General features: G+C 61.1%; 100 protein-coding genes, 5 tRNA genes and 1 pseudogene (2 of these 106 running past the window's edge). 65 read left to right on the forward strand and 41 right to left on the reverse strand.

Features of this window, described 5'->3' with window-relative positions; all coding sequences use genetic code 11:
* A protein-coding gene (gene algW / locus JFU04_RS03240; protein ID WP_065900528.1) for a Do family serine endopeptidase AlgW crosses the window boundary here: on the reverse strand, positions 1-855 show its 5' portion. It extends 300 nt beyond the left edge of the window; only the first 855 of its 1155 coding nucleotides appear in the window; its start codon is at positions 853-855; its stop codon lies beyond the left edge, outside the window.
* A gap of 102 nt (positions 856-957) precedes the next feature.
* Between algW and JFU04_RS03245 the strand changes: the two genes are divergently transcribed.
* From JFU04_RS03245 to cysN, 4 genes are all read left to right on the forward strand, one after another.
* Positions 958-1716: a Nif3-like dinuclear metal center hexameric protein gene (locus JFU04_RS03245; protein WP_201143510.1), complete on the forward strand. Its 759-nt coding sequence runs from the start codon at positions 958-960 to the stop codon at positions 1714-1716.
* 255 nt (positions 1717-1971) lie between these two features.
* Positions 1972-2889, forward strand: a complete 918-nt coding sequence (gene cysD / locus JFU04_RS03250; protein ID WP_005784641.1) for a sulfate adenylyltransferase subunit CysD — start codon at positions 1972-1974, stop codon at positions 2887-2889.
* 104 nt (positions 2890-2993) lie between these two features.
* Positions 2994-3335: a four helix bundle protein gene (locus tag JFU04_RS03255; RefSeq protein ID WP_065900530.1), complete on the forward strand. Its 342-nt coding sequence runs from the start codon at positions 2994-2996 to the stop codon at positions 3333-3335.
* 53 nt (positions 3336-3388) lie between these two features.
* On the forward strand, positions 3389-5287 hold the full coding sequence (gene cysN / locus JFU04_RS03260) for a sulfate adenylyltransferase subunit CysN (protein ID WP_065900532.1): 1899 nt from the start codon (positions 3389-3391) through the stop codon (positions 5285-5287).
* Between the two features lie 174 nt (positions 5288-5461).
* Here the strand turns inward: cysN and JFU04_RS03265 are convergent, their stop codons facing one another.
* The 3 genes from JFU04_RS03265 to JFU04_RS03275 all read right to left on the reverse strand — a co-directional run bounded on the left by JFU04_RS03265 (position 5462) and on the right by JFU04_RS03275 (position 8831).
* Positions 5462-6361: an acyltransferase gene (locus tag JFU04_RS03265; protein ID WP_201143511.1), complete on the reverse strand. Its 900-nt coding sequence runs from the start codon at positions 6359-6361 to the stop codon at positions 5462-5464.
* Entirely contained in the window at positions 6362-8461 is a 2100-nt protein-coding gene (gene pta, locus JFU04_RS03270) for a phosphate acetyltransferase (RefSeq protein ID WP_065900536.1), read from the reverse strand.
* A 79-nt stretch (positions 8462-8540) separates the two neighbouring features.
* Positions 8541-8831, reverse strand: a complete 291-nt coding sequence (locus JFU04_RS03275) for a DUF3565 domain-containing protein (RefSeq protein WP_065900537.1) — start codon at positions 8829-8831, stop codon at positions 8541-8543.
* Here JFU04_RS03275 and JFU04_RS03280 point away from each other — a divergent pair.
* Complete coding sequence (locus JFU04_RS03280) at positions 8830-9315, forward strand: FKBP-type peptidyl-prolyl cis-trans isomerase (RefSeq protein WP_003188398.1); 486 nt, start codon at positions 8830-8832, stop codon at positions 9313-9315. The two genes, JFU04_RS03275 and JFU04_RS03280, sit on opposite strands and share 2 nt — an antisense overlap.
* Positions 9316-9680: 365 nt before the next feature.
* Here JFU04_RS03280 and rpsT read toward each other — a convergent pair whose 3' ends face one another.
* On the reverse strand, positions 9681-9959 hold the full coding sequence (gene rpsT / locus JFU04_RS03285) for a 30S ribosomal protein S20 (protein ID WP_016976313.1): 279 nt from the start codon (positions 9957-9959) through the stop codon (positions 9681-9683).
* A 253-nt stretch (positions 9960-10212) separates the two neighbouring features.
* Here rpsT and murJ point away from each other — a divergent pair, with 253 nt between their 5' ends.
* From murJ to ispH, 6 genes are all read left to right on the forward strand, one after another.
* Entirely contained in the window at positions 10213-11751 is a 1539-nt protein-coding gene (murJ, locus tag JFU04_RS03290; RefSeq protein ID WP_065900539.1) for a murein biosynthesis integral membrane protein MurJ, read from the forward strand.
* Positions 11752-11870: 119 nt separating this feature from the next.
* Complete coding sequence (ribF, locus tag JFU04_RS03295) at positions 11871-12809, forward strand: bifunctional riboflavin kinase/FAD synthetase (RefSeq protein ID WP_065900541.1); 939 nt, start codon at positions 11871-11873, stop codon at positions 12807-12809.
* A gap of 14 nt (positions 12810-12823) precedes the next feature.
* On the forward strand, positions 12824-15655 hold the full coding sequence (gene ileS, locus JFU04_RS03300; protein ID WP_065900543.1) for an isoleucine--tRNA ligase: 2832 nt from the start codon (positions 12824-12826) through the stop codon (positions 15653-15655).
* Positions 15648-16157: a signal peptidase II gene (gene lspA, locus JFU04_RS03305; RefSeq protein ID WP_065900545.1), complete on the forward strand. Its 510-nt coding sequence runs from the start codon at positions 15648-15650 to the stop codon at positions 16155-16157. The genes ileS and lspA overlap by 8 nt, the downstream gene beginning before the upstream one ends.
* Positions 16158-16164: 7 nt before the next feature.
* Positions 16165-16602, forward strand: a complete 438-nt coding sequence (fkpB, locus tag JFU04_RS03310; RefSeq protein ID WP_173390393.1) for an FKBP-type peptidyl-prolyl cis-trans isomerase — start codon at positions 16165-16167, stop codon at positions 16600-16602.
* Positions 16603-16723: 121 nt separating this feature from the next.
* On the forward strand, positions 16724-17671 hold the full coding sequence (gene ispH / locus JFU04_RS03315; RefSeq protein WP_065900550.1) for a 4-hydroxy-3-methylbut-2-enyl diphosphate reductase: 948 nt from the start codon (positions 16724-16726) through the stop codon (positions 17669-17671).
* Here the strand turns inward: ispH and JFU04_RS03320 are convergent.
* Entirely contained in the window at positions 17625-18206 is a 582-nt protein-coding gene (locus JFU04_RS03320) for a GspH/FimT family pseudopilin (RefSeq protein ID WP_201143512.1), read from the reverse strand. The two genes, ispH and JFU04_RS03320, sit on opposite strands and share 47 nt — an antisense overlap.
* A 204-nt stretch (positions 18207-18410) precedes the next feature.
* On the opposite strand from JFU04_RS03320, the gene pilV reads away from it, so the two are divergent.
* From pilV to thiO, 5 genes are all read left to right on the forward strand, one after another.
* Entirely contained in the window at positions 18411-18884 is a 474-nt protein-coding gene (gene pilV, locus JFU04_RS03325; protein ID WP_201143513.1) for a type IV pilus modification protein PilV, read from the forward strand.
* Positions 18881-19582, forward strand: a complete 702-nt coding sequence (locus JFU04_RS03330) for a prepilin-type N-terminal cleavage/methylation domain-containing protein (protein WP_201143514.1) — start codon at positions 18881-18883, stop codon at positions 19580-19582. Before pilV ends, JFU04_RS03330 begins: the two co-directional genes overlap by 4 nt.
* 7 nt (positions 19583-19589) lie before the next feature.
* The gene (locus tag JFU04_RS03335; protein ID WP_242485880.1) at positions 19590-20105 is read left to right on the forward strand and encodes a pilus assembly PilX family protein; all 516 of its coding nucleotides are present in this window, start codon (positions 19590-19592) and stop codon (positions 20103-20105) included.
* 11 nt (positions 20106-20116) lie between these two features.
* On the forward strand, positions 20117-20518 hold the full coding sequence (locus JFU04_RS03340) for a type IV pilin protein (RefSeq protein ID WP_120447603.1): 402 nt from the start codon (positions 20117-20119) through the stop codon (positions 20516-20518).
* A 62-nt stretch (positions 20519-20580) separates the two neighbouring features.
* Positions 20581-21690 (forward strand): glycine oxidase ThiO, encoded by a 1110-nt coding sequence (thiO, locus tag JFU04_RS03345; protein ID WP_201143515.1) that lies wholly within the window; start codon positions 20581-20583, stop codon positions 21688-21690.
* On the opposite strand, the gene JFU04_RS03350 is transcribed toward thiO, so the two are convergent.
* On the reverse strand, positions 21677-21910 hold the full coding sequence (locus JFU04_RS03350; RefSeq protein ID WP_065900562.1) for a PP0621 family protein: 234 nt from the start codon (positions 21908-21910) through the stop codon (positions 21677-21679). The two genes, thiO and JFU04_RS03350, sit on opposite strands and share 14 nt — an antisense overlap.
* Before the next feature lie 126 nt (positions 21911-22036).
* Positions 22037-23062, reverse strand: coding sequence for an outer membrane protein assembly factor BamD (locus tag JFU04_RS03355; RefSeq protein ID WP_120447605.1), 1026 nt, complete (start codon positions 23060-23062; stop codon positions 22037-22039).
* 149 nt (positions 23063-23211) lie between these two features.
* Between JFU04_RS03355 and rluD the strand changes: the two genes are divergently transcribed.
* The 7 genes from rluD (at position 23212) to JFU04_RS03390 (ending at position 28347) form a co-directional block, all read left to right on the forward strand.
* Positions 23212-24174 carry a 23S rRNA pseudouridine(1911/1915/1917) synthase RluD gene (gene rluD, locus JFU04_RS03360; RefSeq protein WP_010213248.1) on the forward strand — a complete coding sequence of 321 codons (963 nt, stop codon included), beginning with the start codon at positions 23212-23214 and terminating at the stop codon, positions 24172-24174.
* The gene (gene pgeF / locus JFU04_RS03365; RefSeq protein WP_201143516.1) at positions 24171-24896 is read left to right on the forward strand and encodes a peptidoglycan editing factor PgeF; all 726 of its coding nucleotides are present in this window, start codon (positions 24171-24173) and stop codon (positions 24894-24896) included. The genes rluD and pgeF overlap by 4 nt, the downstream gene beginning before the upstream one ends.
* A 170-nt stretch (positions 24897-25066) precedes the next feature.
* Positions 25067-27631, forward strand: a complete 2565-nt coding sequence (gene clpB, locus JFU04_RS03370) for an ATP-dependent chaperone ClpB (RefSeq protein ID WP_065900568.1) — start codon at positions 25067-25069, stop codon at positions 27629-27631.
* 302 nt (positions 27632-27933) lie between these two features.
* Positions 27934-28009: transfer RNA gene (locus JFU04_RS03375), tRNA-Asn, on the forward strand.
* 9 nt (positions 28010-28018) lie between these two features.
* Positions 28019-28095 (forward strand) — tRNA-Pro (locus tag JFU04_RS03380).
* A gap of 5 nt (positions 28096-28100) precedes the next feature.
* Positions 28101-28176, forward strand: a tRNA-Lys gene (locus tag JFU04_RS03385).
* Positions 28177-28270: 94 nt separating this feature from the next.
* Positions 28271-28347: transfer RNA gene (locus tag JFU04_RS03390), tRNA-Pro, on the forward strand.
* 213 nt (positions 28348-28560) lie between these two features.
* On the opposite strand, the gene JFU04_RS03395 is transcribed toward JFU04_RS03390, so the two are convergent.
* The 3 genes from JFU04_RS03395 to JFU04_RS03405 all read right to left on the reverse strand — a co-directional run bounded on the left by JFU04_RS03395 (position 28561) and on the right by JFU04_RS03405 (position 30812).
* Complete coding sequence (locus tag JFU04_RS03395; RefSeq protein ID WP_065900570.1) at positions 28561-29859, reverse strand: NAD(P)/FAD-dependent oxidoreductase; 1299 nt, start codon at positions 29857-29859, stop codon at positions 28561-28563.
* 60 nt (positions 29860-29919) lie between these two features.
* Positions 29920-30093 carry a DUF3094 family protein gene (locus tag JFU04_RS03400; RefSeq protein ID WP_201143517.1) on the reverse strand — a complete coding sequence of 58 codons (174 nt, stop codon included), beginning with the start codon at positions 30091-30093 and terminating at the stop codon, positions 29920-29922.
* 89 nt (positions 30094-30182) lie between these two features.
* Positions 30183-30812 (reverse strand): DUF1780 domain-containing protein, encoded by a 630-nt coding sequence (locus JFU04_RS03405; RefSeq protein ID WP_010213242.1) that lies wholly within the window; start codon positions 30810-30812, stop codon positions 30183-30185.
* Between the two features lie 102 nt (positions 30813-30914).
* Between JFU04_RS03405 and JFU04_RS03410 the strand changes: the two genes are divergently transcribed.
* The 3 genes from JFU04_RS03410 (at position 30915) to JFU04_RS03420 (ending at position 32348) form a co-directional block, all read left to right on the forward strand.
* Positions 30915-31382, forward strand: coding sequence for an FAD/FMN-containing dehydrogenase (locus JFU04_RS03410; RefSeq protein WP_201143518.1), 468 nt, complete (start codon positions 30915-30917; stop codon positions 31380-31382).
* Positions 31379-32068 carry an energy-coupling factor ABC transporter permease gene (locus JFU04_RS03415; RefSeq protein ID WP_201143519.1) on the forward strand — a complete coding sequence of 230 codons (690 nt, stop codon included), beginning with the start codon at positions 31379-31381 and terminating at the stop codon, positions 32066-32068. Before JFU04_RS03410 ends, JFU04_RS03415 begins: the two co-directional genes overlap by 4 nt.
* Before the next feature lie 64 nt (positions 32069-32132).
* Positions 32133-32348 (forward strand): hypothetical protein, encoded by a 216-nt coding sequence (locus tag JFU04_RS03420; protein ID WP_003171680.1) that lies wholly within the window; start codon positions 32133-32135, stop codon positions 32346-32348.
* Here the strand turns inward: JFU04_RS03420 and yacG are convergent.
* The 4 genes from yacG to JFU04_RS03440 are packed head-to-tail and all read right to left on the reverse strand — an operon-like array spanning position 32345 to position 35233.
* Complete coding sequence (gene yacG / locus JFU04_RS03425) at positions 32345-32545, reverse strand: DNA gyrase inhibitor YacG (RefSeq protein ID WP_003188437.1); 201 nt, start codon at positions 32543-32545, stop codon at positions 32345-32347. The genes JFU04_RS03420 and yacG overlap by 4 nt on opposite strands.
* Positions 32542-33165, reverse strand: a complete 624-nt coding sequence (coaE, locus tag JFU04_RS03430) for a dephospho-CoA kinase (protein ID WP_065900573.1) — start codon at positions 33163-33165, stop codon at positions 32542-32544. Before coaE ends, yacG begins: the two co-directional genes overlap by 4 nt.
* Positions 33162-34028: a prepilin peptidase gene (locus tag JFU04_RS03435; RefSeq protein ID WP_274610230.1), complete on the reverse strand. Its 867-nt coding sequence runs from the start codon at positions 34026-34028 to the stop codon at positions 33162-33164. Before JFU04_RS03435 ends, coaE begins: the two co-directional genes overlap by 4 nt.
* Positions 34025-35233, reverse strand: a complete 1209-nt coding sequence (locus JFU04_RS03440) for a type II secretion system F family protein (RefSeq protein WP_201143520.1) — start codon at positions 35231-35233, stop codon at positions 34025-34027. Before JFU04_RS03440 ends, JFU04_RS03435 begins: the two co-directional genes overlap by 4 nt.
* A gap of 202 nt (positions 35234-35435) precedes the next feature.
* Here JFU04_RS03440 and JFU04_RS03445 point away from each other — a divergent pair, with 202 nt between their 5' ends.
* From JFU04_RS03445 to JFU04_RS03460, 4 genes are all read left to right on the forward strand, one after another.
* Positions 35436-35849, forward strand: coding sequence for a pilin (locus JFU04_RS03445; protein WP_065900578.1), 414 nt, complete (start codon positions 35436-35438; stop codon positions 35847-35849).
* 35 nt (positions 35850-35884) lie between these two features.
* Positions 35885-37285: an O-antigen ligase family protein gene (locus tag JFU04_RS03450; protein ID WP_201143521.1), complete on the forward strand. Its 1401-nt coding sequence runs from the start codon at positions 35885-35887 to the stop codon at positions 37283-37285.
* A 48-nt stretch (positions 37286-37333) separates the two neighbouring features.
* Positions 37334-37406, forward strand: a tRNA-Thr gene (locus tag JFU04_RS03455).
* 153 nt (positions 37407-37559) lie between these two features.
* Positions 37560-37865, forward strand: a complete 306-nt coding sequence (locus JFU04_RS03460; protein ID WP_065900582.1) for a DUF6388 family protein — start codon at positions 37560-37562, stop codon at positions 37863-37865.
* A gap of 43 nt (positions 37866-37908) precedes the next feature.
* On the opposite strand, the gene nadC is transcribed toward JFU04_RS03460, so the two are convergent.
* The gene (gene nadC, locus JFU04_RS03465; protein ID WP_065900584.1) at positions 37909-38757 is read right to left on the reverse strand and encodes a carboxylating nicotinate-nucleotide diphosphorylase; all 849 of its coding nucleotides are present in this window, start codon (positions 38755-38757) and stop codon (positions 37909-37911) included.
* A 246-nt stretch (positions 38758-39003) separates the two neighbouring features.
* Between nadC and JFU04_RS03470 the strand changes: the two genes are divergently transcribed.
* The 6 genes and pseudogenes from JFU04_RS03470 to JFU04_RS03490 all read left to right on the forward strand — a co-directional run bounded on the left by JFU04_RS03470 (position 39004) and on the right by JFU04_RS03490 (position 45411).
* A complete protein-coding gene (locus tag JFU04_RS03470; RefSeq protein WP_201143522.1) occupies positions 39004-41154 on the forward strand; it encodes a DUF1631 domain-containing protein in 2151 nt (716 codons plus the stop codon).
* Positions 41155-41215: 61 nt separating this feature from the next.
* Positions 41216-41779 carry a 1,6-anhydro-N-acetylmuramyl-L-alanine amidase AmpD gene (ampD, locus tag JFU04_RS03475; protein WP_106805180.1) on the forward strand — a complete coding sequence of 188 codons (564 nt, stop codon included), beginning with the start codon at positions 41216-41218 and terminating at the stop codon, positions 41777-41779.
* On the forward strand, positions 41776-42612 hold the full coding sequence (gene ampE, locus JFU04_RS03480; protein ID WP_065900592.1) for a regulatory signaling modulator protein AmpE: 837 nt from the start codon (positions 41776-41778) through the stop codon (positions 42610-42612). The genes ampD and ampE overlap by 4 nt, the downstream gene beginning before the upstream one ends.
* 1180 nt (positions 42613-43792) lie before the next feature.
* Positions 43793-43996: pseudogene (locus JFU04_RS30525) on the forward strand (HAMP domain-containing protein); the annotation flags it as partial.
* 153 nt (positions 43997-44149) lie between these two features.
* Entirely contained in the window at positions 44150-44854 is a 705-nt protein-coding gene (locus JFU04_RS30530; protein ID WP_404940332.1) for a methyl-accepting chemotaxis protein, read from the forward strand.
* Between the two features lie 125 nt (positions 44855-44979).
* Positions 44980-45411 carry a hypothetical protein gene (locus JFU04_RS03490; RefSeq protein ID WP_065900596.1) on the forward strand — a complete coding sequence of 144 codons (432 nt, stop codon included), beginning with the start codon at positions 44980-44982 and terminating at the stop codon, positions 45409-45411.
* On the opposite strand, the gene JFU04_RS03495 is transcribed toward JFU04_RS03490, so the two are convergent.
* Together JFU04_RS03495 and cra are read right to left on the reverse strand one after the other, a co-directional pair.
* Positions 45358-46134 carry a TatD family hydrolase gene (locus JFU04_RS03495; protein ID WP_201143524.1) on the reverse strand — a complete coding sequence of 259 codons (777 nt, stop codon included), beginning with the start codon at positions 46132-46134 and terminating at the stop codon, positions 45358-45360. The genes JFU04_RS03490 and JFU04_RS03495 overlap by 54 nt on opposite strands.
* A 2-nt stretch (positions 46135-46136) precedes the next feature.
* Positions 46137-47132, reverse strand: coding sequence for a catabolite repressor/activator (cra, locus tag JFU04_RS03500; RefSeq protein WP_065900599.1), 996 nt, complete (start codon positions 47130-47132; stop codon positions 46137-46139).
* A gap of 294 nt (positions 47133-47426) precedes the next feature.
* Between cra and ptsP the strand changes: the two genes are divergently transcribed.
* From ptsP to JFU04_RS03520, 4 genes are all read left to right on the forward strand, one after another.
* Complete coding sequence (ptsP, locus tag JFU04_RS03505) at positions 47427-50285, forward strand: phosphoenolpyruvate--protein phosphotransferase (RefSeq protein ID WP_201143525.1); 2859 nt, start codon at positions 47427-47429, stop codon at positions 50283-50285.
* Positions 50286-51206, forward strand: coding sequence for a 1-phosphofructokinase (gene pfkB, locus JFU04_RS03510; protein ID WP_065900603.1), 921 nt, complete (start codon positions 50286-50288; stop codon positions 51204-51206).
* An 11-nt stretch (positions 51207-51217) separates the two neighbouring features.
* Positions 51218-52930, forward strand: a complete 1713-nt coding sequence (locus tag JFU04_RS03515; protein WP_201143526.1) for a PTS fructose-like transporter subunit IIB — start codon at positions 51218-51220, stop codon at positions 52928-52930.
* Between the two features lie 100 nt (positions 52931-53030).
* Positions 53031-54572, forward strand: coding sequence for an alkaline phosphatase D family protein (locus JFU04_RS03520; RefSeq protein WP_201143527.1), 1542 nt, complete (start codon positions 53031-53033; stop codon positions 54570-54572).
* A gap of 54 nt (positions 54573-54626) precedes the next feature.
* Here the strand turns inward: JFU04_RS03520 and JFU04_RS03525 are convergent, their stop codons facing one another.
* Together JFU04_RS03525 and JFU04_RS03530 are read right to left on the reverse strand one after the other, a co-directional pair.
* Entirely contained in the window at positions 54627-57152 is a 2526-nt protein-coding gene (locus JFU04_RS03525) for a PepSY domain-containing protein (protein WP_201143528.1), read from the reverse strand.
* A 136-nt stretch (positions 57153-57288) separates the two neighbouring features.
* Positions 57289-59592, reverse strand: coding sequence for a TonB-dependent receptor (locus tag JFU04_RS03530; protein ID WP_201143529.1), 2304 nt, complete (start codon positions 59590-59592; stop codon positions 57289-57291).
* Between the two features lie 205 nt (positions 59593-59797).
* Between JFU04_RS03530 and JFU04_RS03535 the strand changes: the two genes are divergently transcribed.
* Both JFU04_RS03535 and JFU04_RS03540 read left to right on the forward strand, forming a co-directional pair.
* Positions 59798-60478: a Fe2+-dependent dioxygenase gene (locus tag JFU04_RS03535; RefSeq protein ID WP_065900613.1), complete on the forward strand. Its 681-nt coding sequence runs from the start codon at positions 59798-59800 to the stop codon at positions 60476-60478.
* Between the two features lies 1 nt (position 60479).
* Positions 60480-61232: a tetratricopeptide repeat protein gene (locus tag JFU04_RS03540; protein WP_106805169.1), complete on the forward strand. Its 753-nt coding sequence runs from the start codon at positions 60480-60482 to the stop codon at positions 61230-61232.
* 88 nt (positions 61233-61320) lie between these two features.
* Here the strand turns inward: JFU04_RS03540 and JFU04_RS03545 are convergent, their stop codons facing one another.
* From JFU04_RS03545 to JFU04_RS03565, 5 genes are all read right to left on the reverse strand, one after another.
* The gene (locus JFU04_RS03545; RefSeq protein WP_025856258.1) at positions 61321-62484 is read right to left on the reverse strand and encodes a type III PLP-dependent enzyme; all 1164 of its coding nucleotides are present in this window, start codon (positions 62482-62484) and stop codon (positions 61321-61323) included.
* Between the two features lie 510 nt (positions 62485-62994).
* Complete coding sequence (locus JFU04_RS03550; protein WP_065900620.1) at positions 62995-64152, reverse strand: osmoprotectant ABC transporter ATP-binding protein OsmV; 1158 nt, start codon at positions 64150-64152, stop codon at positions 62995-62997.
* Positions 64149-64802, reverse strand: coding sequence for an ABC transporter permease (locus JFU04_RS03555; protein ID WP_065900622.1), 654 nt, complete (start codon positions 64800-64802; stop codon positions 64149-64151). The genes JFU04_RS03550 and JFU04_RS03555 overlap by 4 nt, the downstream gene beginning before the upstream one ends.
* 11 nt (positions 64803-64813) lie before the next feature.
* Entirely contained in the window at positions 64814-65707 is an 894-nt protein-coding gene (locus tag JFU04_RS03560) for a glycine betaine ABC transporter substrate-binding protein (protein WP_065900624.1), read from the reverse strand.
* Between the two features lie 20 nt (positions 65708-65727).
* The gene (locus tag JFU04_RS03565; RefSeq protein WP_106805167.1) at positions 65728-66444 is read right to left on the reverse strand and encodes an ABC transporter permease; all 717 of its coding nucleotides are present in this window, start codon (positions 66442-66444) and stop codon (positions 65728-65730) included.
* A 331-nt stretch (positions 66445-66775) separates the two neighbouring features.
* Here JFU04_RS03565 and JFU04_RS03570 point away from each other — a divergent pair, with 331 nt between their 5' ends.
* From JFU04_RS03570 to JFU04_RS03580, 3 genes are all read left to right on the forward strand, one after another.
* A complete protein-coding gene (locus tag JFU04_RS03570; protein ID WP_065900628.1) occupies positions 66776-68359 on the forward strand; it encodes a peptide chain release factor 3 in 1584 nt (527 codons plus the stop codon).
* A 571-nt stretch (positions 68360-68930) separates the two neighbouring features.
* Complete coding sequence (locus JFU04_RS03575; protein WP_065900630.1) at positions 68931-69188, forward strand: hypothetical protein; 258 nt, start codon at positions 68931-68933, stop codon at positions 69186-69188.
* Positions 69189-69285: 97 nt separating this feature from the next.
* A complete protein-coding gene (locus JFU04_RS03580; RefSeq protein ID WP_065900632.1) occupies positions 69286-69552 on the forward strand; it encodes a hypothetical protein in 267 nt (88 codons plus the stop codon).
* 129 nt (positions 69553-69681) lie between these two features.
* Here JFU04_RS03580 and JFU04_RS03585 read toward each other — a convergent pair whose 3' ends face one another.
* From JFU04_RS03585 to JFU04_RS03635, 11 genes are all read right to left on the reverse strand, one after another.
* Positions 69682-70653 (reverse strand): peptide ABC transporter ATP-binding protein, encoded by a 972-nt coding sequence (locus JFU04_RS03585; RefSeq protein WP_025856265.1) that lies wholly within the window; start codon positions 70651-70653, stop codon positions 69682-69684.
* Positions 70653-71621, reverse strand: coding sequence for an ABC transporter ATP-binding protein (locus JFU04_RS03590; RefSeq protein ID WP_024073411.1), 969 nt, complete (start codon positions 71619-71621; stop codon positions 70653-70655). Before JFU04_RS03590 ends, JFU04_RS03585 begins: the two co-directional genes overlap by 1 nt.
* Positions 71622-71631: 10 nt before the next feature.
* A complete protein-coding gene (locus JFU04_RS03595; RefSeq protein ID WP_027604858.1) occupies positions 71632-72543 on the reverse strand; it encodes an ABC transporter permease subunit in 912 nt (303 codons plus the stop codon).
* 10 nt (positions 72544-72553) lie between these two features.
* Positions 72554-73564: an ABC transporter permease subunit gene (locus JFU04_RS03600; protein WP_017739471.1), complete on the reverse strand. Its 1011-nt coding sequence runs from the start codon at positions 73562-73564 to the stop codon at positions 72554-72556.
* A 76-nt stretch (positions 73565-73640) separates the two neighbouring features.
* On the reverse strand, positions 73641-75239 hold the full coding sequence (locus JFU04_RS03605) for an ABC transporter substrate-binding protein (protein WP_106805164.1): 1599 nt from the start codon (positions 75237-75239) through the stop codon (positions 73641-73643).
* An 80-nt stretch (positions 75240-75319) separates the two neighbouring features.
* The gene (locus JFU04_RS03610; RefSeq protein WP_120447624.1) at positions 75320-76735 is read right to left on the reverse strand and encodes an OprD family outer membrane porin; all 1416 of its coding nucleotides are present in this window, start codon (positions 76733-76735) and stop codon (positions 75320-75322) included.
* A 171-nt stretch (positions 76736-76906) separates the two neighbouring features.
* Positions 76907-78511: an ABC transporter substrate-binding protein gene (locus tag JFU04_RS03615; RefSeq protein WP_065900636.1), complete on the reverse strand. Its 1605-nt coding sequence runs from the start codon at positions 78509-78511 to the stop codon at positions 76907-76909.
* A 305-nt stretch (positions 78512-78816) separates the two neighbouring features.
* Complete coding sequence (locus JFU04_RS03620; protein WP_065900641.1) at positions 78817-80445, reverse strand: ABC transporter substrate-binding protein; 1629 nt, start codon at positions 80443-80445, stop codon at positions 78817-78819.
* Between the two features lie 258 nt (positions 80446-80703).
* On the reverse strand, positions 80704-82305 hold the full coding sequence (locus JFU04_RS03625; RefSeq protein WP_201143530.1) for an ABC transporter substrate-binding protein: 1602 nt from the start codon (positions 82303-82305) through the stop codon (positions 80704-80706).
* Between the two features lie 95 nt (positions 82306-82400).
* The gene (locus tag JFU04_RS03630; protein ID WP_201143531.1) at positions 82401-85328 is read right to left on the reverse strand and encodes a dermonecrotic toxin domain-containing protein; all 2928 of its coding nucleotides are present in this window, start codon (positions 85326-85328) and stop codon (positions 82401-82403) included.
* Positions 85329-85891: 563 nt separating this feature from the next.
* Positions 85892-86602, reverse strand: a complete 711-nt coding sequence (locus tag JFU04_RS03635) for an SIMPL domain-containing protein (RefSeq protein WP_201143532.1) — start codon at positions 86600-86602, stop codon at positions 85892-85894.
* A 249-nt stretch (positions 86603-86851) separates the two neighbouring features.
* On the opposite strand from JFU04_RS03635, the gene JFU04_RS03640 reads away from it, so the two are divergent.
* From JFU04_RS03640 to JFU04_RS03650, 3 genes are all read left to right on the forward strand, one after another.
* Positions 86852-88114, forward strand: a complete 1263-nt coding sequence (locus JFU04_RS03640; RefSeq protein WP_065900649.1) for an ATP-binding protein — start codon at positions 86852-86854, stop codon at positions 88112-88114.
* On the forward strand, positions 88107-88667 hold the full coding sequence (locus JFU04_RS03645) for a response regulator transcription factor (protein ID WP_003171731.1): 561 nt from the start codon (positions 88107-88109) through the stop codon (positions 88665-88667). The genes JFU04_RS03640 and JFU04_RS03645 overlap by 8 nt, the downstream gene beginning before the upstream one ends.
* 101 nt (positions 88668-88768) lie before the next feature.
* On the forward strand, positions 88769-90493 hold the full coding sequence (locus JFU04_RS03650) for an ABC transporter ATP-binding protein/permease (RefSeq protein WP_065900650.1): 1725 nt from the start codon (positions 88769-88771) through the stop codon (positions 90491-90493).
* 405 nt (positions 90494-90898) lie between these two features.
* On the opposite strand, the gene JFU04_RS03655 is transcribed toward JFU04_RS03650, so the two are convergent.
* Entirely contained in the window at positions 90899-91336 is a 438-nt protein-coding gene (locus JFU04_RS03655; protein WP_017138275.1) for a YhcB family protein, read from the reverse strand.
* 147 nt (positions 91337-91483) lie between these two features.
* Here JFU04_RS03655 and JFU04_RS03660 point away from each other — a divergent pair, with 147 nt between their 5' ends.
* The 3 genes from JFU04_RS03660 to zapE all read left to right on the forward strand — a co-directional run bounded on the left by JFU04_RS03660 (position 91484) and on the right by zapE (position 94667).
* Positions 91484-92113 carry an alpha/beta hydrolase gene (locus tag JFU04_RS03660; protein WP_201143533.1) on the forward strand — a complete coding sequence of 210 codons (630 nt, stop codon included), beginning with the start codon at positions 91484-91486 and terminating at the stop codon, positions 92111-92113.
* A gap of 24 nt (positions 92114-92137) precedes the next feature.
* On the forward strand, positions 92138-93493 hold the full coding sequence (locus tag JFU04_RS03665) for a tryptophan--tRNA ligase (RefSeq protein ID WP_065900653.1): 1356 nt from the start codon (positions 92138-92140) through the stop codon (positions 93491-93493).
* Positions 93494-93572: 79 nt separating this feature from the next.
* Positions 93573-94667: a cell division protein ZapE gene (gene zapE, locus JFU04_RS03670; RefSeq protein ID WP_065900657.1), complete on the forward strand. Its 1095-nt coding sequence runs from the start codon at positions 93573-93575 to the stop codon at positions 94665-94667.
* Between the two features lie 550 nt (positions 94668-95217).
* On the opposite strand, the gene JFU04_RS03675 is transcribed toward zapE, so the two are convergent.
* Entirely contained in the window at positions 95218-96138 is a 921-nt protein-coding gene (locus JFU04_RS03675; protein WP_177343923.1) for a GlxA family transcriptional regulator, read from the reverse strand.
* 220 nt (positions 96139-96358) lie between these two features.
* On the opposite strand from JFU04_RS03675, the gene JFU04_RS03680 reads away from it, so the two are divergent.
* Positions 96359-97495: an acyl-CoA dehydrogenase family protein gene (locus tag JFU04_RS03680; RefSeq protein ID WP_201143534.1), complete on the forward strand. Its 1137-nt coding sequence runs from the start codon at positions 96359-96361 to the stop codon at positions 97493-97495.
* A gap of 183 nt (positions 97496-97678) precedes the next feature.
* Here the strand turns inward: JFU04_RS03680 and JFU04_RS03685 are convergent, their stop codons facing one another.
* On the reverse strand, positions 97679-98719 hold the full coding sequence (locus JFU04_RS03685; protein ID WP_101266500.1) for an NADP(H)-dependent aldo-keto reductase: 1041 nt from the start codon (positions 98717-98719) through the stop codon (positions 97679-97681).
* 248 nt (positions 98720-98967) lie between these two features.
* On the opposite strand from JFU04_RS03685, the gene rplM reads away from it, so the two are divergent.
* The 8 genes from rplM (at position 98968) to JFU04_RS03725 (ending at position 104765) form a co-directional block, all read left to right on the forward strand.
* Positions 98968-99396 carry a 50S ribosomal protein L13 gene (gene rplM / locus JFU04_RS03690; protein WP_003171742.1) on the forward strand — a complete coding sequence of 143 codons (429 nt, stop codon included), beginning with the start codon at positions 98968-98970 and terminating at the stop codon, positions 99394-99396.
* Between the two features lie 14 nt (positions 99397-99410).
* Positions 99411-99803, forward strand: coding sequence for a 30S ribosomal protein S9 (gene rpsI, locus JFU04_RS03695; protein ID WP_002555064.1), 393 nt, complete (start codon positions 99411-99413; stop codon positions 99801-99803).
* Positions 99804-100069: 266 nt separating this feature from the next.
* The gene (gene petA, locus JFU04_RS03700; protein WP_065900662.1) at positions 100070-100666 is read left to right on the forward strand and encodes a ubiquinol-cytochrome c reductase iron-sulfur subunit; all 597 of its coding nucleotides are present in this window, start codon (positions 100070-100072) and stop codon (positions 100664-100666) included.
* A complete protein-coding gene (locus JFU04_RS03705; protein WP_065900667.1) occupies positions 100666-101877 on the forward strand; it encodes a cytochrome b in 1212 nt (403 codons plus the stop codon). The genes petA and JFU04_RS03705 overlap by 1 nt, the downstream gene beginning before the upstream one ends.
* A complete protein-coding gene (locus JFU04_RS03710) occupies positions 101877-102656 on the forward strand; it encodes a cytochrome c1 (protein WP_065900669.1) in 780 nt (259 codons plus the stop codon). The genes JFU04_RS03705 and JFU04_RS03710 overlap by 1 nt, the downstream gene beginning before the upstream one ends.
* Positions 102657-102802: 146 nt before the next feature.
* Positions 102803-103420 carry a glutathione S-transferase N-terminal domain-containing protein gene (locus JFU04_RS03715; protein ID WP_010213164.1) on the forward strand — a complete coding sequence of 206 codons (618 nt, stop codon included), beginning with the start codon at positions 102803-102805 and terminating at the stop codon, positions 103418-103420.
* Positions 103421-103437: 17 nt separating this feature from the next.
* The gene (locus JFU04_RS03720) at positions 103438-103857 is read left to right on the forward strand and encodes a ClpXP protease specificity-enhancing factor (RefSeq protein WP_065900671.1); all 420 of its coding nucleotides are present in this window, start codon (positions 103438-103440) and stop codon (positions 103855-103857) included.
* Positions 103858-104015: 158 nt separating this feature from the next.
* Complete coding sequence (locus JFU04_RS03725) at positions 104016-104765, forward strand: FadR/GntR family transcriptional regulator (RefSeq protein WP_025856285.1); 750 nt, start codon at positions 104016-104018, stop codon at positions 104763-104765.
* 128 nt (positions 104766-104893) lie between these two features.
* Here JFU04_RS03725 and JFU04_RS03730 read toward each other — a convergent pair whose 3' ends face one another.
* Positions 104894-106051 (reverse strand): phospholipase, encoded by a 1158-nt coding sequence (locus tag JFU04_RS03730; protein ID WP_201143535.1) that lies wholly within the window; start codon positions 106049-106051, stop codon positions 104894-104896.
* 245 nt (positions 106052-106296) lie between these two features.
* On the opposite strand from JFU04_RS03730, the gene kdgD reads away from it, so the two are divergent.
* The 5 genes from kdgD to JFU04_RS03755 all read left to right on the forward strand — a co-directional run bounded on the left by kdgD (position 106297) and on the right by JFU04_RS03755 (position 112950).
* Positions 106297-107208, forward strand: a complete 912-nt coding sequence (gene kdgD, locus JFU04_RS03735) for a 5-dehydro-4-deoxyglucarate dehydratase (RefSeq protein ID WP_034102171.1) — start codon at positions 106297-106299, stop codon at positions 107206-107208.
* Between the two features lie 54 nt (positions 107209-107262).
* On the forward strand, positions 107263-108708 hold the full coding sequence (locus tag JFU04_RS03740; protein WP_065900678.1) for an aldehyde dehydrogenase family protein: 1446 nt from the start codon (positions 107263-107265) through the stop codon (positions 108706-108708).
* Positions 108709-108891: 183 nt separating this feature from the next.
* Positions 108892-110256 carry an MFS transporter gene (locus JFU04_RS03745; protein ID WP_065900680.1) on the forward strand — a complete coding sequence of 455 codons (1365 nt, stop codon included), beginning with the start codon at positions 108892-108894 and terminating at the stop codon, positions 110254-110256.
* An 11-nt stretch (positions 110257-110267) separates the two neighbouring features.
* Positions 110268-111821 (forward strand): galactarate dehydratase, encoded by a 1554-nt coding sequence (garD, locus tag JFU04_RS03750; RefSeq protein WP_106805154.1) that lies wholly within the window; start codon positions 110268-110270, stop codon positions 111819-111821.
* A 187-nt stretch (positions 111822-112008) separates the two neighbouring features.
* Complete coding sequence (locus JFU04_RS03755; RefSeq protein WP_021491890.1) at positions 112009-112950, forward strand: AEC family transporter; 942 nt, start codon at positions 112009-112011, stop codon at positions 112948-112950.
* Positions 112951-113881: 931 nt separating this feature from the next.
* Here JFU04_RS03755 and JFU04_RS03760 read toward each other — a convergent pair.
* On the reverse strand, positions 113882-114196 hold the 3' portion of the coding sequence (locus JFU04_RS03760) for a carboxymuconolactone decarboxylase family protein (RefSeq protein ID WP_065900684.1). The gene runs 69 nt beyond the window's last position; only the last 315 of its 384 coding nucleotides appear in the window; its start codon lies beyond the right edge, outside the window; its stop codon occupies positions 113882-113884.

A 114196-nucleotide genomic window follows, 5' to 3' on the forward strand; every position in this document is an offset into this window, starting at 1 on the left:
TTCGATCCCCAGCCAGCCGCGAATCACCTGGCCGTGCTCGATGATCGACTTCATCACTTCCATCGCCAGTTTCACCGGGATCGCAAAACCGATGCCCTGGGAGCCGCCGGACTTGGAGAAAATCGCCGTGTTGATACCGGTCAGGTTGCCATTGGCATCCACCAGTGCGCCGCCCGAGTTGCCTGGGTTGATCGCCGCGTCGGTCTGGATGAAGTCTTCGTAGCTGTTGAGGCCCAACTGGTTACGCCCGGTGGCGCTGATGATACCCATGGTCACCGTCTGGCCCACCCCGAACGGGTTGCCGATGGCCAGTGCGACGTCACCGACGCGCAGGCCGTCGGAGCGACCGAGGGTGATTGAAGGCAGGCTCTTGAGGTCGATCTTCAGCACTGCGAGGTCGGTTTCAGGGTCGCTGCCGACCACGCGGGCCAGGGTCTCGCGGCCATCGCGCAGGGCGACCACGATCTGGTCGGCGCCGGTGGTCACGTGGTTGTTGGTGAGGATGTAGCCCTCGGGGCTCATGATCACGCCGGAGCCAAGGCTGGATTCCATGCGCCGCTGCTTGGGGCCGTTGTCGCCGAAATAGCGGCGAAATTGCGGGTCTTCGAATAATGGATGAGCGGGTTTGTTGATGACTTTCGTGGTGTACAGGTTGACCACCGCTGGCGCCGCGATAACGACAGCGTCCGCATAGGTCACCGGGCCTTGCACCACCGCGCTGGTTTGCGGCGCCTGCTGCAGGTTCACATCAAGGCTGGGTAAGCCCACCAACTGGGGGAAACGCTGAATAATCAGCATCGCGATCAGCACGCCAGCCAGCAATGGCCATCCAAAAAAACGCAGTGCCTTGAGCATCAAGTAAGTCCTGACAGGTTGCAGGGGGCGGCAGAGCGCCCATAATGTCGCGCATTATACGAGGCTGCGAGCGCCTCGGAACGGGATATTTAGGAGTCTTTTATGGCCGTCCCCCTTACCACCCTCGTCGAGGAAGCGGACCGCTACCTCGGCAGTGCAAAAATTGCCGATTATTGCCCCAATGGCCTGCAGGTCGAGGGGCGCCCGCAGGTGATGCGCATCGTCAGCGGCGTGACCGCCAGCCAGGCGCTGCTGGATGCAGCCGTCGAAGCGCAGGCCGACCTGGTCCTGGTGCACCACGGTTATTTCTGGAAGGGCGAAACCCCCTGCATCACCGGCATGAAGCAACGCCGCCTGAAAACGCTGCTCAAGCACGACATCAGTCTGCTGGCCTACCACCTGCCGCTGGACCTGCACCCTGATGTCGGCAACAACGTGCAACTCGCCCGCCAATTGGACATCACGGTCGAAGGCCCGCTGGACCCGAGCAACCCGAAGATCGTCGGCCTGGTCGGTTCGCTCTCCGAGCCGCTGTCACCGCGCGACTTCGCACGCCGGGTGCAGGACGTCATGGGCCGCGAGCCCTTGCTGATCGAAGGCAGCGAGATGATCCGCCGCGTCGGCTGGTGCACCGGCGGGGGCCAGGGCTATATCGACGACGCGATTGCCGCCGGCGTCGACCTGTTCCTGAGTGGCGAGGCGTCGGAGCAGACCTTCCACAGCGCTCGCGAAAACGACATCAGCTTTATCGCCGCCGGCCATCACGCCACCGAACGCTACGGCGTGCAGGCACTGGGCGATTACCTGGCGCGGCGTTTTGCCCTGGAGCATTTGTTCATCGACTGCCCCAACCCGATCTGAGCCATGCAACTGAACCCCTGTGGGAACTGGCTTGCCTGCGACGCAGGCAACTCGGGACATCAGGCACACCGAGTTGAAGCCATCGCCGGCAAGCCAGCTCCCACGCCTGAACGCGTTGCACCCCAAACCACGAGGCATATTCATATACCGTTTCGATCTAGCTGGCTCCCTGAATAGAAGAAGGTGCTGTGCTAGCATGCCCCGCTCGAACACGGCCCGCTGGCCGTCCATAAGATCGTTTTTCCGTGAGTAACCATGGTCGACAAACTGACGCATCTGAAACAGCTGGAGGCGGAAAGCATCCACATCATCCGCGAGGTCGCCGCCGAGTTCGACAACCCGGTGATGCTCTACTCGATCGGTAAAGACTCCGCCGTGATGCTGCACCTGGCACGCAAGGCCTTCTTCCCGGGCAAGCTGCCGTTCCCGGTGATGCACGTCGACACCCGCTGGAAATTCCAGGAAATGTACAAGTTCCGCGACAAAATGGTCGAGGAGCTGGGCCTGGACCTGATCACCCACGTCAACCCGGATGGTGTGGCGCAGGGCATCAACCCGTTCACCCACGGCAGCGCCAAGCACACCGATATCATGAAGACCGAAGGCCTCAAGCAGGCCCTGGACAAACATGGTTTCGATGCCGCCTTCGGCGGTGCCCGTCGCGATGAAGAGAAATCCCGCGCCAAAGAGCGCGTGTACTCATTCCGCGACAGCAAGCACCGCTGGGACCCGAAGAACCAGCGCCCGGAGCTGTGGAACGTCTACAACGGCAACGTCAACAAGGGCGAGTCGATCCGTGTGTTCCCGCTGTCCAACTGGACCGAGCTGGATATCTGGCAGTACATCTACCTGGAAGGCATCCCGATCGTGCCGCTGTACTTCGCCGCCGAACGCGAAGTGATCGAGAAGAATGGCACGTTGATCATGATCGACGACGACCGCATCCTCGAGCACTTGTCCGACGAAGACAAAGCCCGAATCGTCAAAAAGAAAGTACGTTTCCGTACCCTTGGCTGCTACCCGTTGACGGGCGCGGTGGAGTCCGAAGCCGAGACGCTGACCGACATCATTCAGGAAATGCTCCTGACGAGAACTTCCGAGCGCCAGGGCCGTGTCATCGACCACGATGGCGCAGGCTCGATGGAAGATAAAAAACGTCAAGGGTACTTTTAAGCTTCGAGTTACAAGCGGCAAGCTGCAAGTTAAAGGCGGTATGCGTAATTTTGCAGCTTGGTGCTTGCAGCCGGTTGTTGCGAGCCGCTACTGAGTGACTCGTGATGGACTTCGAGAAACTGGTTGTCTGGCAAAGAAGCAAGTGTCTAGCGGTGCAGATCTATAGCGAGTTTGCGGAGTGCGGGGATTTTGGCTTCAAAGATCAAATCACCCGATCTGCACTTTCGGTGCCTTCCAATATTGCTGAAGGCATGGAACGTCGTAGCGCCAAAGAGAAAGCTTACTTTCTTTGGATTGCAAAGGCTTCTTGTGGGGAGCTACGAACTCAGATCTTCATCGGTTGTGACATTGCCTACATCGCCCGCCCGCTGGCTGAAAACTGGATTACAGAAACTCGCGAGCTTTCAAAAATGCTCTGCGGCCTGATCAACAAAATTTCTGACTAGCTGTACGCCGACAAGCTTGCCGCTTGAAGCTTACAGCTTGGAGCTTGAATGCAATGAGCCATCAATCTGATTTGATCAGCGAGGACATCCTCGCCTACCTGGGCCAGCACGAGCGCAAGGAAATGTTGCGCTTCCTGACCTGTGGCAACGTCGACGACGGCAAGAGCACCCTGATCGGGCGCCTGCTGCACGACTCCAAGATGATCTACGAAGATCACCTGGAAGCTATCACCCGCGATTCGAAGAAGTCCGGCACCACGGGCGATGACATCGACCTGGCGTTGCTGGTCGACGGCCTGCAGGCCGAGCGTGAGCAGGGCATCACCATCGATGTTGCCTACCGCTACTTCTCCACCGCCAAGCGCAAATTCATCATCGCCGACACCCCCGGCCATGAGCAGTACACCCGCAACATGGCCACCGGTGCGTCCACCTGTGACCTGGCGATCATCCTGATCGACGCCCGCTACGGCGTGCAGACCCAGACCCGTCGCCACAGCTTCATCGCCTCGTTGCTGGGGATCAAACACATCGTGGTGGCCGTCAACAAGATGGACATCAATGGCTTCGACCAAAGCGTATTCGAGCAGATCAAGGCCGATTACCTGAAGTTCGCCGACGGTATCGCCTTCAAGCCGAGCACCCTGGCCTTTGTGCCGATGTCGGCGCTCAAGGGCGACAACGTGGTGAACAAGAGCGAGCGTTCGCCGTGGTACACCGGCCAATCGCTGATGGAGATTCTCGAAACCGTCGAGATCGCCAACGACCGCAACTACACCGACCTGCGGTTCCCGGTGCAGTACGTCAACCGTCCGAACCTGAACTTCCGTGGTTTCGCCGGCACCCTCGCCAGCGGCGTCGTGCACAAGGGCGACGAAGTCGTGGTGCTGCCGTCGGGCAAGAGCAGCCGGGTCAAATCCATCGTCACCTTCGAAGGTGAGCTGGAGCATGCGGGGCCTGGCCAGGCCGTGACCCTGACCATGGAAGACGAGATCGACATCTCCCGTGGCGACTTGCTGGTGCATGCCGACAACGTGCCGCAAGTGACCGACGCCTTCGACGCCATGCTGGTGTGGATGGCCGAAGAGCCGATGCTGCCGGGCAAGAAATACGACATCAAGCGCGCCACCAGCTACGTGCCGGGTTCCATCACCAGCATCGTGCACCGCGTGGACGTGAACACCCTGGCCGAAGGCCCGGCAAGTTCGCTGCAACTGAACGAGATCGGCCGGGTCAAGGTCAGCCTCGACGCCGCCATTGCGTTGGACGGCTATGACAGCAATCGCACCACCGGTGCGTTTATCGTCATCGACCGATTGACCAATGGCACTGTGGCCGCGGGGATGATCATCGCGCCGCCGGTCAACCATGGCGGCGCTGCGCAGCACGGCAGTCTCGCGCATGTGGCCACCGAGGAGCGCGCGCTACGTTTCGGCCAGCAACCGGCCACCGTGCTGTTCAGCGGCCTGTCGGGCGCCGGCAAAAGCACCCTGGCCTATGCGGTTGAGCGCAAGCTCTTCGACATGGGGCGTGCGGTGTTCGTACTGGATGGCCAGAACCTGCGTCACGACCTGAACAAAGGTCTGCCGCAGGACCGTGCCGGGCGTACCGAAAACTGGCGGCGTGCCGCGCATGTGGCGCGTCAGTTCAACGAGGCTGGCCTGCTGACCCTGGCCGCCTTCGTTGCACCGGATGCCGAGGGTCGCGAACAGGCCAAGGCGCTGATTGGCGCCGACCGCCTGCTCACGGTCTATGTGCAAGCCTCGCCGCTGGTGTGCGCCGAGCGTGATCCGCAAGGCCTGTACGCCGCGGGTGGGGATAACATCCCTGGCGAGTCTTTCCCGTACGACGTGCCGTTGAATGCCGACCTGGTGATCGACACCCAGGCCTTGTCGCTGGAAGACAGCGTCAAGCAAGTGCTGGAGCTGTTGCGTCAGCGCGGCGCGATCTAAACCTTGCCGCCACAAAAAAGCCCGCCACCGATGACTCGGTGACGGGCTTTTTTACATCCTCAAGATCAGGCTCAATCAATGTGGGAGCTGGCTTGCCTGCGATTGCTGACTGTCAGTTGATATATCAGTAATTGACCCACCGCTATCGCAGGCAAGCCAGCTCCCACAGGTTGATCATCTTTTGCCTGGGAATTCTGTGTGCAGTTTCTCCAGCAACTGGTCCTTCTCTTCCCACAACCGGTTGATCCAGCCCTGAAACGCCAACCGATACTCGCCATCCTGCTCATAATTCTTGCCGATAAACTCAGCCGGAATCTGCACTTCTTCGAACTGCACGACCACCTCTTTCACATTCCCGCAGAGTAAATCCCAATACCCGGGGCGCCCGGCAGGGTAGTGAATGGTCACGTTGACCAGTGATTTCAGCTGCTCACCCATGGCATCCAGTACAAACGCGATACCACCAGCCTTGGGCTTGAGCAGGTAGCGGAACGGCGATTTCTGCTGCGCCTGCTTGCCGGGGGTAAAGCGCGTGCCTTCAGCGAAGTTGAAAATGCCCACCGGGTTGTCGCGAAACTTCGCACAGGTCTTGCGGGTGGTTTCCAGGTCCTTGCCTTTCTTCTCCGGGTGCTTTTCCAGGTACGCCTTGGTGTAGCGCTTCATGAACGGGAAGCCCAGCGCCCACCAGGCGAGGCCGATCACCGGTACCCAGATCAGCTCCTGCTTGAGGAAGAACTTCAGCGGGCGAATCCGTCGATTGAGCACGTATTGCAGCACCATGATGTCGACCCAGCTCTGGTGGTTGCTCGTCACCAGGTACGAGTGCTGATAGTCCAGGCCCTCAAGGCCTTTGATGTGCCAGCGAGTGCGTCGCACCAGGGTCATCCAGGCGTTGTTGTTGCTGATCCAGGCCTCGTGGGTCTGGTTCATCAGCCATTCGCTGAAGCGCTTGGCAAACGGCAGCGCCTTGAACAGCGCCACGATAAACAGGAACGAACACAGCAGGATTGTGTTCAGCGCCAACAGCAGGGACGCGATCACCCCGCGTACGGCGGCAGGTAGAAAATCCAGCATTTAGATATCCATAGGTCGGTTGGCGGCTTGGATCGCAGTCAGCGCGATGGTGTACACGATGTCGTCGACCTGGGCGCCGCGAGGCAGGTCGTTGACCGGTTTGCGCAGGCCCTGGAGCATCGGCCCCAGGCTGACGCAATCGGCGCTGCGTTGCACGGCCTTGTGGGTGGTGTTGCCGGTGTTGAGGTCCGGGAACACGAACACGGTGGCCTTGCCGGCGACCAGGCTGTCGGGCGCCAGTTGGCGGGCGACGTTTTCGTTGGCGGCGGCGTCGTACTGCAACGGACCGTCGATCAGCAGTGAGCTTTGCTGTTCATGGGCGAGAAGGGTGGCTTCGCGGACCTTCTCCACTTCCTCACCGCTCGCCGAGTCGCCGCTGGAGTAGCTGATCATCGCCACGCGCGGAGTAATGCCAAAGGCGGCGGCCGAATCGGCGCTTTGCAGGGCGATTTCCGCCAGCTCGGCGGCGCTGGGGTGCGGGTTCATCACGCAGTCGCCGTACACCAGCACCTGCTCGGGGAACAGCATGAAGAATACCGACGACACCAGCGTGCAACCCGGTGCGGTCTTGATCAACTGCAGGGCGGGGCGGATGGTGTTGGCCGTGGAGTGGATAACCCCGGAAACCAGGCCGTCGACCTCATCCAATGCAAGCATCATGGTGGCGATCACCACGGTGTCTTCCAACTGCTGCTCGGCCATCGGCGCGTTGAGGCTCTTGCTCTTGCGCAGGGCAACCATCGGCTCGACGTAGCGTTGACGAATCAGGTCCGGGTCGAGAATTTCCAGGCCTTCGGGCAATTCGATGCCCTGGGCGCGGGCGACGGCTTCCACATCCGCCGGCTTGGCCAGCAGCACGCAGCGTGCGATGCCACGCGCCTGGCAGATGGCCGCAGCCTGCACGGTCAGTGGTTCGCTGCCTTCGGGCAAGACGATGCGCTTGTTCGCGGCCTGGGCACGCTGGATCAACTGGTAGCGGAACACCGCTGGCGACAGGCGCATTTCCCGTGGCGTGCCGCAGCGCTGGTGCAGCCAGCGCGCATCGAGATGGCTGGCGACGAAATCGGTGATGATCTCCGCGCGCTCGCGGTCATCGATGGGGATTTCCTTGTTCAGGCTGTTGAGCTGGTTGGCCGTGTCGTAGGAACCGGTGCTCACCGACAGCACCGGCAGCCCAGCCTGGAACGCGCCGCGGCACAGCTCCATGATGCGCGGGTCGGGCAGGGTGTCGCTGGTCAGCAGCAGGCCGGCCAGCGGCACGCCGTTGATCGCGGCCAGGCTCACGGCGAGGATGATGTCGTCGCGGTCGCCCGGCGTTACCACCAGCACGCCCGGCTTGAGCAGCTCCACGGTGTTGCGCATGGTGCGCGCGCAGATGATGATCTTGGTCATGCGCCGGGTTTCGTAATCACCGGCATTGAGGATCTGCGCGCCCATCAGGTCGGCGACGTCGCGGGTACGCGGCGCGTTGAGTTCGGGTTGGTAGGGAATGCAGCCGAGCAGGCGGAAATCGCCGCTGCGCAACAACGGCGAATGCTCTTTCAGGCGTGCTGAAAAGGCCTCCATGCTTTCATCGGTGCGCACTTTGTTGAGGATCACACCCAGCACTTTCGGGTCTTTCGGGCCGCCGAAAAGCTGGGCCTGCAGTTCCACGCGGCCGGAGAGTTCGGTGAGCACTTCGTTTTCCGGGGCCGAGACCAGGATCACTTCCGCGTCCAGGCTCTTGGCCAGGTGCAGGTTGACCCGCGCGGCATAGCTGGCGCTGCGGGTCGGCACCATGCCTTCGACGATCAGCACGTCCTTACCGACGGCGGCCTGTTGATACAGGGTGATGATCTCTTCGAGCAGTTCGTCGAGTTGGCCGTCGCCGAGCATGCGCTCGACGTGGGCCAGGCCCAGCGGTTGCGGCGGCTTCAAGCCGTGGGTGCGGGCGATCAGTTCGGTGGAGCGTTCGGGCCCGGTGTCGCCGGGGTGCGGCTGGGCAATCGGCTTGAAGAAACCGACTTTCAGCCCGGCCCGCTCGAGGGTACGCACCAGCCCAAGGCTGATGGAGGTCAGACCCACACCAAAATCGGTGGGCGCGATAAAAAAAGTCTGCATGCGAATTCTCTGGAGGTGCATGGCTTCGGTGGCGCTCTATGCGTGAGTGCCTACCGGGAATCAGGCGCCAAGGTTATCGTTATTCGCGCTCTTGCGCACACCAGCCGCAGGCAAAGGGCTGGCCTATTTTTTCCAGGCGTTGCGCGGGGTCCAGCACCCAGGCGCGGGACTGCCAGGGCGGCTGGTGGCGCAGGTGCTGGGTATGGCCACAAGACAGCTCGGCAACCCAGTGCTGGTCATCATCCTGGTGGAATCCGGTGATCGTCGCGACCGTTGATCGGTCCCGTCCGTCCGGGTTCTGTTCGCTTTCGGGCAAATCCTTGTTTAGACTTGTCCGTTCTTCATTCTTATGCAAAAGGTCTCGCCCCATGACGATCGCCGCTAACAAGGCTGTCTCCATCGACTATACCCTGACCAACGACGCTGGTGAGGTCATCGACAGCTCCGCCGGCGGCGCGCCGCTGGTCTACCTGCAAGGCGCAGGTAACATCATCCCGGGCCTGGAAAAGGCGCTGGAAGGCAAGAACGTCGGTGATGAACTGACCGTTGCCGTAGAACCTGAAGATGCCTACGGCGAATATTCCGCCGAACTGGTCAGCACCCTGAGCCGCAGCATGTTCGAAGGTGTGGATGAGTTGGAAGTGGGCATGCAGTTCCACGCTTCCGCGCCGGACGGCCAAATGCAGATCGTCACCATCCGTGACCTGGACGGCGACGACGTAACCGTCGACGGCAACCACCCTCTGGCTGGCCAGCGCCTGAACTTCCAAGTGAAGATCGTTGCCATTCGCGACGCTTCCCAGGAAGAAGTGGCTCACGGCCACGTCCACGGTGAAGGCGGTCACCACCATTGATTGATGTTTGATCAATAGGTAGCAAAACGCCCCGACTGGTTCGGGGCGTTTTTTTTGTGCCTGAAAATCCAGCCGAGCACAGCTGTTTGCTCCAGCGGGCTCTTTATGCACCAGGCTTTTTTGTGGTGAGCGGGCTTGCCCCGCGTTGGGCTGCGTAGCGGCCCCATCAAGATCACCGCATTCCTCCAGTGGGACCGCGTCCTCTGGTTTTGGGGCCGCTACGCAGCCCAACGCGGGGCAAGCCCGCTCACCACAAAAAGCCCGCACAAACAAAAAGCCCGCACAAACAAAAATGCCCCGGACCTTTCGGTTCGGGGCATTTCTTAACTGTTTCGCAACCGGGGTTGCGTTGCAGTTGTTACCACTTAGGCTGCAGCAGCGACGCTCAGAGCCTTGATGTGGCCATTCAGGCGGCTCTTATGGCGAGCGGCCTTGTTCTTGTGGATGATGCCTTTATCGGCCATACGGTCGATAACTGGCACGGCCAGAACGTAAGCAGCTTGGGCTTTTTCAGCGTCTTTGGTGTCGATGGCCTTAACTACATTCTTGATGTAGGTACGAACCATGGAACGCAGGCTGGCGTTGTGGCTGCGACGCTTCTCAGCCTGTTTTGCACGTTTTTTGGCGGAAGGTGTGTTGGCCACCGTCGAGCTCCTCGAAAGACTTTTTAGGAAATAGCAAACAAAATAGGCCGCGAATCATGCCGATGACTTGATGGGTTGTCAAGGGCGGCTGATGCGAACTGCTGAGTGGTCGATCTGAAGAGGCGGGTGATTTATTTCCGGCGCTTGACCTGTAAACTCGCGAGCTTTGGCTCTGTGCTGTTGCAGGCGCGCAGTATCGCATAAGTAGGCGCACAGTTCGCCTGCTCTTTATCTATAGGCGCAAACTCTTTCAATGAATCTGCTCAAATCGTTGGCTGCCGTCAGCTCTATCACGATGATCTCCCGGGTATTGGGGTTTGTGCGTGACACCCTGCTGGCGCGCATTTTTGGCGCCAGCATGGCCACGGATGCCTTCTTTATTGCCTTCAAGTTGCCGAACCTGCTGCGGCGTATCTTCGCCGAAGGTGCGTTTTCCCAGGCGTTCGTGCCGATCCTGGCCGAATACAAGACCCAGCAGGGCGAGGAGGCGACCCGCACCTTTATTGCCTACGTCTCGGGCCTGCTGACCCTGGTGCTGATGCTGGTGACGATCGCCGGCATGCTCGCCGCGCCCTGGGTGATCTGGGCTACCGCGCCGGGCTTCGCCAACACCCCGGAAAAATTCGCGCTGACCACCGATCTGCTGCGCGTGACCTTTCCTTATATATTGCTGATCTCGTTGTCGTCCCTGGCCGGGGCGATCCTCAATACCTGGAACCGCTTCTCGGTGCCGGCCTTTGTACCGACGTTGCTCAACGTCAGCATGATCATCTTCGCGCTGTTCCTCACGCCGTACTTCGATCCGCCGGTGATGGCCCTCGGGTGGGCCGTACTGGCGGGTGGCCTGGCGCAGTTGCTCTACCAGCTGCCACACCTGAAAAAAATCGGCATGCTCGTCTTGCCGCGCCTGAACCTCAAGGACACCGGCGTATGGCGGGTGATGCGCAACATGCTGCCGGCGATCCTCGGCGTGTCGGTCAGCCAGATCTCCTTGATCATCAACACCGCATTCGCCTCGCTGCTGGTCTCGGGCTCGGTATCCTGGATGTACTACGCCGACCGCCTGATGGAGCTGCCGTCCGGCGTACTTGGCGTGGCCCTTGGCACGATCCTGCTGCCCACGCTGGCGCGCACCTACGCGAGCAAGGACCGTCAGGAATACTCGCGGATCCTCGATTGGGGCCTGCGCCTGTGCTTTGTGCTGGTGCTGCCGTGCTCCCTGGCGCTGGGGATCCTGGCCGAGCCGCTCACCGTGTCGTTGTTCCAGTACGGTCAGTTCGATGCCCATGACGCCTTGATGACTCAACGTGCGCTGATTGCCTACTCCGTCGGGCTGCTCGGGATCATTGTGATCAAGGTGCTGGCGCCGGGCTTCTATGCCCAGCAGAACATCCGCACGCCGGTGAAGATCGCGATTTTCACGCTGGTCGTCACGCAACTGCTCAACCTGGTGTTTATCGGCCCGCTGGCCCACGCCGGCCTCGCCCTGGCGATCAGCGCCGGCGCCTGCATCAATGCGGGCCTGCTGTTTTACCAGCTGCGCAAACAGCAGATGTTCCAACCACAGCCAGGCTGGGGCATGTTTGCCCTCAAGTTGCTGGTGGCAGTGGCGGCAATGTCGGCGGTGTTGCTCGGGCTGATGCACTTTATGCCGGCCTGGGACGAAGGCCATATGCTGGAGCGCTTCATGCGCCTGGGCGTTCTGGTGGTGGCGGGCGTGGTGGTGTACTTCGGGATGTTGCTGCTGCAGGGCTTCCGCCTGCGGGATTTCAATCGCAAGTCCCTCGGATAGAGCGTTTGCCGCGATAAAACGGTTGTTTTATCGATTCGATCCATTTGGCCTGCGCTGTTGCCTGTCGTCCGGGGCCGGGTGTGGTTATAATCGACCACTTTATGAGCAAGAAGCGCGTTATGCAGCTGGTTCGAGGTCTCCACAACCTGCGCCCCCAGCATCGGGGCTGCGTCGCCACTATTGGCAACTTTGACGGTGTTCACCGTGGCCACCAGGCTATCCTGGCCAGGCTGCGCGAGCGTGCGGTCGAGTTGGGCGTGCCCAGCTGCGTGGTGATTTTTGAGCCACAGCCGCGGGAATACTTTACCCCCGAAACGGCGCCGGCCCGTCTGGCCCGCCTGCGGGACAAACTGCAATTGCTGGCCGAAGAAGGCGTGGACCGCGTCCTGTGCCTGGCCTTCAACCAGCGTTTGCAGAGCCTCAGCGCTGCCGAGTTCGTCGACCGGATCCTTGTCGATGGCCTGGGCGTGCAGCACCTGGAGGTCGGTGATGACTTCCGTTTCGGCTGCGACCGCGTCGGCGATTTCGATTTCCTGCAACACGCCGGTATCACCCAGGGTTTCACCGTCGAAGCCGCGCAAACCGTCGAGTTGGACGGCCTGCGCGTGAGCAGCACCCAGGTGCGTAATGCCCTGGCCGCTGCCGACTTCGCCCTGGCCGAGCGTTTGCTCGGTCGCCCGTTCCGCATTGCCGGACGGGTACTGCACGGCCAGAAGCTGGCGCGCCAATTGGGCACGCCAACCGCCAACGTGCAACTCAAGCGCCGTCGTGTGCCGCTGACCGGGGTTTACCTGGTCAGCGTCGACATCGATGGCCAATCGTGGCCAGGAGTCGCCAACATAGGCGTCAGGCCCACGGTTGCAGGTGATGGCAAGGCCCACCTGGAAGTTCACCTTTTGGATTTTGCCGGTGATTTGTATGACCGGCGTTTGACGGTGGTTTTCCACCAGAAGCTGCGTGAAGAGCAGCGTTTCGCCTCGCTTGAGGCGTTGAAAACGGCGATCAATGCGGATGTCGCCGCCGCCCGTGCACTAGCCGCACCTAGCGCCCATCGCTAACCGAAGAGCCTTAAATGACCGACTATAAAGCCACGCTAAACCTTCCGGACACCGCCTTCCCAATGAAGGCCGGCCTGCCACAGCGCGAACCGCAGATCCTGCAGCGCTGGGACAGTATTGGCCTGTACGGAAAGTTGCGCGAAATTGGCAAGGATCGTCCGAAGTTCGTCCTGCACGACGGCCCTCCTTATGCCAACGGCACGATTCACATCGGTCATGCGCTGAACAAGATTCTCAAGGACATGATCCTGCGCTCGAAAACCCTTTCCGGTTTCGACGCGCCGTATGTCCCTGGCTGGGACTGCCACGGCCTGCCGATCGAACACAAAGTCGAAGTGACCTACGGCAAGAACCTGGGCGCGGATAAAACCCGCGAACTGTGCCGTGCCTACGCCACCGAGCAGATCGAAGGGCAGAAGTCCGAATTCATCCGCCTGGGCGTGCTCGGCGAGTGGGACAACCCGTACAAGACCATGAACTTCAAGAACGAGGCCGGTGAAATCCGTGCCTTGGCCGAAATCGTCAAGGGCGGTTTCGTGTTCAAGGGCCTCAAGCCGGTGAACTGGTGTTTCGACTGCGGCTCGGCCCTGGCTGAAGCGGAAGTCGAGTACGAAGACAAGAAGTCCTCGACCATCGACGTGGCTTTCCCGATTGCCGACGACGCCAAGCTGGCCGAGGCCTTTGGCTTGGCAAGCCTGAGCAAGCCCGCAGCGATCGTGATCTGGACCACCACGCCGTGGACCATCCCGGCCAACCAGGCGCTGAACGTGCACCCGGAATTCACCTACGCCCTGGTGGACGTCGGTGATCGCCTGCTGGTGCTGGCCGAGGAAATGGTCGAGGCCTGCCTGGCGCGTTATGAGCTGCAAGGTGCGGTGATCGCCACCACCACAGGCTCCGCGCTGGAGCTGATCAATTTCCGTCACCCGTTCTATGACCGCCTATCGCCGGTGTACCTGGCTGACTACGTCGAACTGGGTTCGGGTACTGGCATTGTTCACTGCTCGCCAGCGTATGGCGTGGACGACTTTGTCATCTGCAAGAAATACGGCCTGGTCAACGACGACATCATCAACCCGGTGCAAAGCAACGGCGTCTACGTGCCTTCGCTCGAGTTCTTCGGCGGCCAGTTCATCTTCAAGGCCGACCAGCCGATCATCGACAAGCTGCGCGAAGTCGGTGCGCTGATGCAGACCGACACCATCAAGCACAGCTACATGCACTGCTGGCGCCACAAGACCCCGCTGATCTACCGCGCCACCGCGCAGTGGTTTATCGGCATGGACAAAGAGCCGACCAGCGGCGACACCCTGCGTGTCCGTTCGCTCAAAGCCATCGAAGACACCAAGTTCGTCCCGGCCTGGGGCCAGGCGCGCCTGCACTCGATGATCGCCAATCGCCCGGACTGGTGCATCTCCCGCCAGCGTAACTGGGGCGTGCCGATCCCGTTTTTCCTCAACAAGGAAAGCGGCGAGCTGCATCCGCGTACCGTCGAACTGATGGAAGAAGTGGCCCAGCGCGTTGAACAGGAAGGCATTGAAGCCTGGTTCAAGCTGGACGCTGCCGAACTGCTGGGCGACGAAGCGCCGCTGTACGACAAGATCAGCGACACCCTCGACGTCTGGTTCGATTCGGGTACCACCCACTGGCACGTGCTGCGCGGCTCGCACCCGATGGGCCACGCGAGCGGCCCGCGCGCCGACCTGTACCTGGAAGGCTCGGACCAACACCGTGGCTGGTTCCACTCCTCTTTGCTGACGGGTTGTGCCATCGACAACCACGCACCGTATCGCGAATTGCTGACCCACGGCTTCACCGTCGACGAGACGGGTCGCAAGATGTCCAAGTCGCTGAAGAACGTGATCGAGCCGAAAAAGATCAACGACACCCTGGGCGCCGACATCATGCGCCTGTGGGTCGCGTCGACCGACTACTCGGGCGAAATCGCCGTGTCGGACCAGATCCTGCAGCGTAGCGCCGATGCCTACCGCCGGATCCGTAATACCGCACGCTTCCTGCTGTCGAACCTGACTGGTTTCAACCCGGCCACCGACATCCTGCCGGCCGAGGACATGCTCGCCCTGGACCGTTGGGCCGTGGACCGTACCCTGTTGCTGCAGCGCGAGTTGCAGGAACACTACGGCGAGTATCGCTTCTGGAACGTCTACTCGAAGATCCACAACTTCTGCGTGCAGGAGCTGGGTGGTTTCTACCTCGACATCATCAAGGACCGCCAGTACACCACCGGCGCCAACAGCAAGGCACGCCGCTCGGCGCAGACCGCGCTGTATCACATCTCCGAAGCGCTGGTGCGCTGGATCGCACCGATCCTGGCCTTCACCGCCGACGAACTGTGGGAATACCTGCCGGGCGAGCGTAACGAATCGGTGATGCTCAACACCTGGTACGAAGGCCTGACCGAACTGCCGGCCGACTTCGAACTGGGCCGTGAGTACTGGGAAGGCGTGATGGCCGTGAAGGTTGCGGTGAACAAGGAGCTGGAAGTGCAGCGTGCGGCCAAGGCCGTCGGTGGCAACCTGCAAGCCGAAGTCACCCTGTTTGCCGAGGAAGGCCTGACCGCTGACCTGGCCAAGCTGAGCAACGAGCTGCGCTTCGTGCTGATCACCTCGACCGCGAGCCTGGCACCTTTTGCCCAGGCGCCGGCCGATGCCGTGGCCACTGAAGTGCCGGGCCTCAAGCTCAAAGTCGTCAAGTCGGCCTTCCCCAAGTGCGCCCGTTGCTGGCACTGCCGTGAAGATGTCGGCGTGAACCCTGAGCATCCGGAAATCTGCGGCCGTTGCGTGGATAACATCAGCGGTACTGGCGAGGTTCGCCACTATGCCTAACGCCAGTCGTTTCGGACGTCTGGGCTGGCTCGTACTGAGCGTGCTGGTCCTGGTCATCGACCAGGTCAGCAAGGCTCATTTCGAAGGCTCGCTGGAGATGTTCCAGCAGATCGTGGTGATCCCGGATTACTTCAGCTGGACCTTGGCCTACAACACCGGCGCCGCTTTCAGCTTCCTGGCTGACAGTGGCGGTTGGCAGCGCTGGCTGTTCGCCCTGATCGCCGTGGTGGTCAGTGCGGTGCTGGTGGTCTGGCTCAAACGCCTTGGCCGCGATGACACCTGGCTCGCCATCGCCCTGGCGCTGGTGCTGGGTGGCGCGCTCGGCAACCTGTACGACCGCATTGCCCTGGGCCATGTGATCGACTTCATTCTGGTGCATTGGCAGAACCGCTGGTATTTCCCGGCCTTCAACTTCGCCGACAGCGCCATCACCGTCGGTGCAATCATGCTGGCGTTGGATATGTTCAAGAGCAAGAAAACCGGAGAGACCGTCAATGACTGATCAGGTATTGGCTGAGCAACGCATCGGCCAGAACACGGAAGTCACTTTGCATTTCGCACTGCGCCTGGAGAACGGCGACACGGTCGACAGTACGTTCGACAAAGCCCCGGCGACCTTCAAGGTCGGCGACGGCAACCTGCTGCCGGGTTTTGAAGCCGCCCTGTTCGGTTTCAAGGCCGGCGACAAGCGCACCCTGCAGATCCTGCCGGAAAACGCTTTTGGCCAGCCCAACCCGCAAAACGTGCAGATCATCCCGCGTTCGCAGTTCCAGGACATGGATCTGTCGGAAGGCCTGTTGGTGATCTTCAACGACGCGGCGAATACCGAGCTGCCAGGTGTGGTCAAAACCTTCGATGACGCGCAAGTGACCATCGACTTCAACCACCCGTTGGCCGGTAAAACCTTGACGTTCGACGTTGAAATCATCGACGTTAAAGCAATCTGACCGACAAAACCGGTTCCTGTAGGAGCTGGTTTGCCTGCGATTGCATCCACTCGGTTTGCCTTCTACACCGAGTCGACTGCATCGCAGGCAAGCCAGCTCCTACAAAGACACGAGGCACAGCATGCAAATCAAACTCGCCAACCCGCGTGGCTTCTGCGCCGGCGTGGACCGGGCGATCGAAATCGTCAATCGCGCCCTGGAAGTCTTCGGGCCGCCGATTTACGTGCGTCATGAAGTCGTCCACAACAAATTCGTGGTCGAAGACCTGCGCGCGCGCGGTGCCATCTTCGTCGAAGAGCTGGACCAGGTGCCGGACGACGTTATCGTCATCTTCAGCGCCCACGGTGTTTCCCAGGCGGTGCGTACCGAAGCGGCAGGCCGTGGCCTGAAAGTATTCGATGCCACCTGCCCACTGGTCACCAAGGTGCATATCGAGGTCGCGCGCTACAGCCGTGACGGCCGTGAATGCATCCTCATCGGCCACGCCGGGCACCCTGAAGTCGAAGGCACCATGGGGCAGTACGACGCCAGCAACGGCGGCGCCATCTACCTGGTGGAAGACGAGAAAGACGTCGCCAACCTGCAGGTGCGCAACCCCGAGCGTTTGGCCTTCGTGACCCAGACCACCTTGTCCATGGACGATACCAGCCGCGTGATCGACGCGTTGCGCAGCCGCTTTCCGGCCATTGGCGGACCACGCAAGGACGACATCTGCTACGCCACCCAGAACCGCCAGGATGCCGTTAAGCAACTGGCCAATGAGTGCGACGTCGTGCTGGTGGTCGGCAGCCCTAACAGCTCCAACTCCAACCGCCTGCGCGAGTTGGCTGAGCGCATGGCGACACCGGCGTACCTGATCGACGGTGCAGAGGACATGCAGCGCAGCTGGTTCGATGGCGTCGAGCGAATTGGTATTACTGCGGGCGCTTCGGCCCCGGAAGTGCTGGTGCGCGGTGTTATCCAGCAGCTGCACGCCTGGGGCGCTACCGGCGCGGATGAATTGGCCGGTCGTGAAGAGAACATCACTTTCTCCATGCCCAAGGAGCTGCGGGTTCGCTCGCTGCTCTGACTGCCAGGGTGCCGGAGTAGCTGCGGCACAACGCCTGCTCGGCCCTGTCGCTGCGCAGGCTGATGCGCCCGCTGGGGGCCAGCACTATCTGGTGCAGGCTCTGAGCCTCGTCCGTGGCGCACACGTGCACGGTACCGGCGCGGAATCCCCCACCTGAAAATACCGGTTCACCCAACCCGCTGAAGCGAACCTGGCTCTTGACCGGCCCATTGCCCACGATCGCTACTTGCCCGCTGTCCTGGCGCTCCAGCAGCACCGGGTTGTCGTCGTCCAGATGGCCGCGTCCACTCACATCCACTATCACCCGCCAACCCTGGCTCCAATCGTCTTCGCGCGCGTGAATCACCACCGCCTGGTTGCGTGCAATGGCTTGCGTGCGTGCAAAGCGCAGCCCGCTCGCCAGCGATTGTGCGGCACTTTGTCGTTGCTGGGACGCCAGCAGGTGCTTGAAATTGGGCACCGCCAGGTGCGCCAGGATGCTGCTCACGATCAGCCCGAGCAGCAGTTCGATCAGGGTAAAACCGCGTTGTCGCATGTGCTGTCCCTCCGTGGACCCGATTCAGTGTTGGGGTGCTGCCGTAGGTATAGCGCCACGTCGGCGGTAACGGATGATGGCCTTCATGTCCAAAGTATTTCCCTTTGTTCCCGCAGCAGCGCGGGCTGAAAACCGACGCTAGTCTTGGGCCGCACAGCAGGATTTTCCTGCTTCCCTTGGCCTTCGATACGGATGACGACGGTAATGCTTGCCTGTCCGACTACCTGCTTTTTTAATGCCGCGCCCAGGCACCAGGGCGGCACTACATTGATCGAGGTGCTGATGGCGGTGCTGATTCTCGCCGTCGGCCTGCTGGGTGCGGCAGTGATCCAGTTGAACGCGCTCAAGTACACCGACAGTTCACGGATGACCAGCCAGGCCAGTTTCATCGCCTACGACATGCTCGACCGAATTCGCGCCAATGCCGGTGCCGATTACGCTTGGCGCGCCGGGGCGAGCGTGCCGGCCAGTACCGCAAACGCCAGCGTGCGCGATCTGGATCTGCATGACTTCGAGGCGAATATTCGCGGTTTCGCCGGGGAGAGCGCGACGGGTTCGGTGGTGATCGGCGCCAATGAGGTGACTGTCAGCATCAGTTGGAGCGATCAACGCGGCACGCATACCCCGGGTGCGCGCGAAACCTTCACCCTGACCAGTCGCATGGAGGCCGCACAGTGAGGAGGGGCGCACGCGGTTTCAGCCTGGTGGAATTATTGTTGGCCCTGGCCGTCGGGCTGGTGCTGATCCTCGGCGTGAGCCAGGTGGCGATCAGCTCGCGAACGACCTCTGCCAGTCAGCAGGCGGCGATGTTGCTGCAGGATGATGCGCGGTTTGCCCTGGGCAAGTTGATCCAGGACATTCGCCAGGCCGGCATGTTTGGCTGCCTGGCGACAGCGTTTATCGAGAATGCCCCGCCGGCCTTTGATCGGCCTGTCGCCTGGAGTGCCGTGGGCGCCTCAAAGTCGCTGACGTTGATCACCGCTGATATCGCCGGTGGCAAGCCCGACTGGACAGTGCTGTCCGACTGCACCGGCACTGCCCATGCCTACTCCGCCAGCGCACCTGCGCCAACGCCTGGGCAAATCTCTTTTGCGCTACGCCAGCTTACCTACACCTTTGAGGCGGGCCAGTTGAAGGTCAGCACGCCCGCTGCGCCGGCCAAGGCGGTGCTGGTGGATAACGTGCAGCGTTTCGAAATCAGTTTTGGCATGGCCGACAGGTTGGACTCATTGACGGTAGCGCGCTACGACGACAGCCCGGTCGACGCTGCCTTGATACGCAGCGTGCGCATCCTGATGACGCTGCAAGACCCGACCGGCCGAGTCAAGGATCAAACCTACAGCGTCGCGGCGGCGCTGCGAAACCGTGTGGGGTAGGGCGGCCATGCTGTTTTCTCGTCAAGGCGGCATGGTGCTGTTGATCAGCCTGGTGTTTCTGCTGCTGTTGTCGCTGGTCGGTTTGTCATCGATGCAAATGGCTGTGACTCAGCAAAAGATCGCCGCGAGCCTCTGGCATCGCAACCAGTCACTTCAGACGGCTGAAAGTGGCTTGAGGCTGGGAGAATCAAGGGTGCAGCGGGAGTTCGCGGGGTTGGCGCCGTGCCAATCGTTCGTCACCTGTGCGCCACCCGGTGAGGCGTTCTCGGTGACAGGTGCTGGTGTGAATCCGGTGTCGGGCGTGAATTGGGCCGGCCTGAAAAGTGGTCTCTACGGTGTGCAATCCCTGGGGACTGGCGTGGGGGTGGCGCATTTGCCGGCGCAAACCCCGGCCACCTTGTACCGAGTGACCGCGGTCGGGTTCAGTGGCCAATCGCGTACGGTGCTGGAGAGTGTGTATGTGCGGGTAGAGGAGGACGGGCGGTCGTGGTTTCGGCGAGTGGCCTGGCGACAACTTCAATAAGGAGTAGAGGGATGGACATGGATAGCCAGGGTTTTACCCTGATCGAGTTACTGATCGCCGTGGCGATCATCGGGCTTCTGGCCGGTATCGCTTACCCCGGGTACGCCGGTCATGTGAAAAAAGTCTATCGCGCCGAGATCGTCGCGCTCTTGACCGAGCAGGCTCAGTACCTGGAGCGCTTTTATGCGAGGAACGGTACTTTTATTGACGCAAGCGGCGTCAGTACGGGCAATGATCGCTATAGAATCACCGCAGCATTGAACCCTCAGGATTACCGCCTGGTGGCTACGCCTGCCGTCGACTCGGGAATGGCCGGCGATCCCTGCGGTGACTTCAGCCTGACCAGCAGCGGTGCGCGGGCCAACCCTGGCGCCGCACCCGCCATGTCGCGCAAGACATGCTGGGGGCAATGATGAGAGTGCTGGATGATTGGGCGCCGGGTGCGCTTGTTCCTATTTATCGGCTGGATCAAATGATGGCTAAGCAACAGCAAGTGGTGATTGTCGGTGGCGGTGTTATCGGCTTGTTGACGGCGTACAACCTGGCGACGCAAGGGCAAGCGGTGGTGCTGCTGGAACGCGCGGGCGTGGGGCAGGAGTCTTCCTGGGCCGGCGGTGGCATTGTTTCGCCCTTGTACCCATGGCGCTACAGCCCGGCGGTCACTGCGCTGGCCCATTGGTCCCAGGATTTTTATCCACAGCTGGCCGATCGTCTGTTTGCAGCCACGGGCGTTGACCCGGAGGTGCACACCACCGGGTTGTACTGGCTCGATCTGGATGATGAAGCCGAGGCCCTGGCCTGGGCGGCACGTGAAGGCCGGCCGTTGAGCAAAGTGGATGTGTCCGCTGCCCACGATGCCGTCCCGGTACTGGGCGGCGGCTATGCCCGGGCGATCTACATGGCCAACGTGGCCAATGTACGCAACCCGCGGCTGGTCAAATCGCTCAAGGCGGCGCTGTTGGCGTTGCCGGGTGTGACGATTCACGAGCAATGCGAGGTGGCCGGTTTTATCCTCGAGGAAGGCGATGTCGTGGGCGTGAACACGGCGGATGGCCCGATCCATGGCGATCAGGTGGTGCTGGCGGCGGGGGCGTGGAGTGGTCAGCTGCTCGGTACGCTGGGGTTGGCGCTGCCGGTGGAGCCGGTCAAGGGACAGATGATTCTGTACAAATGCGCCTCGGATTTCCTCTCGAGCATGGTCCTGGCCAGGGGGCGCTATGCGATTCCCCGGCGCGACGGGCACATCCTGATCGGCAGCACCCTGGAACATGAAGGCTTCGACAAGACGCCTACCGACACTGCGCTGGAAAGCTTGAAGGCGTCGGCGGTGGAGCTGATTCCAGCCTTGGCAGATGCCGAAGTGGTGGGGCACTGGGCCGGTTTACGCCCCGGCTCTCCGGAAGGTATTCCGTATATCGGCCAGGTACCGGGTTTCAATGGGCTATGGCTCAACTGCGGGCATTACCGCAATGGCCTGGTGCTGGCGCCGGCGTCCTGCCAGCTGTTTGCGGATTTGTTGCTGGAGCGAGCGCCGATCATTGATCCAGCGCCCTACGCGCCCGCTGGTCGCCTCAACGCTGGATAGACTTCGGCCCCTGTTCCAGATGCGCCTGGGTGCAATACCACTCCTGGCGTGAGCTGAGGGCGCGATCCTGCGGCAGGTGCACGCCGCAATGTGCGCAGCGCACCATCAGGGCTGCGCCCGGTTCGCCGGGGCGTTGCTGTCTGGCGGTCGGGCTTTTGAATTTGCGCCAGAACCATACCGCGGCAGCAATGACGGCAATCCAGAACAGTAGACGAACCATGATGGGCAGTTTCTCGATAAGTAATGCGCCAGTTTAGCCAAGGACGCGACAGGCGCACAGCGCAATAATGCTGGTGCATAAAAAAGGGAGCCCCGTGGGGCTCCCTTTTGCGTTGCGTCGACTGAATCAGTCGAACACACCGAAGGTCATGTAGCTGAACCACGAGCGGTCCTGGTTGTTGCCCAGGGCCTGCGGCTCTTGCTCTTCGATCACGTCGCCGTTCTCGTCGTGTGGCTTGAGGTCCGAAGGGATCGCGTCCTTGGCGTCCTGGTACTGCTTGATCACGTCCTGGTTGGCGCGGGTTTCGCCCGGCGGCAGCGGCGGACGGGACTCGATCAGGCCCAGGGTGTACTTGCTCAGCCACGAACGGTTGTCGGCTTCGGCAACCTGAGGCACGAACTGGCCGTCCCTCAGGCTTGGGTGGTCAGGGTAGTTGAGCTTGAGGGTTTCCAGGCTGGTGCTGGCCAGTTCGTCCAGGTGCAGGCGCTGGTAAGCCTCGGTCATCACTGCCAGGCCATCACCGACCGAAGGCGTTTCCTGGAAGTTTTCCACGACATAACGACCACGGTTGGCTGCCGCTACATAAGCCTGACGGGTCAGGTAGTAGTGAGCCACGTGAATCTCGTAGGAAGCCAGCAGGTTGCGCAGGTAGATCATGCGCTGCTTGGCGTCCGGCGCGTAGCGGCTGTTGGGGAAGCGGCTGGTCAGCTGGGCGAACTCGTTGTAGGAGTCGCGGGCAGCGCCAGGGTCACGCTTGGTCATGTCCAGCGGCAGGAAGCGCGCCAGCAGGCCGACGTCCTGGTCGAACGAGGTCAGGCCCTTCATGTAGTAGGCGTAGTCGACGTTCGGGTGCTGCGGGTGCAGGCGGATGAAACGCTCGGCGGCGGACTTGGCAGCTTCCGGCTCGGCGTTCTTGTAGTTGGCGTAGATCAGCTCGAGCTGGGCCTGGTCGGCGTAGCGCCCGAACGGATAGCGCGACTCCAGTGCCTTCAGCTTCGCTGTGGCGCTGGTGTAGCTATTATTGTCCAAGTCTTTCTGAGCCAGTTGGTACAACTCGACTTCGCTCAGGTTTTCGTCGACGACTTCCTTTGTTGACGAGCAAGCAGCAGTCATGGCGAGGATGGCGATCAGCAGCAGGTGTTTCACTTGCATGGCGGCTTGCGTCCCTATGACGGCCGCTGTCTTGGGCGGGGCCGTCCTGTTATGATGAGCGCCCCGTTGAAAGCCTCGGGGCAAAAGACGCCGTATTTAACCACAAGCGCGCAGCCGAAACCAAAGGCTGTGCCACGCCTAGTCTGAGCATGTCCGATAAAATTGAACTTCGCGCAGAGGTGCCGTCCGAATTGGGCGGCCAACGCCTCGATCAAGTCGCCGCACAATTATTCGCTGAGCACTCGCGCTCGCGCCTTTCCGCCTGGATCAAAGACGGCCGCCTGACTGTGGATGGAGCGGTTATCCGCCCGCGAGACATAGTGCATGGCGGTGCGATTCTTGAGCTGACTGCCGAGCAGGAAGCCCAGGGAGAATGGGTCGCCCAGGACATCGAGCTGGATATCGTCTATGAAGACGACGACATCCTGGTCATCAATAAACCCGCAGGCCTGGTGGTTCACCCGGCGGCCGGGCACGCTGATGGCACCTTGCTCAATGCCTTGTTGCACCACGTGCCGGACATCATCAATGTCCCGCGTTGTGGCATCGTGCACCGCCTGGACAAGGACACCACCGGCCTGATGGTGGTGGCCAAGACCATCCAGGCACAGACACAGCTGGTGACGCAATTGCAGAGCCGCAGTGTCAGCCGGATCTACGAGTGCATCGTGATCGGCGTGGTGGTGGCGGGTGGCAAGATCAACGCCCCAATCGGTCGCCACGGCCAGCAGCGCCAGCGTATGGCGGTAATGGAAGGTGGCAAGCAGGCCGTCAGCCACTACCGTGTGCTGGAGCGTTTCCGGTCCCACACCCATGTGCGGGTCAAGCTGGAAACCGGGCGTACCCACCAGATTCGTGTGCACATGGCCCACATCAACTTCCCGTTGGTCGGCGACCCGGCCTACGGTGGCCGCTTCCGCATTCCGCCGGCGGCCAGTGCGACCATGGTTGATTCGCTGAAAAACTTCCCGCGCCAGGCACTGCATGCACGTTTCCTGGAGCTGGATCATCCGACGAGCGGTAAGCGGATGAGCTGGGAATCGCCTCTTCCAGACGATCTGGTCTGGTTGTTGTCGCTGCTCAAGCAGGATCGCGAGGCGTTTATCGGATGAGTGACTGGCTGATTCCTGACTGGCCCGCGCCGGCTCAGGTCAAGGCCTGCGTCACCACCCGTGCGGGCGGCGTCAGCCTGGCGCCGTTCGACAGTCTCAATCTGGGCGATCATGTCGAGGACAGCCTGGAGGCTGTACTCGAAAACCGCTGTCGCCTCACTGATGCCTTTGATATCCAGCCCGCCTGGCTGCGTCAGGTCCATGGGGTGAAGGTGGTCGAGGCGAATCCTGGAGTGACCGCCGAAGCCGATGGCAGTTGGAGCAGTACGCCCGGCATCGCCTGCACGTCCATGACCGCCGATTGCCTGCCCGCATTATTCTGCAACCGTGCCGGCACGCGTGTCGCAGCAGCCCATGCCGGCTGGCGTGGCCTGGCAGCGGGTGTGCTCGAAGCCGCCTTCGAAAGCCTGGATACCGAGCCCGGTGAGGTGTTGGTGTGGCTGGGCCCGGCCATCGGTCCACAGGCCTTTGAAGTCGGCCCGGAAGTGCGTGAGGCCTTTATGCAGCAACTGCCGGTTGCCGCCGAAGCCTTTGTGCCGAGCCGCAATCCCGGCAAGTTCATGGCCGATATCTACCAGTTGGCCCGCCTGCGCCTGGCGGCACGTGGCATCACCGCGGTTTATGGGGGCGGCTTCTGCACCGTCACTGACCCGCGCTTCTTTTCTTACCGGCGCAGCCCCCGCACCGGTCGTTTTGCCTCCCTTATCTGGCTTGAACGCTAGACTCTGTTGATCTGGGTCAACGCTGATCCATATCAACCGTCGGTCGCTTGAATCTTCCAGAATCCACCCCATCTATAGGGGTATCTGGCAGGTTTCTTCATTCAGGATGTGTTTATCGCGAGCAAGCTCGCTCGCACATAGCTCCGGCCTGCTCAAAAGGAAGGTGACTAATGCGTATAGATCGTTTAACCAGCAAATTGCAGTTGGCCTTATCGGACTCTCAATCGTTGGCGGTGGGCCTCGACCACCCGGCCATCGAGCCTGCGCACTTGATGCAGGCGCTTCTGGATCAGCAAGGTGGTTCTATCAAGCCCTTGCTGATGCAGGTGGGCTTTGACGTCAACAGCCTGCGCAAGGAGTTGAGCAAAGAGCTCGACCAACTGCCGAAAATCCAAAACCCTACCGGCGACGTGAACATGTCGCAGGACCTGGCACGTCTGCTCAACCAGGCCGATCGCCTGGCCCAGCAGAAAGGTGACCAGTTCATTTCCAGCGAGCTGGTATTGCTCGCCGCCATGGACGACAACAGCAAGCTTGGCAAATTGTTGCTGGGCCAGGGCGTGAGCAAGAAAGCCCTGGAAAACGCCATCAACAACCTGCGCGGCGGCGAGGCGGTCAACGACCCCAACCATGAGGAGTCGCGCCAGGCCCTGGACAAGTACACCGTCGACCTTACCAAGCGCGCCGAAGAAGGCAAGCTGGATCCGGTGATCGGCCGTGACGATGAGATTCGTCGCACCATCCAGGTCCTGCAGCGTCGCACCAAGAACAACCCGGTGCTGATCGGCGAGCCTGGCGTGGGTAAAACCGCGATTGCCGAAGGCCTGGCCCAGCGCATCATCAATGGTGAAGTGCCGGACGGTCTCAAAGGCAAGCGCCTGTTGTCCCTGGACATGGGGTCGCTGATCGCCGGTGCCAAGTTCCGTGGTGAATTCGAAGAACGCCTCAAATCCCTGTTGAACGAGCTGTCGAAGCAGGAAGGGCAGATCATTCTGTTTATCGACGAACTGCACACCATGGTCGGCGCCGGTAAAGGCGAAGGCTCGATGGACGCAGGCAACATGCTCAAGCCCGCATTGGCGCGGGGTGAGTTGCATTGCGTGGGTGCCACGACGCTCAACGAGTACCGCCAGTACATCGAGAAAGACGCAGCCCTGGAGCGGCGTTTCCAGAAAGTGCTGGTGGAAGAACCGAGCGAAGAAGACACCATCGCGATCCTGCGTGGCCTGAAAGAGCGCTATGAGGTCCACCATAAGGTGGCGATTACCGACGGCGCGATCATTGCGGCGGCCAAATTGAGCCATCGCTATATCACTGACCGGCAGTTGCCGGACAAGGCCATCGACCTGATCGACGAAGCGGCCAGCCGCATCCGCATGGAGATCGACTCCAAGCCGGAAGTGCTCGACCGTCTGGATCGGCGCCTGATTCAACTGAAAGTCGAATCCCAGGCCCTGAAGAAAGAAGAGGACGATGCGGCGAAGAAACGCCTGGAAAAACTCCAGGAAGAAATCGTCCGCCTCGAACGCGAATATTCGGATCTCGAAGAAATCTGGACCTCGGAAAAGGCCGAAGTACAGGGCTCTGCCCAGATCCAGCAAAAGATCGAGCAGTCGCGTCAGGAGTTGGAAGCGGCGCGCCGTAAAGGCGACCTGAACCGCATGGCCGAGTTGCAGTACGGGGTAATCCCGGACCTGGAACGCAGCCTGCAGATGGTCGACCAGCATGGCCACAGCGAGAACCAGCTGCTGCGCAGCAAGGTGACCGAGGAGGAAATCGCCGAGGTTGTCTCCAAGTGGACCGGCATCCCGGTGTCGAAGATGCTCGAAGGCGAGCGCGACAAGTTGCTGAAGATGGAGCACCTGTTGCACCAACGCGTCATCGGCCAGGAAGAGGCGGTGGTCGCGGTGTCCAACGCTGTGCGGCGTTCCCGGGCCGGCTTGTCCGACCCGAACCGCCCAAGCGGCTCGTTCATGTTCCTCGGCCCGACCGGCGTGGGCAAGACCGAGCTGTGCAAGGCCTTGGCCGAGTTCCTCTTTGATACCGAAGAGGCCATGGTGCGGATCGATATGTCCGAATTCATGGAGAAACACTCGGTGGCCCGCTTGATCGGTGCGCCACCAGGCTATGTGGGCTACGAGGAGGGCGGTTACCTGACCGAAGCCGTGCGGCGCAAGCCTTACTCGGTGATCCTGCTGGACGAGGTCGAGAAGGCCCACCCGGATGTGTTCAACATCCTGCTGCAGGTGCTGGAAGATGGCCGTCTGACGGACAGCCACGGGCGTACCGTGGACTTCCGCAATACGGTGATCGTGATGACCTCCAACCTGGGCTCGGCGCAGATCCAGGAGCTGGTGGGGGATCGCGAAGCGCAGCGTGCTGCGGTGATGGACGCACTGACCACGCACTTCCGTCCGGAATTTATCAACCGGGTCGATGAAGTGGTGATCTTCGAGCCTTTGGCGCGGGATCAGATCGCGGGCATTACCGAGATCCAGTTGGGTCGCCTGCGTGGCCGCCTGGCCGAGCGCGAGCTGTCGCTGGAGCTGAGCCGCGAGGCGTTGGACAAACTGATCGCGGTCGGTTACGACCCGGTGTATGGCGCACGGCCGTTGAAGCGTGCGATCCAGCGCTGGATCGAAAACCCGCTGGCGCAGTTGATCCTGTCGGGCAGCTTCATGCCAGGCACCAGCGTCACGGCGACGGTGGAAAACGACGAAATCGTCTTCCACTGAGCCCGGCCTGTATGGCGATAAGAGGAGGCCCCGCATTGCGGGGCCTTTTTTTTCGATAGGGCGTTGAACTGTAAGGCAAAGGCTTGTAAAGTGCGCCCCGCAGCAACGTCAGCCCACGGGTTTCTTCTCCCCAAGAAGAAATCAGAAAGAAGCGCAAATCATTGTCTTAAAAGCAATTTAAAGGGTTGACAGGGGTTTTTAAGATTGTAGAATAGCGCGCCTCAGAGACATGAACGTAGCGATACGGACGGGTCGAAGAGAAGGTTACACCGCAGTAAAAGTTGTACTTTGAAATATGTAGTTCCGTGATAGCTCAGTCGGTAGAGCAAATGACTGTTAATCATTGGGTCCCAGGTTCGAGTCCTGGTCACGGAGCCAATTTCAAACCGGGGTATAGCGCAGTCCGGTAGCGCGCCTGCTTTGGGAGCAGGATGTCGGGAGTTCGAATCCCCCTACCCCGACCATATTTGGGTCGTTAGCTCAGTTGGTAGAGCAGTTGGCTTTTAACCAATTGGTCGTAGGTTCGAATCCCACACGACCCACCATTTTTGAGACCAGTTAACGCTGGAATCGAATCTTAAGATCAGAGGCCAAAAGCGCTGATCGAAGAAGGCGACTGAAAGGTCGCCTTTTTTTTACCGGGGTATAGCGCAGTCCGGTAGCGCGCCTGCTTTGGGAGCAGGATGTCAGGAGTTCGAATCCCCTTACCCCGACCATATTAAAAATCCCCGTATCGAAAGATACGGGGATTTTTTTTGCCCGAAATTCAACCTCTGTAGTAGCCAGCGCAATTCCCACGTGGGAGCTGGCAGCCAGCGCAACTCCCATGTGGGAGCGGGCTTGCCCGCGAAAGCGTTATATCAGCGACGCCTTCGTCGGCTGACCCACCGCCATCGCCAGCAAGCCAGCGCCCACAGGGTTGTGAGGTATCAGTGCAGCTTGAGGCGCGGCTCGGTCCCGCGCCCGATCTTGCTGCCCAGCATCAGCATCGCCGTGCGGAAGAAGCCATACAGCGCCATCTGGTGCATGCGGTACAGCGACACATAGAACATCCGCGCCAGCCAGCCTTCGAGCATCACGCTGCCGGTGAGGTTGCCCATCAGGTTACCTACCGCCGAGAACCGCGACAGCGAGATCAGCGAGCCGTAGTCGGTGTACTTGTAAGACGGCAGGTCCTTGCCCTCAATCCGCAGCTTCAGCGACTTGGCCAGCAACGAGGCCTGCTGGTGAGCCGCCTGGGCGCGTGGCGGTACATTGCGGTCAGTGCCCGGTTGCGGGCAGGCGGCGCAATCGCCAAAGGCGAAGATATTTTCGTCGCGGGTGGTCTGCAGCGTCGGCAGCACTTGCAGCTGATTAATGCGGTTGGTTTCCAGGCCATCGATATCCTTGAGGAAGCCAGGCGCGCGAATACCGGCTGCCCACACCTTGAGGCTGGCAGGAATCACCTGGCCGCTGCTGGTGATCAGCGCGTCGGCCGTCACTTCGCTGACCGCCGAGTTGGTCAGCACGGTCACCCCAAGTTTCTCCAGGGTTTTATGCACAGGCCCGCCAATGCGCTCCGGCAGCGCGGGCAATACCCGTGGGCCGGCTTCGATCAGGGTGATGTGCATGTTTTCCGGCTTGATGCGGTCCAGGCCGTACGCTGCCAGTTCGTGGGCGGCGTTATGCAGCTCGGCAGCCAGTTCCACGCCGGTGGCACCGGCGCCGACGATGGCGACGCTGATCTGTTCAATGGTATCGGTCTGCCCGGCATGGGCGCGCAGGTAGTGGTTGAGCAATTGCTGATGGAAGCGCTCGGCCTGCTTGCGGGTGTCGAGGAACAGACAGTGCTGTGCGGCGCCTTCGGTACCGAAGTCGTTGGTGGTGCTACCGACCGCAATCACCAGGCTGTCATAGCCCAGCACGCGCGCGGGCACCAGCTCACGGCCCTCTTCATCGAGGGTGGCGGCCAGCTGGATTTTTTTCTGCTCACGGTCGAGTCCGCTCATGCGCCCCAGTTGGAACTCGAAGTGGTTCCATTTGGCCTGGGCGACGTAATTGAGTTCGTCTTCCGAAGAGTTCAGCGAGCCGGCAGCCACTTCGTGCAGCAACGGCTTCCAGATATGGGTCAGGTTGGCGTCTACCAGCGTGATGCTGGCGGTGCCGCGCTTGCCCAGAGTCTTACCCAGGCGGGTAGCCAACTCCAGGCCGCCGGCGCCGCCGCCGACGATAATAATACGATGGGTCATGGGGATATCTCGCAAGGCTAAAAGAAATCGGAGCAGTTACCCCCGCGAGCGCCAGGCAGCTCATAGCGTAGGGTAACTCAAAAGGCGGCTCAGCAACCCGAGCCCGATCACCACCACCAGCACCACACCAAGGAGCAGCCACGGCCGGAAAGGCTTGCGCTCGACTTGGTTCTGGGAGAGTTGCAGGTACTCTTCGACATGCTGTTGGTCATCGGGGTTCAGGCGGCTGGTCATAAAGGCCTCGTCAGGTAGACGTTGCAAAAGGGCGCCACGTTACAGTCGGGAAGTGGGCGGTCTCGCCACAAGCGTAGCCTGTGCCTGCGTCACAGGCTGATGCCCACGTCGAACACTATGCTGCGCCCCAGGTTGTTGCGCAAGAAATCCGGTGCATCCGGATGCGCGAACAATACCCGCGCAAATGTCGGCCCAACCAGCGACAGCGAGCGCCAGCCCTGGCGCAGGTATTCGGTAGGCGGCGGGAAGTGGCTGTTGAGGTCCAGCACTTCGCGCTTGAGGCTGGTGAAGGCGACGATGTCCAACTCGCCCAGGTCCATCCCGCGTTCCTTGTAGTTGTGGGCCTTCTTGCGCAGGGTCGGCGCCAGGCGCAGCAGGAATTCGTGGGCGGGAATGCGCCGAGGCTTGGCTTCGCGCCGCACCAGTTGGCTGAGGGAAAACGCACTGCGCCGGCGCAGCAATTCGTCGCGCCATTCGTCGTTCAGGCGCCGTCCCTCATCCAATACGAAAAACACTTCGAAACTGGCATCGCGAAACAGCACGTCCGGCGGTTCCTGCCCGGCGGCGTGAAACTCCTCGGCCCGATAAGGCACATTCAAGCCTTGCAACAGGCGCTGGCAGACCCAACGCTCACGCTCCCATTTGCGGGCATTGGACAGGAACGCATTGGCTTGTTCGGCCGCTACGGTGAGCAGGCGCAAATAATCTGAGTCATCCATGCTTGCAGCTTAGCGTCCAAATGATGACCGCAGGAAGTCCCGCTGCAAAAGGTCGGTGTAGACTGGCCACTCGACCGCTATGCCGAGGATGAGGAGTCCGCTGTGAAGTTTTTTCTGCTGCTGTTGCTTGGCCTGCTGCCCTTGTGCGCCCAGGCCGTCGAGGTGGGAGAGCGCCTGGCGCCGTGGACCCTGCTGGATCAATTTGACCAGGCTTACACCCTGAATGATCAGGCGCAGATTCTGCTGGTCGCGCGCAGCATGGACGCCGCCAAGCAAGTGGACGCAGCGCTGCAAGGCCAGCCCAAAGGTTACCTGGAAGCGCGGCATGCGGTGTTTGTCGCGGACATTCAGCGCATGCCCCGGCTGATCGCCAAGTTGTTCGCGGTACCCGCCATGCAGGCCTACAACTACCGGGTCATGCTCGATCGGGACGCGCGCATCGCCCCGCGCTACCCGGGCGCTGTGGATAAAGTGCTGTGGCTGCAGCTGGATAAAGGCCAATTGATTGAGCAACGCGAATACAGCTCCGCCACCGAACTGCGCCAGGCCCTGGAGCAGGTGAAGCCGTGATCAGCGCCGCCGTGCTGGCACCGACGACGCTCGGCATCGGTTGGTTGTTGTACGCGCCGGTGTTGCTGTGGGCGATCCTGCGCTCGCCGTGGGTCGAGTTGTTTTCCGACCGGCGGCGCCAGCATTTGCTGTTCGGCACGGTATTCGCGCTGTTCATGCTGTGGCTGGTACGGCGTGATTTCGATACCGGGGTTTCCTACCACTTTATCGGCATGACTGCCGTGACCCTGTTGCTGGATTGGCCGTTAGCCATTGTCGGTGGGTTTGCCGCCCAGCTGGGCCTGATGGCACTGGGGCGCCAGGATCTCGCAGCCCTCGGCGTCAACGGCATGCTGCTGATTGTGTTGCCAGTGCTGGTCACTGAAGGCTGCGCACTGCTGGTGGAGCGGGCGCAACCGCGCAATCCCTTCGTGTACATCTTCTGTTCCGGTTTCTTCGCTGCGGCGTTGTCGGCGTTGCTCTGCTTGCTAGCCGCATTGGGCCTGCTGTGGTTGGACGGGCGTTTTGCCATGCCGGAATGGCTGGAAGATTTCATCGGCTACCTGTGGCTGATCATCTTCCCCGAGGCCTTTATCAACGGCATGGTCATCAGCGCCCTGGTAGTGTTTTGCCCGGAGTGGTTGGAGACGTTCAATCGCACGCGCTACCTGTCGGCGCCCTGGAAGGATGACGATTCGCGGCGTTGATCCAGATCAAATCCCGCGGGGTCGCGCAGGCCCATGCTCTGCAAAATTTTCCAGGAGCACGGACATGAGTGTGTACGAATGGGCACGGCAGGAGTTGCGCAGAAGCCAGGACGCGGCACAGGAAATCGGTTTCGATCCGGGCTTGACCCTGCGCGCCATGCTCAGCGCGGTGGTGCAGCAGAGCAAGGGGGTGCGCAGTTTCGAAGACCTGGCCGACGAGCTGCAATATCTTGCAGAGAATCTCGACGACCAGCAGGAATATGCCTTTATGCGCCCTTAATGGCGCGGCGGCAGGTCCTCGGAGAACAGCTCGTCTTCAGCATCCGGAGCCACCGGGATCTTGTGTTCCTCAGCGGCCCACGCGCCGAGGTCGATGAGTTTGCAACGGTCCGAGCAGAACGGCCGGTTGAGGTTGGTCGCTTTCCATTCCACGGGGGCGCCGCAGGTTGGGCAATCGACGGTCAAGGGTTGGCTCATGATCGGCCTCCACGCAAAGTAAGGTAAAAGTGGTGCAGTCGCTCGACCTCGCTGTGCAGCCAGGCCAGGTCCTGGTCATTGACCAGTACGTCATCGGCATGGTTCAGGCGGTCTTCGCGGCTGGACTGGGCCTTGAGGATCGCCTGCACCTGCTGTTCGCTGATGCCATCGCGCTGCAGGGTACGCTGAATCTGCAGCGATTGCGGCACGTCGATCACCAGGATGCGCTGGGTCATGCTGTACTGGCCGGATTCGATCAGCAGCGGCGACACCAGAATCGCGTAGGGTGACTGCGCGCGCGCCAAGTGGCTGCGAATCTCTTCGCCAATCAGCGGATGCAGCAAGGCTTCGAGCCAGCGTCGCTCTTCAGGTACTTCAAAGATCAGCTTGCGCAGTGCGGCGCGATCCAGTTGGCCGTCAGGTTGCAGCACGCCGTCGCCAAAATGCTCGGCGATGCATGCCAGTGCCGGCCGCCCAGGTTCGACCACCCAGCGCGCGGCGTGATCGGCGTCCACCAGGTCGATGCCCAGGTCGACAAAGTGCTGGGCAGCTGCGCTCTTGCCACTGCCGATACCGCCAGTCAGGCCAAGAATCCAGGGTGTTGCAACAGAATTGGTCATCTGAAACCGACAGACTGCAAATAGAAGTCGGTTATTTGACCACCCCAGAGCAATGCAATCCAGCCGGCAATCGCCAGATACGGACCAAATGGCATGGGTGTCGACGCCTGGGCCTTGCGCATTCGCATCAGGATCAATCCACAAAATACCCCCACCAGCGATGACATCAGCAGTGTCATGGGCAGGATCTGCCAGCCGCCCCAGGCCCCGAGCAGGGCGAGCAACTTGAAGTCGCCGTGGCCCATGCCGTCCTTGCCGGTGGCCAGCTTGAACAGCCAGAACACGCTCCACAGGCTCAGGTAGCCGATCACGGCGCCCCACAGGGCATCGGGCAACGTGGTGAACAGCCCGAAGCTATTGACGATCAGCCCCAGCCACAGCAGCGGCAATACCAGCACATCCGGCAGCAGTTGGTGGTCGGCATCGATCAAGCTCATCGCCAATAACCCACAGCTCAACAGCATCAGCGCTGCGGCTTGCCAACCGAAACCGAAATGCCAGGCCACCAGCGCGCAGAGCAACCCGCTCGCCAGTTCGGTGAGTGGGTAGCGCGCACTGATCGCTCCCCGGCAGTGAGCGCAGCGGCCCTTGAGCAACAGATAACTGAGCAGGGGAATGTTTTCCCAAGGGCGGATCGGGTGATTGCAGTGGGGGCAGCATGAGTGGGGCAGCATCAGGTTGTAGGTCGGCCCTGCAGGTTCGGCGGGCAAACCGAGCACTTCATGGGCCTGAGCTCGCCATTCCCGTTCGAGCATTTTTGGCAGGCGCCACACCAGTACGTTGAGAAAACTGCCGACGATCACCCCCAGCACCAAGGCCATCGACACAAAAAGCCAGGCGTGCTCGCTCAGCAGCAGGCTCAAAATGCGCTCCCCAATTGGAAAACCGGCAGGTACATGGCGACGACCAGTGCCCCGACAATCCCGCCCAATACCACCATGATCAGGGGTTCCATCAAGCTCGTGAGGTTATCGACCTGGTCGTCCACTGCGGCCTCGTAATGACTGGCGACTTTTTCCAGCATGCGGTCCAGGGTGCCCGACTCTTCGCCGATCGCCGTCATCTGGATCGCCATGCCGGGAAACAGCCCGCTGGCGGCCATGGATTGATTCAATTGCATACCGGTAGATACATCGTGTCGCATAAGCTCGATTGCCTGTTTGAACGGTTCTGAACCAGCAGCGCCGGCCACCGACCCCAGCGCCTGCACCAGCGGAACGCCGGCAGCAAACGTCGTGGAGAGCGTACGGGCGAAGCGGGCTACTGCCGATTTCTGCAGCAGTTTGCCTGCCAGGGGCGTTTTCAACAAACCGGCGTCCAGCCAGCGACGAACCTCTACTGAAGCGCGATAGGCGTGACGCAACCCCATGGCGGCAGACCCCAGGCCCAGCGCCACGATCCACCAGGCGCGTTGCAGGAACTCGGACAGCGCGATCACGTGGAGGGTGAAATCCGGCAGCTTGCCGTCGACCCCGGCAAACAACGTCTGGAATTGCGGCACCACGTGGATCAACAGCACGCCGGTGACGACGCTCGCGACGACCAGCACTGCGATCGGGTAGGTCATGGCCTTTTTGATTCTGGCTTTGAGCCGTTCGCTCTTTTCCCGGTGGACCGCCACGCGCTCCAGCAAGGTCTCAAGTGCCCCCGCTTGTTCACCGGCAGCCACCAGGTTGCAGTACAGCTCATCGAAATAGCGCGGTTGTTTGCGCAACGCTTCACTCAGGTTGGTGCCGGCGGCGACCTCCTGCTTCAGGCGCTGCACCCGCTCGCGCACCGAGGGGTTGTCGAAGCCTTCGCTGATGATGTCGAAGGCCTGCAGCAGTGCGATCCCGGCTTTCAGCAGCGTGGCCAACTGGCGCGTGAACAAGGTGATGTCCGCCGGTTTAACGGGCGGGGTGAAGCTCGGCAGCCAATGCGATCGTTCGCGCACGCGACCGGGGCTGATGCCTTGCTGGCGCAGCTGCGCCTTTACCAGGGCCGGGTTGTGCGCCGTGGCATGCCCGCAGACCTTGCGTCCTTTGCGGTTAATGCCTTCCCAGGCGTAAATCGTCGAGGCGTTGTTCATGTCACGGTTCCGCACACAAGTCGTCGAAGATTTATAGCTTAGTCAGGTGACGGATTCGGGCTGGCGGGGAACCACCGATAAAATGTCAGAATGTGCGTCTTGTGCGCGATTGACTGCTTGCGGATGAGTACACTGGCGCCGCTGCAAAATACGGGGCGCAGGACGCGCCTTGTCATGAGTTTTATTCTGGAGAGTGAATGTGATGCGTCAGAAAGGTTTTACCCTGATCGAGTTACTGATCGTCGTGGCAATCATCGGCATTTTGGCCACCATCGGCCTGCCGATGTATACCACCCACCAGGCCAAGGCTAAATTCACTGCCGGCCTGGCTGAAATCACGGCGTTGAAAGCCGGGTACGAAGACACCCTCAATCAAGGGACCGTGCCCACCCTGGCATTGATCGGCGGCACCAGCCCCACGGCCAACTGCAAGATCGACGTCTCCGGCGACGTTGCCACGGGGGCCGGTTCCATCAGCTGCGAAATACTCGACGCACCGGCACCGGTGCTGGGCAAGAGCATCAACCTCACGCGCAATGCCACCACGGGCTGGAAGTGCAGTACGACCGCCGATGCCAAATATGCAGCCAAAGGTTGCGGCGCCGACGGTGCCTGACTGCTAAACCATCCACATGGACGTAGAGGTGGCCGATGTCGTTATCTGTACAGCAGCGTGGCAGTATTTTCCTGGTAGTGACGGTGTGTTTGCTGGTTGTCGGGATATGCGTGCCCTTCAGTGGGCATGATCTACAGCGGACATTGCAGATTGCCATCGCCGTCTGCGCGGCGCTGTATGGGCTGTCGGTGACTTCGCAGGAGCGGTTGGTGGATCGGTTCACGGCCCTCGGGCTCGCGCTGATCATCGTGCTGGGGCTGGTGTCTTCGGCGCTGGCCCGACAGCCGCTCTGGGCGTTTACCGAAGTGGCGTTGTTTGTCAGTTGCGCGGCGATCGCCGTGGCGTTTGCCGTGCTGCGTCGCCGCGAAGGTGAGTCTCTGGACCGTTTGCTGGTCATGGTCGTGGTGCTGCTGTGCCTGATCAAATCCATCCAATACCTATACGCCGGCGCGGTGGCCTTCAGCAGTGGTGCGCTGACGCTGGACCCTGACCTGTTGCTGTCGAGCTTTTCCAACAAGCGCTTTTACGGCCAGTTCCAGACCTTTACCTTGCCGCTGCTGGCGCTCCCCCTGTTACTGCCCAAGGCCTCTCGAACCCAGCGAGGCCTGGTATTTGCGTTGCTGTGTGTCTGGTGGTTGATCGCGATCAGCGGCGGCACGCGCGGTACATGGCTTGGCCTCGGCGTGGCCGGGGCGGTACTGGCGATGTTGGGGCCGTGGGGGCGACGCTGGCTCGGCTGGCAATTGGCCGCGGTGTCATGCGGCTTGTTGCTGTACTGGCTGCTGTTCACGGTGTTGGCGGATTACCTGGGGATCGAGATTACCAATGCTGCACGTGATCGCCTTACCACCACGCTGTCGGGGCGTGGTCCGATCTGGTGGCAGGCGTGGCATATGCTCGTCGAGCGGCCCTGGCTGGGCTTCGGGCCGATGCATTTTGCCGATATTGCCAACAAGATTGCCGCTCACCCCCACCAGGCCATTCTGCAATGGGCCAGTGAATGGGGAGTACCATCCGCCGTGTGCGTTGCGGCCTTGGCGTGGCGAGGCGGCTGGGCCACGTTGGCTGTGCTGCGTGAGCGCGCGCTGTCCGTCGAACGTGCGGACCTGCTGAGGCTATGCCTGTTTGCGGCATTGGTTGGCGCGTTGGTGCAGTCCATGGTCGACGGCGTGATTGTGATGCCAGTCTCCCAGGTGTGGCTGGCGCTGGTCGTGGGCTGGCTGCTGGCACTGCATGAGTGGCGGTTGCCGGCTTTCGCAGCGGTGCCATGGTTGCAGGGGGCATGGAAAGCCCTGAGTGTATTGGCCGTTGGTCTGTTGATCTTCATCGCAGCGCGCGACATCCCGCACATCACCCAAGCCCAGCAGCAGTACCTGGACAGCCATGGCAATTTGCTGCAACCCCGCTTCTGGACCCAGGGCGTGATTGCCCGTTGAGGGCCGCAAGTTGCCGGACGCCCGATGCGGTGCTAGCTTTAGCCCACCGCCCGTGTAGCTCAGCCGGTAGAGCAGCGCACTCGTAACGCGAAGGTCGCAGGTTCGATTCCTGTCTCGGGCAAAAGGGCACTACTGTTTCAAAGGCAACACTGTTTTCAGATGATCCCAGAATGGTTCTGAAGGCCAGACGAGCTGGCATTTGCGCCCGCTCTTTTGTATCTGCGCAACCTTGATGACCCAGATGCATCCCCATTCCTCGATCTAAGAGAACAACATGACCACAACTGAAATGACCCAGGAAGTTCGGCATCAAGCAGCCCTCGAAAAATACCTCGAGGAATCGCCGCAGCTTAAAGAAGAGATCAAGGACCTGAGCGCCGATGATCAGCGCGACCAGATTCAGTGGGCATTCGAGGACGAGGCCGAGAGCCGGGGCTACCAGCCCTGGGAGCTGACCCTCTATTACACGTCGACACCGGAAGAATTCGAAGCCGCCAGGCTCGCCTTGCACAAGGAGGCGTCCGAGGTACTGGGCGTCGACTGGGAAGAATATTGCGAGATGAACGGCCTGGTCGTTTGAATCAGCCTGCAGGAGCCGGCAACCCGGCTCCTGCAGATTTTCCTCAGATGCTGAGACGCATCGACAGATCCACCGCTTTTACATCCTTGGTCATCGCGCCGATGGAGATGTAGTCCACCCCGGTCTCGGCGATAGGCAGCAGCGTGCTTTCATTGATCCCGCCGCTGGCCTCCAGCTTGGCCTTGCCGCCATTCAGGCGCACGGCTTCACGCATGTCTTCCAGGCTCAGCTCATCGAGCATGATGATATCGGCGCCCGCCGCCAGCGCTTCGCGCAGTTCCTGCAGGCTTTCCACTTCGATTTCCACCGGTTTGCCGGGGGCGATCTTGTGCGCGGCGGTGATGGCTTGGGCGATGCCACCACAGGCGGCAATATGGTTTTCCTTGATCAGGAACGCGTCGTACAAACCGATACGGTGGTTGTGGCAGCCGCCGCAGGTCACCGCGTACTTCTGCGCCAGGCGCAGGCCCGGCAGGGTTTTGCGGGTGTCCAACAGCTTGACCTGAGTGCTCGCGACAAAATCCGCCAGGTACTGCGCGCGGGTAGCGACCCCGGAGAGCAATTGCAGGAAATTCAGCGCACAGCGTTCGCCGCTGAGCAGCGAGCGTGCCGGTCCTTCAAGGCGGAACAGCACCTGATTGGGGCTGACGCGCTCACCGTCGGCCACCTGCCAATGCACGGCGACGCGCGGGTCCAACTGGCGAAACACTGCATCGACCCAGGCCGTACCGGAAATGACTGCGTTGTCGCGGGTAATGATGGCGGCCGTGGCCAGCCGTTCGGCCGGGATCAACTGTGCGGTGATGTCGCCGCTGCCGATGTCTTCCAGCAGTGCGCGGCGCACGTTGGCTTCGATTTCGGCGGTGAGGTCGGCAAGACGGAGATTCGGCATAACAGGCTCCACAAACAAAGTGCCCCGATTATAGGGGCAGTGCGCGTCCGAACCCACACTCGCTGCTCATTTACCGCGCCGTCGCAGAGTTTGCTGGCGCAACCCCCCTCATTTGCAAGATAATCTCGCGCCTTTCAATTGGCGTCATAGCTTTGACGTCATGGTAATCACCGGCTATCCAGTGTGCCCACGCGGGCCTGTAGCCGGTCTTTGCCCCACTCAATACCGCCGTTTCAGGAGGCCAGGATGCACAATGACGGAAAGGTGGTGCCAATCAACAAGGCACACGCCACGCCATCTCCGCTCGCCCGGTTGCCGGTGGTGTTGCTGCAGGTTCGCGACAAGGCGGCGCAACAGCTGCAGCAGGGGCTGCAGGAACTGTTCGATAACGCCGACGACACGTTGTTCGAAATGGCCGACAAGGCCCGTAACAACGTCGATCACCATATTTTCTTCGAAGCCATGCGCGACCTGCGCCTCAAGCGCAAGAATTTCGAGCGCGTGTTCATGGAGCGCCTGTTCGAAGCCTTTGCCAACCTGGGCGACGCGGGGCGGGGGGCGTTGAAGTGGGTGCCGGTGATGTCCTACGACGCTGCACCCGGTACCTCCAGGGATCAACTGGAAAAAGCCGTGGCGCTGGAGGCCATGCTGGGCCGGGTGCATCACCGCGACGGCCTGGCGCTGGGGCAACTGACCGCCCGTTTGAGTGCATTGCTCGGCAATCGCCTGGACGATCGGGAGAACCCGCTCGGTCCGGCGCTGCTCTGCGAGTTTTTCCTGCGGGCGGGGCGCAGCCTCGGCGTGGAAATTCGCGTCAAGCTGATCATGCTCAAGCTCTTCGAGAAATACGTGCTCAGCGATGCCGACCAGTTGTACGGCGAAGCCAACCAATTGTTGGTCGCGACGGGGGTGTTGCCGGAACTCAAGGCCGCCCCCTCGCGCCGACCCGGTGGGCGTGCCGCCCGTGAACAACCCAGCCCGGATGCGCAGGCGGGCGCCGAGCAGCCTGTCGATGACAGCGGCCAGCAAGCGTTCGCCGTCCTGCAGGAGCTGCTCAAAGCCGTGCGCGGCAGCGTGGCCCCCACCCTCGAAGCCAGCGCCGAGCCCCAGCCAATCGCCACCCGTGACCTGCTCAGGCTGCTGTCCCATTTGCAGCAGTATGTGCCGGAGCCGGAGCTTGAAGACGACTTCGACCTGCGCAACCAGCTTGAACAACTGCTCACGCGTGTCAGCGTCAAGAGTGGCAAGTCGCGGGTGGTGGAGGATGCGGACGAAGACGTGATCAACCTGGTCGCGCTGTTGTTCGAGTTCATCCTCAATGACCGCACGGTGCCCGATGCCTTCAAGGCCTTGATCGGCCGATTGCAGATCCCGATGCTCAAAGTCGCGGTGTTGGACAAGAGCTTTTTCACCCGCGCCAACCACCCCGCGCGGCGCCTGCTCAATGAAGTCGCGGCGGCGGCCATGGGCTGGAGCCCGTGTGATGACTATCAGCGCGACCACCTGTACCTGCGTATCGAACAAGTGGTGCAGCGCCTGCTCAACGATTATGTCGAAGACCCAGCGATTTTTTCCGGGTTGTTGACCGAGTTCAGTGCGTTTACCGCCGATGAGCGGCACCGCAGCGAATTGCTCGAACAGCACACCCGCGAAGCCGAGGAAGCTCGCGTACGCACCGAGGCGGCCCGTCAGCGAGTGGCTGATGTGCTCAACCGGCGGCTGCTGGGTAAGGTCCTGCCACGCACGGTGGTGCAGTTCCTGCAGCAGGCCTGGAGCCAGGTGCTGTTGCTGGCCAGCCTCAAGCACGGTGAGCAGTCGGTGCAATGGCAAGCGGGGCTGCGCACCCTCGACGAACTGATCTGGAGTGTCAGCCTGCAGCAAGACACCGAAGCTGGGCGCCACTTGCTGGAACAGTTGCCGGGATTGCTCAAGGCGTTGCGTGACGGATTGACCAGCGCTGCGTTCGACCCATTCAGCACGCGTGATTTTTTTGTGCGGCTGCAGGCCCTGCATAGGCAGGCGACTGACGACCTCGATGAGCTGATCGAGGTGAGTGAGCCCTTTGTACTTGGGGCGGTCTCGCATGAGCCGGATGAAGACCTGCCGGACAACGATCCCGACCTGCTCCAGGCTCGGCAATTGCGGATGGGGCAGTGGGTGGAGTTCCAACGCGAGACTGCCAGCAGCCTGCGATGCAAGCTCACGATGATCATGGCGCCGGCCAATCGCTACATCTTTGTCAGTCGCACGGGGCTCAAGGTCCTGGAGCAAAGCGCCGGCCAACTGGCGGCGGCATTCAAGGCTGGCACGCTGCATATGCTCGACGATGGGCCCTTGTTCGAGCGCGCGCTGGCGGCGGTAGTGGGCAAGCTGCGACAACTCAATCGCGGCAAGTGATCGCAACCACAGGGGCGAACGCGGCATACTGGTAACACTTTGTCTCGTTCAAGGAACCGGTATGCAGTTGGACTCCGCCAGCGGTTGGTGCAAGGGTATTCGTCATTGCCCTTCGCCCAACTTCAACGAGCGCCCCGCAGGCGAAATCTCACTGTTGGTGGTGCATAACATCAGCCTGCCGCCCGCGCAGTTCGCTACCGGCAAGGTGCAGGAGTTTTTCCAGAACCGCCTGGATGTCACGGAACATCCCTACTTTGAAGGGATTGCTGACCTACGGGTGTCCGCGCATTTTCTGATTGAGCGCGACGGCGCGGTGACGCAGTTTGTGTCCTGCATCGACCGCGCCTGGCATGCCGGGGTCTCGTGCTTCGAAGGGCGAGAGACGTGCAATGATTTTTCCCTGGGGATCGAGCTGGAAGGCACCGATGACCTGCCGTTCACCGACGCCCAGTATGTGTCGCTGATCGACCTGGCCCGCCAGTTGCTGGCGGCCTACCCCGGGATCACGCCGCAGCGGATTTGTGGCCACAGCGATATCGCGCCGGGACGCAAGACCGATCCCGGCCCCGCTTTTGATTGGACGCGCTTTCGCAGCGCCCTGCTGGATGGAGGACACGCACAATGAGTTTTCTGGTGTTGGTGCTGGCGGTCTGGATCGAGAAATTCTCGGCCTTGCGCCGGCGTGTGCAGCGCGATGGCGGCTGGTTGCGCGAGCTGGCCAAGCTGGAATCCAGCCCGCGCATGGGCAAGCAGCCCTGGCTGATTCTGACCGTGATGGTGTTGCTGCCGGTGGCGTTGCTGGCGCTGTTGCTTCTGGTGCTGGAGCCGGTGGCCTACGGGTTGTTGGCACTGCCGGTGCACCTGGTGGTGGTGATCTACAGCCTGGGGCGTGGCGATCTACTGGCCGGGCTGGGACCGTTTCGCGATGCCTGGCGGCGCGGCGACCTGCAAGCCGCAGAGCACGTGGCCGAACGCGACCTGAGCCTGAGTGCCGACAGCGGCGAACAGCTGCTCGAGCGTGTCCAGGGGCATCTGCTGTGGCAGGCCTACCAAAGCTTTTTCGCGGTGATTTTCTGGTACTTCCTGCTGGGACCGGTGGCCGCCCTGGCGTATCGCCTGCTGGCGCTGGCCAGCGAACACAGCAAGAACCCGCTGGTGGCCGAGCGTGCCGGGCAATTGCGGCATGCATTTGACTGGTTGCCGGTTCGCCTGCTGGCAGCCAGCTTCGCCCTGGTAGGCAATTTCGTCGCGGTCAGCCGCGTGATGCTGCACGAACTGTTGAACTGGGATATCAGCGCCGCCCAGCTGGTGGAAAAGGTGGGCCTGGTTGCCGCCGAAATCCCGCCGCCAGTGGTCGGTGCAGATGGCATCAACAGCCTGGACCGCCTGTGGGAGCTGCTGCTGCGCGCGGCGGTGCTGTGGTACGCCGGGTTCGCTATCTGGACCGTGTTGCCCTGATCCTCGCAGACCCCCGGTTCGCCAGCGATACGAGCACTTTGGTGGTTACACCACCCGAGTTGCGTCGATCGCCGGCAAGCCGGCGCCTATCTCGTTAACTTTACGTTACAAAACTCCCTTTCAAATTGAGCTATACAGACAGAGCGCCAAATAGTGGCTTTCTGCCGCCGCCCTGCGCCTCAAATAAAAATAATAGAAAGGGAGTTCACCTGTGAAGAGCTTGCTCTATCCCGCCGTCGCGCTGATGAACCGTCTGAGTTTCGGCATGAAGTTCAGCCTGATCAGCGTGCTGTTCCTGCTGCCGATGCTGGCAACCAACTATTACCTGGTACGTGATTCCTGGCGCGAGTTCCAAGGCACGCGTATCGAACTGCAAAGCCTGGATCTACTCGGCAGCAGCCTGGCGCTGCGCCGCGACCTGGAAACCCTCAATAACCAGGTGCAGATCAACGCGACCCTGGGGCAGGCCGGTAAAGCCGGTGACCTGGAGGGCAAGATCACTGCCCTGGAGCAAAGCGTGCTGACCCGCCTGCAAGGCCTCAGCGCGATGGCCACCGACCCTGAGCAAATCGCCGCCTTTGACGCCAAGCGCGACGAGCTGGTCGCGGCCTTCAAGGCCCAGCAACAGGAAACCTCGCTGCTGAGTAAAAGCGCGTTGATCGGCAAATTGCTCAACAAGGCGCAGATGCTCAGCCAGATCATCGCCAGCCAATCCGGCTTGAGCCGCGACCCCCAGAGCGATTTGCGCCAACTCAGCGAACTCATCACCAGCGTGACCCCGCAGGTCACGCAAACCCTGGGGGAGGGCCGGGCGATGGGCGCGTATTCGCTGGGCCAGGGGTTCCTCAATTCATCCTCCAGCACGCGCTTTGACGAGTTGTTGCAGCAGTTGGAAAAGCTCCAGGCCGAATACGGCTTGAAGTTGCAGGACGCGTTGGGTTCCAGCAAGACCGCGCACACCGCGCTCGACAGTTTGGCCAAGGCCAGCAACGCCAGTCTCAAGCAAGGCAGCGAGCTGTTTGAAGAACAGGTGGTGATGGCCGAGACCCTCGACGCGCCCTGGCAGGCGTTCTACGACAACGTCACCCAACTGATGGCGCAGACGTATCAATTGGATGAAGCAACCCTGAGCTTCATCGGCCAGCAACTGGAGCAGCGCCTGGCGCAAAACCGTACACACATGGTGGTGCTGGTGTCGGCCCTCAGCGCGGTGTTCCTGCTGATCTTTTACTTGTATGCAGGCTTCTACGCCTCCACGCGTACCACGCTGCGGCGTTTGGGGGCGATGATGGACAAGGTCGCCGCCGGTGATATGACCGTCACTTTTGTCGCCCACAGCCGCGATGAATTGGGCGACCTGGGCCAGGTGTTCAACGGCACCGTGGCAAAAATCCATGACTTGATCGAGCGCGTCGGTCACACCGTCAGCCAGGTTGAACTGCAGGCCGGCCAGGTGGAAGCGGTCTCGGCGCAGAGCAACCAGGCGGTCTCCGGCCAGCGCACTCAGATCGAGCAGGTCGCAACGGCCATGAACCAGATGTCGTCTACTGCCCAGGAAGTCGCGCGCAGTGCGGCGGCGGCGGTCAGCAGTGCCCACAGTGTCAATGATGAAACTGTCAGCGGCCGTGGCCTGGTGCAATCCCAGCAGGGCAGCATCGCCCGGCTGGCCTCGGAGATCGATGAGTCGGTGCGGGTCATCAACCAGCTGGCCACCGACAGCCAGTCGATCAGCAGCGTGTTGGAAGTGATCAAGAGCATCGCCGAGCAAACCAACCTGCTCGCGCTCAATGCTGCCATCGAGGCGGCGCGGGCGGGTGAGCAGGGGCGCGGGTTTGCGGTGGTGGCCGATGAAGTGCGCACGTTGGCCCGCCGCACCCAGCATTCCACCGAAGAAATCGAGCAGATGATCAGTCGTTTGCACAGCGGGGTGGCAGCCGCGGTGAAGGCCATGGGCACCAGCCATGAAATGGCGAATGGCACGGTAGGGCAGTCGGAAAAAGTCCAGCAGGCCCTGGAAAATATCCTCGGCGCCGTAGGCATGATCGTCGATCAGAACCAACAGATTGCCGCCGCGGTGGAGCAGCAGACCGCCGTCGCCCACGATATCGACCAGAACATCGTCGAAATCAATCGTGCCGGCGAGCATGCAGCCGAGGGCGCACATCAGACCGAAGCGGCGAGCCGGCAGCTGTCGATGCAGGTGATCGAATTGAAGCAACTGATCGGGGCGTTTCGTGTGTAAGGCGCAAGAGTAGGAATTGTCTACTTATGACGTAGTTCGTGTCTTGATTCGCCGCTCGCTCTTCTGTGGCTGTGTGAATGGGTGAGAATTTGTTTCACACACTCAAGGTACTGGGGAGCACGGCGATGGCCACGGCAATCGGCATCAAAGGGCACTGCGCCCATTGCGACATCACGTTTGAGCTCAAGCCTTGGCAGTTGAATGCCATCGCCATCGAAGAGCCCTTCGATTGCCCGTATTGTCATCGGGTGTTGCAGCTGAGCTGTCCGCGGCAACTGCGTCAGTTCAAGGCGCTCGACCACTGGGCGCTGGTGCACCCGAGCATGGCGGTCCTGACGTGTGTGGTGCTGATCGTGGCACTGGTGGCGGAGTGGGTGGGATTGATCAGTGTGATCGGCCAGCTCAACGTGTCATTGGTGGTGCTGCTGGTGCACTTCCTGGCATTGCGTTATGCCCGTTCGCGGCAGCGGATCACCCTGGACCTGCAAGCGGTCATGCCGGCACTACCAGTTGAACACCTCGCACGCATTGCGTGTGCTCGCCTCAGCCAGCAATAGGGGCGTGGTCCCCATGCGCGCGGCCAGGTCGGTGCAGATCGCCGGCAAATGCAGCGGGCTATTGCGTTGGCCAGGGTACATGGCGGGCGCCATGTCCGGTGAGTCGGTTTCCAGCACCACCGCGTCCAACGGCAATTGCGCCAGTACCTTGTGCATACGCAAGGCCTGGGGCCAGGTGGCGGCGCCGCCGAGTCCCAGTTTGAAGCCGAGCTTGATGTACTCGCGGGCTTCTTCCCGGCTACCGGCAAATGCATGGATGATGCCGCCCCGTGGCAGGCGGATGCGCTTGAGGGTGGCGATCACCGCCGCGTGACTGCGGCGTACATGCAGCAATGCCGGCAGTTGGCAGTCCACGGCGAGCTTGAGCTGGGCTTCAAACAGGTGTTGCTGGCGTTCGCGGTCCAGGGTTTCGAGGAAATAATCCAGGCCGATCTCGCCCACGGCGCACAGTTGCCGATGGCCCTGCAGGCGGGTCAGCCAGTCGCCCAGCTCGGTCAGGTCGGCAGGTCGATGATCATCGAGGTACACCGGGTGCAGGCCGAAGGCGGCGAACAGGCTTTCGTCTGCTTGCACCAGGTCCCACAGCCGCTGCCAATTCTGCTGATACACGCCCAACACCACCATGCGCCGAACGCCCAGCGCGCGGCTGTGGGCGAGGACTTCGCGGCGATCGCCGTCGAAGTCCGGGAAGTCCAGGTGGGTGTGGGTGTCGATCAGCTCCACGCTCAAGCCTCGTGAATACGCTGCTTGAACGTGCGGCCGATGGCGTGCACGCCGGGTTGGTACTGCTCGTCTTCGATGGCGGCCAGGGCCAGGCGCAGGGCGGTGTCGGCGATCAGTTGATGCTGCTGGGCCATGGCGTTGACCGGCAACGGCAGGAAGTCCAGCAGTTGGGTGTCACCAAAGGTGCCGAGGCTCAGGGGTCGCGACTTCAACGGGAAGTCATGCAGCGCATCGAACACGCCTTGCAGCAGCACGTAGGACGTGGTCACCAGCGCGTCAGGCAAATGCCCCAGGCGTTGCAGTAATTGCTCCATCAGTTGTCGGCCACAGTCACGGCTGAAGGCTTCGCCGTGTTCGACCAATACCTCGCCCTTGAAGCCTTGCAGCGCCTCATGGAAACCTGCCGCGCGCTCCTGGCTGATGCTCAGCTCGGGACGCGCGCCGATCAGCACGATCTGCTTGGGCAGCGGTTGCAGCAGGCTGCTGGTCAATTGCTGGCAGGCCTGGCGGTCGTCGCTGACCACCGAGCAGAACTGCCCGGGCTCCATCACCCGGTCGATGGCGATCACCGGCAAGCCCTTGGCTTGCAACTCGCGGTAACTGTCATCGCTGGCGGGCAGGCAGCTGGCGACGAACAGCGCGTCACAACGGCGTGCGCGGAACAGCTGCAGCAGTTGGCGCTCGCTGTCGGCCTCGTCATCGGAACTGGCGATCAGCAACTGATAGCCACGTGCCCGTGCGCCTTGCTCCAGCAGCTTGGCGATGCGCGCGTAACTGGGGTTTTCCAGATCCGGCAGGATAAACCCCAAGGTACGCGTGTGCCGGCTGCGCAGCCCGGCGGCCTGGGGGTTGGGGGTGAAGCCATGGGCTTCGACCACGGCACGCACCCGTTCGACGGTGGCGTTGCTGATCCGTTGCTGTTCAGCCTTGCCATTGATGACATAGCTGGCGGTGGTCACGGACACACCGGCGAGACGCGCGATATCACTGAGTTTCAAACCGGGATTTCCTTGTTTTTTGGAGCTTGCCCCGACATTTTGTCCAATCGTAACCGATTACGGCACGCGACCAATGTCTCAGCGCAAGTGCCGAGTGGTCCTTCAAGGATGCGCAATTAACGCGTAATCTGCCATAAATTCTAGATTAAACGTTTCAGCCAGCGTATTTTTACGACGTTCGCGACTGAGTGCCTACTGCCAATTGACTGCTCAGTCAGTTATCCCGAAACGCCCTTACACTGTTTTATTCAAAACAATACCTAGTGCGGCCCCCGCACTAACTAGGAGAACGGCATGCTTGAGCTCACTGTAGAGCAGATTTCCATGGGCCAGACGGCTGTGGATAAATCTGCCGCCCTGCACCTGCTCGCTGACAAACTGGTGGCTGACGGCCTGGTCGCCGAGGGGTATCTCAGTGGCTTGCAAGCCCGTGAAGCCCAAGGCTCGACCTTTCTCGGCCAAGGTATTGCCATCCCCCACGGCACCCCCGAAACCCGCGACCAGGTGTTCTCCACCGGCGTGCGCCTGCTGCAGTTCCCCGAAGGGGTGGACTGGGGCGACGGCCAGATCGTCTACCTGGCGATCGGCATCGCGGCCAAGTCCGATGAACACCTGCGCCTGTTGCAACTGCTCACCCGTGCCCTCGGTGAAACCGACCTGGGCCAGGCGCTGCGGCGTGCCGGCAGTGCCGAAGCGCTGCTGAAACTGTTGCAGGGTGCGCCACAGGAGCTGGCGCTGGACGCGCAGATGATCAGCCTGGGCGTGTCCGCCGATGACTTTGAAGAGCTGGTATGGCGCGGCGCCCGGCTGTTGCGTCAGGCCGATTGTGTGAGCAATGGTTTCGCCGCCGTCTTGCAACAGGTCGATGCGCTGCCCCTGGGCGATGGCCTGTGGTGGTTGCACAGCGAGCAGACCGTCAAGCGCCCGGGCCTGGCGTTTGTCACCCCGGACAAACCCATGCGCTACCTTGGCCAGCCGCTCAACGGCCTGTTCTGCCTGGCCAGCCTGGGCGAAGCGCACCAGGCCCTGCTGGAGCGCCTGTGCGCATTGCTGATCGAAGGGCGCGGTCAGGAGTTGGGCCGCGCCACCAGCAGCCGCGCGGTGCTCGAAGTGTTGGGTGGCGAACTGCCGCCGGACTGGCCCAGCGTGCGCGTCACCCTGGCCAATGCCCATGGCCTGCACGCGCGGCCGGCGAAGATCCTCGCGCAGTTGGCGAAAAGTTTTGACGGCGATATCCGCCTGCGCATTGTCGACGGCCCGGTAGGCGCCGTGTCGGTAAAGAGCCTGAGCAAGTTGCTCAGCCTCGGCGCCCGACGTGGCCAGGTGCTGGAGTTTGTCGCTGAACCGGCGATTGCCGGTGATGCGCTGCCCGCGCTGTTGGCTGCTGTTGAAGCCGGCCTCGGCGAAGAAGTCGAGCCGCTGCCGACCGTGAGCGCCCAGCCTGCCACTCCGGATAGCGCACCAGTGCTCAGCGCACCGCTGGCCGGCAGCCAGCTCCAGGCCATCGCCGCCGCCCCCGGCATCGCGATTGGTCCAGCGCATGTCCAGGTTCAGCAGGTGTTCGACTACCCGTTGCGCGGCGAGTCCTCGGCCATCGAGCGCCAGCGCCTGCAGGCCGCATTGGCCGACGTGCGCGGCGATATCCAGGGCCTGATCGAGCGCAGCCAGGCCAAGGCTATCCGTGAAATTTTCATCACCCACCAGGAAATGCTCGACGACCCGGAACTCACCGACGAAGTCGACACCCGCCTCAAGCAAGGCGAAAGCGCCGAAGCGGCTTGGATGAGCGTGATCGAAGCCGCCGCCAGACAGCAGGAGTCGTTGCAGGACGCCTTGCTTGCCGAGCGCGCGGCCGATTTGCGCGACATCGGTCGCCGTGTGCTGGCGCAACTGTGCGGCGTCGAAACCGCCCAGGAGCCGAGCGAACCCTACATCCTGGTGATGGACGAAGTGGGCCCCTCGGACGTCGCGCGGCTGGACCCGGCGCGCGTCGCCGGCATCCTCACCGCGCGTGGCGGCGCCACGGCCCACAGCGCCATCGTCGCCCGCGCCCTGGGGATTCCCGCGCTGGTGGGCGCCGGTCCGACGGTGTTGCTGCTGGCTGCCGGCACCGCGTTGTTGCTGGATGGGCAGCGCGGCCGCCTGCATGTCGACCCCGATGCCGCCACCCTGCAACGGGCCACCGTCGAACGCGATACCCGCGAACAACGCCTGCAAGCTGCCTCGGCCCAGCGTCATGAGCCAGCCTTGACCCGTGACGGCCACGCGGTGGAAGTGTTCGCCAATATCGGCGAAAGCGCCGGTGTGGCCAGCGCGGTGGAGCAGGGCGCCGAAGGCATTGGCTTGCTGCGCACCGAACTGATTTTCATGGCCCATCCGCAAGCGCCGGATGAAGCCACCCAGGAAGCCGAATACCGCCGCGTGCTCGACGGCCTGGGCGGTCGCCCGCTGGTGGTGCGCACCCTCGATGTGGGCGGCGACAAACCGCTGCCGTATTGGCCGATCGCCGAGGAAGAAAACCCCTTCCTGGGCGTGCGCGGCATTCGCCTGACCTTGCAACGTCCGCAGATCATGGAGGCGCAATTGCGCGCGCTGCTGCGCTCGGCGGACAACCGCCCGTTGCGCATCATGTTCCCCATGGTCGGCAGCGTGGATGAATGGCGCGCGGCTCGCGACATGACCGAGCGCCTGCGCCTGGAAATCCCGGTGGCCGACCTGCAACTGGGGATCATGATCGAGGTGCCATCTGCGGCATTGCTCGCGCCGGTGCTGGCCAAGGAAGTGGATTTCTTCAGCGTCGGCACCAATGACCTGACCCAGTACACCCTGGCCATCGACCGTGGCCACCCGACCCTGTCGGCCCAGGCCGACGGCCTGCATCCGGCCGTGCTGCAACTGATCGACATCACCGTGCGCGCCGCCCATGCCCAGGGCAAATGGGTGGGCGTGTGTGGTGAGCTGGCGGCAGACCCGCTGGCAGTGCCGGTGCTGGTCGGCCTGGGGGTGGATGAGCTGAGCGTGTCGGCCCGCAGCATTCCTGAGGTGAAGGCGCGCGTGCGTGAATTCAGTCTGAGCGAGGCCCAGGGCCTGGCGCAAAAAGCACTCGCGGTGGGTTCGCCCGCCGAAGTGCGTGCCCTTGTGGAGGCCGTGTAGATGGCAATGATTCTGACCCTGACGCTGAACCCGGCGTTGGACCTGACGGTACGCCTGGGGCGCCTGGAGCCGGGTGAAGTCAACCGCAGCGAAACCCTGCTGACCCACGCGGCCGGCAAGGGCGTGAATGTGGCGCAGGTGCTGGCCGACCTCGGCCATCAGGTGAGCGTGGGCGGCTTTCTCGGTGCGGCCAATCCCGAGGCGTTCGAGGCGCTGATCGCCAGCCGAGGGTTTGGCGACGCGTTCATTCGCGTGCCGGGCGAAACCCGCAGCAATATCAAGATTGCCGAACAGGACGGTCGGGTCACCGACATCAACGCGCCGGGGCCGCTGGTGAGCGAGCAGGCACAACACGCCTTACTCAAGCTGCTCGCGGTGATCGGCCCTGAGTTCGATGCCGTGGTGGTGGCTGGCAGCTTGCCGCGCGGCGTCAGTGCGCAGTGGTTCCAGGGCTTGCTGGCGCAACTCAAGGACCTGGGTTTGAAAGTCGCCCTGGACACCAGCGGCGAGGCCCTGCGCGCCGGTCTGAAGGCCAGCCCATGGCTGGTCAAGCCCAATACCGAGGAGCTGGCCGATGCCCTGGGGCATTCCACTGACGTCATCCACCAACTGCATCAGCAAGGCGTGGAACACGTGGTCGTCTCCGACGGCGCCGCAGGCGTGACTTGGTACAGCCCGCAGGGAGCCCTGCATGCCACGCCGCCCAAGGTGACGGTCGCCAGTACGGTCGGCGCCGGTGACTCGCTGCTGGCCGGGATGCTTCACGGTCTGCTCAGTGGCGATACACCGGAGCACACCCTGCGCCGCGCGACGGCGATTGCCGCGATGGCGGTGACGCAGATCGGTTTCGGCATCAGCGATGACGCGCAGTTGGCGCGCCTGCAAAACGGCGTCGACGTCCGCACGCTGACAGAACAATAAGAGGGATTGTGATGAAGTTAGCCATTGTTACTGCCTGCCCGAACGGCATGGTCACCAGTGTGCTGTGCGCCCGCTTGTTGGACGCAGCCGCGCAGCGTCAAGGCTGGAGCACCAGCGTCGAAGTGGTCGACGTGCAACGTCCGGAGCGCCAGCTGTCCCAGGCGACGCTCGACGCGGCCGAATGGGTGTTGCTGGTCAGCAGCACCGCGGTGGACATGCAGCGGTTTGTCGGCAAGCGCGTGTTCCAGAGCACCCCGGCCCAGGCGCTGGCGGATGTCGAGGCGGTCTTGCGCCGCGGTGCGCAAGAGGCGCAGGTGTATGTCGCGACGGCCCCCGTCGCCGCGAAAAACGTTCCGCGCATCGTTGCCGTCACGGCTTGCCCCACCGGCGTGGCCCACACCTTCATGGCTGCCGAGGCCTTGCAGCAAACGGCCAAGCGCCTGGGGTATGACTTGCAGGTCGAGACCCAAGGCTCAGTCGGCGCCCGCACGCCGTTGAGCCCGCAGGCCATCGCCGACGCCGATGTGGTGTTGCTGGCGGCCGACATTGAAGTCGCCACCGAGCGCTTCGCCGGCAAGAAAATTTACCGCTGTGGCACCGGTATTGCGCTCAAGCAGTCCGAAGCGACCCTCAACAAGGCCCTGGCCGAAGGTGCGGTGGAAAGTGCGGCCGGCAGTGCTGCGACCAAGAAGCCGGAAAAAACCGGCGTCTACAAACACCTGCTCACTGGCGTGTCGTTCATGTTGCCGATGGTGGTGGCGGGCGGCTTGCTGATCGCCTTGTCATTCGTGTTCGGCATCCACGCATTCGAACAGGAAGGCACCTTGGCGGCGGCGCTGAAAACCGTCGGCGACCGCGCTTTCATGCTGATGGTGCCGTTGCTGGCGGGCTATATCGCCTACTCGATTGCCGACCGTCCGGGCATTGCGCCCGGCATGATCGGCGGCCTGCTCGCGGGGACGCTGGGCGCCGGGTTTATCGGCGGGATCTTCGCCGGTTTCCTCGCCGGCTACTGCGTCAAGCTGATCACCCGCGCGGTGAAGTTGCCGCAAAGCCTGGAAGCGCTCAAGCCGATCCTGATCATCCCGTTGCTCGCTAGCCTGTTCACCGGCCTGGCGATGATCTACCTGGTCGGCCCACCGGTGGCGCGCATGCTCACCGGGCTGACGGATTTTCTCAGTACCATGGGCACCACCAATGCGGTGCTGCTGGGCATCCTGCTGGGCGGCATGATGTGCGTGGATCTCGGCGGGCCGATCAATAAGGCCGCGTATGCGTTTTCCGTCGGCCTGTTGGCCGCGCAGAGTGGCGCACCGATGGCCGCGACCATGGCCGCCGGCATGGTGCCGCCGATCGGCATGGGCATCGCCACGTTCCTGGCGCGGCGCAAGTTCGCCCAGACCGAACGCGAGGCCGGCAAGGCCGCGATGATCCTGGGCCTGTGCTTTATCTCCGAAGGTGCGATCCCGTTTGCCGCCAAGGACCCGCTGCGCGTGATCCCGGCCAGCATCGCCGGCGGCGCGTTGACCGGCGCGCTGTCGATGTACTTCGGCTGCAAACTGGCGGCGCCCCACGGCGGCCTGTTTGTGCTGGTGATCCCGAATGCGATGAACCATGCGTTGCTGTATTTGCTGGCGATTGTCGCGGGTAGCCTGCTGACCGGGTTGGTGTACGCGCTGATCAAGCGCCCGGAAGCGGTGGAGCTGGCCGTCGCCCCTGCCTGACCCTATAGGGGCCGGCTTGCCGGCGCCTACAGTGGGGTGTCATCTGGCTTTCATCCCGGCGTGGTTAAGTTGCCCTTTTGATACTCAAGAGGGCACCTGCATGAGCCACTTCGACCTCGGCCGTCGCCGCGTGATGCAAGCCGTCGGCGCCGGCCTGTTGCTGCCGGGCCTGGCCCCGGCGGTGATCGCTTCGGTGAAAGATCGCCCGCAACTCACCGATGGCGTGCAGTCCGGCGACCTGCTGGGCGATCGCGCGATGATCTGGAGCCGCAGCGACCGCCCGGCGAAGATGGTGGTGGAGTGGGACACCCGCAGCGTGTTCAGCAACCCGCGCAAATTCGTCTCGCCGCTGGCCGACAGCCGCACCGACTTTACCGCCCGCGTCGAACTCACCGGGCTCCCCGTCGACCAGGCGATCTTCTATCGCGTGCACTTCGAAGACGCCCAGACCGGCGTGGCCAGCGAGCCCTGGTTCGGCCACCTGCGCAGTGTGCCGCAACAGCGCCGTGACATCCGGTTTGTGTGGAGCGGCGACACCGTGGGCCAAGGCTTTGGCATCAACCCGGACATCGGCGGCATGCGCATCTACGAAGCCATGCGCCTGCGCCTGCCGGATTTTTTTATCCACAGCGGCGACACCATCTACGCTGACGGCCCGGTGCCCGCGCAACTGGCCACCGAAGGCGGGCGCATCTGGCGCAATATCACCACCGAGGCCAAGAGCAAAGTCGCCGAAACCCTGGATGAATATCGCGGTAATTACCGCTACAACCTGCTGGATGAAAACGTGCGCCGCTTCAATGCCGAAGTGCCGCAGATCTGGCAGTGGGACGACCATGAAGTGGTGAACAACTGGTCGCCGAGCAAGCAACTCGACGAGCGCTACCAGACCAAGGACATCAACACCCTGGTCGGCCGCGCGCGTCAGGCCTGGCTGGAATATTCGCCGATGCGCCGGCAAGCCGCCGATGGAGGCGGGCGCATTTATCGCAAGCTCAGCTATGGGCCGCTACTGGATGTGTTCGTGCTCGACATGCGCAGCTATCGCGGCCCCAACGACGACAACCTGGGCGCGGAAAAGCCCTTCCTCGGCCGCGAGCAACTGGACTGGCTCAAGCGCGAACTCAAGGCCTCCCAGGCGCAGTGGAAGGTCATCGCCGCCGACATGCCCATCGGCCTCGGCGTGCCCGACGGCGAAGTCAGCCCCGGTGTGCCGCGTTGGGAAGCCATTGCCAACAATGACCCGGGCCCGGCCCAGGGCCGCGAGCTGGAAATCGCCGAGCTGCTCGGGTTCCTGCGTGCACAGCAGGTGCGCAACCATGTCTGGCTGACGGCAGACGTGCATTACTGCGCGGCGCATCACTATCACCCGGATCGCGCGGCGTTCCAGGATTTCGAGCCGTTCTGGGAGTTTGTCGCCGGGCCGTTGAATGCGGGGAGCTTCGGGCCTAATCCGCTGGACAAGACCTTTGGCCCCGAGGTGGTGTTCGAGAAGGCCCCACCGGCGCAGAACACGTCGCCGTTTGCGGGTTTCCAGTTTTTTGGCGAGGTGCAGATCGATGGGCAGACCGCGGAGTTGACCGTGATCCTGCGTGACCTGGATGGCGTCTCGGTGTTCGAGCAAAAGCTGCAGCCCGCCTGATTGGCCTGCGCTCAACACTGTGGGAGCAGGCAAGCCAGCGCCCACAGTTGATCATCAGTAGACGTCGCGGCGGTAGCGGCCTTGTTCGATCAAGCGCTCCACCGCGTCACTGCCGAGTATGTCCACCAACGCCTGATCCACCCCGGCCGCCATCCCCTGCAGGCTCCCGCACACATAAATCGCCGCGCCTTCTGCCAGCCACCTGCGCAGTACCTCGGCCGATTCACGCAGGCGATCCTGCACGTAGATTTTTTCCTCCTGGTCGCGTGAAAACGCCAGGTCCAGCAACGCCAGGTCACCGCTGGCGAGCCAGCCTTGCAGCTCGTCCTGGCACAGGAAGTCATGCTTGATATTGCGTTCGCCGAACAACAGCCAGTTGCGCTGCTGGCCATCGGCAATGCGCGCCTTGAGCAAACTGCGCAGGCCAGCGAGGCCCGTGCCATTGCCCAGCAGGATCAACGGCACGGGCGCGTCCGGCAGGTGGAAGCCACTGTTGCGGCGCAGGCGCAGGCTGATTGCGGCACCGATGGCCGCATGCTCGGTGAGCCAACCCGAGCCGACGCCCAGGCCGCCATCCGGGTGGCGCTCCTGGCGCACGATGAGTTCCAGCACGCCGTCGCTGGCGATCGAGGCGATGGAGTATTCGCGCATGCCCAGCGGCGCCAGTGCATTCACCAGTGCCTGGGCATGCAGGCCGACCAGGTGCGCGCGGTTGTCCGGCAATTGGCGCGTGGCCAGGGCCTGGTTGAGGGTTTGCGCCAAGCCGTCGATCAGTACGCCGTCGCTGCCGGCCAGGCCCAGTCCTTCCAGGAAGTGCTCGATGGCCCATGGGCAGTTGCGCGGCAGCACTTCGACCAGATCGCCGGCCTCCCAGCGCTGTGGCGACGTGCTGGTGAGGCCGAGCAGGTAGACATCCGAGCCTGTGCTGTCGCGGTTGAGCAGGGTGCGCTGGCTCAGCGTCCAGTTTTCGTATTGGGCGGTCGGCCAGGCGGCGGCCGGTGCGTGCCCTGTCAGCTGTCCCAGTTGTTGTTGCCAATTGAGCAGCGCGGCGCTGTCGCCGCTGTCCACTTCGACCGGGGCGAACAACGGGTTGCCGCCCTGGTTGGTCAGCCAGAAATGCAAGCGGCGGGCAAAGCCGCAGAAGTGTTCGTACTGTCGGTCACCCAGGGCCAATACCGAGTAGTTCAGGCCCTTGAGGGACATGTCCTGGCCGAGCACGCTGCGCTCGAAACCCCGCGCGCTGTCGGGCGCTTCGCCGTCACCGAAGGTGCTGACTACAAACAACGCATTCTGCGACTGGCGCAGGTCGTCCTGGCTGACACTGCCCAAGGGCTGCACCTTCACCGGCAAGCCGGCAGCCTGCAATTGCCCAGCCGTCTGCCAGGCCAACTGCTCGGCAAAGCCGCTCTGGCTGGCAAAGCCGATCAACCATGCCGGGGCATCACTGTGGTTGGCGCCGAGGCCTTTGCGTGCATCGCGCACCTGGCGTTTTTTACGCCGGCGGTCCAGGTACAGCAGCCAACCGGTGATGAAGAACAGCGGCATCAGCAGCGAGCTGACGGTGAGGATGATGCGCCCCGCCAGGCCGAAGTAACTGCCGGTGTGCAGCGCGTAAATACTGGTCAGCAGCTGCGACTTGAGGCTCTTGCTCGCGTACTGGTCGTGGGATTTGACCTCGCCGGTGGCCGGGTCCAGGTTGATCTGGTTCAGCGCTCGGTCATGAGGCGAGTCTTTCAACAGGTAGTAGACGGTGGCCGGCTGCCCCGCGACGGCGGGCATGCGGATGTTGTAGGCGCTGAGGCCGGGACCGGCATTGCTGTAGATGCTGCTCCAGATCGCGTCATAGTTGGCCACCGGCAAAGGGCCTTCGGGCGCCGGGCCACGTTTGCGCACCCGTTCATTTTGCGGGGCATCGGACAGCAGCTTGGTCAGGCCCTGGCTGTACCAGTCGTAGGACCACGACAGGCCGGTCAGCGCCGACAACAGGTAGGCCAGCAGGCACCAGGTGCCGAACACCGAATGCAGGTCCCAGTTGAAGCTGCGGCCTTTTTTGCGCCAGTCCAGGGTCAGCCAGGCACGCCAGCTTGCCACCTGGCGTGGCCAGCGCAGGTACAGGCCGGAGAGGCAGAAGAACACCAGGATCAGCGTGCACGCACCGGTAATCTGCCGGCCGGTTTCACCCATGACCAGGAAGCGGTGCAGTTGCAGGATAAAGCCGAAGACATCCTGGCCGACAGCGTCGCCCATGTAGTCGCCGGTGTAGGGGTCGAAGTAGCGCATCTGGCCACGGCGCTCGCCGGGCGGCGGGGTGAAGAACACGCGCGCGGCGTTGCCGCTTTCGCCTTCGACCCACAGCATCGACACGGTCTTGCCTTCGGTGGCTTCGAGCTTGCGCACCAATTCGGCGGGCGGCAGTACCCCGGCCTCGCGTTTTTGCACGCTGAGCACCGTCGGGTTGAGCGCCCGCAGTATTTCATCCTGAAACGAGACCGCAGCCCCGGTGATCCCCATCAAGGCCAGCACCAGCCCGGCAGTGATGCCGAAGAACCAGTGCAACTGGAACAGGGTTTTCTTCAACACGTCGGACCGCCTCGCTCATCTGTCTGTAAATGCCACGGCGCGCATTATGCCGTGGGTTGTCGAGAAACATTCTGTTTTACACACAAAAGCCCCACGCATCCGATGCGTGGGGCTCCTGGTCGCGCGTCGAGCGCGTTTAGAAGTGGAAACTGGTGGTCAACAACGCAGTACGCCCGGCCGCCTGGTTGGCGAAGTGTGAAGCGTAGGCCTTGTCGTAGTAAGTCTTGTCGGTCAGGTTTTGCACGTTCAATTGCAGGTCGACGTTCTTGGTCAGCTTGTAGCTGGCCATGGCGTCGTAGCGGGTATAGGACGGCACGTACAGAGTGTTGGCCGCATCGCCATAAACCTGGTCGACGTAGAACGCGCCGCCGCCGATGGTCAGCTTCGGGGTCACGTCATAGGTGGTCCAGAGGCTGAACGAGTTTTCTGGCGTGTTGGGCATCTGGTTGCCTTTGTTGGAACCGGCCTGCACGACGCCCAGGCGGTTGCCGTTCTTCCCGGGATCAACCAGCTCGGCTTTCAAGTAGCTATAGCCGGCGAACACTTGCCATTGCTCGGTGATTTTGCCACTGGCCGACAGCTCCAGGCCGTCGACACGGGATTCACCCGCGGTTTCGTAGGTGTTGGAATCCACCAGGATGCGCGTGTTTTTCTTCTCGGTACGGAACACTGCCGCAGACAGGGACAGGCGGTTGTGGAACAGGTCCCATTTGGTGCCCAGCTCGTAGTTGACGGTTTCTTCCGGCTTGAGGTCGCTGGTGTTGATGCCGGTCGGGATCGAGTTGTTGTCCACGCCTTCACCCACCAGCCCGCCTGCGGGCGAGGCAGAGGTAGCGTAGGACGTGTAGATGCTGCCGTTGTCCAGCGGCTTCCAGACCAGGCCGGCTTGCCAGTTGAAGAATTGGCTGTCGTCCTTGACCTTGCTGCGGGCCTGGACGGTGGAGCTTGGTACGGCGTTGGTGTTGGCTTCGGTGTCGAAAGTGTCGTAACGCAGGCCGACGTTCAACAGCCATTTCGGGTCGAGTTCAATGGTGTCGAACACATAAGCGGCGCGGCTGGTGGCTTTGGTATTGGTGCCGTTGTAATTGCGTGCGATGGTGCCGTTCCAGGCGTCGTCCGGGTTCGGGTTGCTCAGCGAGGTGCACTGACCACCTCGACCGCCACCAGCCACCGTGCAGGTCGGGTTGGTGTTAGGTGTGACGGTGTAGCCGCTGACACGGGTTTCTTCGCCGGTGAACTCCAGGCCGGTCGAGTAGCTGTGCTTGAAGCCCAGGGCTTGGAAGCTGCCGAACAGATCGGTCTGGTTGGTGGTGGTCGTGGTAGTGGAGACCCGCGTGTTCGCGCGACGCCACACCGTGCCGAAACGGCTGACGTTACGCTGGCTGTCATCCGGCTGAGTGAGCACGTAGTCCTGGCCGGTGCTGCCATGACGCAGGGTGTTTTTCAGCGTCATGCTGTCGCTCAGGTCGTGCTCGATGGAGATCGTGCTGATATCGGCGCGGGTCTTGCGGAAATCACGGTCCTTCAAGCCATAGAAGTTCGTGCTGTCGCCACCATCGTTGGGTTTGTCATGCACGTGGGCGGTGGCCGTCGAGGAGCCGTAGCCATACGGAATGCCCGAATCCGGCAGGTCGTCGCTTTCCATGTGGTAGTAGCTGAGGTTGACGCGGGTCGGCGTGCCCAGGCCGAAGGTCAGCGACGGCGCCACGCCCCAGCGGTCATAGTTGATCGCATCGCGACCGGCCACGTTTTGCTCGTGGCTCATCAGGTTCAGGCGGAACGCGGCGCTGTCGTCGAGGAACTGGCGGTTGACGTCGAGCACATAGCGGCGAGTCTGGTCGGAACCGTAGGTGAAGCCGCCGTTGGTGAAGTCCCGCGCTTGTGGGGTCTTGCTCACCAGGTTGAGGCTGCCACCGGCCGAGCCACGGCCGCCGAACGAGGAGTTCGGGCCTTTGCTGACTTCAATGGATTCAATGTCGAAGATCTCACGGCTCTGGCCGCCGGTGTCACGCACGCCGTCCAGGTAGGTGTCGCCCTGGGCGTCGAAACCGCGGATGAATGGGCGGTCGCCCTGGGGGTTGCCGCCTTCGCCGGCGCCGAAGGTGATCCCCGGGACGGTGCGCAAGGCATCCTGCAACGAAGTGGCGGCGGTGTCCTTGAGCACTTGTTGCGGCACCACGGTGACCGAGCGCGGCGTGTCCACCAGCGGGGCGGTGTATTTCTGCGAAGAGGCTTTTTCGACCTGGTAGGACGTGGTGTCCTGCTCTTCCCCGGTAATGCTGGTGGCGCCCAGGGAGATGCTGTTGCGCTGGCCTTTTTGTTCAGTGTCTTCGGCCGCCTGCGCCAGATGGGCAACAGAGCCGGCGCTGAGGGCGACGCCGATGGCCGAAGCCAGCATGCGTGGTGAACTGGCAGGTATTTTTGTAGTGGTGCGCGACATGACGTGTCCTTTCCCCAAGGATGTGAGGCCGCGGAATATAGGGTCAACAAGACTTTCTATCAATTGCGATACATTGCTATTCGCACTGAATTTACATTCTTTACACTTTTTGCTTACGGTTTTTACGAAGTCGTTCGTCTGGCATGTTTTACAGCGTGGATAAGAATCAATATCATTGATGTCTCTTCGATATCAGGTACTGCCCATGCTGCTGCACATTCCCGGCCTTTTCTCTCGTGAGGAAGTGCAGCGCATTCGCCAAGCCCTGGAAAACACCGAGTGGGCCGACGGAAAAATCACCGCCGGGCACCAATCCGCCAAGGCCAAGCACAACCTGCAATTGCCCGAAGGCCATCCATTGGCCAAGGAAATCGGTGCGGCGATGCTTGAGCGCTTGTGGAAAAATCCGCTGTTTATGTCAGCGGCGTTACCGCACAAAGTTTTCCCGCCGTTGTTCAACTGCTACACCGCGGGTGGCAGCTTCGACTTCCATATCGACAATGCCGTGCGCCAGGCCCGGGGCAGTCACGAGCGGGTGCGCACCGACCTGTCGTCGACGCTGTTCTTCAGCGACCCGGAGGAATACGACGGCGGCGAACTGGAGATCCAGGACACCTTCGGCCTGCAGCGCGTGAAGTTGCCGGCCGGCGACATGGTGCTGTACCCCGGCTCCAGCCTGCACAAAGTCAACGCCGTGAGCCGTGGTGCGCGCTATGCCTCGTTTTTCTGGACGCAAAGCCTGGTGCGCGAAGACAGCCAGCGCACCCTGCTGTTCGAGATGGACGGCGCGATCCAGCAACTGACCCGCGATGTGCCTGACCATCCGGCCCTGATCCAGCTCACCGGCACGTATCACAACCTGCTGCGCCGCTGGGTCGAGGTCTGACATGGGCTTTTTGTTGCGTCGTGAAGAAGTGCTCAACGTCGAGCAGTTGCAGAGCATGCTCGATGACTCCCCGGTGCGCGCGGCCCAGGCGATCCTGATGGCGGCGAAAGAGGGCGTGGTGGATGCCCAGGCCCTGCTCGGGCAAATCCTGCTGGAAGGCCGTGGCATTGCCCGCGATGAAGCCTTGGCGCTGCGCTGGTTCCAGATTGCGGCGAAGGGCGGCCACTTGATGGCGCGCAATATGACTGGTCGCTGCCTGGAGCATGGCTGGGGCTGTGCGGTGGATGAGGCCGCCGCGGCGCGTGAATACCGCGTGGCAGCCGAGGCCGGACTGGATTGGGCGCAGTACAACTATGCCAATCTGTTGGCGACCGGGCGAGGCGTCGCTGAAGACCAACCGCAGGCACTGGCGTTATACCGCCAGGCGGCGGAGCAGGGGCATGCCAAGTCGATGAACCTGTTGGGGCGCTATCTGGAAGACGGCCGGTGTTGCCCCAGGGATCTGGAGACGGCCGTGACGTGGTATCGCCGCTCAGCCGAAGCCGGGGATTTTCGTGGGCAGTTCAGTTATGCAGCGGTGTTGGCCGACGGAGGCCAGATCGAGGCGGCGCTGGAGTGGCTGCGCAAGGCGCTGGCCGGCGGCAACCTGAAGTTCCTGCGCACGGCGCACAAGGCGCTGGCGGCGGCGAATGACCCGCAGATCCGGGCGATGGCCGAGGCTTACAAAGAGCGCGCCACACACCTGAACCCGTAGGAGCCGGCTTGCCGGCGATGGCGTCTTGAAGATCGCTATCGCCGGCAAGCCGGCTCCTACAGAGGGTGATCGTTCCCGGGCGGGATGATCAGACGTAGAACGACTTCAGCGGCGGGAAGCCATTGAACTCAACCGCGCTGTAGCTGGTGGTGTAGGCACCGGTCGACAGCCAGTACAGGCGGTCACCGATCGCCAGGTTCAGCGGCAGGCCGTACTTGTAGTTTTCGTACATGATATCGGCGCTGTCGCAGGTAGGACCGGCGATGACCACTTCTTCCATCTCGCCTTTCTTCTCGGTCCAGATCGGAAACTTGATGGCTTCGTCCATGGTCTCGATCAGGCCGGAGAATTTGCCCACATCGGTGTACACCCAACGCTCGACGGCGGTGCGCGATTTACGTGCCACCAGTACCACTTCACTGACCAGGATGCCGGCGTTGGCGATCAACGAACGGCCCGGCTCCAGGATGATTTCCGGCAGGTCATCACCGAAATCTTCCTTGAGGAAGCGAATGATCTCTTCGGCGTAGGTTTCCAGGCTGTTGGTACGGGTGATGTAGTTGGCCGGGAAGCCGCCACCCATGTTGATCAGCTTGAGGTGGATGCCGTCTTCTTCCTTGAGGCGCTCGAAGATCACTTTGACCTTGGCGATCGCCGCGTCCCACACGCTGATGTCACGCTGTTGCGAGCCGACGTGGAAGGAGATGCCGTAAGGCACCAGGCCGAGGTCACGGGCAAGGATCAGCAGGTCCATGGCCATGTCGGTCTGGCAGCCGAATTTGCGCGACAGAGGCCAGTCTGCGGTGGTCGAGCCTTCGGTGAGGATGCGCACATAGACTTTCGAGCCCGGCGCGGCCTTGGCGATGTTGCGCAGGTCGGCTTCGGAGTCGGTGGAGAACAGGCGCACGCCCTTCTCGTAGAAGTAGCGGATGTCCTTGGATTTCTTGATGGTGTTGCCGTAGCTGATACGGTCCGGGCTGACGCCGCGGCCGAGCACCTTGTCGAGCTCGTAGATCGAGGCGATGTCGAAGCTCGACCCTTTGTCTTTCAACAGGTCGATGATCTCGACGGCCGGGTTGGCCTTGACGGCGTAGTACACCTTGGCGAATTCGAAACCGGCGCGCAGGTCATCGTAGGCCTGGCTGATCATCGCGGTGTCGATCACCACGAACGGGGTTTCTTGCTTGTCGGCGAACGCCTTCATTTTGTCAAAAGTGGCGCGCGCGAAATAATCTTCGACGTTGATCGACATGCTGGGAACTCCTAAGGGCAAACTGTATTGATCAATGGGTGCAAATGAACGTCCTCCGTATCCCCACTTTGGTTCGCCTACTTCCCAAGGCATGTCGCCGAAAGCAAAAAGGCCATGGGAATAACCGCTTCCCTTGGCCTTGCTGTCTCGTCGTCAGTACTTGAGCCGGATGGATCGTTTCCAGCATGGACGTTCGGCGCGAACTTTAGGACGTGAGGGGCCATAGATCAACTAAAAATGTCGCGTTTTTGCACGCGTTCGTCGCGCGATGGCGTGCAGCTACTTATGTAACCGACAGGTGTGACGGATTGATGTTCCCCGGGAGGGGCAATTTGCAAGGAAAACGGCTGGTCGGCGAGGGCTTTTGTGGCGAGGGGGCTTGTCCCCGTTGGGCTGCGTAGCGGCCCCAAATCCTGCCCCCGCGTTTTGTATAAAAAAACGCGCGGAGTTCATTGGGGCTGCTACACAGCCCAACGGGGGACAAGCCCCCTCGCCACAGAGGCAGGTTTATCAGGCCAGCGCAGTTTCCGCAGGGGAGACGATGCTGGTCTTGCCGCCACGCGACTTGCCGGAACTCAGGTACTCGGCAATCGACTCCTGGGTCACCTCGCCGAGGAATACCCGCTCCGCATCCATCACCGGCAGCCACGAGCGGTTGAACTCGTACATGCGCGACAACAGGATGCGCAAATGCTCGTCATACGCCGCCGTGGCGTTGAACTCGCGCAGGTACTGGCCGCAGGTGCCGGTCTGACGGTGCAGGTCGCGACGTCGTACATAACCCAGCGCCTTGTTCTCGGCGCAGGTGACCACCATGTAGCGGCGGTCATGTTCGTCCATCAACTCCAGGGCCTCGGCCACCGGGGTTTCCGGGCTCACCGACGGGGCGTTGTCGGCGGCGTCTTCGGCCTTCACCAGCAGCAGGCGCTTGAGGGTGCTGTCCTGGCCCACGAAGTTGCTGACGAACTCGTCGGCCGGATGCGCCAGCAGGGTGTCCGGGTGGTCGATCTGCAGCAGCTTGCCGGCGCGGAAGATGGCGATCTTGTCGCCCAGCTTGATGGCTTCGTCGATGTCGTGGCTGACCATGATCACGGTCTTGTTCAGCGCGCGCTGCATCTCGAAAAACTCGTTCTGGATCATCTCGCGGTTGATCGGGTCGACCGCGCCGAACGGCTCATCCATCAGCAGCAGCGGCGCATCGGCCGCCAAAGCGCGAATCACGCCGATCCGCTGTTGCTGGCCGCCCGACAGCTCGCGCGGGTAGCGGTGCAGGTACTGCTTGGGTTCCAGCTTGATCATGCTCATCAACTCGCGGGCGCGGTCATGGCATTTCTGCTTGTCCCAGCCGAGCAGCTTGGGCACTACCACGATGTTTTCTTCGATGGTCATGTTGGGAAACAGGCCGATCTGCTGGATCACGTAGCCGATGTTGCGGCGCAGGGTCACTTCATCAAGGTCGGTAGTGTCTTCGCCGTTGATCAGGATCTTGCCCGAGGTGGGCTTGATCAGGCGGTTGATCATTTTCAACGTGGTGCTCTTGCCGCAGCCCGAGGGGCCGAGGAATACGCAAATCTCGCCTTCGTTGACGGTCAGGCTTACGTCGTTGACGGCGGAAACAGTCTTGCCGTTGCTTTGAAAAGTCTTGGTCAGGTTTTGAAGTTCGATCATTTGAGCAGTCCTTTTGGAGTCAGCGAGCGTTGCAGCCATTGCAGAAGCAGGTCGGCGAAGATGGCCAGGAGACTGACCAGCACGGCGCCGACGATCAGCATCGACATGTCGCTGCGGCTGATGGAAGCCAGAATAAGTACACCCAGGCCACCGGCGCCGATGGTGGCGGCGATGGTCATCACGCCGATATTCATCACCACGGCGGTGCGCACACCGGCAAGGATCACCGGCACGGCGATGGGCAACTCGACCATGCGCAGGCGCTGTCCGAAGGTCATGCCGATGCCGCGGGCGGCCTCGCGAATGCCCGGTTCAACGCCGGTCAGGGCCAGGTAGGTGTTACGCATGATCGGCAGCAGGGAGTAGAGGAACACGGCGGTGATCGCCGGCATCGGCCCCAGGCCCTGGCCGAATTTGGAGTAGAACGGCAGCAGCAGGCCGAACAGGGCGATCGACGGCACGGTCAGCAGCACCGTGGCGCTGGCTTGCAGCGGGCCGGCCAGGGTCGGGAAGCGGGTCATCAGGATGCCCAGGGGCACGCCGATAAAGATCGCCAGCAGTACGGCGATCCCCACGAGGGTAATGTGCTGCCAGGTCAGGTGCAGGACTTGTGCCCAATCAAGATGGGAAAAGGCGTTCAGGAATTCCATGTCTTCTCCTCTTAGTTGAGTGGGTGCTGGCGCAGGAAGTCGGCAGCCACGGCGGACGGGCTTTCATGCTCGACGTCGACCCGCGCGTTCAGCTCGCGCATGGTTGCATCGTCGAACAGGGCGGCCAGCGGCTTGAGGTCGGCGGCCAACTCAGGGTGGGCGTCGAGATAAACCTGACGCACCACCGGCGCTGCGGTGTAGTCCGGGAAGTAGTGCTTGTCGTCTTCCAGCAGCTTCAATTTGAAGGCGTTCAGGCGACCGTCGGTGGTGTAGACCAAACCGGCAAACACCTGGCCATTACGCAGGGCGGTGTAGACCAGGCCGGCGTCCATCTGCCGGGTGTTTTTGCGCGTGAGGTTCATGTCATACAGCTTGACCATGCCCGCCATGCCGTCGGAACGGTTGGCGAATTCGGTGTCCAGGGCGACCAGGCGCGTGCCTTTGGTTTTTTCCGCAAGGGCTTGGGTGAGGTCGCTGATGCTGTTGATCTGCGGGAATTCCTTGGCCACGTTCTCGGGGAGTGCCAATGCGTAGGTGTTGCTGAATTTCGACGGCGAGAGCCAGACCAAGCCTTTTTTCGCGTCGAGTTCTTTCACCCGGGCGTAGGACTGTTCGCTGTCGAGTTTCTCGTCGACGTGGTTGTAGGCCACCAGCGACACGCCGGTGTATTCCCAGATCAGGTCCAGTTGCCCGCTTTCCTGGGCACTGCGTGCCAGGTTGCTGCCCAGGCCGCCGGTCACGCGGGCGTCGTAGCCCTTGGTGCGCAGGTACTGGGACGTGATTTCGGCGAGCAGGGTCTGTTCGGTGAACACTCGGGCGCCGATGCGGATCACCGGTTTTTCGGCAGCTTGCGCAATGCCTGCAAACAGCAGGACGCAGCTCAATATCAGGGTCAGTCTTTTCATGTGATTTCCTTTGCCAAGCCTTAAGACGGACGCAACCCGCGTTCCAGCCAGAGGCGGCTGGCCATGGTCACCAGACCGTCGAGCAGCAATGCCAGCAACGCGGTGCACGCGGCGCCAAGCAGCAATTGCGGCTGGTTGTTCAGGGCGATGCCGGGGAAAATCAGGCTGCCCAGGCTGTTGGCGCCAATCAGGAAGGCCAGCGGCGCGGTACCGACGTTGATCGCCAGGGCCACGCGCACACCGCCGATGATGATCGGCACGGCGTTGGGCAATTCCACGCGAAACAGCACCTGGCGCGGCGTCATGCCGATGCCGGTGGCGGCTTCTTTCAGCGAGCCTTGAACGTTTTTCAGGCCTTCGTAGGTATTGCGCACGATGGGCAACAGGGAGGCGAGGAACAGCGCGAAGATAGCCGGGCCACTGCCGATGCCGAGGACGCCGAGGGCGATGGCCAGTACGGCCAGGGGAGGGACGGTGTTGCCGATGTTGAAGATCTGCATGAAGCGTTCTGCGCGCCCGACCATAGTCGGTCGACTGAGCAGGATACCGGCGGGGATGCCCACAATCAGGGCGGCCAGCATGGAGACAAGAACGAGGATCAGATGAGCTTGCAGGTAAAACAACAAATCGTCGCGGTACAGTTCGATCGTGTTGATGCCGATCCAGTGGACCAGCAGGGCCAGGAGAGCGACGACAACCGCTCCTCCTATCAGCCCTTTGCCATAGCGAATAGCCACAGGCGGACTCCTTTTTTCTTTTGTCGGCGACCACATTTCCGAGCGGCAATGCCATTCCTGGCTGTCGGCGAATAGGGTCGCGAAAAGCAGCTCGTCGATACCGGCAATGCGGTATGTATTCGAGCCATGAGCGCAGCCTCGTCAGGCTAACTTGCTGATTTTTCAGCCCCTGTTACGAGTGCGGCAGCAGGGGAGTGGACGTCTCTACCTTTTAAAAGGTTCCACACTTGGCAGCATTTAGCCACCCCCAATGGGGTGAACGGTGGTCCGTGACCCTGGGTTTGCGCTATACTCGCCGCCCTTTTTTGACTCACCTGCCAGGCGATTTCCCATGACCCACCAGGCCGCCGAAGTCGCGAAACGCCGCACTTTCGCCATTATTTCCCACCCCGATGCCGGTAAAACCACCATCACCGAGAAGCTCCTGCTGATGGGCAAGGCAATCGCTGTGGCCGGCACGGTGAAGTCGCGCAAATCCGACCGCCATGCGACATCCGACTGGATGGAGATGGAAAAGCAGCGTGGTATTTCCATTACCACGTCGGTCATGCAGTTCCCGTATCGCGACCACATGGTCAACCTGCTCGACACCCCGGGCCACGAAGACTTCTCCGAAGACACCTACCGCACCTTGACCGCGGTGGACTCGGCCCTGATGGTCCTCGACGGCGGTAAAGGCGTCGAGCCACGCACCATCGCGCTGATGGACGTGTGCCGCCTGCGGGACACGCCGATTGTCAGCTTCATCAACAAACTCGACCGCGATATCCGCGACCCGATCGAACTGCTCGATGAAATCGAAGCGGTCCTCAAGATCAAGGCCGCGCCGATCACCTGGCCGATCGGTTGCTACCGCGACTTCAAGGGCGTGTACCACCTGGCCGACGACTACATCATTGTCTACACCGCCGGTCACGGTCACGAGCGCACCGAAACCAAGATCATCGAGAAACTTGATTCCGACGAAGCCCGCGCCCACCTGGGTGACGAGTACGACCGCTTTGTCGACCAGCTGGAACTGGTGCAGGGCGCCTGCCATGAGTTCAACCAGCAGGAATTCCTCGACGGCCAGCTGACCCCGGTGTTCTTCGGGACCGCCCTGGGCAACTTCGGTGTCGACCACGTGCTCGACGCTGTTGTCGACTGGGCGCCGCGTCCCTTGGCCCGTGTGGCCAACGAGCGCACAGTGGAGCCTGTGGAAGAGAAATTCTCCGGCTTCGTGTTCAAGATCCAGGCGAACATGGACCCCAAGCACCGCGACCGCATCGCCTTTATGCGCATCTGCTCCGGCAAATACGAAAAAGGCATGAAGATGCGCCACGTGCGCACCGGCAAGGACGTGCGCATCGGCGACGCGCTGACGTTCTTCTCCTCCGAGCGTGAACAGCTCGAAGAAGCCTACGCCGGCGACATCATCGGCCTGCACAACCACGGCACCATCCAGATCGGCGACACCTTCACCGAAGGCGAAACCCTGGGCTTCACCGGTATCCCGCACTTCGCCCCGGAACTGTTCCGCCGCGTACGCCTGCGTGACCCGCTGAAATCCAAGCAACTGCGCCAAGGTCTGCAGCAACTGGCGGAAGAGGGCGCCACCCAGGTGTTCTTCCCCGAGCGCAGCAACGACATCATTCTTGGCGCCGTCGGTGTGCTGCAGTTCGATGTGGTCGCCAGCCGCCTGAAAGAGGAATACAAGGTCGAATGCTCCTACGAGCCGATCACCGTGTACTCCGCGCGCTGGATCGATTGCAGCGACAAGAAGAAGCTGGAGGAATTCTCCAACAAGGCCGTGGAAAACCTCGCGGTCGATGGCGGCGGCCACCTGACCTACCTGGCCCCGACCCGGGTCAACCTGGCGCTGATGGAAGAGCGCTGGCCGGACGTGAAATTCCGCGCGACCCGTGAGCATCATTAAGGTCTGAGTGGTAAAGAGAAGGGCGAAGCTGTCATGGCTTTGCCCTTTTTTGTGGGTGGCATAAAGCTAAGGGTGGGAAGCCTGAATCCTGTGCCTGGCGCAGTTCCCACACTTATTTGTGTGGGACTGAATCCTGTGCCTGGCGCAGTTTCAATGTGGGAGCGGGCTTGCTCGCGAAAGCGGTGTGTCAGTGATAAATAGGCTGGCTGACCCAACGCTTTCGCAGGCAAGCCAGCTCCCACACTTATTGTGTGTGGCCTGATTCCTGTGCCTGGCGCAGTTCCCATACTTATTTGTGGGGGCCTGAATCCTGTGCCTGGCGCAGTTCCAATGTGGGAGCGGGCTTGCCCGCGAAAGCGGTGTGTCAGTGATAAATGGGCTGGCTGACCCAACGCTTTCGCAGGCAAGCCAGCTCCCACACTTATTTGTGGAGGCCTAGCACCTACAGGGTGGGGGGCTGAATCGGGTGCCCGCCGTTGCTTTTCATCTGTCAGGGCGATTGGCGAGAAGCCCACATTCAGTCTAGCGTTTGAACTACTTCACCCACTCACCGACGGATCAGGAGAGGACCTTGCGTATAACTCAACGCGCCATCCAACTGGTGCTGCTGGGAGCCTTGGGCGTGTCCACTACCCTGGCGTACACCTCGACGCTGGCGGACGCGGGCACGCCCCAGTGGAAGGACACCGGACCGGTGACCAAGAAAAAGCAGAACGAGGTCAACTCGGGCGGCTGGCAGCCACAGGCCCAGCCGGCGCCCAAGGAGGATGCAGAAAACCCCTACAACGAAGGGGAAGACAGTGAAACCTATGACGACGGTGATACCTGAAGCGCGAGTGGCGCAAACCCAGGATCGGAACTAGCTTAATTCACAGCGACGGTCGAACGCCGGCGCACGTGATTCACTGACTGGACGGAAATCGACCATGAGTATTTTTCAACGTTTAGTGCTGCTGCTGAAAGTGCTGGTGATGTTGTCGCTGGGCGCGTCCTCTGCGTGGGCCAGTACGGCCGTGCAGAGCCAGGCCCCAGGGTTTGTAGCGGCGAAGACGGCGCAGGCGGGTGGCTTGCAGCTGGCCAAGAGCGAGTCCGAGCCGGGTGATGAAGGCCAGGGCGGCTCCAAGGATGATGACGACCAGCAAGCCCCACCAGACGACGATGACGCCGATGCTGACGGTGACAGCGATACGTAAGTCGAAGTAAAAAAAAGCCCCGCCTGCCGGACTGATGCGCAATCCGACAGGTGGGGCGGTACAACTTCTGCAAGGCCCTGGGCTAACCCCCCACGGCCTTTATCATTTCCGTGCAGGGCACGGATGATTTCAGGCGACGAATTGCTCCGCGTAGTGGCAGGCCACCTGACGGTTATCCAGCGCCCGCAATTGCGGCTCTTCGGTGCTGCATCGCGCGGTCGCATATGGGCAGCGTTTGTGGAACGCGCAGCCCGGCGGCGGGTTCAGCGGGTTGGGCAGCTCGCCGACGATCTTGATCTTCGGCTTGTTCGGGTCCGGGTGAATCGTCGGGGTCGCCGACAGCAGCGCCTGGGTGTAGGGGTGCAAGGGGCGGGCGTAGATATCTTCCTTGGGGCCCACTTCCACCGGGCGACCGAGGTACATCACCATCACGTCGTCGGCCACATGCTGCACCACTGCCAGGTTGTGGGAGATGAACACGTAGGCAGTGTTGAACTCCTGCTGCAGGTCCATGAACAGGTTGAGCACCTGGGCCTGGATCGACACGTCGAGTGCCGAAGTCGGCTCGTCCGCCACCAGCACCTTGGGCTGCAGCATCATCGCCCGGGCCAGGGCGATGCGCTGGCGCTGGCCACCGGAGAACATGTGCGGGTAGCGCTGGTAATGCTCGGGGCGCAGGCCCACCTGCTTCATCATCGCCTGCACTTTCTCGCGGCGTTCGGCAGCGGACAGGTTGGTGTTGATCAACAACGGCTCGCCGAGTTGATCACCGACCTTCTGGCGCGGGTTCAGCGAGGCGTACGGGCTCTGGAACACCATCTGCACGTCTTTGCGCAATTGCTTGCGCTGGGCTTTGTCGGCACCGGCGACTTCCTGGCCGGCGATTTTCAACGAGCCCGACGACGGCTCTTCAATCAGCGTGAGTGCACGGGCCAGGGTGGACTTGCCGCAACCCGACTCGCCGACCACGGCGAGGGTCTTGCCGGCTTCCAGCTCGAAGGACACACCATTGAGGGCACGCACGGTGGCGTGGCCCTTGAACAGGCCACGGGACACTTCGTAGTGACGGGTCAGGTCGCGGGCGGTAAGAACGACGGCCATTACGCCACCTCCTGGTTCAAGGGGTAGAAGCAGCGTGCAAGGCTGTTGGATTTAGGGTCCAGGCCCGGGCGGGTCTGGCGGCAGCTTTCCTGTACGTACGGGCAGCGTGGCGACAGCAGGCAACCCTGCGGACGGTCATAGCGGCCGGGCACGATACCCGGCAGCGTGGCCAGGCGCGTGGCGCCGAGGCTGTGCTCGGGGATCGCCTTGAGCAGCGCTTCGCTGTACGGATGCGCCGGAATGTCGAACAGTTGCGGTACCTGGCCGACTTCCACGGCCTGGCCGGCGTACATCACGCACACGCGCTGGGCGGTTTCGGCCACGACCGCGAGGTCGTGGGTGATCAGCACCAGGCCCATGTTCTGCTCTTTCTGCAGGGCCAGCAGCAGGTCCATGATCTGCGCTTGAATGGTGACGTCCAAGGCGGTAGTCGGCTCATCCGCGATCAGCAGTTTCGGCTCGCCGGCAATTGCCATCGCGATGGCCACACGCTGGCTCATCCCGCCGGACAGTTGGTGCGGGTAGGCATCCATACGGCTGGCAGCGCCTGGGATTTCTACCTTTTCGAGCAGTTCGATGGCCCGCTTGCGCGCTTGCTTGCCGGACATTTTCAGATGCAGGCGCAGTACTTCTTCAATCTGGAAGCCCACGGTGTAGCTGGGATTCAGCGCGGTCATCGGGTCCTGGAACACCATTGCCAGGTCCTTGCCGACGATCTGGCGGCGCTGGCGGTTGCTCAGCTTGAGCATGTCCTTGCCGTCGAAGTTCAGCGCGTCGGCGGTGACGATGCCGGGGTGCTCGATCAGGCCCATCAGCGCCATCATGGTCACGGATTTACCCGAGCCCGACTCGCCAACGATTGCCAGTACTTCGCCTTTGTCGACGGAAATGTCGAGGCCATCGACCACCGGTACGGCGGTCTTGTCGCCGAAGCGCACGTTGAGATTCTTGATTTCTAACAGTGACATGGGAATCTCCTCAGGCGGCGTTCTTGAGTTTCGGGTCCAGCGCGTCGCGCAGGCCGTCACCCATCAAGTTGATTGCCAGCACGCTGAGCAAAATGGTCAAACCAGGCAAGCTCACCACCCACCAGGCGCGTTCGATGTAGTCACGGGCCGAAGCCAGCATGGTGCCCCACTCAGGGGTTGGCGGTTGGACGCCAAGGCCGAGGAAGCCCAGGGCCGCGGCATCGAGGATCGCCGAAGAGAAACTCAGGGTGGCCTGGACGATCAGCGGTGCCATGCAGTTGGGCAGCACGGTGATGAACATCAGGCGCGGCAGGCCGGCACCGGCGAGGCGGGCGGCGGTCACGTAGTCACGGTTCAGCTCGCCCATCACCGCAGCGCGGGTCAGGCGGACGTAGGACGGCAGCGACACGATGGCGATCGCGATCACGGTGTTGATCAGGCCAGGGCCGAGGATCGCGACGATGGCAACCGCCAGCAGCAGCGACGGCAGGGCCAGCATGATGTCCATCAGGCGCATGATGGTCGGGCCGAGCAAGCGCGGGAAGAACCCGGCGAACAGCCCCAGCAGGATCCCCGGGATCAGCGACATCACCACCGACGACAGGCCGATCAGCAAGGACAGGCGCGAGCCCTGGATCAGGCGCGAAAGCAGGTCGCGGCCGAGTTCATCGGTACCGAGCAGGAACTGGATCTGCCCGCCTTCCAGCCACGATGGCGGGGTCAGCAGGAAGTCACGGTATTGCTCGCTGGGGTTATGCGGGGCCACCCAGGGGGCGAAGATCGCGCAGAACACGATCAGCAACATGAACAGCAGGCCGGCAACCGCGCCTTTGTTCTTGGAAAAGGCTTGCCAGAATTCTTTGTACGGGGACGGGTACAGCAGGCTCTGATCGACTGCTGACACTTGAGTAGGTGTGGTCATGGTCATGATCTCAGCGCTGGTGACGGATGCGTGGGTTGGCGAAGCCGTAGAGGATATCCACCACGAAGTTCACCAGGATCACCAGGCAGGCGATCAACAGGATGCCGTTCTGCACCACCGGGTAGTCCCGCGCGCCAATGGCTTCGATCAGCCATTTGCCGATGCCGGGCCACGAGAAGATGGTTTCGGTCAGGACCGCACCGGCCAGCAGGGTGCCGACTTGCAGGCCGACCACGGTCAGTACCGGGATCAGCGCGTTACGCAGGCCGTGCACGAACACCACGCGCGCCGGCGACAGGCCTTTGGCCTTGGCGGTGCGGATGTAGTCTTCGCGCAGCACTTCGAGCATCGACGAACGGGTCATCCGCGCAATCACCGCCAGCGGGATGGTGCCCAGCACGATGGCCGGCAGGATCAGGTGGTGCAGGGCGTCGAAAAACGCGTCCGGCTCGTCAGCCAGCAGGGTGTCGATCAGCATGAAGCCGGTGCGCGGCTCGATGTCGTAGAGCAGGTCGATACGCCCGGATACCGGGGTCCAGCCCAGGCTTACCGAGAAGAACATGATCAGGATCAGGCCCCACCAGAAGATCGGCATCGAATATCCCGCGAGGGAGATGCCCATCACCCCATGGTCGAACAGGGATCCTCGCTTGAGTGCCGCGATCACCCCGGCCAACAGGCCCAGGATGCCGGCGAACAACAGGGCGGCCATGGACAGTTCCAGGGTCGCCGGGAAAAGCGCGGTGAACTCGGTCCACACGCTGGTGCGGGTGCGCAGCGATTCGCCAAGGTCGCCCTGGGCGAGCTTGCCGACATAGTCCAGGTATTGCGCATACAACGGCTTGTTAAGGCCAAGGCGTTCCATTGCCTGTGCGTGCATCTCGGGATCGACGCGGCGTTCGCCCATCATGACTTCTACGGGGTCGCCAGGGATCATGCGAATTAACGCAAACGTCAGCAACGTGATGCCGAAAAACGTGGGGATCAGTAACCCCAGTCGGCGGGCAATAAAACTAAACATCTTGTTGTGTACCTCAATCAGCCGGTTAGGCAGGTTCGACGCCTTCAATAGCGAAGGCGCCGAGCGTTTTTCTTATTTACTTCACCTGGGTGGTGGCGAAGTTATTTGTCCCCAGAGGGCTTTGGGTGAAGCCTTCTACGTTCTTGCGCATGGCGGTGAACAGTTTCGGGTAAGCCATGGGAAGCCATGGTTGGTCCTTCTCGAAAACGTCCTGTGCTTGTTCATAGAGTGCAGCGCGCTGGCCGGGTTCAGCGATGGCGCGTGCCTTGTCGATCAAGTCTTGAAACTCTTTGTTACACCAGCGGGCGTAGTTTTCGCCGTTTTTCGCAGCATCGCAACTCAGGTTTGGGGTCAGGAAATTGTCCGGGTCGCCGTTGTCACCGACCCAGCCAGCCGAAACCATGTCGTGCTCGCCGTTCTTGGCGCGCTTGAGCATCTCGCCCCATTCCATGACTTTGATGTTGATCTTCAGGCCAATCTGCGCCAGATCCGCCTGCATGCGCTGGGCGCCGAGCATCGGGTTGGGGTTGGTCGGGCCGCCGCCGTTACGGGTGAACAGGGTGAACTCGGTGCCTTCCGGTACGCCGGCTTCCTTGAGCAGGGCGCGGGCCTTGTCCAGGTCACGGGGCGGGTTCTTCAGTTTGTCGCTGAAACCCAGCAAGGTCGGCGGATAAGGGCCAGTACCTACCACCGCATTGCCTTTGCCGAACAGGGCTTCGGTATAGCCGGTCTTGTCGAACGCGATGTTGATCGCGTGACGTACACGCGCATCGCTCATGTATTTGTGAGTGGTGTTCAACGCGGTGTAACTGGTGGTCATCGCCGCCAGTTCGTCGACTTTCAGGTTCGGGTCTTGCTTGATGCTTGGAATGTCATCCGGCTTGGGGAACAGCGCGATCTGGCACTCGTTGGCCTTGAGCTTCTGCAGGCGCACGTTGTTATCGGTGGTGATCGCCAGGATCAGCGGGTCGACTGCTGGTTTGCCGCGGAAGTAGTCCGGGTTGGCCTTGAATCGCGCCTGGGCGTCTTTCTGATAACGGTTGAAGACGAACGGACCCGTGCCGATGGGCTTGGCGTTGAGGTCTTCGGTCTTGCCGGATTTCAGCAACTGGTCGGCGTATTCCTTCGAGTGGATTGAAGAGAATGCCATGCCCAGGTCGGCCAGGAACGGTGCCTCAGGGCGGGTCAGGGTGAAGACGACGGTGTGATCGTCGGTCTTTTCCACGCTCTTGAGCAGTTCCTTGAAGCCCATGCTTTCGAAGTACGGGTAGCCCACGAGGGACTTGTTATGCCACGGGTGATTCGGGTCCAGCTGGCGCTGGAAGCTCCAGAGCACGTCGTCGGCGTTCATGTTGCGCGTGGGTTTGAAGTAGTCGGTGGTGTGGAACTTGATGTCGTCACGCAGGTGAAAGGTGTAGGTCAGGCCATCGGCGCTGATCTGCGGCAGGTCTTTGGCCAGCGCGGGGATCACTTCGGTGGTGCCGGGCTTGAAGTCCACCAGGCGGTTGAACAGGGTTTCAGCGGCGGCATCAGCGGTGACGGCCGTGGTGTACAGGACCGGGTCGAAGCCTTCCGGGCTGGCTTCGGTGCAGACTACCAGCGGTTTGGCCGAAACGCCGATCGCCACGCTCAACAGCGCAGCGGCAATGGCGGCTTGTAGCGGGAGCATTTTCATTCAGAGCCCTCTGCAATCGATGGGACCAGACAAGCGTAGACGGCAGGCTCGTCCTGAGCCCGCCGTTTACCTGGTGCTAATTAAAGAATGTTGAACGGGATGGTGGTGACCAGGCGGAACTCTTTGATGTTGCCGTCAGCCTGTTGTGCGCTGGCGCGGTGAGTCACGTAGGTGCCACGGATGGTGGTGGCCTTGAGTGGGCCGCTCTGAATCGCGTAGGACGTGCCAACGCCGTATTCCTGGTGTTTCTCGCCGTCCATCAGGCGCAGGTCGCTGCGGCTATCACCGGCAGTACCGTAGGCGGTGCCGTTGTAGTGAGTGCCGTCGATGCCCCAGCCGCGTGCCGAGTAGACGTTGAACTTCAGGCCTGGCACGCCGTATTCGGCCATGTTGATGGCGTAGGCGACCTGGAAAGACTTCTCGTTCGGGCTGTTGAAGTCAGAAGTCAGGGAGTTGGCCAGGTAGATGCCGTTGGTTTCGTGCAGGTAGTCGAAGTACTCGTCACCATTAACTTCCTGGTACGAGAAGGTCAGGCTGTGGGCCTGGTGGGTCAGCCCCAGGGACAACGAGTAAGTGTCGTTGTCGATCTTGCCCATCTTCTTGCTGCCGGTGTCGGTGGTTTTGTAGTAGTTCAGGCCGGTGGTCAGTGCCAGGGTCTGTGCATCACCCAATTCGTGGGTGGCACCGAAGTAGTACTGGTTCCAGAAGTCTTCGACGTTAGCCGCGAAAACGCTGGTTTTCAGGCTCTTGAACGGCTGGTAGTTGAAACCCAGGGTCTTGACCTTGTCGGTCTCTTGGCCGTTGCCGTACTCGGAACGGAATTTCGACAGGCTTTGTTCGGTACGCGGCGAAACGCGATCGAAGATGCCACCCTGGAACGACAGGTTGCTGAACTCTTCGCTGTTGAAACTCACACCTTCGAAGCTCGAAGGCAGGGCACGGTTGCCGATGGTGTCGATGATTCCGCTGCTGAAGTTCTGGCGACCGGCGGTCAAGGTGGTGTTGGACACGCGGAACTTGACGTTAGCCAAGCCCAGCTTGCTCCACTGGCCTACAGCGTCACCGAAGGAGTGAGCCAGGGTACGGTTGGAACCGCCTGCGATGTCTTTTTGGTCACGGTCGAGCGCAATGTAGTTGTAAGCGGCGACTTCGGTACTCACGCCAACTGTGCCTTGGGTGAAGCCCGAGGTGTAGTTGAGGATGGTGCCTTGGGCCCAGTTGTAGCGGCGAGAAACCCTGGTGCTTACATCATTGGCTTTATCGGCTTCACTTTTGTAATAACCGAACTTCTGGCCACGAAATTTCATTTCGTTGGAGTACCAGTTACGGGTTGTACCGCCCAGGCTTTGACCGTCGATAAAGCCTTTGGCCTCGCTTTGAGCACTGGTGCCGGCCAACGTGGTAGGTACGAAATCCTGGCTTTGGGTTTCAGCGAAGGCGGTAGCCGTGATGCTGCTGATGGCCAGGGCCAGAAGCGCTTTGCTGCTCAGTTTCATGGGTTGAAGCTCCTTTGGTTCTCTTTTTTATGCCGGTCTTTTTTGGTGATCCGGCTATTGGGTGTGTAACTCGTTCAAGCTATTGCAAACGTTTGCCGTAGGAAAATTCCCAACAAAAGGCTGCACGTTTGCCGGAGAGCGAGTTTCGCTCCCCTGCATCCGGTTATTTTTTTATGGGTTGATACTGACGCCCGAGAACACGTTGCGGCCGAAGGGGCTCACTTTGAAGTCTTCGACTTTGGCGCTTAACGGCTGGTTGACCGTCGAGTGGGCGACCGGCGTGATCGGCACCTGCTGCTTGAGCAGTTGCTGCGCCTGTTTGTACAGAACAGTCCTTTGTTCTCGGTCGGTGACGACCTTGGCTTGCTTGATCAGCTTGTCGTACGCCGGGTCACACCACATGGAGTAGTTGTTCCCGCCGATGGCGTCGCAGCTGTAGAGGGTGCCCAGCCAGTTGTCCGGGTCACCGTTGTCGCCGGTCCAGCCGATCAGGCTGATATCGTGCTCACCGTTCTTGGTGCGCTTGATGTATTCGCCCCATTCGTAGCTGACGATCTTGACCTTGAGGCCGATCTTGGCCCAGTCGCTTTGCAGCATCTCGGCCATCAGCTTGGCGTTGGGGTTGTACGGCCGTTGCACCGGCATCGCCCACAGGGTGATTTCGGTGCCTTCCTTCACACCGGCAGCCTTGAGCAGTTCCTTGGCCTTTTCCGGGTTGTAGGCGGCGTCCTTGATGGTGTCGTCGTAGGACCACTGCGTCGGCGGCATGGCGTTGACCGCCAATTGGCCCGCGCCCTGGTACACGGCATTCAGGATGCTCTGCTTGTTTACCGCCATGTCCAGCGCCTGGCGCACTTCGAGCTGGTCGAACGGCTTATGGCGCACGTTGTAGGCGATATAGCCGAGGTTGAAGCCAGGCTTGGTCAGCAGTTGCAGGTTCGGGTCGGCCTTGAGGGCCTCCACGTCCGCCGGGCGCGGGTGCAGGGTGACCTGGCATTCGCCGGCCTTGAGCTTCTGCACGCGCACCGAGGCGTCGGTGTTGATGGCGAAGATCAACTGATCGAGCTTGACCTTGCTCGGGTCCCAGTACTGTTTGTTGCCGGCATAACGGATCTGCGAATCTTTCTGGTAGCGCTGGAACACGAACGGTCCGGTGCCGATCGGCTTCTGGTTGATGTCGCTGGGTTTGCCGGCCTTGAGCAACTGGTCGGCGTATTCGGCCGACAGGATCGAGGCGAAGCTCATGGCGATGTTTTGCACGAAGGCAGCATCGACCGTGTTCAGCGTCATCACCACGGTGTACGGGCCGGTTTTCTCGACCTTGGCGATGTTCTTGTTCAGGCTCATCCCGTTGAAGTACGGAAACTCGGTGGGGTAGGCCTTGCGAAACGGATGGTCGGGGTCAAGCATGCGGTTGAAGGTGAACAGCACGTCGTCCGCGTTGAAATCGCGCGTCGGCTTGAATTCCTTGTTGCTGTGGAATTTCACCCCTTCACGCAGGTGGAAGGTGTAGGTCAAGCCGTCTTCGGAAATATCCCACTTGGTCGCCAGCCCAGGTACGACATTAGTCGCGCCCTTCTCAAATTCAACCAGGCGGTTGTACAGCGGCTCGGCCGCATCGTTGTCGGTGGCGGTGGTGTATTGCGCAGTGTCAAACCCTGCCGGGCTGCCTTCGGAGCAGAACACCAGGCTCTTCTTGTCGGCGGCCTGGCCCAGCGTGGCGACAGCCAGCAGGCTGGTGCCGAAAATTGCGGATAGAACGGTGGTATGGCGCATGACGATCCCGATCCTTGTTTGTAGTTGTCATCAGCGAGCAATCACCCAGGCCTTGCGGCCAGGGAGACATCACTGATCCCACACACAGCAAGTGCCTTTCCCAGATTGCAGCCTCTGCTGTCCTACGACGTTATGGGTCGCGGACTTCGCAGTAAATGCGCAAAATCGGACTGACCTTGTAGGCAAAAGAGCTGCGTATCGCAGTGCGTTGCTGTAGGAGGCAACGACTGCGAACGTGGTCTGTTTCCTACGGTCCAGGCGGATGCAATAACGGCGACGTTATGAAACGTCGCCGTCAGTGATCCTTACTTGCCGCTTACGCTCACGCCGTAGAAGGAGTTCAAGCCAAACGGGCTGATCTTGAAGTCCTGCACGGTGGTGCGCATGGGTTGATACACCGTCGAGTGCGCGATAGGTGTCATCGGGACTGCATCTTTGAGGATATGTTGCGCCTGCTTGTACAGCTCGGTGCGTTTGGCGACATCCGAGGTAGCCTTGGCTTCTTTCACGATGCCATCGAATTTCTTGTCGCACCATTTGGAGAAGTTGTTACCGGCCAGCGAGTCGCAGCCGAACAGCACGTTCAGCCAGTTGTCCGGGTCACCATTGTCACCGCTCCAGCCAATGATCATGGCCTGGTTCTCGCCGCCTTTGGAGCGCTTGATGTACTCGCCCCACTCATAGCTGGTGATTTTTACGTTCAGACCGATCTTCTTCCAGTCGTTCTGCAGCATTTCAGCCATCAGCTTGGCGTTCGGGTTGTACGGACGCTGGACCGGCATGGCCCATAGCACGATCTCGGTACCTTCCTTGATGCCCGCTTCCTTGAGCAGCGCCTTGGCTTTCTCAGGGTCGTACTTGGCATCCTTGATGGTGGTGTCATACGACCACTGGGTTGGCGGCATGGCGTTGACGGCCAGTTGGCCCGCGCCCTGGTACACGGAGTCGATGATCTGCTGCTTGTTCACCGACATGTCCAGCGCCTGGCGCACGCGCAGGTCCGCCAGTGGGTTCGGCTGGTCGCTGCCCTTGACCTTGTCCATGACGTTGTAGGCGATGTAGCCCAGGTTGAAACCGGCCTGGTGCGGCAGTTTCAGGTCCTTGTCTTCGCCCAGCGCCTTGAGGTCGGCCGGACGCGGGAACAAGGTGATCTGGCATTCGTTTTTCTTGAGCTTCTGGATACGCACCGACGGGTCGGTGGTGATGGCGAAGATCAGGTTATCGATCTTCACATCGGCAGGGTTCCAGTAGTCCTTGTTGCCGGTGTAGCGAATGTTCGAGTCTTTCTGGTAGCTCTTGAACACGAACGGACCGGTGCCGATCGGCTTCTGGTTGATGTCTTGCGGCGTGCCGTTCTTCAGCAGTTGGGCTGCGTACTCGGCGGACTGGACCGAGGCGAAGCTCATGGCCAGGTTCTGGATGAAAGCGGCGTCCACGGTGCCAAGGGTGAACTTGACGGTGTGGTCATCGACTTTCTCGATGTTCTTGATGTTGGTGTCCATCCCCATGTCCGTGAAGTACGGGAACTCGGTGGGGTAGGCTTTGCGGAACGGGTCGTCCTTGTTGATCATGCGGTTGAACGTGAACAGCACGTCATCGGCATTGAAGGTACGGGTCGGCTTGAAGTACGGGGTGGTGTGGAACTTGACGCCGTCGCGCAGGTGGAAGGTGTACGTCAGGCCATCCGGGGACACGTCCCAGCTGGTGGCGAGCCCAGGAATCACAGCGGTGCCGCCGCGTTCGAACTGGGTCAGGCGGTTGAACATGGTTTCGGCCGAAGCATCGAAGTCTGTTCCGGTGGTGTACTGGCCTGGATCGAAACCAGCCGGGCTCCCTTCGGAGCAGAACACCAGGTTAGTCGCCGCATGGGCGAAAGGGGCCGCGGCCATAAGGCCAGCGCTCACTAATAACGGAAGGACTGCGTGTTTAAGCATGTTGGCCTCATGATTTGTTGTCATTTTTGGTGGTGAGGGCGACCTCGTGAGTCGGCCTGCGGATACTTATGCAGGCGCCATACCCATTGCAAGATGCTGAACCGTTGCGAGGCTGAAACAGTGGTACGAACGTACAGGAATGTCGCAATTATGAAAGTTTCTACACAATTGCGTCTATTTCGAGGGTTTTTTCGGTGCAACAGGCGCACCAGAAAAGCCCAGCCGAGGCGTCTAGCGCACTCGGTTGGGGCGCTGCTGTTACTTATCTAGACTCACGCCGTAGAACGGCGTCAGGCCGAACGGGCTGATCTTGAAGTCGCGCACTTCCTTGCGCAGCGGTTGGAAAACCGTCGAATTCGCAATAGGCGTTATAGGTACTTGTTCCTTAAGTATTTTTTGCGCCTGTTGATACCACTTGATGCGCTGCTCGCGGTCGCTGCTGACCTTCGCTTCCTGGACCAGTTTGTCGTACGCCGGGTTACACCATTTTGCGTAGTTGCTGCCCTTGACCGCAGCACAACTGTAGAGCACGCCGAGCCAGTTATCCGGGTCACCATTGTCGCCCGTCCAGCCATAAATCATCGCGTCGTGCTCGCCATTTTTGGCGCGCTTGATGTATTCGCCCCACTCATAGCTGACGATATTGGCCTTGATGCCGACCTTTTCCCAATCCTGCTGGATCATCTGCGCCGACATGCGCGCATTCGGATTGGAGGCACGCTGGACCGTCATCGCCCACAAGTTGATGGTCGTACCCGGTGCAACCCCTGCTTCTTTTAGTAGCGCCCGCGCCTTGGTCGGATCGTAGGGCGCATCCTTGATGTTCGGGTCATAAGACCACTGCGCCGGAGGCAACGCGTTCTGCGCCAATTGCCCGGCGCTCTGGTACACGGCCTTGATGATCGCCGGCTTGTCGATGGCCATGTCCAGGGCCTGGCGCACCTTGAGCTGGTCCAGCGGCGGGTGGGTCACGTTGTAGGCCAGGAAGCCCAGGTTGAAACCGGCTTGCTGCAGCACGCGCAGGTTGGGGTCCTGTTTCATCACCTCGATGTCGGCAGGGCGCGGGTAACCGCTGACCTGGCACTCACCGGCCTTGAGCTTCTGCAGGCGCGAGGCGGCGTCCGGGGTGATGGCGAACACCAGGTTGTCGAGCTTCACATCCTCGGGCTTCCAGTACTGTTTATTCGCCACGTAGCGAATCTGCGAGTCTTTCTGGTAGCGCTTGAACACGAACGGCCCGGTGCCCACGGGCTTCTGGTTGATGTCTTCGGCTTTGCCTTGTTTCAGCAGTTGGGCGGCATATTCGGCGGACTGCACCGAAGCAAAACTCATCGCCAGGTTCTGCACGAACGAGGCATCCACGTTGTTGAGGTTGAAGCGCACGGTGTGTTCGTCGAGTTTTTCGACGTTTTTGATCGTGGTGTTCAACCCCATGTCGGTGAAATAGGGCGACTCGGAGGGGTAGGCCTTGCGGAACGGACTGTCGGCATCGAGCAGGCGATTGAAGGTAAACAGCACGTCATCCGCATTGAAGTCGCGGGTAGGGGTGAAGAAATCGGTGGTGTGGAACTTGACGCCATCGCGCAGGTGGAAGGTGTAGGTCAGGCCGTCTTTGGAGACATCCCAGCTCGTCGCCAGGCCAGGTTCGACTTCGGTGCCGCCACGCTTGAACTGGGTCAAACGGTTGAACACAGTTTCGGCAGAGGCATCGAAATCGGTGCCGCTGGTGTACTGGCTGGGATCGAAGCCGGCGGGGCTGGCTTCGGAGCAATAGACCAGGGTGCTGGCCGCGTGGGCCATCGGCATAAAGGCCAGCAGGCCTGCGGCAAGGAGGAGCGGTTTGAAAGCAATTCTTTCCATGGAGACCCCTGAAGTGGCAGGAAACTAACGCTGTCCTAACGAAAACGGCGGTAACCGAGGTTACCGCCGTTCTGGTTTTTCAGGTAGCGGCAGGGCTATTGATGGTCGGTGATAATCGACGTCCTCAAGGTAAAGGGCGCGCTGGTATCGATGACGTATGGATTGGCCTCTTGTTCCAGATCGTTGCTTTCTCGAATGTGGAAAGTTCGTTCGGTGGCGGCGGCTGTGTTGGGAATCGGGGCGGCATCCTTGTCCAGATCAAGCAGTGTCATTTGAGCGTCGAAGCCGACCTGGGCCTCATTGGTGGCAGGGTCATAGGTGATGACGTAATGGGTGTCCTTGCCTTTGAAACCCACGTGATCTTGCAGTTGATTTATTTTCAGTTCCACCGATGTCGGGGCGACACTGCCCTGATGAGCAACTTCGGAGATGCGCGCGCGCATGTTCGCATCCGGAACTGCTTGCTCAAACTGCTGCAAGCGCATACGCAATGTTGCTCCGTCGGCGCTTCCCGTGGCATCCAGTTCCACCGTGGTGTACCCGTCGGGTTGCTTGATCCGCACGGAATAACGGTCACGGTTCAAATCTTTTAAAAAGTTTGGCGAATAGTCAGTTGAGCCATACTCATTGGGTTGCGCCTTTTCACTGGGAAAAACTTCGAAGTTCTCTTCCTCGACAGTCCAGGAAACCGTGAGCTTTCTTTTGAAAATACCGTCCTCTTCAAAGTTGCTCACCCCTTGTTGGTAGGCGGTGTTGCGGTTGTATTTAAAGATCTCATCAAACTTGTCGGCCCCACTGGTTTTGGCGTCGCCGAGAATTTCGAAGCCATCGGAAAGCCTGGGCTCTGCCTTGAGATCGTTGCTGGGCGTTGGTGAAGGTGCACGTTGCCACGGCCACTTCATGCCGCCATCGGTTTTGATGCGGGCCCATTCACCGTTTCCGTCAGTGTGTACTGTCATTACCGGCTTGCCGGTGCCGGGTTCAATAATCTGCACATAATCATTGCTCAGTTTGAAATCGCTTTTTATCTCAAATACCTGACGAATACCCTTTTCGTCGGTGTAGCGAATAAACCACTGGTCCAGTCCGGTGGTTGCCTCTTTAACCTGGTAGATACCCTTCGTGTTACGTACAGCCGTTTCGATGAGTTGCTCGCCGTTCGGTACCGCGTATTGATTGAGGTTGCCCGCTTGGCTGGGCTGCAGGCGGTTGGGAGCCGGCGCGGTTTGTGGGCCCACCCGCGGTGGCTCGTTCGGGGTGGGCGTGATGGGGCTTTCTTCAGGGGGCACAAACGGGTCTTCAACCGAGCCACTGGCGCCCACCGAGAACAACGTATTCAGCAAGCCATCGAATGCCTTTGATGCTCCGTCATTGCGTTCAGCCAGGGTATCGCCCGAGGCTTGTTTTTCCACCCCAAGTGCCAGCTCGGCCAACCCGGTAGCCACCGCTGCGGCGGCCACAGGGGCGGCGATGGGTGCCAGCTTGGCCAGCAAACCCGCTGCCACGGTAATGTCGTTGAGCCAGGTGTCCCGCGTTACTTCACTGTTGGACTTGATCATTACGTCGGCGTCACTGGTCATGCGCGCCTTAGTCGCGGTGGCGATAGCGCAGAAGACGTCACCCTCAATATTCGAGCCGTCACCATCGAACGTCGGATCTTTCAGTTCTCCACTGGCGAGCTTTTCGAACGTGCTGTCCAAGCCTTCGGTTTTTCTGCCCACATTGGTAAAAGACACTATGGGCATGAAAATGCCTGCCAGTTTTTCAATCGTCCCGGGCTCGTGGTCCTGGCGGGCGATCAGTGGGAAATGTTTCATCAAGGATTCGCGTTTTTTCGGATCCTTGGCTTGTTCGATTACCCATTGATCCAGTTTCTCCAGGGAGTCGAACCGCAGGAATGCGGGTTCCGAGCCCGGTATGTAGAGGACCTGGCGGCCACCGTCGGCAGCACTGAACCGCACAATATCGTTGGACAAGAAGCCCTTGATATTGAAGGCATGCGCCTGGACTACACCTTTTACAGGCGCCTGGGACTTGAGTTGTTCGACATTGAGCGGTGCATTTTCGTCAAGCGGAAGGTTGGAGACCGCGCCCATGACCAAGCGGTAGTCTTCCCGCGTGAACCGATGCTCGGGTGCTTGTAGCGTTTGCTCGGCCGCCGGCCTGGCGGCGACCGTCTTCAGTTGTTTTCGGGCCTGATAGGCGAACTCGCCTTTGATCGCTGTCTGGTAATCGGTGCCGTGGGTATTCCAGAAATCGTCGATTTTCTGCGTCATGACCGATTGGAAGTCGGTTTTCCAACTGGCATGCATCAACACCGAAGGAGCCAGTGGGAATTGGTTATGCGCACCGTACCCACCCGTTCTACTTTTACCTGGCCCGTCTATATATAAACCGGCTTCCGAGTCCAGATTGCCGGGGACCCAGTCGTTTTCAGAGAAGTTCTTCAGCAGTGCATCCGGCAGGCGCAGGGAGGCGGTTGGCTCCTCGCCCATATGCTCCCAACCGGTAGCCGTTGATGCGCTTTGCGAACTGTTGAAACGGTTGAGATAAAGGGTGTCGGCATCCACGTGTTTGCCCGTCAGTTTGAAAATGACCGACTCTGCCCATTGTTTTGCTTGGGCGCGCACATTTGGCAATGTCTCGGCAACTTCCACTGCCAGGTGTTTGTAGGCCAACGCCTGGGGCGCTTGGGCGTAAAAGGTGGCGGCACGCAGCTTGAGCTGTTCAAGCGCTTGCGCCGAGCGCTGGTTCGCCGGACGTACGGGATCCTCAGGCGAGAGGGGGTCGAAGGCTTGGTTGTGCTCCAGGCGCCTGATTTGTGACCTGCCCTCGGTCAGTGATGTTGGAAGGCGTTCACCCTGGAAGTTGGCAACCAACCCTGCGCGCACTTGGATGAAGTCGTCGCCAAAGCGCATCTGCAATTTCTCTACAGTTCCTGGCGCAATGACTTTGGCCGCTTCAAGCAGCGGGCGGCTGACTTGACCCCAACCGGAGTTGTCCGTGAGGGTGAACGTTTTCATCTTGCCGTCCGCGGCGGCTGTCAGAGCGCCTGTGCGCGGATTGACGGCGATTAGGGTGGTCGGGTCGATCTTCTGTCACGCATCCAGCCTTGAACCACAGGATGCTGCAATTGCGCCCGATAGACTTCGAGCCACTGGCCCAGATTGCTCTCGCGGGGGACTTTGATAAGCCCGGGTTTTTTACCCTCTGCTTTGCTCTGCACCGCTGCCAGGTATTCGTTGAGCAACGCTGTTTCGTGGGGGGATGTCGATAGGCCAGGATTGCCCTGTCGCGCCGCAGGGGTGGCTGTTTCGCTGGTCTTTGTCTGCTCGTTTGCAAGAGGGGTGATGGGGTGCCGAGGAGGAGAGGTGTTGCTGGAAGGTGCGTACATGGTTTTCAGTTCTCGTGAAGTGAATAAGTACCGCCACTGCACTCCCTGTTAGCCTTGGCACTATTTGCGTAACGAAAACCGGTGGGTTGATTCCATTGAATGTGCCGCTGGATATGACGTGTCCGTGGGGACACATCGCAAAAAAAGGCGCAAACCCGTGAGGGCTGCGCCTTTGTTTTGTCCAGATCGTGGTTATTGCAAGACTTCGATCACCCCGTCAGCGCTCATGCTGACCTGGCTGGTACCGGCTTCTACTTCCGGCGTTGGTGCCGAATCGGCCATGGCCGCCTTCATCATCATCCCGCCACGGGCATAAGGTTGTGGGTAGCCATTGGTGTTGAAGTTCAAGTTGACGATCTTGTAACCCTTGCCGCCCAGCGCGTCGGTGGCCAGTTGTGCGCGGGCTTTGAAGGCGGCAACCGCGTCCTTGAGCAGGGCGTCTTCGCTGGTCTTGCGCGTGGCGTCGGCGATGGCGAAGTCCATGTTTTCCATTTTCAGGGTGTTGAGCAATTCGCCGGTGAGTTTGGACAGTGCCGGGAAGTCCGCGCTTTCCAGGCGCAGTTCGGCGCGCTCACGCCAGCCGGTGATCTTCTGGTTCTTGTTGTCGTAGATCGGGTAGCTGTTGCGGCTGCCCTGGCGCAAGGTCACGCCTTTGACTTCGCGCGCCTCGCCCAGGGCCTTGTTCAGGGTGGTGGTGATTTCGGCGGCGAGCTTGGCCGGGTCGGTGTTCTGGGACTCGGTGTAGAGGGTGACGATCATCTTGTCGCGGGCCACTTCCTGGCTGACCTCGGCACGCAGGGAAATCTGGTTGTAATGCAGTTCATCGGCAGCCAGGGCCGGGAGGCTGGCCAGGGCGCTGGCGCTGAGGGTGAAAATGGCTGCACTGCGAGTGAAACGAGACATGGAAGCTCCTTAGGGTGTTCGTATCGGGTATGACTGTAGACGGTGGCATCGGGTTCTTCGGGTTTACGAATTAGAAAAAAAAGTTTCAAGCTGCGAGCTACAAGCTAAAAGGCGCGCATATTCCTGCTGTTTGAAGCGTGCCACGTGAAGCTGCGGCGCCCTGCGTCAAAGAGCCACACACCCAATGTCCGAGGCGCCGCTTCGTTTATACTCGTGCCGATCCGCCTGCAGCGCTCACCGGGAGAGCTCATGCTCGCCGCCGTAAAACTGACTTCCGCCACCCGCCAGAACCTCTGGCGCCTGACGTTCATCCGCACCCTGGTACTGGCCGCACAGGCCGGCTCCGTCGGGCTCGCCTATTGGTTCGACCTGTTGCCGCTGCCGTGGCTGCAACTGGCCGTGACCCTCGGTTTCTCCATCGTGCTGTGCGTGTTCACCGCGATCCGGTTGCGCACCACGTGGCCGGTGACCGAGCTGGAATACGCCCTGCAATTGGCCTGCGACCTGTTTATCCACAGTGTGTTGCTGTATTTCTCCGGCGGTTCCACCAACCCGTTCGTGTCTTATTACCTGGTGCCACTGACCATCGCCGCCGTGACCTTGCCGTGGCGCTACTCGGTGGTGCTGTCGGGTATCGCCCTGACCCTGTACACCCTGTTGCTGGCGCGCTTCTATCCGCTGCAAACCTTCCCCATCGCCCGCGAAAACCTGCAGATCTACGGGATGTGGCTGAGTTTTGCGCTGTCCGCCGCCGTGATCACCTTCTTTGCTGCGCGCATGGCCGAAGAGTTGCGCCGCCAGGAAGAATTGCGCGCCATTCGTCGTGAAGAAGGCCTGCGCGACCAACAGTTGCTCGCGGTCGCCACCCAGGCTGCCGGCGCCGCCCATGAATTGGGCACACCGCTGGCGACCATGAGCGTGCTGCTCAAGGAAATGACCCAGGACCATCACGACCCGGCCCTGCAGGACGATTTGAGCGTGCTGCAGGAACAGGTCAAGCAGTGCAAGCAGACCTTGCAGCAACTGGTGCGCGCCGCCGAGGCCAATCGCCGCCTGGCGGTGGAGATGCAGGATGTGACCCAGTGGCTCGACGAAGCCCTGAACCGCTGGCACCTGATGCGTCCCGAGGCCAGTTACCGTTTCAACCTGCTGGGGCAGGGCACAGTGCCACGCATGGCGCCGCCGCCAGACTTGACCCAAGCGCTGCTGAACCTGCTGAACAATGCCGCCGACGCCTGCCCCGAAGGCCTGGGCGTGCAACTGGACTGGGACGCCGAAAACGTCACCATCAGCATTCGCGACCACGGCGCGGGCGTGCCGCTGGCCATTGCCGAGCAGATCGGCAAACCCTTCTTTACCACCAAGGGCAAAGGCTTCGGCCTCGGCCTGTTTTTGAGCAAGGCCAGCGTGACCCGCGCGGGCGGCTCAGTGAAGCTCTATAGTCATGAGGAAGGTGGCACGCTCACCGAGCTGCGCCTGCCCCGTGTCGCACGAGGAGATATCGATGAGTGACGAGATCCAAGTCGAAGGCGAAGAACTGCCGCACCTGCTGCTGGTAGATGACGACGCCACCTTTACCCGCGTGATGGCGCGCGCCATGAGCCGTCGCGGCTTTCGCGTGAGCACTGCAGGTTCGGCCGAGGAGGGCCTGACCATCGCCCAGGCCGACCTGCCGGACTATGCCGCGCTCGACCTGAAAATGGATGGCGACTCCGGCCTGGTGCTGCTGCCCAAGCTGCTGGAGCTCGACCCGGAAATGCGCGTGGTGATCCTTACCGGTTATTCCAGCATCGCCACCGCTGTCGAGGCCATCAAGCGCGGTGCCTGTAACTACCTGTGCAAACCGGCGGACGCCGACGACGTGTTGGCCGCCTTGCTCTCCGAGCACGCCGACCTCGACACCCTGGTGCCGGAAAACCCGATGTCGGTTGACCGCCTGCAGTGGGAACACATCCAGCGCGTGCTGACCGAGCACGAAGGCAACATCTCCGCCACTGCCCGCGCCCTCGGCATGCACCGCCGCACCTTGCAGCGCAAGTTGCAGAAACGCCCGGTACGGCGCTGAACGAAGTCTGAACAATCTGCTTCAGGCCGCACGGAGCCCTGAACCGATCGTCTATGATCGGTTCAAACGCCTGTCATTCTTTACCCTACCGAGCCTGAACGATGAATCAGAACGCTGAGTATTCCGCGGTCAATGACGCGGTGCGTGGGCAATTCTTCCGCCGAACCTGGGCGATGATCACGCCGTATTGGCGCAGTGAAGAGAAGGGCAAGGCCTGGCTGCTGCTGGCCGCGGTGATTGGCCTTTCGTTGTTCAGCGTGGCAATTTCGGTCTGGATCAACCACTGGTACAAAGACTTCTACAACGCCTTGGAGAAGAAGGACACGGCGGCCTTCTGGCAGTTGATCGGCTACTTCGGCGGGATCGCCGCCGTGGCGATACTCGGCGCGGTGTACCGCTTGTACCTGACCCAGATGCTGACCATCCGCTGGCGGGCCTGGCTCACCGAGCAGCACTTCGCGCGCTGGCTGGGCCACAAGAACTACTACCAGCTGGAGCAGGGCGGTTACACCGATAACCCGGACCAGCGGATTTCCGAAGACCTCAACAACTTCACTTCAAGCACCTTGAGCCTGGGCCTGGGGCTGTTACGCAATGTGGTCAGCCTGGTGTCGTTCTCGATCATCCTGTGGGGCGTGTCGGGCAGCATCGAAGTGTTCGGCATCACCATCCCGGGCTACATGTTCTGGTGTGCACTGCTTTATGCTGCGGTCGGCAGTTGGCTCACGCACCTCATCGGCCGTCGCTTGATCGGCCTGAGCAACCAACAACAACGCTTCGAAGCGGACCTGCGTTTCTCCATGGTGCGTGTGCGCGAGAACGCCGAGAGCATCGCCCTGTACAACGGCGAGCCGAATGAGAACCAGCGCTTGAGCGCCCGCTTCGCCAAGGTCTGGCACAACTTCTGGGACATCATGAAAGTGTCCAAGCGCCTGACCTTCTTCACCGCTGGCTACAGCCAGATCGCGATCATCTTCCCCTTTATCGTCGCCGCGCCGCGTTATTTCACCGGCAAGATCGAGCTGGGCGAGCTGATGCAAATCAACTCTGCGTTCGGCAATGTGCAAGAGAACTTCAGCTGGTTCATCAGTGCGTATTCGGAGCTGGCGTCGTGGCGCGCCACGAGTGATCGTCTGCTGAGCTTCCACCAGGCCATGCGTGATAACGAGCAGCGTGCGCCGGCGATTGATGTGCGCGCGGAAGGCGAGCGCCTGGTGGTGCAGGACCTTGGCATGGACCTGGCCGATGGCCGCCACTTGCTCACCGCCGCCGACATGACCGTGGAGCCTGGCCAGCGCCTGATGCTCAGCGGGCGTTCCGGCAGTGGCAAAAGTACCCTGTTGCGCGCGATGGGCCATCTGTGGCCGGCGGGGCACGGCAGTATTCGCCTGCCGGCGGCGCGTTATTTGTTCCTGCCGCAGAAACCTTATCTGCCGATCGGCACCTTGAAGGCCGTGTTGAGTTATCCACAGGACGACAGCGTCTATCCGGCAGAACGTTATGCACAGGTGCTGGAAACCTGCCGCCTGCCGCATCTGGTCGCACGCCTGGACGAGGCCAACCACTGGCAGCGCATGCTCTCCCCGGGCGAGCAGCAGCGCCTGGCCTTCGCGCGCGCGTTGCTGTTTGCACCGCAATGGCTGTACATGGACGAAGCCACTTCGGCGATGGATGAAGAGGATGAGGCGAGCCTGTATCAGGCATTGATCGATGAGCTGCCGGGGTTGAGCATTGTCAGCGTCGGCCATCGCAGCAGCCTCAAGCGCTTCCATGGGCGGCATGTGCGGATCGAGAGCGGGTTGCTGCAAGAGCAACCCGTAGCCTGAGGCTGGGCTCAATCAAAATGTGGCAGCGGGCTTGCCCGCGAATGCGGTGTGTCAGTGACACAGATGCTGAATGACCCACCGCCATCGCCGGCAAGCCAGCTCCCACAGTTGAGCGCGGTTGCCTGATGGATTCGGCTCCCAAGGGCAGCATATGTAGATCGAGAGCGGGTTGCTGCAGCAGCAACGCCTCTCCCAAGCCTGGGCTCAATCTAAATGTGGGAGCGGGCTTGCCCGCGAATGCGGTGTCTCAGTAACACAGAGGCTAAATGACCCACCGCCATCGCCACCGCCATCGCCAGCAAGCCGGCTCCCACAGTTGAGCGGGGTTGCCTGATGGATTTGGCGCCCACAAAAAAGCCCGGCTGATCATCGATCAGCCGGGCTTTTTCAGTGCTTGAAAATGACTTACTTCTTCAAGCCGTAATGCTCATCCAGCATGCCCGGGGCGTTTGGCGTTTTTGGCGCGTAGTCCCGTGGCGGCTCCTGGTTTTCCCGGGGTGGGGTCAGGCGCTCGCGTGGAGCTTGCGGTGCATCGGAATGCAGCGCGGCCAGCAGGCGCTGGCGGGTGATGTCGTCGAGGGCCAGGCGGTTGGCGCCATCGGCGAGGTGATCCTGTACTTCCTGGTAGCTCTGGGTGAGCTTCTTGACCAGGGTCGCGGTGCTGTTGAAGTGGGTAACAACCTCGTTCTGATAACTGTCAAAACGTTCCTGGATGTCATCCAGCTGACGCTGCGTGCGGTTAGGCGCGGCATTCGGCAGCAAGCGAGCAACCAGGAAACCAATGGCGACACCGGCAACCAGGGCAAGAGTCGGCAACAACCAAACTAAGAGCGAGTGTTCCACGAGTCCTTCCTCTATAAACGGCTTTGCTTTACGTTAACGGCTCGGACCTGCGCTGTATACCGCGATTAAGCTCGCAATGATGCCATGCACAGACTTTTAGCTAGACGAGTCGACCCTTTGAGAGGTCACGGAGTTCATTCCTTGCTCATGCGTGAAACCCCCGTTTTGATCGATGGCCCGGTAGGCCAACTGGAGGCCCTGTACCTTGATCACCCCGAGCCACGTGGCCTGGCGCTGATCTGCCACCCTAACCCGGTGCAAGGCGGGACCATGCTCAATAAAGTTGTATCGACCCTGCAACGCACCGCCCGCGATGCCGGTTTGATTACTTTGCGTTTCAATTATCGTGGCGTCGGCGCGAGTGCCGGCACCCACGACATGGCCACCGGTGAAGTGGACGATGCCGAAGCGGCCGCCACCTGGCTACGGGAAAAGCACCCCGACCTGCCGATCACGCTGCTGGGTTTTTCCTTCGGTGGCTACGTGGCCGCCAGCCTGGGCGGTCGCCTGGAAGCCAAGGGCGAAAACTTCGCGCACCTGTTCATGGTCGCCGCGGCGGTGATGCGCCTGCGCGATACCGACGTGCTGCCGCAGGGTTGCCCGTTGACCCTGATCCAGCCGGAAACCGACGAAGTGGTCGACCCGCAAGTCGTCTACGACTGGTCCGCCGCCCTGAAACGCCCCCATGAGCTGCTGAAAGTGGCAGAATGCGGACACTTTTTTCACGGCAAGCTGACCGATCTCAAGGATCTGGTGCTGCCGCGTCTCTCGAATTGATAGCAGTCTGATAAGCGATTACCCATGACGACTCGTACCCGTATCCTCACCGGCATCACCACCACCGGCACGCCGCACCTGGGCAACTACGCCGGTGCGATCCGCCCGGCGATTCTCGCCAGCCAGGACGCCAATGCCGACTCTTTCTACTTCCTGGCCGACTACCACGCCCTGATCAAGTGCGATGACCCGCAGCGCATCCAGCGCTCGCGCATGGAAATCGCCGCGACCTGGCTGGCCGGTGGCCTGGATGTGAACCGGGTGACGTTCTATCGCCAGTCCGACATCCCGGAAATTCCCGAGCTGACCTGGCTGCTCACTTGCGTGGCCGCCAAGGGCCTGCTCAACCGTGCCCACGCCTACAAGGCCTCGGTGGACAAGAACGTCGAAGCCGGCGAAGACCCGGATGCGGGCATCAGCATGGGCCTGTACAGCTATCCGGTGCTGATGGCGGCGGACATCCTGATGTTTAACGCGCACAAGGTGCCGGTCGGCCGCGACCAGATCCAGCACGTGGAAATGGCCCGCGACATCGGCCAGCGCTTCAACCACCTGTTCGGCAACGGTCAGGAATTCTTCACCATGCCCGAGGCGTTGATCGAAGAAAGCGTCGCCACCTTGCCGGGCCTGGATGGCCGCAAGATGTCGAAAAGCTACGACAACACCATCCCGCTGTTCACCAGCGCCAAGGACATGAAGGACGCGATCTCGCGGATCGTCACTGACTCCCGCGCGCCGGGCGAAGCCAAGGACCCGGACAACTCGCACCTGTTCACCCTGTACCAGGCCTTTGCAACCAAGGCCCAGGAAGAAGAGTTCCGCGCCGAGCTGCTGCAAGGCCTGGGCTGGGGCGAGGCGAAGAACCGTCTGTTCCAGCTGCTGGACAGCCAATTGGCCGAGCCGCGTGAGCGTTACCACCAGCTGATGTCGCGCCCTTCGGACATGGAAGACCTGCTGCTGGTCGGCGCCAAGAAGGCCCGTGCCGTCGCTGCGCCGTTCCTCGCCCAGTTGCGCGAAGCGGTTGGCCTGCGCTCGTTCGTCAACCAGGCGGCCGCGCCGGTCGCTACCAAGAAAAAAGCCGCGAAAGCCGCGCGCTTCGTAAGCTTTCGTGAGGACGACGGCAGCTTCCGCTTCCGCCTGTTGGCCGCCGACGGCGAGCAATTGCTGCTGTCGCGCAACTTTGCCGATGGCAAGGCGGCGGGCGCCGTGACCAAGCAACTGCAAAGTGGCACCGCGCTGGACGTACGCACCGAGGCCCTGAGCTTCAGCGTATGGCTGGACGGCGCCGCCGTCGCTGACAGTGCCGAGTTCGCCGACAGCACGGCGCGCGATGCCGCCGTTGAAGCGCTGCGCGTGGCGTTGACCCCAATCGAGGATTAACCCGACCAAGGGTTGATTGCCATTATCCAGGGCCGTCGTTACAGTGACGGCCCGTTTTTGTTGCCTTGCTAACGAAATTATGACGCCCCTAGAACGATATCAAGCTGATCTGAAACGCCCTGAGTTCTTCCACGACGCCGCCCAGGAAAATGCTGTGCGTCATTTGCAGCGCCTGTACGACGACCTGGTCGCGGCCTCGCAGAGCAAACCCGGGATGTTCAGCAAGCTGTTTGGCAAGAAAGACCACGTGCCGGTCAAGGGCCTGTATTTCTGGGGTGGCGTCGGCCGGGGCAAGACATACCTGGTCGACACGTTCTTCGAGGCGCTGCCGTTCAAGGAAAAGGTCCGCACGCACTTCCACCGCTTCATGAAGCGTGTGCACGAAGAGATGAAGACCCTGCCGGGCGAGAAGAACCCGCTGACCATCATCGCCAAGCGCTTCTCCGAAGAAGCACGGGTGATCTGCTTCGATGAGTTCTTCGTCTCCGACATCACCGATGCCATGATCCTCGGCACCCTGATGGAAGAGCTGTTCAAGAACGGCGTGACCCTGGTTGCCACCTCCAACATCGTGCCGGACGGCTTGTACAAGGACGGCCTGCAGCGTGCGCGCTTCCTGCCGGCCATCGCGCTGATCAAGCAGAACACCGAGATCGTCAACGTCGACAGCGGCGTCGACTACCGCCTGCGTCACCTCGAGCAAGCGGAGTTGTTCCACTTCCCGCTGAACGAAGCCGCGCATGACAGCCTGAAGAAAAGCTTCCGCGCGCTGACGCCGGAATGCACGAAGGCGGTGGAAAACGACAAGTTGATGATCGAGAACCGCGAAATCATCGCGTTGCGCACCTGCGATGACGTGGCCTGGTTCGAGTTCCGTCAACTGTGCGACGGCCCGCGCAGCCAGAACGACTACATCGAACTGGGCAAGATCTTCCACGCGGTGATCTTGAGCGGCGTCGAGCAGATGGGCGTCACCACCGACGACATTGCGCGCCGTTTCATCAACATGGTCGACGAGTTCTATGACCGCAACGTCAAGTTGATCATCTCGGCGGAAGTCGAGCTCAAGGACCTGTATACCGGCGGCCGCTTGAACTTCGAGTTCCAGCGCACGCTGAGCCGCTTGCTGGAAATGCAGTCCCACGAGTTCCTGTCACGCGGCCACAAGCCGTAGTCGATGTGCCCGAAATAAAAAAGGCCTGCAGCGATGCGGGCCTTTTTTATGGGAGATCTCCAGTACAGCGCAGATCAAATGTGGGAGCCGGGCTTGCCCGCGATGGCGGTGGGTCAGCGACAGATACACTCACTGATATACCGCTATCGCAGGCAAGCCAGCTCCCACATGGGGTTGCGTACAGCCTCGGTTATGCGGCTTTTCTGGAACTGCTGGATGCAGTCCTTTTTTATGCGTGATCTCCAGCACAGCGCAGATCAAATGTGGGAGCCGGGCTTGCCCGCGATTGCGGTGTATCAGTGACGAATGTTTTGACTGACACTCCGCATTCGCGAGCAAGCCCGCTCCCACAGTTTTCTACCGCGTTTGGCCTTGGTTATGCGGCTTGCTGGATGCGGGCCTTTTTATGCGTGATTTCCCGCACAGCGCAGATCACAGGTGGGAGCGGGCTTGCTCGCGAATGCGGTGTATCAGTGACGAATGTTTCGACTGACACTCCGCATTCGCGAGCAAGCCCGCTCCCACAGTTTTCTACCGCGTTTAGCCTTGGTTATGCGGCCTGCTGGAACTGCTGGCGGTACTGGTTGGGCGACAGCTCCGTGTGCTGCCTGAACAGCCGCGCAAAGAAACTTGCATCGTCGTAACCCACCTCATAACTGATGGTCTTGATGCTCTTGCGGCTGGCCGAGAGCAGGCCCTTGGCGGTTTCGATGCGCAGCCGCTGCAGGTAATGCAGGGGCTTGTCACCGGTAGCGGTCTGGAAGCGGCGCATGAAATTGCGGATGCTCATGCCGTGTTCCCGGGCGACGTCTTCGAAGCGGAACTTGTCGGCGAAATGCTCTTCGAGCCAATGCTGGATCTGCAGGATGATCACGTCCTGGTGCAGCTTCTGCCCCCCAAACCCGATGCGCCCAGGCGAGTAACTGCGCTGCACTTCGTAGAGAATATCGCGGGCCACGGCCTGGGCGATGTTGGCACCGCAGAAGCGCTCGATCAGGTAGATATAAAGATCGCACGCCGAGGTGGTGCCGCCGGCGCAGTACAGGTTGTCGGCGTCGGTGAGGTGCTTGTCCTGGTTGAGCTGGACCTTGGGGAAGCGTTCGCCGAAGGCATTGAAGAAACGCCAGTAGGTGGTCGCCTCCTTGCCATCGAGCAGGCCAGCTTCGGCCAGCCAGAACACCCCGGTGGCTTCGCCGCAGAGGACGGCGCCACGGGCGTGTTGTTCGCGCAGCCAAGGCAGCACTTGCGGGTAGCGCGTGCACAGGGCGTCGAAATCATCCCAGAAGGCCGGCAACACAATGATGTCGGCGTCTTCGAGGCCGCCGTCCACCGGCATGATCACATCACTGAAGCTGCGCACCGATTGCCCGTCGGGGCTGACCAGGCGCGTTTCGAATGCCGGGGTCAGGCCCAGGCCTTGCTGTTTGCCATACCGCAGGCTGGCGAGGTGGAAGAAATCCTTGGCTTGCATGAGGGTTGAAGCGAATACCCGATCAATGGCCAAAATGCTGACGCGCCGCAACGGCGTGGAGATTTGGTTAGACATAATTTCATTTATTCTTATAGGGGAAAGTGGTCACCAGACGGCTGGATCGTCTTATTTTTTGTCGCATGTGTCCAGTGTCCTGTGATGCCTTCGCGGCATAGGCTCTGTGGGCTCGTTCTTGTCCGACAATCCCAGCAGGTGACCCATGATCCCCAGAACCTTGTTCAGCCCGGAGCACGAACTCTTTCGCGAGAGCGTGCGCACCTTCCTTGAAAAAGACGCCGCACCGTTCCACGGGCAATGGGAGAAACAGGGCTACATCGACCGTGCCCTGTGGAGCAAGGCGGGGGAGGCGGGGATGCTGTGTTCCCATCTGCCGGAGGAGTACGGCGGCCTGGGGGCGGATTTTCTCTACAGCGCGGTGGTGATCGAGGAGATCAGCCGGCTCGGGCTGACCGGCATCGGGTTTTCCCTGCATTCGGACATTGTCGCGCCGTACATCCTGCATTACGGCAGTGAGGCGCTGAAGCACAAGTACCTGCCTAAATTGATCTCCGGCGAAATGGTCACCGCCATTGCCATGACTGAGCCCGGTGCCGGCTCCGACCTGCAAGGCGTCAAGACCACGGCCGTGCTGGATGGCGATGAGTACGTGATCAACGGCTCCAAGACCTTTATCACCAATGGCTTTCTTGCCGAGTTGGTGATCGTGGTCGCCAAGACCGATCCCAAGGCCGGCGCCAAGGGCACCAGCCTGTTCCTGGTGGAAGCCGACACGCCGGGCTTCGACAAGGGCAAGCGCCTGGAGAAGGTCGGCATGAAGGCCCAGGACACCTCGGAGCTGTTCTTCCAGGATGTGCGCGTGCCCAAGGAGAATCTGCTCGGGCAAGCGGGCATGGGCTTCGCGTACCTGATGCAGGAGTTGCCCCAGGAGCGCCTGACCGTGGCGATTGGCGCGCTGTCGTCAGCCGAGGCGGCGTTGCAGTGGACGCTGGAATACACCCGTGAGCGCAAGGCGTTCGGCAAGGCCATCGCCGACTTCCAGAACACGCGGTTCAAGTTGGCGGAGATGGCTACCGAGATTCAGATCGGCCGCGTGTTCGTCGATAAGTGCATGGCGCTGCACCTGGAAGGCAAGCTGGACGTGCCCACCGCCGCGATGGCCAAGTACTGGGCCACGGACCTGCAATGCAAGGTGCTCGACGAATGCGTGCAGTTGCACGGCGGCTACGGTTTCATGTGGGAATACCCGATTGCCCGGGCCTGGGCGGATGCGCGGGTGCAGCGGATTTACGCGGGGACCAATGAGATCATGAAGGAGATTATTGCGCGGGCGCTTTGACCACGGAACGCTGGGCTGTTGTGGCGAGCGGGCTTGTCCCGCGTTGGGGTGCGCAGCAGCCCTGATCCCGCCCATCCCCTTTTTCCTTCAGAAGGATTGAGGGATGAGGTTTTGGGGCTGCTGCGCAGCCCAACGCGGGGCAAGCCCGCTCGCCACGGGGGCGGTGTCGGGCTGGTTAATTAATCAAGGGGCAGGGTTCGGATGATCCTTCTGAATCGCCTCGATCCCTTCCAGCACTTCCTTCGACAGCTTCAGGTCGGCACTGGCAATGTTGCTGTCCAGTTGCTCCAGACTTGTCGCGCCAATGATGTTGCTGGTCACGAATGGCTGCTGTGTCACAAACGCCAGGGCCATCTGCGCCGGGTCCAGGCCATGCTCGCGCGCCAGTGCCACGTAGCGGCTGCACGCCGCTTCCGACTGCGGGTTGAAGTAGCGGCTGAAGCGGCTGTATTCCGTCAGGCGCGCCTTGGCCGGGCGTGCGCCGTTTTCGTATTTGCCGCTGAGCATGCCGAACGCCAGGGGCGAGTAGGCGAGCAGGCCGCACTGTTCGCGGATCGCGACTTCCGCCAGGCCCACTTCAAAGCTGCGGTTGAGCAGGTTGTAGGGGTTCTGGATCGACACCGCGCGGGTCCAGCCACGGGCTTCGGCCAGGGCGAGGAATTTCATGGTGCCCCATGGCGTTTCATTGGACAGGCCGATGTGGCGGATCTTGCCGGCCTTCACTTGCTCGTCCAGCGCTTCGAGGGTTTCCTCCAGCGGGGTGAGGTCGTCCTCGTCCTTGTGCTTGTAGCTCAGTTGGCCGAAGAAGTTGGTGCTGCGCTCCGGCCAGTGCAGCTGGTAGAGGTCGATCCAGTCGGTTTGCAGGCGCTTGAGGCTGGCGTCGAGAGCCTCGACGATGTGCTTGCGGTTGTGGCGCAGGTGGCCGTCGCGAATGTAGTCGATGGTGTTGCCGGGGCCGGCGATCTTGCTGGCGAGCACCCAGTCGGCACGGTCGCCGCGGCTCTTGAAGTAATTACCGATATAACGCTCGGTGGTGGCATAGGTGTCGGCCTTGGGCGGTACCGGGTACATTTCCGCCGTGTCGAGGAAGTTGATCCCCGCGGCCTTGGCCCGTTCGATCTGAGCGAAGGCCTCTGCCTCGCTGTTCTGCTCACCCCAGGTCATGGTGCCCAAGGCGATCGCGCTCACGTTCAGATCGGTGCGGCCCAGCTGTCGATAATCCATCGGGTACTCCTTCGGGGAAAACAATCATAAAAGCAGGTTGAATTTTTTTTCGCAATCTGCATAATTGCCCACCTCTTTCTGCAGTGGAAGTGATGCGCCGCCTGCCGAAGAATCTTGCCGTTGAACGGACGCGCCGACCCGAGCCCCCGATAGCGTCTGTATCCGGCTGCCTTTGACTTGTCAAAGTACGCACTATTCAGTAAGATCCGCCGTCTAATTTACAGGGCGGCCCCTGAGGCTATTAAAGAATGACAACTTTTACTGCAAAACCGGAAACAGTTCAGCGCGACTGGTTTGTCGTCGACGCCGCTGGTCAGACCCTGGGTCGTCTGGCCACTGAAGTCGCCAGCCGTCTGCGTGGCAAGCACAAGCCTGAGTACACCCCTCACGTTGACACCGGTGACTACATCGTGATCATCAACGCTGAGCAGGTTCGTGTTACCGGCAACAAAGCGCAAGACAAAATGTACTACCGTCACTCCGGTTTCCCAGGCGGTATCAAGTCTTCCAACTTTGAAGGCCTGATTTCCAAGAAGCCTGAAGCCCCGATCGAAATCGCGGTCAAAGGCATGCTGCCGAAGGGCCCACTGGGTCGCGATATGTTTCGCAAGCTGAAAGTCTATGCGGGCGCTGTACACCCTCATGCTGCTCAGCAGCCCCAAGAACTGAAGTTTTAACGGAATAGTTCATTATGTCGGCGACTCAAAATTACGGCACTGGCCGTCGCAAAACCGCAACCGCACGCGTTTTCCTGCGTCCGGGCACTGGTAACATCTCGATCAACAACCGCTCCCTGGACAACTTCTTCGGCCGCGAAACTGCCCGCATGGTAGTTCGTCAGCCGCTGGAACTGACCGAGACCGTTGAAAAGTTCGACATCTACGTCACCGTTATCGGTGGCGGTGTAAGTGGTCAAGCTGGCGCAATCCGCCACGGTATCACTCGCGCTCTGATGCAGTACGACGAAACCCTGCGTGGCGCTCTGCGCAAAGCTGGCTTCGTAACTCGCGATGCCCGTGAAGTTGAACGTAAGAAAGTCGGTCTGCGTAAAGCGCGTAAGCGTCCGCAGTACTCGAAGCGTTAATTCGCTTTACGTTCCACAAAAACGCCCAGCCTCCTCACGGAGCTGGGCGTTTTTTATTGCCTGCGATTTATGCACAAATTTGCGCGTGACAACTTGCCACATCCGTAGACCCCCTATACTACAAGGCCTGGAGGCGGAGGCCCGGGCAATTCCCTTGTCATACGTGGGGCTTTTCATTACCATTCGGCAAAATTTTTATAAGTAAAGATTCAACACTTAGTAGACGCCTGATTTAACAGGCCAAAAAGCTGATGGGAGAGGACTGAATGAGCAATGACGGCGTGAATGCAGGCCGGCGTCGCTTCTTGGTAGCAGCCACATCCGTGGTGGGTGCTGCAGGAGCGGTGGGGGCTGCGGTCCCGTTCGTGGGGTCATGGTTTCCCAGTGCCAAGGCGAAAGCCGCAGGTGCACCGGTGAAAGTGAATGTCAGCAAGATCGACCCAGGCCAGCAGATGATTGCTGAGTGGCGCGGTCAGCCGGTCTTCATTGTTCGTCGTACTGAGGAGATCCTGGGGAATCTGAAGAAAATCGAAGATCGCTTGTCTGATCCCGATTCGAAGAATTCCGACCAGCCCGCCTACGTCGATAAGGAAATGCGTTCGATCAAGCCTGAGATTCTGCTGCTGATCGGTATCTGCACCCACTTGGGTTGCTCCCCCACCTTCCGCCCGGAAGTGGCGCCTGCGGATCTGGGCAAGGACTGGGTCGGCGGCTATTTCTGCCCCTGCCACGGTTCTCACTATGACCTCGCTGGCCGCGTCTACAAGTCACAACCCGCACCACTGAACCTGCCAGTTCCGCCACATCACTACGAGACTGACAGCATCATTGTCATTGGCGTCGACGAGGGGGAGAAAGCCTGATGAGCAAGTTCATGGATTGGGTGGATGCGCGTTTTCCTGCTACCAAGATGTGGGAAGACCATCTCAGCAAATATTACGCTCCGAAAAACTTCAACTTTTTCTACTTCTTCGGCTCCCTGGCCCTGCTGGTGCTGGTCAACCAACTGGTCACCGGTGTCTGGCTGACGATGAGCTACACGCCGTCAGCCGAAGAAGCCTTCGCCTCCGTTGAAGGCATCATGCGCGATGTCGAGTACGGCTCGATCCTGCGCCTGCTGCACTCCACTGGCGCGTCGGCGTTCTTTATCGTGGTCTACCTGCACATGTTCCGTGGCCTGCTCTACGGTTCGTACCAGAAGCCTCGTGAGCTGGTGTGGGTCTTCGGCATGCTGATCTACCTGGCGCTGATGGCCGAGGCCTTCATGGGCTACCTGCTGCCATGGGGCCAGATGTCGTACTGGGGCGCCCAGGTGATCATCTCGCTGTTCGGTGCGATCCCGGTGATCGGCAACGACCTGACGCAGTGGATCCGGGGTGACTACCTGATCTCCGGCATCACCTTGAACCGCTTCTTCGCCTTGCACGTCGTGGCCCTGCCGATCGTGATTCTCGGCCTGGTCGTGCTGCATATCCTGGCGCTGCACGAAGTGGGTTCGAACAACCCGGACGGTGTGGACATCAAGAAGCATAAAGACGAAAACGGCGTACCGCTGGACGGCATTCCCTTCCACCCGTACTACACCGTGAAAGATATCGTCGGTGTGGTGGTGTTCCTCTTCATCTTCTGCTCGATCGTGTTCTTCTTCCCGGAAATGGGCGGGTATTTCCTCGAAAAACCCAACTTCGAACAGGCCAACGCGTTCAAGACGCCGGAGCACATTGCACCGGTCTGGTACTTCACGCCGTTCTACGCCATTTTGCGGGCGATCCCCGACAAGCTCATGGGTGTGGTTGCCATGGGGGCTTCGATCGCGCTGTTGTTCGTGCTGCCCTGGCTCGACCGTAGTCCGGTCAAGTCCATGCGCTACAAGGGCTGGCTGAGCAAGATCTGGCTGTGGGTGTTCTGCATCTGCTTCGTGCTGCTGGGCTGGACGGGCGTCAAGGCGCCGACACCGCAGCTGACGTTGCTGTCGCAGGTCTGCACCTTCCTGTACTTCGCCTACTTCATTCTGATGCCGTTCTACACCCGGCTCGAGAAGACCAAACCGGTTCCGGAAAGGGTGACTGGCTGATGAAAAAGTTATTCGTTGCATTGATGCTTGCGGCCCTGCCGCTACTGTCCTTCGCTGCCGAGCACGGCGGTCCGGAGCTGGAATCGGTCGATATCGACGTCTCGGATAAAGCCGCCATGCAAGACGGCGCCCGTACGTTTGCCAACTATTGCATGGGCTGCCACAGCGCCAAGTTCCAGCGCTATGAGCGTGTTGCCGATGACTTGGGGATTCCCCACGAAGTGATGCTGGAAAAACTGGTGTTCACCGGCGCCAAGATCGGCGACCACATGAACATCGGCATGCAGCCTGCAGACGCCAAGGCCTGGTTCGGTGCTGCACCGCCTGACCTGACCCTGGTGGCGCGCGTTCGTGGCACCGACTGGCTCTACGGCTACCTGAAATCGTTCTATGAAGACCCGACGCGCCCTTGGGGCGTGAACAACCGGGTATTCCCGAACGTCGGTATGCCTAACGTTCTGGTCAGCCTGCAAGGCAAGCAAGTGGTAGGATGCAAGCAGGTCCAGGTCGTTGAAGACGGCAAGAAGCAATACGATCCGTTGACCGGCACGCCGCTGACGCATGAGGCGTGCGATCAACTGAAGATAGACACCCCCGGTGCACTGACTGACGAGCAGTTCGATGAGAAGGTCAAGAATCTCGTGACCTTCCTGGCATACTCGGCCAACCCGGTCAAACTGCAGCACCAGCGCATTGGTACCTATGTATTGTTGTACCTGGCCTTCTTCTTCGTATTCGCCTATCTGCTCAAACGCGAATACTGGAAGGATGTGCATTGATCCAACCGTAAGCAATTGCTGTTAATCTTGCGCGCCCAGCGGCATCTCTGAACACGTAGTGATCGGGTAACTCCCACTACAGAGATGCTCCCTGGGCGCGCTCGTTTTTGAGCTTTCGATAATTTCAACAAGCGAGGAGGACCGCCATGGGCGTGACCAACCGGTTGGCCTGTTACTCCGACCCCGCCGACCACTATTCCCACCGAGTACGTATCGTGCTCGCAGAGAAGGGTGTCAGCGCCGAGATCATCAGTGTGGAGGCGGGCCGTCAGCCGCCGAAACTGATCGAAGTGAACCCTTACGGCAGCTTGCCCACCCTGGTCGATCGTGACCTGGCGTTGTGGGAGTCGACTGTGGTGATGGAATATCTGGATGAGCGTTACCCTCATCCGCCTTTGCTGCCGGTGTACCCGGTAGCGCGTGCCAACAGCCGCCTGCTGATCCATCGGATCCAGCGTGACTGGTGCGGGCTGGTGGATGTGATCCTGGATACACGTAGCAAAGAAGCCGCTCGGGTGCAGGCACGCAAGGAATTGCGTGAGAGCCTGACCGGTGTTTCGCCGCTGTTCGCCGACAAACCTTTTTTCCTCAGCGAGGAACAAAGCCTGGTGGATTGCTGCCTATTACCCATACTCTGGCGCTTGCCGATCCTGGGCATTGAACTGCCACGGCCGGCCAAGCCGTTGCTTGATTACATGGAGCGCCAGTTTGCGCGTGAGGCTTTCCAGGCGAGTCTGTCTGGTGTCGAACGCGATATGCGCTAAGGCTTAAGGAGCCGCTGATGAACTCCAGTCGACCCTACCTGGTCCGCGCGCTCTATGAGTGGATTGTGGACAATGATTGCACCCCGCACATGCTGGTCAATTCCGAATTTCCTGCGGTTCAGGTACCGCAGGGTTTTGCCAGTGATGGACAGATTGTGCTGAACGTATCACCGAGTGCCGTGCGCCACCTGCACATGGACAATGAAGCGGTCAGTTTCGAAGGGCGTTTCGGCGGTGTGCCGCACACGCTGTTCGTGCCGATTGGCGCCATCCTCGGGATCTACGCCCGGGAAAATGGCCAAGGCATGGTGTTCGATCTGGAGTCGCCTTTCGAGGATGACGAAGCGATCGAAAGCGAAGACGGTGATGACGTGCCGCCACCGGATGCCGAGCCACCGCGTCCAAGCGGTCGGCCGAGCCTGAAAGTGGTGAAGTAAGCGGCTTTCATCTTCGGATGAGCCGGGAAAATGCCTCGACCTGTGTCGGGGCATTTTTTTGCGCGCAGGATATGGATGAAAGTCGTGACAGGACGGTGATCGTACAACCGCCATGGGCTATGATGCGTGCTCAAGCTCACAGAGAAAGATGATCCATCATGGAAAACGCCAACACCGCCCCTCGTCTTCCCCGCAAGCGTCGCAGCCTTGCCCAGGAATTGGTCACGGTGTTGTCCGAGCAGATCCGTGACGGCCAGCTCAAGCGCGGTGACAAGCTGCCCACCGAGTCGGCCATCATGGACGCCCATGGTGTCAGCCGTACCGTGGTGCGCGAGGCCATCTCGCGCTTGCAGGCGGCGGGGCAGGTGGAAACCCGGCATGGCATCGGCACCTTCGTGCTCGATACGCCAAGCCCGAGCGGCTTTCGCATCGACCCGGCCACGGTGGTGACCCTGCGTGATGTGCTGGCGATTCTCGAGTTGCGTATCAGCCTGGAAGTCGAATCCGCTGGCCTGGCCGCATTGCGCCGCAGCGACGAGCAACTGGCAGCCATGCGTGCCGCCCTCGACGCCCTGAATGAAAGCGCCGCGCACGCTGGCGATGCGGTTGCCTCAGACTTCGCCTTCCACCTGGAAATCGCGTTGTCCACCGGCAACCGCTATTTCACCGACATCATGACCCACCTGGGCACCAGCATCATTCCGCGTACCCGCCTGAATTCGGCGCGCCTGGCCCACGATGACCAGCAGCACTACATGAGTCGCCTGAGCCGCGAGCACGAAGAGATTTATGAAGCGATTGCGCGCCAGGATTCGGACGCGGCGCGGGCGGCCATGCGCTTGCACCTGACCAATAGCCGTGAGCGGCTGCGCCATGCCCATGAAGAGGCAGAAGCGCAGCGCGGCTGAAGGGGTCTGTAGGTGCCGGCTTGCCGGCCCTAGCGGAGTATCAGCCAGTTAGGTTTGACTGACACTCCGCCATCGCAGGCAAGCCAGCTCGCACAGTTGATCTCCATTGTCTGGAGTAATGCGTGTCCTTAGCTTGTGGGCTGGTTGGGCTTGTAGTCCTTGAGCAGCAGGTACGTACTCCATCCCCACCAATCATTGGTCCAATGCCTGTCGTTCAGGTCATTCACATCCTTGCGCCGCAGCACCTTGTCTCCCTCCACCTTGAACAGCGGCGAGAAGTTGTTCGCCGGGTTCTGCGCGGCATTCAGGTCCGGCACATACAGCGGCGCCTTGAAGGTGGCTGGGGAGGGTGCCACGCCGCTGATAAAGGTCGCGAAGATCTCATCGGCCGAGGCCTGTACCGCGCGTTTGACCTGCAGCCGATTGTCCGCGTCGATGGCGTCGAAGTAGCGCTTGTCCCCATAGGCGTGCCATTGGTCGCCCATGGCGTTGCGCACCTTAAGGCCGAACTTGCTGTCTTCATCGTGCATGAAGCGGCTGATCAGCGAACCCAACTCGCCCGGCGTGACCACGGCGGCCAGCTGTTTGCGCGGCACACGCAGGTGCCCGGCGGAAAACAGGTCGGTCAGGAAGTGATCGGCAAAACTGTTCATCGCATACGCCAGTTCCAGCGCCTGGTCGGTGCCGGTCTGATGCGCCACGACGGCTTGCTGCAGCGCGGCCGTATGGCCTGCCAGGTACGCCGAGAGTGCCCATTCGCCGAAGTGGTCGGCATTGTCCGCCGCCAGTTTCAAATAGCGCCCCAGGGGAATCAGCGCCGACACCGCACTGCCGCCGCCGGTGATGCGGTTCCATTCCTCGGACAACGTATCACCCAGCGCGTCATAGGCTTCATGGGCTTGCTTGCCGTCCTTGATCGCCTGGTTGACCGCGTTGATTTCCTTTTGCATGACCGCGAGGATCTTGTGCGCTTCCTCGCGTGAAGCGGGCAACACGGCCAGGGAGTTGAACGCGGCGGTAAAGCGGTGGATGCGCTCGGCGGGGGAGGCGCCGTCGCTGATGGGGTGGCCGGGAATGCCATAAAAGTCGCCGCCCAGGGCGATCACTTGGCCGTAGGTGAGGGCCAGCCCGTTGGGCAGGTGCAACTCGACCTGTCGCGCAGGAATCGCCGGGGCGTCCTTGGCAAAGCGCAACAGGGTGTCGTCGCCGATGGCGGTGTGTTCACCCCCTTCGAAGCGCAGGGTAGGCGGGTTCTTTTCGGGTGCTGCGAGTTCTGGACCTGACATGTTAGCTCCTTGCTATGTCGTAGGAATCTTCCGTAATAACTGTATGCATATACAGTTATCTCGAGCATAGAGGAATAAATTCCTACGTCAAGAACGCCTCTGCATGAGGTGTCGCCCACCCGCACGTGCACCATGGCGATGAATTGCAGTTGACGAAATTATTTATAGTTGTACGATGACGTACGACATCATCAAAACCAACAACAACCTTTCCATCGAAAGTCTTCGCCCAGGGTGTTCGAATAATGAATCCACAAGAACTGAAGTCCATCCTCTCCCACGGTCTGCTGTCTTTCCCGGTGACCGATTTCAACGCCCAGGGTGACTTCCACCAGGCGGGCTATATCAAGCGTCTGGAATGGCTGGCCCCGTACGGCGCCACTGCCTTGTTCGCCGCCGGTGGTACCGGTGAGTTTTTCTCCCTCGCCGCCAGCGAATATTCCCAGGTGGTCAAGACCGCCGTTGATACCTGCGCTACCAGCGTGCCGATCCTCGCGGGTGTGGGCGGTTCGACTCGCCAGGCCATCGAGTACGCCCAGGAAGCCGAGCGCCTTGGCGCCAAAGGCCTGCTGCTGCTGCCGCACTACCTGACCGAAGCCAGCCAGGACGGGGTTGCCGCCCACGTCGAAGCAGTGTGCAAGTCGGTCAAAATCGGCGTGGTGGTCTACAACCGCAACGTCTGCCGCCTGACTGCGCCTTTGCTGGAACGCCTGGCCGAGCGCTGCCCGAACCTGATCGGCTACAAAGACGGCCTGGGCGACATTGAATTGATGGTGTCGATCCGCCGTCGTCTCGGTGACCGTTTCAGCTACCTGGGCGGCCTGCCGACTGCAGAGGTTTACGCCGCTGCCTACAAGGCCCTGGGCGTGCCGGTGTACTCCTCGGCGGTGTTCAACTTCATTCCGAAGACCGCGATGGATTTCTACCACGCCATTGCCAAGGACGATCACGCCACTGTCGCCAAGATCATCGACGACTTCTTCCTGCCGTACCTGGACATCCGCAACCGCAAGGCGGGCTATGCGGTGAGCATCGTCAAGGCCGGTGCGAAAATCGCTGGCTACGACGCCGGCCCGGTGCGCACGCCGCTGACCGACCTGCTGCCGGAAGAATACGAAGCCCTGGCCGCGCTGATCGACAAGCAAGGCGCGCAATAACTTATCTACAAGGCCGCTGAGTAATCAGCGGCCTTTTGCGTCAGGAGAAGATTTGTGTCCCAAGCTCAGCGTTATGAAAACTACATCAATGGCCAGTGGGTGGCCGGTGCCGACTACTGCGTTAACCTCAACCCGTCGGAGTTGTCTGATGTCATTGGCGAATACGCCAAGGCTGACGTAGCCCAAGTCAATGCTGCCATCGACGCCGCCCGCGCCGCGTTCCCGGCCTGGTCCACTTCCGGGATCCAGGCGCGTCACGACGCGCTGGATAAAGTCGGCAGCGAAATCCTCGCCCGCCGCGAAGAACTCGGCACCTTGCTGGCCCGGGAAGAGGGCAAGACCCTGCCCGAAGCCATTGGCGAAGTGACTCGCGCCGGTAACATCTTCAAATTTTTCGCCGGTGAATGCCTGCGCTTGTCCGGTGACTACGTGCCGTCGGTACGCCCGGGCGTCAATGTCGAAGTCACCCGTGAAGCCCTGGGCGTGGTCGGCCTGATCACCCCGTGGAACTTCCCGATTGCGATCCCCGCCTGGAAAATCGCCCCGGCCCTGGCCTACGGCAACTGTGTGGTGATCAAGCCGGCTGAACTGGTACCGGGCTGCGCCTGGGCCCTGGCCGAAATCATCTCTCGCGCAGGCTTCCCCGCCGGTGTGTTCAACCTGGTGATGGGCAGCGGCCGCGTGGTCGGCGACGTGCTGGTCAACAGCCCGAAAGTCGATGGCATCAGCTTCACCGGTTCAGTCGGCGTAGGTCGCCAGATCGCCGTCAGCTGCGTGTCGCGCCAGGCCAAAGTGCAGTTGGAAATGGGCGGCAAGAACCCGCAGATCATCCTCGACGACGCCGACCTCAAGCAGGCGGTCGAGTTGTCGGTGCAGAGTGCGTTCTACTCCACCGGCCAGCGTTGCACGGCCTCGAGCCGCTTGATCGTGACCGCCGGGATTCACGACCAGTTCGTCGCGGCCATGGCCGAGCGCATGAAGTCGATCAAGGTCGGCCACGCCCTCAAAAGCGGCACCGATATCGGCCCGGTCGTGTCCCAGGCCCAGTTGGACCAGGACCTCAAGTACATCGACATCGGCCAGAGCGAAGGCGCGCGGCTGGTCAGCGGTGGCGGCCTGGTCACCTGTGACACCGAAGGCTACTTCCTGGCGCCGACGCTGTTTGCCGACAGCGAAGCCGCCATGCGCATCAGCCGTGAAGAAATCTTCGGCCCAGTGGCCAACGTGGTGCGCGTGGCGGACTACGAGGCGGCGCTGGCCATGGCCAACGACACCGAGTTCGGCTTGTCGGCGGGCATTGCCACGACGTCGTTGAAGTACGCCAATCACTTCAAGCGCCACTCCCAGGCCGGGATGGTGATGGTCAACCTGCCGACCGCCGGCGTGGATTACCACGTGCCGTTCGGTGGGCGCAAAGGGTCCTCCTATGGTTCGCGCGAGCAGGGTCGCTATGCGCAAGAGTTCTACACCGTGGTGAAAACCAGCTACATCGGTTCGTAATACGCGACACCCGTGGCGCCTGCTTTGTGTGGGAGCTGATTTGCCTGCGATAGCATCACCGGTGTGTGCCTGACACACCGAGGTGCCTGTATCGCGGGCAAGCCCGGCTCCCACATGAAAGCGGTCCCCACCGACAAATAGACCATTACCCGCAAAAAAAATAATTAGTGGGAGTACTTCTACATGCAAGCGACCAAGCCGACCCACGTCCGCTATTTGATCCTGCTCATGCTGTTCCTGGTGACCACGATCAACTACGCCGACCGGGCCACCATCGCTATCGCCGGCTCCAGCCTGCAAAAAGACCTCGGCATCGACGCGGTCACCCTCGGTTATATCTTCTCCGCATTCGGTTGGGCCTACGTGGCCGGGCAAATCCCCGGCGGCTGGCTGCTGGATCGGTTCGGCTCGAAAAAAGTCTATGCCCTGAGCATCTTCACCTGGTCACTGTTCACCGTGCTGCAAGGCTATGTCGGTGAGTTCGGCGTCTCCACCGCAGTGGTTGCGCTGTTCATGCTGCGCTTCCTGGTGGGCCTGGCCGAAGCGCCGTCCTTTCCCGGCAACGCGCGAATCGTGGCGGCCTGGTTCCCCACCGCCGAGCGCGGCACGGCTTCGGCGATCTTCAACTCGGCGCAATACTTCGCCACGGTGCTGTTCGCGCCGTTGATGGGCTGGATCGTCTACAGCTTCGGCTGGCAGCACGTGTTTATCGTGATGGGCGGGATCGGCATCGTGTTCTCGCTGATCTGGCTCAAAGTTATCCACAGCCCACGCCAGCACCCGATGATCAACGAGGCCGAGTTCAATCACATCGCCGCCAACGGCGCGATGGTCGATATGGACCAGGACAAGGTCAAGGGTAAGAAAACTGACGGTCCGAAGTGGGATTACATCCGCCAACTGCTGACCAACCGCATGATGCTCGGGGTGTACCTGGGCCAGTACTGCATCAACGGCATCACCTATTTCTTCCTGACCTGGTTCCCGGTGTACCTGGTGCAGGACCGCGGCATGACCATTCTCAAGGCCGGTTTCATTGCTTCGCTGCCGGCGATCTGCGGCTTTATCGGCGGGGTACTGGGCGGGGTGATTTCCGACTACCTGTTGCGCAAGGGCCACTCGCTGACCTTCGCGCGCAAGGCGCCGATCATTGGCGGGTTGCTGGTGTCTTCCAGCATCGTGGCGTGCAACTACGTGGACATCGAATGGATGGTGGTGGGCTTCATGGCCCTGGCCTTCTTCGGCAAAGGCGTTGGCGCACTGGGTTGGGCGGTGGTGTCCGACACTTCGCCGAAACAAATCGCCGGGCTCAGTGGCGGCTTGTTCAACATGTTTGGCAACCTGGCGTCGATCAGCACGCCGATCGTGATCGGCTACATCATCAGCACCACCGGCTCGTTCAAGTGGGCACTGGTGTTTGTGGGCGCCAACGCGCTGCTGGCGGTGTTCAGCTACCTGGTGATCGTGGGTCCGATCAAACGTGTGGTACTCAAAGAGCCGCCAAGCAAAGGGCCTGAGTTGACTAACCTTACCGAAGCGCATTCCTGAGGGGCGATGTAATGCAGTTGATTGAACATGCCGACTCGCCGCGCTCGATTCGTTTGCACGAGCGCGACAATGTGGTGATCGTGGTCAATGACCAGGGCGTACCGGCCGGGACCGAGTTCCCGGACGGCCTGGTGACCGTCGATTTCATCCCCCAGAGCCACAAGGTGACCCTGGAAGATATTCCCGAGGGCGGTCAGATTATTCGCTACGGCCAGACCATCGGGTACGCCCTGGCGCCGATTCCGCGCGGCAGTTGGGTCCAGGAAGATCAACTGCGCATGCCGACCGCGCCGCCGCTGGACAGCCTGCCGCTGTCCACCGATGTGCCCGAAACCCAGGCTCCCCTCGAAGGCTTTACCTTCGAGGGCTACCGCAATGCCGACGGCACCGTGGGCACGCGCAATATCCTCGGCATCACCACCACGGTGCAATGCGTCACCGGTGTGCTGGACCATGCGGTCAAGCGCATCAAGGACGAGTTGCTGCCCAAGTACCCACACGTGGATGACGTGGTCGCGCTGACCCACAGCTATGGCTGTGGCGTGGCCATCACCGCGACGGATGCCTACATCCCGATTCGCACGGTGCGCAATCTGGCACGCAACCCGAACCTGGGCGGCGAAGCCCTGGTGATCAGCCTGGGCTGCGAGAAATTGCAGGCCGGGCAGGTGATGCACGACAACGACAGCTCCGTCGACCTGAGTGAGCCGTGGCTGTATCGATTGCAGGATTCCAGCCACGGCTTTACCGAGATGATCGAGCAGATCATGGCGTTGGCCGAAACCCGTTTGAAAAAGCTCGACCAGCGCCGCCGCGAAACCGTGCCGGCATCCGAGTTGATCCTGGGCATGCAGTGCGGCGGCAGTGATGCGTTTTCCGGCATCACCGCCAACCCCGCGCTGGGGTATGCGTCGGACCTGTTGTTGCGGGCCGGGGCAACGGTGATGTTTTCCGAAGTCACCGAAGTGCGCGACGCGATCTACCTGCTGACCTCCCGTGCGCAGACCCGGCAAGTCGCTGAGGAATTGGTCCGGGAAATGGACTGGTACGACCGCTACCTGGCCAAGGGCGAGGCAGATCGCAGCGCTAATACCACGCCGGGTAACAAGAAGGGCGGGTTGTCGAATATTGTCGAGAAGTCCCTGGGGTCTATCGTCAAGTCCGGCAGCAGCGCGATCAACGGCGTGCTGGGTCCGGGCGAACGCTTCAAGAGCAAGGGCCTGATCTTCTGCGCGACACCGGCCAGCGACTTTGTCTGTGGCACCTTGCAACTGGCGGCGGGGATGAACCTGCACGTGTTTACCACCGGACGCGGCACGCCGTATGGGCTGGCGATGGCGCCGGTGGTGAAGGTTTCCACACGTACGGAGCTGGCACAGCGCTGGCCGGACCTCATCGATATCGACGCCGGGCGCATCGCCACCGGGCGCGCGACCATCGAGGAGCTGGGCTGGGAGTTGTTCCATTTCTACCTGGATGTGGCCAGCGGTAAGAAGCAGACGTGGGCCGAGCAGCATAAGCTGCATAACGACATCACCTTGTTCAACCCCGCGCCGATTACCTGAGACTGGCGCGGACCTTGTAGGCGCTGGCTTGCCTTCGATAGCGGTGTATCAGTAACCGATGTAACGCCTGACACACCGCCATCGCAGGCAAGCCGGCTCTCACATTGAGCGAGTGTCAACCAGACGAACCGGTTCGTACTGGCTTATCATTAGCCACCTGACGACGCTCACCAAGGTTCTCCCCGGCATGCTGGCAATTTTCCTCACCACCCTCACCATCACCGCGCCGGTGTTTGCCATGCTGTTTCTGGGGGTGTTGCTCAAGCGCGTCAACTGGATCAACGACAACTTTATCCACACGGCCTCGTCCCTGGTGTTCAACGTCACCATGCCGGCGCTGCTGTTTCTTGGCATCCTGCATGCCGACCTGCACTCGGCGCTCAAGCCGGGCCTGCTGATCTATTTCGCTGTCGCCACGCTGTTGAGCTTTGCCCTCGCCTGGGGCTGGGCGATTTTTCGCTGCCCGCGTGAAGACCGTGGCATCTACACCCAGGGCGCGTTTCGCGGCAATAACGGTGTGATCGGCCTGGCGCTGGCCGCCAGCATGTACGGCGACTACGGTATCTCCCTCGGTGCGATTCTCGCGGCGCTGGTGATCCTGTTCTACAACACCCTGTCGACCATCGTGCTGGCGGTGTACAGCCCGGTGATCAAGTCCGACCCGTGGAGCATCTGCAAGAGTGTGGTGGCCAACCCGCTGATCATCAGCGTGATCGCCGCCACGCCGTTCGCGGTGTTCCAGATTGGCCTGCCGGGTTGGCTGGAGTCGTCGGGCCAGTACCTGGCGGACATGACCCTGCCCCTGGCGCTGATCTGCATCGGTGGCACGCTGTCGCTGGCGGCTTTGCGCAAAAGTGGCAGCATGGCGCTGAGTGCGAGTCTGGTGAAGATGATCGGCTTGCCCGTGGTGGCGACGCTGGGGGCATGGTTGCTGGGCTTTCGCGGGCCGGAGTTGGGGATCTTGTTCCTGTACTTCGGCGCGCCAACCGCAGCGGCCAGCTTTGTCATGGCCCGGGCGGCCGAGGGCAATCATGAGCTGGCGGCGGCGATTATCGTGATCACCACGCTGATGGCGGCGGTGACCACCAATATCGGGATTTTCGTGTTGCAGGCGGGGGGTTGGATCTGAAGGTTGCTGGGCTCTTGAGGGCCAATCGCAGGCAAGCCAGCTCCCACAGGAATTGAGGTATGGCTCAGGCACTCGGGCATATGGAGATCAAATGTGGGAGCGGGCTTGCCTGCGAAAGCGGTGGGTCAGGCACCTGATGCATCAACTGACACACCGCCTTCGCGGGCAAGCCCGCTCCCACAGGAATTGAGGTATGGCTCAGGCACCCGGGCATATGGAGATCAAATGTGGGAGCTGGCTTGCCTGCGAAGGCGGTGGGTCAGGCAACGATGCATCAACTGACACGCCGCTTTCGCGAGCAAGCCCGCTCCCACAGGAATTGAGGTATGGCTCAGGCACCCGGGCATATGGAGATCAAATGTGGGAGCTGGCTTGCCTGCGAAGGCGGTGGGTCAGGCACCTGATGCATCAACTGACAAGCCGCCTTCGCGAGCAAGCCCGCTCCCACAGGAATTGAGGTATGGCTCAGGCACCTGGGCATATGGAGATCAAATGTGGGAGCTGGCTTGCCTGCGAAGGCGGTGGGTCAGGCAACGATGCATCAACTGGCAAGCCGCCTTCGCGAGCAAGCCAGCTCCCACAGGAATTGAGGTTTGACTCAGGCACTCGGGCATATGGAGATCAAATGTGGGAGCTGGCTTGCCTGCGAAAGCGGTGGGTCAGGCAACGAGTGCATCAGCTGACAGGCCGCCTTCGCGAGCAAGCCCGCTCCCCCAGGAATTGAGGTATGGCTCAGGCCCCAGGGCATATGGAGATCAAATGTGGGAGCTGGCTTGCCTGCGAAAGCGGTGGGTCAGGCAACGAATGCATCAGCTGACAAGCCGCCTTCGCGGGCAAGCCCGCTCCCACAGGAGTTGAGGTATGGCTCAGGCACTCGGGCATATGGAGATCAAATGTGGGAGCTGGCTTGCCTGCGCAAGCTAGCTCGCCGTCACGGCTGATCGGCCTGATACGCCTCAATCACTTCCTGCGCCGCGCGGAACGCATCGATCGCCGCCGGGACGCCGGCGTACACCGCGCAGTGCAGCAGTGCTTCGCGAATCTCCTCCACGGTACAGCCATTATTCAGCGCGCCACGCACGTGGCCCTTGAGTTCCTGCGGGCACTTGAGCGCGGTCAGGGCGGCGAGGGTGATCAGGCTGCGGGTCTTCAGCGGCAGGCCTTCGCGGTTCCACACGCTGCCCCAGGCATGCTCGTTGACGAAATCCTGCAGCGGTTGGGTGAACTCGGTGGCGTTGCCCAGGGC

Source organism: Pseudomonas sp. TH21, assembly GCF_016651025.1.
In the GTDB taxonomy this organism is placed as follows: Bacteria; Pseudomonadota; Gammaproteobacteria; order Pseudomonadales; family Pseudomonadaceae; genus Aquipseudomonas; species Aquipseudomonas aylmerensis.

Excerpts from the sequence above, each read along its gene's own strand:
- JFU04_RS03245 (WP_201143510.1), top strand. The coding sequence starts at position 958 with ATGGCCGTCCCCCTTACCACCCTCGTCGAGGAAGCGGACCGCTACCTC.
- cysD (WP_005784641.1), top strand. The coding sequence starts at position 1,972 with ATGGTCGACAAACTGACGCATCTGAAACAGCTGGAGGCGGAAAGCATC.
- JFU04_RS03255 (WP_065900530.1), top strand. The coding sequence starts at position 2,994 with ATGGACTTCGAGAAACTGGTTGTCTGGCAAAGAAGCAAGTGTCTAGCG.
- cysN (WP_065900532.1), top strand. The coding sequence starts at position 3,389 with ATGAGCCATCAATCTGATTTGATCAGCGAGGACATCCTCGCCTACCTG.
- JFU04_RS03265 (WP_201143511.1), bottom strand. The coding sequence starts at position 6,361 with ATGCTGGATTTTCTACCTGCCGCCGTACGCGGGGTGATCGCGTCCCTG.
- pta (WP_065900536.1), bottom strand. The coding sequence starts at position 8,461 with ATGCAGACTTTTTTTATCGCGCCCACCGATTTTGGTGTGGGTCTGACC.
- JFU04_RS03280 (WP_003188398.1), top strand. The coding sequence starts at position 8,830 with ATGACGATCGCCGCTAACAAGGCTGTCTCCATCGACTATACCCTGACC.
- JFU04_RS03275 (WP_065900537.1), bottom strand. The coding sequence starts at position 8,831 with ATGGGGCGAGACCTTTTGCATAAGAATGAAGAACGGACAAGTCTAAAC.
- murJ (WP_065900539.1), top strand. The coding sequence starts at position 10,213 with ATGAATCTGCTCAAATCGTTGGCTGCCGTCAGCTCTATCACGATGATC.
- ribF (WP_065900541.1), top strand. The coding sequence starts at position 11,871 with ATGCAGCTGGTTCGAGGTCTCCACAACCTGCGCCCCCAGCATCGGGGC.
- ileS (WP_065900543.1), top strand. The coding sequence starts at position 12,824 with ATGACCGACTATAAAGCCACGCTAAACCTTCCGGACACCGCCTTCCCA.
- lspA (WP_065900545.1), top strand. The coding sequence starts at position 15,648 with ATGCCTAACGCCAGTCGTTTCGGACGTCTGGGCTGGCTCGTACTGAGC.
- ispH (WP_065900550.1), top strand. The coding sequence starts at position 16,724 with ATGCAAATCAAACTCGCCAACCCGCGTGGCTTCTGCGCCGGCGTGGAC.
- JFU04_RS03320 (WP_201143512.1), bottom strand. The coding sequence starts at position 18,206 with ATGCGACAACGCGGTTTTACCCTGATCGAACTGCTGCTCGGGCTGATC.
- pilV (WP_201143513.1), top strand. The coding sequence starts at position 18,411 with ATGCTTGCCTGTCCGACTACCTGCTTTTTTAATGCCGCGCCCAGGCAC.
- JFU04_RS03335 (WP_242485880.1), top strand. The coding sequence starts at position 19,590 with ATGCTGTTTTCTCGTCAAGGCGGCATGGTGCTGTTGATCAGCCTGGTG.
- JFU04_RS03340 (WP_120447603.1), top strand. The coding sequence starts at position 20,117 with ATGGACATGGATAGCCAGGGTTTTACCCTGATCGAGTTACTGATCGCC.
- thiO (WP_201143515.1), top strand. The coding sequence starts at position 20,581 with ATGGCTAAGCAACAGCAAGTGGTGATTGTCGGTGGCGGTGTTATCGGC.
- JFU04_RS03350 (WP_065900562.1), bottom strand. The coding sequence starts at position 21,910 with ATGGTTCGTCTACTGTTCTGGATTGCCGTCATTGCTGCCGCGGTATGG.
- JFU04_RS03355 (WP_120447605.1), bottom strand. The coding sequence starts at position 23,062 with ATGCAAGTGAAACACCTGCTGCTGATCGCCATCCTCGCCATGACTGCT.
- rluD (WP_010213248.1), top strand. The coding sequence starts at position 23,212 with ATGTCCGATAAAATTGAACTTCGCGCAGAGGTGCCGTCCGAATTGGGC.
- pgeF (WP_201143516.1), top strand. The coding sequence starts at position 24,171 with ATGAGTGACTGGCTGATTCCTGACTGGCCCGCGCCGGCTCAGGTCAAG.
- clpB (WP_065900568.1), top strand. The coding sequence starts at position 25,067 with ATGCGTATAGATCGTTTAACCAGCAAATTGCAGTTGGCCTTATCGGAC.
- JFU04_RS03395 (WP_065900570.1), bottom strand. The coding sequence starts at position 29,859 with ATGACCCATCGTATTATTATCGTCGGCGGCGGCGCCGGCGGCCTGGAG.
- JFU04_RS03400 (WP_201143517.1), bottom strand. The coding sequence starts at position 30,093 with ATGACCAGCCGCCTGAACCCCGATGACCAACAGCATGTCGAAGAGTAC.
- JFU04_RS03405 (WP_010213242.1), bottom strand. The coding sequence starts at position 30,812 with ATGGATGACTCAGATTATTTGCGCCTGCTCACCGTAGCGGCCGAACAA.
- JFU04_RS03420 (WP_003171680.1), top strand. The coding sequence starts at position 32,133 with ATGAGTGTGTACGAATGGGCACGGCAGGAGTTGCGCAGAAGCCAGGAC.
- yacG (WP_003188437.1), bottom strand. The coding sequence starts at position 32,545 with ATGAGCCAACCCTTGACCGTCGATTGCCCAACCTGCGGCGCCCCCGTG.
- coaE (WP_065900573.1), bottom strand. The coding sequence starts at position 33,165 with ATGACCAATTCTGTTGCAACACCCTGGATTCTTGGCCTGACTGGCGGT.
- JFU04_RS03440 (WP_201143520.1), bottom strand. The coding sequence starts at position 35,233 with ATGAACAACGCCTCGACGATTTACGCCTGGGAAGGCATTAACCGCAAA.
- JFU04_RS03445 (WP_065900578.1), top strand. The coding sequence starts at position 35,436 with ATGCGTCAGAAAGGTTTTACCCTGATCGAGTTACTGATCGTCGTGGCA.
- JFU04_RS03450 (WP_201143521.1), top strand. The coding sequence starts at position 35,885 with ATGTCGTTATCTGTACAGCAGCGTGGCAGTATTTTCCTGGTAGTGACG.
- JFU04_RS03460 (WP_065900582.1), top strand. The coding sequence starts at position 37,560 with ATGACCACAACTGAAATGACCCAGGAAGTTCGGCATCAAGCAGCCCTC.
- nadC (WP_065900584.1), bottom strand. The coding sequence starts at position 38,757 with ATGCCGAATCTCCGTCTTGCCGACCTCACCGCCGAAATCGAAGCCAAC.
- JFU04_RS03470 (WP_201143522.1), top strand. The coding sequence starts at position 39,004 with ATGCACAATGACGGAAAGGTGGTGCCAATCAACAAGGCACACGCCACG.
- ampD (WP_106805180.1), top strand. The coding sequence starts at position 41,216 with ATGCAGTTGGACTCCGCCAGCGGTTGGTGCAAGGGTATTCGTCATTGC.
- ampE (WP_065900592.1), top strand. The coding sequence starts at position 41,776 with ATGAGTTTTCTGGTGTTGGTGCTGGCGGTCTGGATCGAGAAATTCTCG.
- JFU04_RS30530 (WP_404940332.1), top strand. The coding sequence starts at position 44,150 with ATGTCGTCTACTGCCCAGGAAGTCGCGCGCAGTGCGGCGGCGGCGGTC.
- JFU04_RS03490 (WP_065900596.1), top strand. The coding sequence starts at position 44,980 with ATGGCCACGGCAATCGGCATCAAAGGGCACTGCGCCCATTGCGACATC.
- ptsP (WP_201143525.1), top strand. The coding sequence starts at position 47,427 with ATGCTTGAGCTCACTGTAGAGCAGATTTCCATGGGCCAGACGGCTGTG.
- pfkB (WP_065900603.1), top strand. The coding sequence starts at position 50,286 with ATGGCAATGATTCTGACCCTGACGCTGAACCCGGCGTTGGACCTGACG.
- JFU04_RS03515 (WP_201143526.1), top strand. The coding sequence starts at position 51,218 with ATGAAGTTAGCCATTGTTACTGCCTGCCCGAACGGCATGGTCACCAGT.
- JFU04_RS03520 (WP_201143527.1), top strand. The coding sequence starts at position 53,031 with ATGAGCCACTTCGACCTCGGCCGTCGCCGCGTGATGCAAGCCGTCGGC.
- JFU04_RS03530 (WP_201143529.1), bottom strand. The coding sequence starts at position 59,592 with ATGTCGCGCACCACTACAAAAATACCTGCCAGTTCACCACGCATGCTG.
- JFU04_RS03535 (WP_065900613.1), top strand. The coding sequence starts at position 59,798 with ATGCTGCTGCACATTCCCGGCCTTTTCTCTCGTGAGGAAGTGCAGCGC.
- JFU04_RS03540 (WP_106805169.1), top strand. The coding sequence starts at position 60,480 with ATGGGCTTTTTGTTGCGTCGTGAAGAAGTGCTCAACGTCGAGCAGTTG.
- JFU04_RS03545 (WP_025856258.1), bottom strand. The coding sequence starts at position 62,484 with ATGTCGATCAACGTCGAAGATTATTTCGCGCGCGCCACTTTTGACAAA.
- JFU04_RS03550 (WP_065900620.1), bottom strand. The coding sequence starts at position 64,152 with ATGATCGAACTTCAAAACCTGACCAAGACTTTTCAAAGCAACGGCAAG.
- JFU04_RS03555 (WP_065900622.1), bottom strand. The coding sequence starts at position 64,802 with ATGGAATTCCTGAACGCCTTTTCCCATCTTGATTGGGCACAAGTCCTG.
- JFU04_RS03560 (WP_065900624.1), bottom strand. The coding sequence starts at position 65,707 with ATGAAAAGACTGACCCTGATATTGAGCTGCGTCCTGCTGTTTGCAGGC.
- JFU04_RS03570 (WP_065900628.1), top strand. The coding sequence starts at position 66,776 with ATGACCCACCAGGCCGCCGAAGTCGCGAAACGCCGCACTTTCGCCATT.
- JFU04_RS03580 (WP_065900632.1), top strand. The coding sequence starts at position 69,286 with ATGAGTATTTTTCAACGTTTAGTGCTGCTGCTGAAAGTGCTGGTGATG.
- JFU04_RS03585 (WP_025856265.1), bottom strand. The coding sequence starts at position 70,653 with ATGGCCGTCGTTCTTACCGCCCGCGACCTGACCCGTCACTACGAAGTG.
- JFU04_RS03590 (WP_024073411.1), bottom strand. The coding sequence starts at position 71,621 with ATGTCACTGTTAGAAATCAAGAATCTCAACGTGCGCTTCGGCGACAAG.
- JFU04_RS03595 (WP_027604858.1), bottom strand. The coding sequence starts at position 72,543 with ATGACCACACCTACTCAAGTGTCAGCAGTCGATCAGAGCCTGCTGTAC.
- JFU04_RS03600 (WP_017739471.1), bottom strand. The coding sequence starts at position 73,564 with ATGTTTAGTTTTATTGCCCGCCGACTGGGGTTACTGATCCCCACGTTT.
- JFU04_RS03605 (WP_106805164.1), bottom strand. The coding sequence starts at position 75,239 with ATGAAAATGCTCCCGCTACAAGCCGCCATTGCCGCTGCGCTGTTGAGC.
- JFU04_RS03610 (WP_120447624.1), bottom strand. The coding sequence starts at position 76,735 with ATGAAACTGAGCAGCAAAGCGCTTCTGGCCCTGGCCATCAGCAGCATC.
- JFU04_RS03615 (WP_065900636.1), bottom strand. The coding sequence starts at position 78,511 with ATGCGCCATACCACCGTTCTATCCGCAATTTTCGGCACCAGCCTGCTG.
- JFU04_RS03620 (WP_065900641.1), bottom strand. The coding sequence starts at position 80,445 with ATGCTTAAACACGCAGTCCTTCCGTTATTAGTGAGCGCTGGCCTTATG.
- JFU04_RS03625 (WP_201143530.1), bottom strand. The coding sequence starts at position 82,305 with ATGGAAAGAATTGCTTTCAAACCGCTCCTCCTTGCCGCAGGCCTGCTG.
- JFU04_RS03630 (WP_201143531.1), bottom strand. The coding sequence starts at position 85,328 with ATGAAAACGTTCACCCTCACGGACAACTCCGGTTGGGGTCAAGTCAGC.
- JFU04_RS03635 (WP_201143532.1), bottom strand. The coding sequence starts at position 86,602 with ATGTCTCGTTTCACTCGCAGTGCAGCCATTTTCACCCTCAGCGCCAGC.
- JFU04_RS03640 (WP_065900649.1), top strand. The coding sequence starts at position 86,852 with ATGCTCGCCGCCGTAAAACTGACTTCCGCCACCCGCCAGAACCTCTGG.
- JFU04_RS03645 (WP_003171731.1), top strand. The coding sequence starts at position 88,107 with ATGAGTGACGAGATCCAAGTCGAAGGCGAAGAACTGCCGCACCTGCTG.
- JFU04_RS03650 (WP_065900650.1), top strand. The coding sequence starts at position 88,769 with ATGAATCAGAACGCTGAGTATTCCGCGGTCAATGACGCGGTGCGTGGG.
- JFU04_RS03660 (WP_201143533.1), top strand. The coding sequence starts at position 91,484 with ATGCGTGAAACCCCCGTTTTGATCGATGGCCCGGTAGGCCAACTGGAG.
- JFU04_RS03665 (WP_065900653.1), top strand. The coding sequence starts at position 92,138 with ATGACGACTCGTACCCGTATCCTCACCGGCATCACCACCACCGGCACG.
- zapE (WP_065900657.1), top strand. The coding sequence starts at position 93,573 with ATGACGCCCCTAGAACGATATCAAGCTGATCTGAAACGCCCTGAGTTC.
- JFU04_RS03675 (WP_177343923.1), bottom strand. The coding sequence starts at position 96,138 with ATGCAAGCCAAGGATTTCTTCCACCTCGCCAGCCTGCGGTATGGCAAA.
- JFU04_RS03680 (WP_201143534.1), top strand. The coding sequence starts at position 96,359 with ATGATCCCCAGAACCTTGTTCAGCCCGGAGCACGAACTCTTTCGCGAG.
- JFU04_RS03685 (WP_101266500.1), bottom strand. The coding sequence starts at position 98,719 with ATGGATTATCGACAGCTGGGCCGCACCGATCTGAACGTGAGCGCGATC.
- rplM (WP_003171742.1), top strand. The coding sequence starts at position 98,968 with ATGACAACTTTTACTGCAAAACCGGAAACAGTTCAGCGCGACTGGTTT.
- rpsI (WP_002555064.1), top strand. The coding sequence starts at position 99,411 with ATGTCGGCGACTCAAAATTACGGCACTGGCCGTCGCAAAACCGCAACC.
- petA (WP_065900662.1), top strand. The coding sequence starts at position 100,070 with ATGAGCAATGACGGCGTGAATGCAGGCCGGCGTCGCTTCTTGGTAGCA.
- JFU04_RS03705 (WP_065900667.1), top strand. The coding sequence starts at position 100,666 with ATGAGCAAGTTCATGGATTGGGTGGATGCGCGTTTTCCTGCTACCAAG.
- JFU04_RS03710 (WP_065900669.1), top strand. The coding sequence starts at position 101,877 with ATGAAAAAGTTATTCGTTGCATTGATGCTTGCGGCCCTGCCGCTACTG.
- JFU04_RS03715 (WP_010213164.1), top strand. The coding sequence starts at position 102,803 with ATGGGCGTGACCAACCGGTTGGCCTGTTACTCCGACCCCGCCGACCAC.
- JFU04_RS03720 (WP_065900671.1), top strand. The coding sequence starts at position 103,438 with ATGAACTCCAGTCGACCCTACCTGGTCCGCGCGCTCTATGAGTGGATT.
- JFU04_RS03725 (WP_025856285.1), top strand. The coding sequence starts at position 104,016 with ATGGAAAACGCCAACACCGCCCCTCGTCTTCCCCGCAAGCGTCGCAGC.
- JFU04_RS03730 (WP_201143535.1), bottom strand. The coding sequence starts at position 106,051 with ATGTCAGGTCCAGAACTCGCAGCACCCGAAAAGAACCCGCCTACCCTG.
- kdgD (WP_034102171.1), top strand. The coding sequence starts at position 106,297 with ATGAATCCACAAGAACTGAAGTCCATCCTCTCCCACGGTCTGCTGTCT.
- JFU04_RS03745 (WP_065900680.1), top strand. The coding sequence starts at position 108,892 with ATGCAAGCGACCAAGCCGACCCACGTCCGCTATTTGATCCTGCTCATG.
- garD (WP_106805154.1), top strand. The coding sequence starts at position 110,268 with ATGCAGTTGATTGAACATGCCGACTCGCCGCGCTCGATTCGTTTGCAC.
- JFU04_RS03755 (WP_021491890.1), top strand. The coding sequence starts at position 112,009 with ATGCTGGCAATTTTCCTCACCACCCTCACCATCACCGCGCCGGTGTTT.